The 115,343-nt window shown below is 60.8% G+C and carries 98 protein-coding genes and 1 tRNA gene (1 of these 99 cut by a window edge); 39 read left to right on the plus strand and 60 right to left on the minus strand.

The genetic code is table 11. The annotated features are described in order from the left end of the window. From ABHR75_RS00080 to pknB, 6 genes are all read left to right on the plus strand, one after another. A partial coding sequence (locus tag ABHR75_RS00080) for a serine/threonine-protein kinase (RefSeq protein WP_346963319.1) occupies window positions 1-1,799 on the plus strand: 1,799 nt, incomplete at its 5' end. Beyond that, entirely contained in the window at window positions 1,796-2,803 is a 1,008-nt protein-coding gene (locus ABHR75_RS00085) for an FhaA domain-containing protein (RefSeq protein WP_346963320.1), read from the plus strand. The genes ABHR75_RS00080 and ABHR75_RS00085, both read left to right, overlap by 4 nt. 6 nt (window positions 2,804-2,809) lie before the next feature. Next, window positions 2,810-3,226, plus strand: a complete 417-nt coding sequence (locus ABHR75_RS00090; RefSeq protein ID WP_346963321.1) for an FHA domain-containing protein — start codon at window positions 2,810-2,812, stop codon at window positions 3,224-3,226. Beyond that, window positions 3,223-5,022 (plus strand): Stp1/IreP family PP2C-type Ser/Thr phosphatase, encoded by a 1,800-nt coding sequence (locus tag ABHR75_RS00095; RefSeq protein WP_346963322.1) that lies wholly within the window; start codon window positions 3,223-3,225, stop codon window positions 5,020-5,022. The genes ABHR75_RS00090 and ABHR75_RS00095 overlap by 4 nt, the downstream gene beginning before the upstream one ends. Window positions 5,023-5,038: 16 nt before the next feature. Continuing rightward, window positions 5,039-7,909: an FtsW/RodA/SpoVE family cell cycle protein gene (locus tag ABHR75_RS00100; RefSeq protein WP_346963323.1), complete on the plus strand. Its 2,871-nt coding sequence runs from the start codon at window positions 5,039-5,041 to the stop codon at window positions 7,907-7,909. A gap of 132 nt (window positions 7,910-8,041) precedes the next feature. Next, window positions 8,042-9,988, plus strand: coding sequence for a Stk1 family PASTA domain-containing Ser/Thr kinase (pknB, locus tag ABHR75_RS00105; RefSeq protein ID WP_346963324.1), 1,947 nt, complete (start codon window positions 8,042-8,044; stop codon window positions 9,986-9,988). Between the two features lie 493 nt (window positions 9,989-10,481). Here the strand turns inward: pknB and ABHR75_RS00110 are convergent, their stop codons facing one another. The 7 genes from ABHR75_RS00110 to ABHR75_RS00140 form a co-directional block, all read right to left on the minus strand. After that, a complete protein-coding gene (locus ABHR75_RS00110; protein ID WP_195233870.1) occupies window positions 10,482-11,354 on the minus strand; it encodes a PfkB family carbohydrate kinase in 873 nt (290 codons plus the stop codon). A gap of 98 nt (window positions 11,355-11,452) precedes the next feature. Continuing rightward, complete coding sequence (locus ABHR75_RS00115; protein ID WP_195233868.1) at window positions 11,453-12,421, minus strand: SIS domain-containing protein; 969 nt, start codon at window positions 12,419-12,421, stop codon at window positions 11,453-11,455. Between the two features lie 100 nt (window positions 12,422-12,521). Further along, window positions 12,522-13,379: a sugar phosphate isomerase/epimerase family protein gene (locus ABHR75_RS00120; RefSeq protein WP_195233865.1), complete on the minus strand. Its 858-nt coding sequence runs from the start codon at window positions 13,377-13,379 to the stop codon at window positions 12,522-12,524. Between the two features lie 17 nt (window positions 13,380-13,396). Then, window positions 13,397-14,959 (minus strand): amidohydrolase, encoded by a 1,563-nt coding sequence (locus ABHR75_RS00125; protein ID WP_346963325.1) that lies wholly within the window; start codon window positions 14,957-14,959, stop codon window positions 13,397-13,399. A gap of 10 nt (window positions 14,960-14,969) precedes the next feature. Then, window positions 14,970-16,433 (minus strand): YfcC family protein, encoded by a 1,464-nt coding sequence (locus tag ABHR75_RS00130; protein ID WP_118080251.1) that lies wholly within the window; start codon window positions 16,431-16,433, stop codon window positions 14,970-14,972. A gap of 197 nt (window positions 16,434-16,630) precedes the next feature. Then, the gene (locus ABHR75_RS00135; RefSeq protein ID WP_118080248.1) at window positions 16,631-17,365 is read right to left on the minus strand and encodes a GntR family transcriptional regulator; all 735 of its coding nucleotides are present in this window, start codon (window positions 17,363-17,365) and stop codon (window positions 16,631-16,633) included. Between the two features lie 254 nt (window positions 17,366-17,619). After that, the gene (locus tag ABHR75_RS00140) at window positions 17,620-20,373 is read right to left on the minus strand and encodes a PTS sugar transporter subunit IIA domain-containing protein (RefSeq protein WP_195568643.1); all 2,754 of its coding nucleotides are present in this window, start codon (window positions 20,371-20,373) and stop codon (window positions 17,620-17,622) included. A 114-nt stretch (window positions 20,374-20,487) separates the two neighbouring features. Between ABHR75_RS00140 and ABHR75_RS00145 the strand changes: the two genes are divergently transcribed. Next, complete coding sequence (locus ABHR75_RS00145) at window positions 20,488-20,775, plus strand: hypothetical protein (RefSeq protein ID WP_199574332.1); 288 nt, start codon at window positions 20,488-20,490, stop codon at window positions 20,773-20,775. Window positions 20,776-20,921: 146 nt separating this feature from the next. Here the strand turns inward: ABHR75_RS00145 and ABHR75_RS00150 are convergent, their stop codons facing one another. Genes ABHR75_RS00150 through ABHR75_RS00170 form a run of 5 tightly spaced genes read right to left on the minus strand, consistent with a single transcriptional unit; the run spans window position 20,922 to window position 24,956 of the window. Further along, window positions 20,922-22,358, minus strand: coding sequence for a family 43 glycosylhydrolase (locus ABHR75_RS00150; RefSeq protein WP_118080243.1), 1,437 nt, complete (start codon window positions 22,356-22,358; stop codon window positions 20,922-20,924). Between the two features lie 29 nt (window positions 22,359-22,387). After that, the gene (locus ABHR75_RS00155) at window positions 22,388-22,792 is read right to left on the minus strand and encodes a PTS sugar transporter subunit IIA (protein ID WP_118080241.1); all 405 of its coding nucleotides are present in this window, start codon (window positions 22,790-22,792) and stop codon (window positions 22,388-22,390) included. A 33-nt stretch (window positions 22,793-22,825) separates the two neighbouring features. Further along, entirely contained in the window at window positions 22,826-23,686 is an 861-nt protein-coding gene (locus ABHR75_RS00160) for a PTS system mannose/fructose/sorbose family transporter subunit IID (RefSeq protein WP_118080239.1), read from the minus strand. After that, entirely contained in the window at window positions 23,679-24,452 is a 774-nt protein-coding gene (locus tag ABHR75_RS00165) for a PTS mannose/fructose/sorbose/N-acetylgalactosamine transporter subunit IIC (RefSeq protein ID WP_118080237.1), read from the minus strand. Before ABHR75_RS00165 ends, ABHR75_RS00160 begins: the two co-directional genes overlap by 8 nt. Window positions 24,453-24,467: 15 nt before the next feature. Beyond that, a complete protein-coding gene (locus tag ABHR75_RS00170; protein WP_118080235.1) occupies window positions 24,468-24,956 on the minus strand; it encodes a PTS sugar transporter subunit IIB in 489 nt (162 codons plus the stop codon). Between the two features lie 589 nt (window positions 24,957-25,545). Between ABHR75_RS00170 and ABHR75_RS00175 the strand changes: the two genes are divergently transcribed. The 7 genes from ABHR75_RS00175 to ABHR75_RS00205 all read left to right on the plus strand — a co-directional run bounded on the left by ABHR75_RS00175 (window position 25,546) and on the right by ABHR75_RS00205 (window position 30,547). After that, on the plus strand, window positions 25,546-25,866 hold the full coding sequence (locus ABHR75_RS00175) for a hypothetical protein (protein WP_346963326.1): 321 nt from the start codon (window positions 25,546-25,548) through the stop codon (window positions 25,864-25,866). A gap of 176 nt (window positions 25,867-26,042) precedes the next feature. Beyond that, entirely contained in the window at window positions 26,043-26,303 is a 261-nt protein-coding gene (locus ABHR75_RS00180; RefSeq protein ID WP_308196324.1) for an iron-containing alcohol dehydrogenase, read from the plus strand. Then, entirely contained in the window at window positions 26,297-27,091 is a 795-nt protein-coding gene (locus tag ABHR75_RS00185; RefSeq protein WP_420482012.1) for a hypothetical protein, read from the plus strand. The genes ABHR75_RS00180 and ABHR75_RS00185 overlap by 7 nt, the downstream gene beginning before the upstream one ends. A 326-nt stretch (window positions 27,092-27,417) precedes the next feature. Further along, complete coding sequence (locus tag ABHR75_RS00190; protein ID WP_346963327.1) at window positions 27,418-28,665, plus strand: site-specific integrase; 1,248 nt, start codon at window positions 27,418-27,420, stop codon at window positions 28,663-28,665. A 218-nt stretch (window positions 28,666-28,883) separates the two neighbouring features. After that, window positions 28,884-29,129 carry a hypothetical protein gene (locus ABHR75_RS00195; RefSeq protein ID WP_117640700.1) on the plus strand — a complete coding sequence of 82 codons (246 nt, stop codon included), beginning with the start codon at window positions 28,884-28,886 and terminating at the stop codon, window positions 29,127-29,129. 9 nt (window positions 29,130-29,138) lie between these two features. After that, window positions 29,139-29,525, plus strand: a complete 387-nt coding sequence (locus ABHR75_RS00200; RefSeq protein ID WP_161145443.1) for a hypothetical protein — start codon at window positions 29,139-29,141, stop codon at window positions 29,523-29,525. Window positions 29,526-29,977: 452 nt separating this feature from the next. After that, the gene (locus tag ABHR75_RS00205) at window positions 29,978-30,547 is read left to right on the plus strand and encodes a hypothetical protein (protein ID WP_196026275.1); all 570 of its coding nucleotides are present in this window, start codon (window positions 29,978-29,980) and stop codon (window positions 30,545-30,547) included. A 42-nt stretch (window positions 30,548-30,589) separates the two neighbouring features. Here the strand turns inward: ABHR75_RS00205 and ABHR75_RS00210 are convergent, their stop codons facing one another. The 12 genes from ABHR75_RS00210 to ABHR75_RS00265 form a co-directional block, all read right to left on the minus strand. Continuing rightward, window positions 30,590-31,327, minus strand: a complete 738-nt coding sequence (locus ABHR75_RS00210; protein WP_346963328.1) for a metallophosphoesterase family protein — start codon at window positions 31,325-31,327, stop codon at window positions 30,590-30,592. Continuing rightward, entirely contained in the window at window positions 31,327-32,052 is a 726-nt protein-coding gene (locus tag ABHR75_RS00215) for a metallophosphoesterase family protein (RefSeq protein ID WP_346963329.1), read from the minus strand. Before ABHR75_RS00215 ends, ABHR75_RS00210 begins: the two co-directional genes overlap by 1 nt. Then, window positions 32,049-32,687, minus strand: coding sequence for a hypothetical protein (locus tag ABHR75_RS00220; protein WP_346963330.1), 639 nt, complete (start codon window positions 32,685-32,687; stop codon window positions 32,049-32,051). The genes ABHR75_RS00215 and ABHR75_RS00220 overlap by 4 nt, the downstream gene beginning before the upstream one ends. A 359-nt stretch (window positions 32,688-33,046) precedes the next feature. Continuing rightward, window positions 33,047-34,036, minus strand: coding sequence for an IS30 family transposase (locus ABHR75_RS00225; protein ID WP_346963331.1), 990 nt, complete (start codon window positions 34,034-34,036; stop codon window positions 33,047-33,049). 115 nt (window positions 34,037-34,151) lie between these two features. Beyond that, complete coding sequence (gene istB / locus ABHR75_RS00230; RefSeq protein ID WP_117821545.1) at window positions 34,152-34,925, minus strand: IS21-like element helper ATPase IstB; 774 nt, start codon at window positions 34,923-34,925, stop codon at window positions 34,152-34,154. Next, complete coding sequence (gene istA / locus ABHR75_RS00235; protein ID WP_346963332.1) at window positions 34,925-36,157, minus strand: IS21 family transposase; 1,233 nt, start codon at window positions 36,155-36,157, stop codon at window positions 34,925-34,927. Before istA ends, istB begins: the two co-directional genes overlap by 1 nt. A gap of 143 nt (window positions 36,158-36,300) precedes the next feature. Beyond that, window positions 36,301-36,660, minus strand: a complete 360-nt coding sequence (locus ABHR75_RS00240) for a helix-turn-helix domain-containing protein (RefSeq protein ID WP_346963333.1) — start codon at window positions 36,658-36,660, stop codon at window positions 36,301-36,303. A 201-nt stretch (window positions 36,661-36,861) separates the two neighbouring features. Further along, window positions 36,862-36,987, minus strand: coding sequence for a hypothetical protein (locus ABHR75_RS00245; protein ID WP_346963334.1), 126 nt, complete (start codon window positions 36,985-36,987; stop codon window positions 36,862-36,864). A 187-nt stretch (window positions 36,988-37,174) separates the two neighbouring features. Continuing rightward, entirely contained in the window at window positions 37,175-38,374 is a 1,200-nt protein-coding gene (locus tag ABHR75_RS00250; RefSeq protein WP_196026271.1) for a relaxase/mobilization nuclease domain-containing protein, read from the minus strand. Further along, a complete protein-coding gene (locus ABHR75_RS00255; protein WP_196026270.1) occupies window positions 38,361-38,903 on the minus strand; it encodes a plasmid mobilization protein in 543 nt (180 codons plus the stop codon). The genes ABHR75_RS00250 and ABHR75_RS00255 overlap by 14 nt, the downstream gene beginning before the upstream one ends. Window positions 38,904-39,594: 691 nt before the next feature. Continuing rightward, the gene (locus ABHR75_RS00260; RefSeq protein WP_346963335.1) at window positions 39,595-40,248 is read right to left on the minus strand and encodes a hypothetical protein; all 654 of its coding nucleotides are present in this window, start codon (window positions 40,246-40,248) and stop codon (window positions 39,595-39,597) included. A gap of 65 nt (window positions 40,249-40,313) precedes the next feature. After that, a complete protein-coding gene (locus ABHR75_RS00265) occupies window positions 40,314-43,613 on the minus strand; it encodes a CAP domain-containing protein (protein ID WP_346963336.1) in 3,300 nt (1,099 codons plus the stop codon). Window positions 43,614-43,752: 139 nt separating this feature from the next. Here ABHR75_RS00265 and ABHR75_RS00270 point away from each other — a divergent pair, with 139 nt between their 5' ends. After that, a complete protein-coding gene (locus ABHR75_RS00270) occupies window positions 43,753-43,986 on the plus strand; it encodes a helix-turn-helix domain-containing protein (RefSeq protein ID WP_346963337.1) in 234 nt (77 codons plus the stop codon). Window positions 43,987-44,430: 444 nt separating this feature from the next. Here ABHR75_RS00270 and ABHR75_RS00275 read toward each other — a convergent pair. The 8 genes from ABHR75_RS00275 to ABHR75_RS00310 form a co-directional block, all read right to left on the minus strand. Continuing rightward, window positions 44,431-44,506 (minus strand) — tRNA-Arg (locus ABHR75_RS00275). Between the two features lie 135 nt (window positions 44,507-44,641). Then, window positions 44,642-45,040, minus strand: coding sequence for a DUF956 family protein (locus ABHR75_RS00280; RefSeq protein WP_346963338.1), 399 nt, complete (start codon window positions 45,038-45,040; stop codon window positions 44,642-44,644). Window positions 45,041-45,160: 120 nt separating this feature from the next. Beyond that, window positions 45,161-46,081: a PTS system mannose/fructose/sorbose family transporter subunit IID gene (locus tag ABHR75_RS00285; RefSeq protein WP_035136639.1), complete on the minus strand. Its 921-nt coding sequence runs from the start codon at window positions 46,079-46,081 to the stop codon at window positions 45,161-45,163. A 16-nt stretch (window positions 46,082-46,097) separates the two neighbouring features. Beyond that, complete coding sequence (locus tag ABHR75_RS00290; RefSeq protein ID WP_346963339.1) at window positions 46,098-46,916, minus strand: PTS mannose/fructose/sorbose transporter subunit IIC; 819 nt, start codon at window positions 46,914-46,916, stop codon at window positions 46,098-46,100. 18 nt (window positions 46,917-46,934) lie between these two features. Further along, entirely contained in the window at window positions 46,935-47,924 is a 990-nt protein-coding gene (locus tag ABHR75_RS00295; protein ID WP_006235196.1) for a PTS sugar transporter subunit IIB, read from the minus strand. 405 nt (window positions 47,925-48,329) lie between these two features. Next, window positions 48,330-48,758: a hydrogenase maturation nickel metallochaperone HypA/HybF gene (locus ABHR75_RS00300; protein WP_346963340.1), complete on the minus strand. Its 429-nt coding sequence runs from the start codon at window positions 48,756-48,758 to the stop codon at window positions 48,330-48,332. A gap of 194 nt (window positions 48,759-48,952) precedes the next feature. Then, window positions 48,953-49,975, minus strand: a complete 1,023-nt coding sequence (locus ABHR75_RS00305; RefSeq protein WP_346963387.1) for an FAD-dependent oxidoreductase — start codon at window positions 49,973-49,975, stop codon at window positions 48,953-48,955. A gap of 18 nt (window positions 49,976-49,993) precedes the next feature. Further along, window positions 49,994-51,730, minus strand: coding sequence for an FAD-dependent oxidoreductase (locus ABHR75_RS00310; RefSeq protein WP_346963341.1), 1,737 nt, complete (start codon window positions 51,728-51,730; stop codon window positions 49,994-49,996). Between the two features lie 189 nt (window positions 51,731-51,919). On the opposite strand from ABHR75_RS00310, the gene ABHR75_RS00315 reads away from it, so the two are divergent. From ABHR75_RS00315 to ABHR75_RS00325, 3 genes are all read left to right on the plus strand, one after another. Beyond that, window positions 51,920-52,582, plus strand: coding sequence for a TetR/AcrR family transcriptional regulator (locus ABHR75_RS00315; RefSeq protein WP_225094121.1), 663 nt, complete (start codon window positions 51,920-51,922; stop codon window positions 52,580-52,582). Between the two features lie 63 nt (window positions 52,583-52,645). Beyond that, window positions 52,646-53,653, plus strand: coding sequence for a DUF5692 family protein (locus tag ABHR75_RS00320; protein WP_195544659.1), 1,008 nt, complete (start codon window positions 52,646-52,648; stop codon window positions 53,651-53,653). A gap of 236 nt (window positions 53,654-53,889) precedes the next feature. Then, window positions 53,890-55,386 carry a hypothetical protein gene (locus ABHR75_RS00325; RefSeq protein WP_346963342.1) on the plus strand — a complete coding sequence of 499 codons (1,497 nt, stop codon included), beginning with the start codon at window positions 53,890-53,892 and terminating at the stop codon, window positions 55,384-55,386. 51 nt (window positions 55,387-55,437) lie between these two features. Here the strand turns inward: ABHR75_RS00325 and ABHR75_RS00330 are convergent, their stop codons facing one another. The 4 genes from ABHR75_RS00330 to ABHR75_RS00345 all read right to left on the minus strand — a co-directional run bounded on the left by ABHR75_RS00330 (window position 55,438) and on the right by ABHR75_RS00345 (window position 61,054). Further along, complete coding sequence (locus ABHR75_RS00330) at window positions 55,438-56,790, minus strand: ATP-binding protein (protein ID WP_195502991.1); 1,353 nt, start codon at window positions 56,788-56,790, stop codon at window positions 55,438-55,440. A 199-nt stretch (window positions 56,791-56,989) separates the two neighbouring features. Further along, window positions 56,990-57,172 (minus strand): hypothetical protein, encoded by a 183-nt coding sequence (locus ABHR75_RS00335; protein WP_229065270.1) that lies wholly within the window; start codon window positions 57,170-57,172, stop codon window positions 56,990-56,992. A 135-nt stretch (window positions 57,173-57,307) separates the two neighbouring features. Then, window positions 57,308-59,935, minus strand: a complete 2,628-nt coding sequence (gene clpB, locus ABHR75_RS00340; RefSeq protein ID WP_346963343.1) for an ATP-dependent chaperone ClpB — start codon at window positions 59,933-59,935, stop codon at window positions 57,308-57,310. Between the two features lie 447 nt (window positions 59,936-60,382). Beyond that, entirely contained in the window at window positions 60,383-61,054 is a 672-nt protein-coding gene (locus ABHR75_RS00345; RefSeq protein WP_346963344.1) for a hypothetical protein, read from the minus strand. Window positions 61,055-61,288: 234 nt separating this feature from the next. Between ABHR75_RS00345 and ABHR75_RS00350 the strand changes: the two genes are divergently transcribed. Further along, on the plus strand, window positions 61,289-61,957 hold the full coding sequence (locus ABHR75_RS00350) for a hypothetical protein (protein WP_195544654.1): 669 nt from the start codon (window positions 61,289-61,291) through the stop codon (window positions 61,955-61,957). Between the two features lie 414 nt (window positions 61,958-62,371). On the opposite strand, the gene ABHR75_RS00355 is transcribed toward ABHR75_RS00350, so the two are convergent. The 6 genes from ABHR75_RS00355 to dnaK all read right to left on the minus strand — a co-directional run bounded on the left by ABHR75_RS00355 (window position 62,372) and on the right by dnaK (window position 70,147). Then, window positions 62,372-63,022 (minus strand): hypothetical protein, encoded by a 651-nt coding sequence (locus tag ABHR75_RS00355; RefSeq protein WP_346963345.1) that lies wholly within the window; start codon window positions 63,020-63,022, stop codon window positions 62,372-62,374. A 249-nt stretch (window positions 63,023-63,271) separates the two neighbouring features. Beyond that, window positions 63,272-65,572, minus strand: coding sequence for a hydratase (locus ABHR75_RS00360; protein WP_346963346.1), 2,301 nt, complete (start codon window positions 65,570-65,572; stop codon window positions 63,272-63,274). A 274-nt stretch (window positions 65,573-65,846) separates the two neighbouring features. Further along, window positions 65,847-66,263 carry a heat shock protein transcriptional repressor HspR gene (locus ABHR75_RS00365; RefSeq protein ID WP_117746523.1) on the minus strand — a complete coding sequence of 139 codons (417 nt, stop codon included), beginning with the start codon at window positions 66,261-66,263 and terminating at the stop codon, window positions 65,847-65,849. A gap of 72 nt (window positions 66,264-66,335) precedes the next feature. After that, on the minus strand, window positions 66,336-67,301 hold the full coding sequence (locus tag ABHR75_RS00370; RefSeq protein ID WP_270226352.1) for a DnaJ C-terminal domain-containing protein: 966 nt from the start codon (window positions 67,299-67,301) through the stop codon (window positions 66,336-66,338). A gap of 108 nt (window positions 67,302-67,409) precedes the next feature. Next, on the minus strand, window positions 67,410-68,252 hold the full coding sequence (locus tag ABHR75_RS00375) for a nucleotide exchange factor GrpE (protein WP_346963347.1): 843 nt from the start codon (window positions 68,250-68,252) through the stop codon (window positions 67,410-67,412). A 2-nt stretch (window positions 68,253-68,254) separates the two neighbouring features. Next, window positions 68,255-70,147: a molecular chaperone DnaK gene (gene dnaK / locus ABHR75_RS00380; RefSeq protein WP_006235214.1), complete on the minus strand. Its 1,893-nt coding sequence runs from the start codon at window positions 70,145-70,147 to the stop codon at window positions 68,255-68,257. A 529-nt stretch (window positions 70,148-70,676) separates the two neighbouring features. Here dnaK and ABHR75_RS00385 point away from each other — a divergent pair. Further along, window positions 70,677-70,928 carry a ferredoxin family protein gene (locus ABHR75_RS00385; protein ID WP_158564522.1) on the plus strand — a complete coding sequence of 84 codons (252 nt, stop codon included), beginning with the start codon at window positions 70,677-70,679 and terminating at the stop codon, window positions 70,926-70,928. A 200-nt stretch (window positions 70,929-71,128) separates the two neighbouring features. Here ABHR75_RS00385 and ABHR75_RS00390 read toward each other — a convergent pair whose 3' ends face one another. The 4 genes from ABHR75_RS00390 to nadA are packed head-to-tail and all read right to left on the minus strand — an operon-like array spanning window position 71,129 to window position 74,995. Then, window positions 71,129-71,674 (minus strand): transcription repressor NadR, encoded by a 546-nt coding sequence (locus ABHR75_RS00390; RefSeq protein WP_346963348.1) that lies wholly within the window; start codon window positions 71,672-71,674, stop codon window positions 71,129-71,131. Next, window positions 71,674-72,534, minus strand: coding sequence for a carboxylating nicotinate-nucleotide diphosphorylase (gene nadC / locus ABHR75_RS00395; RefSeq protein ID WP_346963349.1), 861 nt, complete (start codon window positions 72,532-72,534; stop codon window positions 71,674-71,676). Before nadC ends, ABHR75_RS00390 begins: the two co-directional genes overlap by 1 nt. 3 nt (window positions 72,535-72,537) lie before the next feature. Continuing rightward, window positions 72,538-73,941: an L-aspartate oxidase gene (locus ABHR75_RS00400; RefSeq protein ID WP_430392703.1), complete on the minus strand. Its 1,404-nt coding sequence runs from the start codon at window positions 73,939-73,941 to the stop codon at window positions 72,538-72,540. Between the two features lie 28 nt (window positions 73,942-73,969). Beyond that, a complete protein-coding gene (nadA, locus tag ABHR75_RS00405; protein WP_346963351.1) occupies window positions 73,970-74,995 on the minus strand; it encodes a quinolinate synthase NadA in 1,026 nt (341 codons plus the stop codon). A 291-nt stretch (window positions 74,996-75,286) separates the two neighbouring features. Between nadA and ABHR75_RS00410 the strand changes: the two genes are divergently transcribed. Together ABHR75_RS00410 and ABHR75_RS00415 are read left to right on the plus strand one after the other, a co-directional pair. After that, window positions 75,287-76,009: a LytR/AlgR family response regulator transcription factor gene (locus tag ABHR75_RS00410; protein WP_346963352.1), complete on the plus strand. Its 723-nt coding sequence runs from the start codon at window positions 75,287-75,289 to the stop codon at window positions 76,007-76,009. After that, the gene (locus ABHR75_RS00415; protein WP_346963353.1) at window positions 76,009-77,286 is read left to right on the plus strand and encodes a sensor histidine kinase; all 1,278 of its coding nucleotides are present in this window, start codon (window positions 76,009-76,011) and stop codon (window positions 77,284-77,286) included. Before ABHR75_RS00410 ends, ABHR75_RS00415 begins: the two co-directional genes overlap by 1 nt. A 63-nt stretch (window positions 77,287-77,349) precedes the next feature. On the opposite strand, the gene ABHR75_RS00420 is transcribed toward ABHR75_RS00415, so the two are convergent. The 3 genes from ABHR75_RS00420 to tnpA form a co-directional block, all read right to left on the minus strand. Next, window positions 77,350-77,919: a hypothetical protein gene (locus tag ABHR75_RS00420; protein ID WP_430392704.1), complete on the minus strand. Its 570-nt coding sequence runs from the start codon at window positions 77,917-77,919 to the stop codon at window positions 77,350-77,352. A gap of 91 nt (window positions 77,920-78,010) precedes the next feature. Further along, window positions 78,011-79,192 (minus strand): RNA-guided endonuclease TnpB family protein, encoded by a 1,182-nt coding sequence (locus ABHR75_RS00425; RefSeq protein WP_229042264.1) that lies wholly within the window; start codon window positions 79,190-79,192, stop codon window positions 78,011-78,013. A 5-nt stretch (window positions 79,193-79,197) separates the two neighbouring features. Next, on the minus strand, window positions 79,198-79,593 hold the full coding sequence (tnpA, locus tag ABHR75_RS00430) for an IS200/IS605 family transposase (protein WP_346963354.1): 396 nt from the start codon (window positions 79,591-79,593) through the stop codon (window positions 79,198-79,200). 201 nt (window positions 79,594-79,794) lie between these two features. On the opposite strand from tnpA, the gene trxA reads away from it, so the two are divergent. The 8 genes from trxA (at window position 79,795) to ABHR75_RS00470 (ending at window position 87,010) form a co-directional block, all read left to right on the plus strand. Then, window positions 79,795-80,115: a thioredoxin gene (trxA, locus tag ABHR75_RS00435; RefSeq protein WP_117746516.1), complete on the plus strand. Its 321-nt coding sequence runs from the start codon at window positions 79,795-79,797 to the stop codon at window positions 80,113-80,115. A gap of 221 nt (window positions 80,116-80,336) precedes the next feature. After that, window positions 80,337-80,585 carry a hypothetical protein gene (locus ABHR75_RS00440; protein WP_006235225.1) on the plus strand — a complete coding sequence of 83 codons (249 nt, stop codon included), beginning with the start codon at window positions 80,337-80,339 and terminating at the stop codon, window positions 80,583-80,585. Window position 80,586: 1 nt separating this feature from the next. Then, entirely contained in the window at window positions 80,587-81,099 is a 513-nt protein-coding gene (gene nikR / locus ABHR75_RS00445) for a nickel-responsive transcriptional regulator NikR (protein WP_346963355.1), read from the plus strand. Between the two features lie 29 nt (window positions 81,100-81,128). Then, the gene (hypF, locus tag ABHR75_RS00450) at window positions 81,129-83,600 is read left to right on the plus strand and encodes a carbamoyltransferase HypF (RefSeq protein ID WP_346963356.1); all 2,472 of its coding nucleotides are present in this window, start codon (window positions 81,129-81,131) and stop codon (window positions 83,598-83,600) included. Between the two features lie 124 nt (window positions 83,601-83,724). Then, entirely contained in the window at window positions 83,725-83,985 is a 261-nt protein-coding gene (locus ABHR75_RS00455) for a HypC/HybG/HupF family hydrogenase formation chaperone (protein ID WP_006235228.1), read from the plus strand. Further along, window positions 83,985-85,097 (plus strand): hydrogenase formation protein HypD, encoded by a 1,113-nt coding sequence (hypD, locus tag ABHR75_RS00460; RefSeq protein ID WP_346963357.1) that lies wholly within the window; start codon window positions 83,985-83,987, stop codon window positions 85,095-85,097. The genes ABHR75_RS00455 and hypD overlap by 1 nt, the downstream gene beginning before the upstream one ends. Before the next feature lie 84 nt (window positions 85,098-85,181). After that, entirely contained in the window at window positions 85,182-86,216 is a 1,035-nt protein-coding gene (gene hypE / locus ABHR75_RS00465) for a hydrogenase expression/formation protein HypE (RefSeq protein ID WP_346963358.1), read from the plus strand. A gap of 125 nt (window positions 86,217-86,341) precedes the next feature. Continuing rightward, window positions 86,342-87,010: an HAD family hydrolase gene (locus ABHR75_RS00470; protein ID WP_346963359.1), complete on the plus strand. Its 669-nt coding sequence runs from the start codon at window positions 86,342-86,344 to the stop codon at window positions 87,008-87,010. Between the two features lie 271 nt (window positions 87,011-87,281). On the opposite strand, the gene ABHR75_RS00475 is transcribed toward ABHR75_RS00470, so the two are convergent. From ABHR75_RS00475 to ABHR75_RS00490, 4 genes are all read right to left on the minus strand, one after another. Continuing rightward, complete coding sequence (locus ABHR75_RS00475; RefSeq protein ID WP_055310036.1) at window positions 87,282-87,839, minus strand: hypothetical protein; 558 nt, start codon at window positions 87,837-87,839, stop codon at window positions 87,282-87,284. Between the two features lie 235 nt (window positions 87,840-88,074). After that, window positions 88,075-88,611: a PTS sugar transporter subunit IIA gene (locus ABHR75_RS00480; protein ID WP_055310775.1), complete on the minus strand. Its 537-nt coding sequence runs from the start codon at window positions 88,609-88,611 to the stop codon at window positions 88,075-88,077. A gap of 266 nt (window positions 88,612-88,877) precedes the next feature. Continuing rightward, window positions 88,878-90,326: a glycoside hydrolase family 1 protein gene (locus ABHR75_RS00485; protein ID WP_346963360.1), complete on the minus strand. Its 1,449-nt coding sequence runs from the start codon at window positions 90,324-90,326 to the stop codon at window positions 88,878-88,880. Window positions 90,327-90,498: 172 nt separating this feature from the next. Continuing rightward, window positions 90,499-91,506: an AraC family transcriptional regulator gene (locus tag ABHR75_RS00490; protein ID WP_346963361.1), complete on the minus strand. Its 1,008-nt coding sequence runs from the start codon at window positions 91,504-91,506 to the stop codon at window positions 90,499-90,501. 218 nt (window positions 91,507-91,724) lie between these two features. On the opposite strand from ABHR75_RS00490, the gene ABHR75_RS00495 reads away from it, so the two are divergent. Together ABHR75_RS00495 and ABHR75_RS00500 are read left to right on the plus strand one after the other, a co-directional pair. Then, window positions 91,725-94,295, plus strand: a complete 2,571-nt coding sequence (locus ABHR75_RS00495) for a glycosyl hydrolase (protein WP_346963362.1) — start codon at window positions 91,725-91,727, stop codon at window positions 94,293-94,295. Window positions 94,296-94,337: 42 nt separating this feature from the next. Continuing rightward, complete coding sequence (locus ABHR75_RS00500) at window positions 94,338-95,192, plus strand: MurR/RpiR family transcriptional regulator (protein ID WP_346963363.1); 855 nt, start codon at window positions 94,338-94,340, stop codon at window positions 95,190-95,192. A 138-nt stretch (window positions 95,193-95,330) separates the two neighbouring features. Here the strand turns inward: ABHR75_RS00500 and ABHR75_RS00505 are convergent, their stop codons facing one another. Both ABHR75_RS00505 and pyrE read right to left on the minus strand, forming a co-directional pair. Then, a complete protein-coding gene (locus ABHR75_RS00505) occupies window positions 95,331-95,951 on the minus strand; it encodes a helix-turn-helix domain-containing protein (protein WP_346963364.1) in 621 nt (206 codons plus the stop codon). Between the two features lie 471 nt (window positions 95,952-96,422). Beyond that, a complete protein-coding gene (gene pyrE / locus ABHR75_RS00510) occupies window positions 96,423-97,103 on the minus strand; it encodes an orotate phosphoribosyltransferase (protein ID WP_346963365.1) in 681 nt (226 codons plus the stop codon). 438 nt (window positions 97,104-97,541) lie between these two features. Here pyrE and mgtA point away from each other — a divergent pair, with 438 nt between their 5' ends. Beyond that, complete coding sequence (gene mgtA / locus ABHR75_RS00515) at window positions 97,542-100,310, plus strand: magnesium-translocating P-type ATPase (RefSeq protein ID WP_346963366.1); 2,769 nt, start codon at window positions 97,542-97,544, stop codon at window positions 100,308-100,310. 181 nt (window positions 100,311-100,491) lie between these two features. Here the strand turns inward: mgtA and ABHR75_RS00520 are convergent, their stop codons facing one another. From ABHR75_RS00520 to ABHR75_RS00530, 3 genes are all read right to left on the minus strand, one after another. Beyond that, window positions 100,492-102,021, minus strand: coding sequence for a helix-turn-helix transcriptional regulator (locus ABHR75_RS00520; protein ID WP_346963367.1), 1,530 nt, complete (start codon window positions 102,019-102,021; stop codon window positions 100,492-100,494). A 325-nt stretch (window positions 102,022-102,346) separates the two neighbouring features. Beyond that, entirely contained in the window at window positions 102,347-103,660 is a 1,314-nt protein-coding gene (locus ABHR75_RS00525; RefSeq protein WP_346963368.1) for a glycoside hydrolase family 140 protein, read from the minus strand. A gap of 210 nt (window positions 103,661-103,870) precedes the next feature. Then, window positions 103,871-105,298, minus strand: coding sequence for a PTS transporter subunit EIIC (locus tag ABHR75_RS00530; RefSeq protein WP_196033918.1), 1,428 nt, complete (start codon window positions 105,296-105,298; stop codon window positions 103,871-103,873). Window positions 105,299-105,788: 490 nt separating this feature from the next. Between ABHR75_RS00530 and ABHR75_RS00535 the strand changes: the two genes are divergently transcribed. From ABHR75_RS00535 to ABHR75_RS00560, 6 genes are all read left to right on the plus strand, one after another. Beyond that, window positions 105,789-107,126: a prolyl oligopeptidase family serine peptidase gene (locus ABHR75_RS00535; RefSeq protein WP_316370221.1), complete on the plus strand. Its 1,338-nt coding sequence runs from the start codon at window positions 105,789-105,791 to the stop codon at window positions 107,124-107,126. Window positions 107,127-107,392: 266 nt separating this feature from the next. Then, a complete protein-coding gene (locus ABHR75_RS00540) occupies window positions 107,393-108,904 on the plus strand; it encodes a nucleoside hydrolase-like domain-containing protein (RefSeq protein WP_346963369.1) in 1,512 nt (503 codons plus the stop codon). Window positions 108,905-109,097: 193 nt separating this feature from the next. Next, window positions 109,098-109,835, plus strand: coding sequence for a DUF4428 domain-containing protein (locus ABHR75_RS00545; RefSeq protein ID WP_346963370.1), 738 nt, complete (start codon window positions 109,098-109,100; stop codon window positions 109,833-109,835). Window positions 109,836-109,859: 24 nt separating this feature from the next. Beyond that, the gene (locus ABHR75_RS00550; protein WP_346963371.1) at window positions 109,860-111,170 is read left to right on the plus strand and encodes a hypothetical protein; all 1,311 of its coding nucleotides are present in this window, start codon (window positions 109,860-109,862) and stop codon (window positions 111,168-111,170) included. A 48-nt stretch (window positions 111,171-111,218) separates the two neighbouring features. Further along, window positions 111,219-112,460, plus strand: a complete 1,242-nt coding sequence (locus ABHR75_RS00555; protein ID WP_346963372.1) for an SPFH domain-containing protein — start codon at window positions 111,219-111,221, stop codon at window positions 112,458-112,460. Window positions 112,461-112,540: 80 nt separating this feature from the next. Beyond that, the gene (locus ABHR75_RS00560) at window positions 112,541-113,383 is read left to right on the plus strand and encodes a hypothetical protein (protein WP_346963373.1); all 843 of its coding nucleotides are present in this window, start codon (window positions 112,541-112,543) and stop codon (window positions 113,381-113,383) included. A gap of 109 nt (window positions 113,384-113,492) precedes the next feature. Here ABHR75_RS00560 and ABHR75_RS00565 read toward each other — a convergent pair whose 3' ends face one another. Beyond that, window positions 113,493-114,101, minus strand: coding sequence for a response regulator (locus tag ABHR75_RS00565; RefSeq protein ID WP_346963374.1), 609 nt, complete (start codon window positions 114,099-114,101; stop codon window positions 113,493-113,495). 7 nt (window positions 114,102-114,108) lie between these two features. Continuing rightward, window positions 114,109-115,343: the 3' portion of a sensor histidine kinase gene (locus ABHR75_RS00570; RefSeq protein ID WP_117746872.1), read on the minus strand. It continues 259 nt past the right edge of the window; 1,235 of the gene's 1,494 nt are visible here — the last part of the coding sequence; the start codon falls outside the window, past its right edge — the gene reads right to left on this strand; it ends in the stop codon at window positions 114,109-114,111.

The raw sequence follows: 115,343 nt of genomic DNA on the forward strand, positions 1-115,343 counted from the left end.
GCACCAGCTCTCGCGAGCTACTCAAGCGGTTCCAGCCGCTCGAGACGCTCGCGACCGGCGGTTTTGGCTCCATCGAGATCTGCCGCGACACGCATCTTCGCCGTCGCGTCGCCATTAAGCGCATCCCCCTCACAAGCGGTGCCGGCATACCCGCCAGCGACATCATGGATGTGCTGCGCGAGGCACACACCGCCGCCATGCTTCAACATCCCAATATCGTGCAGGTCATCGACTTTACGCACGACACCGCCTATGCCTACCTGGTCATGGAATATGTCGACGGCATGTCGTTGGCCGAGTTTTTGCATCGCGTGGACGGCCACTCGCTCACCTTTGACGAGGCCGCGGCCATTGCCGACGCGCTGGGTCAGGCACTCACCTTTGCCCATGCAAACGGCGTGCTTCATCTGGACATAAAGCCCGCCAATGTGCTTATCGACCATTCGGGCAATGTAAAGCTCACCGACTTTGGCATGGCGCGGCTGTCGTCTGCCGGCGGCTTTGGCGGCTCGCGCGGCGGCACCATCGGCTACATGCCGCCCGAGCAGCTCGATATCGAGACCGGCACGGTCGACGAACGCGCCGATGTCTTTGCCCTTGCCTGCGTTATCTATGAGGGCTTGTGCGGCAGCGCTCCCTTTATAGCAGCCACGCCCGCCGACTCGCTCGACCGCATCATCGGCGGCGCCACCTATCCCAGCGAGCTGATACCACACTTTCCCCCGGGAGCCGAGGCCGCGCTCATGAGCGCGCTCTCCCCCATGCCGCAGGACCGCCCCAACAGCATCGAGGCATTTTGCGACCAACTCCTTGCCGGTCTGGGCAGCGTGCGTGAGGGCCGTCGCAGTCTGGAGCAAATGGTTAGCGAGCTTTCGGATGACGAGCAGGAGCTCAACGATATCGAGCCGTCGCACTACGAGGACGACGCCATCGAGGTCGACCCCGCACTCGGCTGGGCGGGCACGCGCTGGAGCCATGCGCGCGACTACACCATGCACGCTATCTCGGCGCTAACGTGCGGCACCTTTAGCTTTTTGCTGATGCAAACGGCCGGGGTCGCGGCGCTTCCCGGGTTGGTCGTCGCGGCTATCGCTATTGGCGCGGCAGCCGGCTTGGCACCGCAGATTGGCTCGGCCATCTCGGCCGTGGGCTTTTTGGTGCTCATGGCAAACGCCACCATGCAGGCGCAGGGCATCCTGTCGATGTTGCCCGTCGCGGTGATCTTTGCCGCTGCCATGTCCGGTTGGTGGATCGCCTGGGGTCGCACCGAGGCTGCCGCGAGCGCCGCGCTCACCTGTGCACTCGCGCTTGGCTGTCTGACTGGCAATACCTTCCTGGCAGCTGGGGTCGCCGCCGGCGTCGCGTCATTTTGGCTCGGCCCGGCAAGCGCCGCCGCGGCAACGGGCATGGGCGTGCTTTTTGCCCGTCTGGCGACGGTCGCGCTTTCAGCCGGAGGCGTGCTGGGGCTCGGTAACGTTGCCGCAGCGCTGGAAGACCCGCTCCTTTGGGCTGCCTTTGTGCTGGTCGCGACAACTGCCGCAGCGTCATCTGAGCTGCTCAATGCCCATGCCAAGCGTGCCGACCAGGGCTCAAACCTTGCCGCAATCGCCGCCATCGCCGTCACCGGCATCGGCTGCGCAGCGGCATCCTGTCTTGCACACCATATGGAAATTGCCAGCCTTGCAGCCGCGGTCGCCGCCAAGGCGGCAGTTGCGGGAACCCTATCCTCTATAATCGTTGGGATATGCCTATATTTGCTCGGATACCAAAGAACCTATACGGAGAGTGATCTTTCGTGAACTTCCTGAACATCTTCGAGGACCACGTGGCCGGCATCTTCGGTGCCACCCGTGCCCCGTTCTCCTTTAAGAAGCTTGCCAAGCAGGCTGCTCGCGACATGGAGGATCAGACTCTGGTGATCAACGGCGTCAACACCGCGCCGGCGCTCTATACCATCCTGATCGCCACCGACGACGATCCCATGCTTGCCCCGTTCTACCCCGAGCTTTCGCGCGAGGTCCGCGAGTTTGTGAAGGCGCAGGCCGAAAAACGCCGCTACGTCTTTGTCGGCGAGCCCCTTGTTCGCTTTATGATCGACCCTCAGCTGCGCGCCGGCAAGTTCTCGGTCTTTGCCGAGAACGTCGACGCCCCCACGCTCGGCCGTCTGTACGAGGAAGAGCGCGCCTATCAAAATGGCCTGGGCCAGGACAACTCGGCCGCAAGCCGTGCCGCCAGCGCCCCGCGCGCCGGTCAGCAACAGTTTGCTACCCCGCAGCAACACTCCGCCGTCATGCCGCAGCAGCAGCCGGCACCCCGCGCCGCAGCTCCCGACCCGCTCGCTGTGGCCGACCCCTTTGCACCCAATGTTCCCGACCCCGCAGCCCCCATCCCTGTGCCGCAAACCGTCTCGCGCGACGCACTTGCCGGCATGGGCGGAGCTGCCGCGACTGGTGCCGCCGTGGGCCTTGGTGCCGCAGCCAGCATCGCCTCAAACATGGCAAGCCCCCGCGCCCCGCAGCGTCCGCTCGCCCAACTCGTCGACGTCGTGAGCGGGGAGAGCCACAGCATCACCTCCGCACAGGTGACCATCGGCCGCGAGCGCTCGGTTTCCGACATCGCCCTGCGCGACCCCAACGTCTCGCGCCGTCATGCCCAGCTCACTTTTACGGGGTCCGATTGGTCTATCGAGGACCTCAACTCCACCAACGGCACGCTCGTCAACAACCGCCGCATCACGCGCTGCCCGCTGCGCAACGGCGATCTGTTAACGTTTGGCCTGAGCACCTTTGAATTTAGGGGTTAATCGCTTATGAACATCGATATCGTCCTGTTTGCAGGCCGCATCGTATTGGTCATCCTGCTTTATATCTTCCTGTTCGCCGTTATGAAGACCGGCGTGGGGCTCGTGCGCGGCCAGCGCCGCGACTCGGCTATCTGGACGATCGATGTGGACAAGGGCCCGCGTGGCATCCGCGGTATTCACGTGGACATGCTTGGCCCCGTCATCGTCGGCCGTTCGCCGTCGTCGGACATCTGCATCAACGAGCCGTTTGTCTCTGCCTCGCATGCACGCTTTTCGCTGCAGGGCCCGGCACTTATTATCGAGGACCTCAACTCGCTCAACGGCACCCTTGTTAACGGCCGCCAGCTGGTGGAGCCCGCAACGCTGCGCGAGGGCGACGAAGTCCAGATTGGCGACGTGGTCATGAAGGTGAACCGTCGATGATCGACGAGGAGAACAAGTCCGCAACTATGACCGAGGCACCGGCTGCCGCCACAGCTGCGCCGGCCCACGCCGCTCCGGCGGGCTCCGCACCCGTGGAGCCCGAGGACACCGTGTTCTCCCTGCCTCTTTCGCATGTAACGCATGATATTTCGGATCTCGCCGATAACGAGGACGAAGAGGATGCCGCAGCGGCGCCCATCGGCGCACATGCTGCGGAACAGCCCACAGCGCCCGAAGCAACCCCGGCGCCGGCTCACTTTGCAGAGCCCGTCGCCGCGGCAATCAACGAGAGCGCTGCGGTGTTTGCGGCACCCGAGCCCGCCGCGCCGGCGTTTCCCATAGCCCCGGCATCCGAGGTTGCGCCCGCGTCTACGCCGGCGCCCGAGCCTATAGACGTCAGCCCGCAAGACGACGAGTCGACCGCCCGCGTGTCCGAGGAGCCCGACTCCCCGGACACCGGCGATTCCGAATCAAACGCCGAGACCGACACCGTCTCTCCCGGCGACACAGCCGAGATCGACGTTGCCGCCGTTGAGGCCAAGCTCAAAGACCCCGGCTCGACCATGAGCTTTGAGCCCCTGACCGAGGAGCGCATCGAGACCGACTCGACCTATGACGCCGGTACCACCACGCAACTCATGTGGGGCGCCCGCTCCGACGTTGGCTGCGTGCGCCCGCACAATGAAGATTCCTACCTGGTGCAGTCGCCGCTCTTTTGCGTATGCGACGGCATGGGCGGTCACGCCGCCGGCGAGGTAGCCTCTTCTATCGCCGTCGAGACTATTGCCAAGACGGCCCCGCAGTCCGCCGACGCAGCGCGCCTGGCCGCAGCCGTCGAGGCAGCCAACGCCGCCGTAATCGAGGCGGCCCTGAACGGCCTGGGCAAGCCCGGCATGGGCTGCACAGCCACCTGCGCCTATATCGAAAACGACACGCTCGCCATCGCCCACGTGGGCGACTCTCGCGCCTATCTGCTCCACGAGGGCACGCTCATCCGCGTGACCCGCGACCACTCCTACGTGGAGGAGCTCGTGGACGCCGGCGAGATCACGGCAGATGAGGCTCGCGTCCACCCCAACCGTTCGGTCATCACCCGCGCGCTGGGCTCGGACCCCGCTATGTATGCCGACCACTTCACTCTGCATATCGAGGAAGGCGACCGCCTGATCCTGTGCTCCGACGGCCTTTCGAGCATGATTCCCGATAGCGATATCGAGAACATCGCCACGCAGTCCTCAACCGCGCAAATCTGCGTCGACAACCTAGTGGACGCGGCGCTTGCCGCCGGCGGCCACGACAACGTGACCGTAGTAGTCGTTGACCTGGTTGACGATGGCGTTATGCGCGAGGCGCAGCGCGTGCGTCGCCGCAACATTACTATCGCCGCCATCCTGGCCCTCGTCTTTGTGCTGGCAGCTGGCATCTGGGCCTACACGGGTGTCACCGGCTCGTACTACCTGGGTACCTACCAGGGCAATGTCGCCGTCTGGCGCGGCCTGCCCGGCAAGCCGCTCGGACTCAAGCTCCACTGGCTCGAAAGCGAAACCAGCATCAAGCTATCCGACCTGCCCGAAGACACGCAAAACCGCCTCAAGGCGGGTATTCCGCAAACAAGTGTCGACGATGCGCAGGACACGATATCCAAGTACCGCCACCAGATCGATGAGGAACAGACCCGTCAGGTGATCGACGCGCAAACGATCCGCGACAACACCGACCAGGGATCGACTTCCAAATCGAATTCCGAAAAAACCGCCGAACAGTCCGCCGAGGCAGAAGCCTCCGATAAGAATTAGAAAGGGAGTGCCGCTTATGAGTCGCCGCAACACCGAAATGCTCTTGCTCATCGCCTCGGCGTTCCCCGTCATCCTGCTGTATGCGATGTACGTGCTCACCGCAGGCGCCTCCATTTCGTTTGAAACGCTCGCCGTACCGATCGGCCTCTTTGCTGCCTTCGCCGCGGCGCATATCGCCGTGCGCATCCTGGCACCCGGCGCCGATCCAGTCATCCTGCCCATCGTCTTTGTGCTTTCGGGCATCGGCATCACGTTCGTAACGCGTTTGGCGCCCTCACTCGCCATCTCGCAGCTCGTCATCCTGTTTATCTCGGTGGCGCTGATGGTAGGAACGCTTGCGCTGGTCAAAAACCTCGACGTGGTCATGCGCTACAAGTACACCTTTGGCGCCATCGGCATTGTCCTGCTGATGCTTCCCATCTTTATCGGCACCACGATTTCGGGCTCCAAGCTGTGGATTCGTATCGCCGGCTTTACCATTCAGCCCGGTGAGTTCGCCAAGATCTTTATCGTGCTGTTCCTGGCAGGCTACCTGGCCGAGAACCGCGAGCTGCTCTCTATCTCCAACCGCAAGATCTTGGGTCTTAAGATTCCGCGTCTGCGCCTGCTGCTGCCGCTGTTCGCAGTCTGGGGCGTATGCCTGCTCGTCGTTGTCTTCGAACGTGACCTGGGCTCGGCCTTGCTGTTCTACACCATCTTCTTGCTGATGCTCTACGTTGCCACGGGTCGCTTCTCGTATGTCATCATCGGCCTTGTGCTCTTGGCCGTGGGGGCCGTGGGCGCTTACAAGTTCCTGTCGCACGTCCAGGTTCGTTTCCAGATCTGGGCCGATCCCTTTAAGGATGCACAGGGCCAGGGCTACCAGATTGTCCAGTCCCTCTTCTCGCTGGCCGACGGCGGCCTTGTTGGCGTCGGCATTGGCAACGGCATGGCCAACAACATCCCCGTCGTCGAGTCCGACTTTATCTTCTCGGCTATCGGCGAGGAGATGGGCCTTTTGGGCGGTGGCGCCGTTCTTATCCTGTTTATGCTCTTTGCCGTACGTGGCCTGACCACGGCAGCCCGTGCCAAGTCCGACCTTGCCGCCTTTAGCGCCACCGGTCTTACGGCCGCTATCAGCTTCCAAGCGTTCTTGATCGTTGGCGGCGTTACCCGCCTGATCCCGCTGACCGGCGTCACCCTGCCCTTTATGAGCCAGGGTGGCTCCTCGCTGCTGGCAAGCTTTATCATCGTCGCGCTGCTGCTGCGCGCCGGTGACGAGGCAACCGGTCGCGAGGCCGAGCTCACCGGCACCGGCACCATGGCCGCCATCACCGACGACCAGGTCGCCTCGGCGTCCTCCCCGGCCGGCACGCGCTTCGCCACTTCGTCTTCGTATGCCCGCGGCAGCCACTCCGCCGGCTCGCGCATGCGTCGTCGCCTGCTCGACACGCCCGAATCCGGTGTGCTCGGCCGCGTGGCGCTCGCCAATCGACTGACCCGCGCCGTGCTCGCCTTTACGGCACTATTCGCCATCCTTATCGGCAACCTCACCTATGTCCAGGTCATCAAGGCCAAGGACTATCAGGACATGCCGACCAACAACCACACCATCGCCCGCTCCAAGTACATCCAGCGCGGCTCCATCATCACGTCCGACGGCGTGACGCTGGCCGAGTCGCTGCAACAGGAAGACGGCACCTACGCCCGCTCCTACCCCAACGGAAACATGGCCGCTCACGTGGTGGGCTATGTAAGCCAGCAGTACGGCACCGCTGGTGTCGAGAGCGTCATGAACGAAACGCTCACCGGCTCCAAGGATTACTCCAGCTGGGACAACGCCCTCGCGTCGCTCGCGGGCCAAAACCAACCGGGCAACACCGCCAAGCTCACCATCGACTCGCGCATCCAGACGGCTGCCGAGCAGGCACTCAAGGGCTTTAAGGGTGCCGTGGTGGTTATGGATCCGCGCACCGGCGCGGTCCTCGCATGCGCAAGCTCGCCCACCTATGACAACACCAACATCGATGCCCTGATGCAGTCGGGCGGCGGCGAGGACGGCTCCATGTACGACCGCGCCATGGACGCTCTCTATACCCCGGGCTCGACCTTTAAGGTCGTCACACTCTCCGCGGCGCTCGAAACCGGCACCGCCAGCCTTACCAGCACGTACCAGGCGCCCGGCTCCATGGATATCGGCAACGCGCCGGTCACCAATTACGCCAACGAGAGCTACGGTACCATCAGCCTGCAACAGGCCTTTGCCGTGTCGTCCAACGTCGTCTTTGGCCAGGTGGCCAACGAGATCGGCGCCAGCTCGCTCGTCCAGTTTGCCAACGCCTTTGGTTACGGCCAAAAGCTCGGTCAGGACCTGACCACCGCGGCCTCCATCATGGCCGACCCCTCGCTCATGACCGAGTGGGAGACCGCCTGGGCAGGCGCCGGCCAGCCTGTCGGCATGGACCACACGCCAGGTCCGCAGACCACCGTCATGCAAAACTGCGTGATAGCAGCGGCCATCGCCAACAGCGGCGTGGTCATGGACCCGTTCTTCGTGGCCCAGGTGCTCGCCCCCGACGGAACCGTGGTCAAGACCACGCAATCCCGCTCGCTCGGCCAGGCCGTCAGCGCCACCACGGCCGATCAGGTCAAGCAGGCCATGCTCGCGGTTGTCCAGTCCGGCACCGGCACCGATGCCCAGATTCCGGGCGTCAAGGTCGCCGGCAAGACTGGATCGGCCGAGACCGGCGGCACCAACGTCAACTCGATGTTCGTCGGCTTCGCACCTTACGATTCACCCACGGTCGCCATCTCGGTGGCCTTGGAGGATTACGACAAACACGACGTCAAGGCAGCCAAGATCGCCGGCATCGTCCTGACCGCGGCACTTGCCGCCCAAGGAGCGTGATGCCTGTGATCGAAGCGGATACTTGGGGCGCGCCACGGCCGATGAGCTAGCGGCAAGGCGCCACGCGGTCCCAGCGACCATAGATTTGGTACTACACACATCGTTGAGCGAATAAGTTAGTTAGGAGCAGGAATGGAACAGAGGGTCCTCGGGGGAAGATACCTCCTCAAGGATAAGGTGGGAACGGGCGGCATGGCGACCGTCTTCCGTGCGCAAGATCAGGTCCTCGACCGCACGGTTGCCGTCAAGATCATGCTGCCGCAGTATGCCGGCGACGCCACCTTCGCCGCCCGCTTTAAGCAGGAGGCCCAGGCAGCAGCAGGTCTCTCCTCCCCCTATATCGTGGGCGTCTACGATTGGGGCAAGGATGGCGATACCTACTACATCGTCATGGAGTACCTGCGCGGTACCGACCTTAAGAGCGGCATCAAGAGCCACGGCGCCCTCGATCCAAAGAAGGTCGCGCAGATCGGCTCGCAGATCAGCTCCGCGCTTTCGGTCGCCCACAAGCACGAGATCATCCACCGCGACATTAAGCCGCAAAACATCATGGTGCTGCCCGACGGCAACATCAAGGTCATGGACTTTGGCATCGCGCGCGCAAAGAACAGCCACCTCACGCAGGACAACAATGTACTGGGCACCGCCCACTACGTAAGCCCCGAGCAAACGCGCGGCCAGGACCTCGGTCCCACTTCGGATATCTACTCCCTGGGCGTCGTGATGTACGAGTGCGCCACCGGTCGCGTCCCCTTTGACGGTGACGACGCCATCTCGGTTGCGCTCAAGCAGGTAAACGAACTGCCGGTTCCGCCGAGCCAGATCAACTCCGGCGTCGACGCCGATCTGGAGCGCATCATCCTCAAGTGCATGGAAAAGGACCCGTCGAACCGCTTCCAGACGGCAGACGAGCTGCGCCAGGTGCTCAACAACTACCTGTCCGGCCGCGCCGTCAACGTCTCCGAGCCCACGCGCATCATCGGTGCCGCGGGCGACCTGGGCGCCACCAAGACCCGTGAGCTGTCTGACTCCACGCGCGCTATGGTTCGCCCCGTATCGGGCGTAAGCGGACAGACCAACCCCCGCAGCGCCGTCTCGGGTTCCACCGGTTCCTACGAGGTCGATCAGCCCAAGTCCAACAAGAACAAGATTATCGCCGCCGTAGTCGCCGCAATCGCCGTGGTTGGCGTTGTGGTGGCCTTCGCCACCGGGCTCTTTGGGGGCGAGCAGGTTACGGTGCCCGATGTGCTTAACAAGGACCAGCAGACCGCTATCGAGCTGATCAAGGAGGCCGGCCTTGAGGTCGGAACTGTCGACCAGAGCTATAACGACGATGTCGACGAGGGCAAGGTTGCCGAGCAGACCCCCAACGGCAACACTAAGAAGCCCAAGGGCTCCAAGGTTAACCTGGTGATCTCCAAGGGCCCCAAGCCCTCCGAGAAAGTTGAGGTTCCGCAGCTCGTCGGCCTAACCAAGGACCAGGCCGAGGCCGCGCTGGCAAGCGTGGGCCTGAAGGGCAACGCAACCGAGGAGGCCAACGAGGCCGACGAAGGCCAGGTCTTTGAGCAGGGCACTGATGCCGGCAAGGAAGTCGAGAAGGGCACGACCATCTCGTATAAGGTCTCCAGCGGTCCTGACACCACCTCCGTCCCCGATCTGACCGACATGACCGAGGCCCAGGCACGCAACGCTCTCGACATGGCCGGTTTTGGCGTCAACGTGAGCTACCAGGAGAACGATTCCGTCACCGAGGGCACCGTCATTAGCTGGAACCCCAGCGGCAAGCAGAAGCCCGGCGCCACGATCACCGTCGTCATCGCCAAGAAGTCCGGCAAGGCCAGCGTTCCGGGCAACCTGTACGGCAAGAGCATCTCCGCCGCCGTCACCGCGCTCAACAACGCCGGGTTCTACAACATCGCATTCTGCGATCAGAACGGCAATCCCGTGAGTGGCAACGAAAACGCCACCGTGACGGGCGTCTCCCCCACTGGCAAGCAGTCCACCGACAGCACGATCACGCTGACGGTTTCGCTTTCTGGCTCTGCCTCGGGTGACGATTCCGACACGACGACTAACTAGTCGACAACCCATCACCTGCAGCGGCTATGGCCGCAAACATATTCGCTCAACGGCGCCCGCTTGCTCCCCAGCAAGCGGGCGCGTTATTTATCGACAGGCCAGGGCTCCATAGCAACGCAAAGAGGCCCGCAAAAGCGAGCCTCTCAGGTAACAACAGATATGTGATGCAGTAATTACTAGCCGCAGAACTTCACCATGGTCTCGACCATGGACTCTTGCCTATAGACAAAATGTCCAGAAGCAAGGAGATGAAAGAGTAAGGACAACGCCCTCTAAAAGAAGGCCGTATATGAAGATTGCATATCCCTTTTGCCTTCATATACTCAAGAAGCACCCCTCGAAGCGCTCCTGAGAGGCCCCCTTGGATGCAACCCAGGGGATCCAGATTCTGGTAGACATCGGCACAGCAAAATCCTGCCGCGCAGGCACGAACGGACATCTTGACTCCCAACGCAATGCGGGGCGCCCCAAGACACCCCGCCACGACAAAAAACTAGTTCTCGTAGACCAGCGGGTGGCCCCAACTGCCCTCGATCTTGCAGGTCTGCGCCGCAAAACCGGCAGCGAAGTCCAAGCTCTCGCGAATTGCGGCCTCGCCGCACTCGCCGGCCTTCTTCTTGGAAAGATAGGTGACCAAAAACGCCGTCAGCAGTGAATCGCCGGCCGCCATAGCGTCTTTGAGCTCCTCGGGCGCCACGGGCTTGATGCCCTGCTCGTAGAAGTTTTCGCCGTCATAGGCGACGGAACCCTTGCTCCCGCGCGACGCGCATACGATTTGAGGGCCAAGGGCCTTCACCCACTCGAGCTTCGCCTTGATATCCTCCAGGGAAGCGTCGCCCATGGACATAAAGGCGTACGTCACAAATGGCGCAATCTGCTCGAAGTACTCGTCGGTGGAGTCATCGGAGAAGTCGAAGCTGATAGGCACACCGGCAGCCTTGATCTTGGGGAGCTCGCGCTCGGTGAAGCAGTAGTTGCCGCTGTGCACCAAATCGAAGCCGCTGACGTACTCGGCGGCGAAGCGGTCTATCACGTAGCGCATGTCGCCACGTATGCCGCCTTCATTGGAGCCCAGGAAGATACGGTCCCCGGTCTTGTCAACGGTCACGCGAGCGGCGCCGTTGACGCCCAGGACCTGCTGGCAGCGAAGAAGCTCGACGCCCTCGTCCTCAAGCGATGCTATAACGTGCTCGGCCTCCTCATCTGATCCGAAGATTCCCATGTAGGCGCTGCGATCGACACCGAGCTTCTTGGCGAAGACGGCGAAGTTGACTGCGTTGCCGCCGGGATACATAGTCTTGATATGCTCGTACTTATCGACAACGTTGTCTCCAAAGCCGAGCACGCTTATAGGATAGGCTGCCATGGTTATCTCCATTCAGGTAAACCGCCGTGGCTACGGCGAGCAGAAGAGGCGCGAGGATTCGCACGTCTCAACGCGCTTCGCGCCCCGTTCTAAAATCGCTAGTACTTCTCGATGCCCATGTAACGACGCACGTCCGGGTGATGGTCGAACACCTTGCCGCGAGCGGAGCGCAGCTCACAGTTCATCGCGTAGAACAGGATTGGATCAAGGAACGCGCGAACGCTTGCCGGTACTTGGTCCATGCCGTACTCCATGGCGTCGAGCACCATAAGAGTGTCGGTATGGGTCTCGAGGAATGCGAGGGCGCGCTCATCCATGGCTCGGCACTCACTGGAAGACATCTGCAGGAAGTAGAAGACTCCGGGCTCGGTCACCTCGAAGGGGCCGTGGAAGTACTCGCCGGAGTGGATATAGGCGCAGCTCTGCCACTGCATCTCCATAAGCGAGCAGATAGCGAAGCCATAGGTCTGGCTAAACACGGGACCGGATCCCAAGATATACAGGAACTTGTGGTCCTGGCACAGGGCAGCGAAACGGTCGCAAAGTTCGGCGTTGACCTTCTCGCGAGCCGCAGGCAGGATCCGGTCCATCTTGGCGATGCCTTCGTACATATCGGCAAGGTCAGCATAACCTTCCTGCTGATCCAAGAGCTCGGCAGCGAGAGCCAAAGAGATGCCGGCGGGTACCTCCGCCTGCGGAACTCCCTCGCCCCACGGATATACCCAGCACGTCCACTCACCGTTATCGATGCCGGAGCCGGCGTTGTCGGTCTGTGCGATAACGGTTGCGCCCGCCGCCTTGGCGATCGAGCACGCATCGATTACCTCGGGAGTGTTGCCGGAGTGGCTGCAAGCGATAACAAGGGACTTTTCGCCCAGGCGCTTGGGACGCATGATATCGAACTCGCGGGCGGTATACGCCTCACTGGCAAACGTAGTCGCCTCGCGCTTAAGCAGCTCATGGGCGGGCAGCAGGTCGATGAGGGAGCCGCCGCAGGCAACCCAGAAGACGCTATCGAAACCGCCCTTTTCGGCGATTGCGTCGGCGATGAGATCATGTGCGTTCATTGTTATTCTTCCTTTCGATACGGCGGACGAATCCGCCAACGTTTACTGCAAGTCTTCTCGTCAAGCGTGTTGACTGCCCCACGCGAATGGGAGCTACGCGCTAGTCGACAAAATACCTCTCGAAGGCGTCCATGTTGCGCCGGTCCGCTGCTGCGGGATCATCGAAATACCTTCCATCGGTGATCTCCTGGCCAAGATAGCCCTCGAACCCATGCGCGTTGAGGACACGCACGAAATCGTCCATGCTGTGCTTTCCATCGCCCCAAACCAGATGGCCGTATGGGTCGCCATCAATGAAGTGCATGTTCCTTATGGCACCATCGCCAAACTCGGCAAACCACTCTTCAAGGCTCTCGCCGGCGACTCCCATAGCAGTAGTGTCCACCATTGGAGTAAGGTGCGGGTTGGCTACTTGGTCAAGCATGCGCCTGGCATCCGCGAGTGTAACCACCAAGTTGCTCTCTTCCGGCCTCAGGCTCTCCATGCAGAGGGTCACGCCGTGCTCGCCGGCATAGTCCGCAAGAATCGCCAAGTGCTCGGCAGAGCGCTTCCAAGCTTCCTCGCGGTCCTCGTCCCAATCGCCCCAACCGGAGTTGATGGACATATACGGGGCGCCGAGCACCTCGGCGAGCTCGATGCCGTGCTTGAAGTAAGCGAGGCTCCGCTGCGCGTGGAGGGGCTTTCTGGCAGCGTACTGCCACGGATACACCACGTTCTCCGGGCACAGGGAGCTCCCGGAGAGTCCGCGGGACTCGATCTTGCGGCGAAGCTTGTCGGCCTCGAAATACCCCGTGTGGTCCAGCGTCACGTGCGGCTCGGCCGCCCAAAGCTCGATGGTTTTGAAGCCAAGGCGCTGCTGAACATCAAGGAAATAATCGAGCGACCACATGATGTAGTGAATGTTCATGCCGGCGACCTGCTCGCGACGCAGGCGGGGCGCGGAAGCGTTTAAATCCATGCTGGGCATCTCCTCTCCTAGCAATCTTCGTACACGACCCGACCATCGCTCAGCGTGAGCGAGACCTGGATGTCTCTGGCATCTTTGGGGTCCACCGCAAACATATCGCGGTCCAAAACGCAGATGTCCGCGAGCTTGCCCGCCTCGAGGGTGCCGAAATCGTTCTCGCGAACCAGATCGTAGGAACCCCCGGCAGTCCATGCCCGCAGCAGCTCGGCAACGCTAACGGTATTCTGCGGGTTGACGTCCAAACCGTCGGCGAAGTACCCTCCGCAGGCGCTGTAGATCGAATCTCCTAGATGCGGGATAAGGAGGGGAAGATCGGTTCCGCAGCACAGCACACATCCGCCATCCACCATGGCGCGACGGTTCCAGCTGCGGGAGAGCCTCTTCTCTCCTATCTGGCGACGCATGGTCGAAAGGCAATCCTCGCGCTTATCAAGAGTAAGGATCTGGGGATAGACCTCGCAGATACCGCCGATGGCGCCCATGCGCGCCAGGTCAGCTGGATCGGAGTTCTCAAGGTCCGTAATCGAATGCCTGCGAGCGAGCCTTCCCGACTCATCACGCGGTAGCCGCTCATACAGGTCGATCGTCTTGCGAACGGCCCCATCCCCCTGGCAATGCAGGGAGTAGCGGAATCCCTGGGCATCGATCTCGGACAGCTCGCGAGAGATGAGGTCCCATTCGGGCTCCTCGACCACGGTCTTTCCGCCGGCACCCGCATCGGCCCCCTCCTCGTAGGGATCGATCATCTCGGCCAGGCCGCACCACACGCCGCGATCGGTCATGCGATTGAAGCCGGAGAACCTGACGAAGTCTCCTTGGAAGCGGTCGCGCGCCGAGCAGGCGTAATCAAGGTCGGCTCCATGCCCGACGGGCTGGCTCATCATGTCGACCCTAACCGTAAGTTCGCCTTCCTGCTCGCGGCGATACATCTCGTCCGCAAATCCGTAATAATCGTCAAAGCACATCTCCTTGATGGCGGTGACGCCACGGGAGTTAAGCATGGTCATGTAGTCGCCATACGCATCGCGGACTTCCTGAAGAGGTAGATAATCGCGCATAAGGTGCCAAATCATCTCGGCATAGCAAGCCTCGGGCGTAAAACCATAGCGCGCAGATGCGGCGGAGTTGAGCACGCAGGTCTCCGCGCCGGCAGTAAAGGCGACGGCAGGCGTGGATGAGAACTTCTCGTCCAACATATCAACCAAGTCGTCACCCATAAGGGTCTCCGGAAGGTTCATGCCCAACGCCATAGGGGCCTGGGGCCGCTCCTCCTTCCAATTCGACATCGCGGTGAAAACATCATCTGCCGAGGTCGCATCGATAAGATCGGCGCCGATGCGACGGAGCACCCAGCCGGTAAAGAACGTGTGCACGTCGACAAGGCCTGCCATGACGGTTCTGGAGCCAAGGTCGCGAACCTCGTCCGCATGCGCAGTATATTCGGCAGCCCGATCAGAGGCGCCCACGGATTCGATGCGATTACCGCGAATCGAAACATATCCGTCGATCGGTTCATCGGAAAGGCCGGTAAAGATGCTGCGGGACAGCAATACTAGCGAACGATCAAACACCGGGCACCTCCTACATCGGCAGTAGGCCGGAGATCACAGTCGCGACCAATCCGAACAGAACCATGAAGATAAAGAACTTCCAGATGGTCTTCCACCATTGCCCGAAGGAGATCTTCGCCACGGCAAGACCCGCGACGGTCATGCCCGCAACGGGGCTGATGGTGTTGACGGTCTGGTTCGCGAACTGCAGAGCGGTGACGGCAGCCCCGGGATTGAGGCCCATAAGCTCGGTCAGCGGGCCCATGACGGGCATGGTGAGTGCAGCGAGGCCGGAGCTGGAAGGAACCAGCAGCGAAAGCAGGCCGAGGACGATGTACATGAAGGTGGTATAGATGAAGGACGGAGCGCCCGCAAGGAGTCCGACGAGCCAGTTAAGAATAGAGTCGATGATCATTCCGCCCTCTGCGACGACCAGGATGCCGCGGGCGATGCCGATGATGCAGGCTGCGTAGGCGAAGTCGGCGATTCCGCGGACGAACTCCTCCGCAATGGTCTTCTCGTCCAGGCCGCCGAGTATGCCGGCAAGAAGGCCCATGGCCAGGAACACCATGGAGATCTCGTCCATATACCAGCCCTGGGTAACGAGGCCCCACACGATAACGCCCATGCCGACCGCGAAATCAATGAGGACGAGCTTGTGGCGAAGCGTGAACTCCTCTTCGATAGAGGCATCGGTGACAGAGAACTCGATGCGCTTCTGCTTATCGTCCTCATAGGTGATGGAGGACTTGGGATCGAGCTTGACGCGGCGCGCGTAGCGCATGGCCCAGAAAATGCCCGCGGCGGTGAAGATGACCCACAGGATGGCGCGGAGCCAAAGCTGGGGATTTCCCTCGATGCCGATAACGCCCTGGGCGATCAGCACGTTGAAAGGATCAATAGTGGATGCGCAGTAACCAAGGTTGGGGCCGAGGAAGCAGATGATGAACGCGGTCATGGAGTCATACCCGATGCTCAGCATGATGGGGATGAAGATCGCGTAGAACGGCAGCGCCTCCTCGGACATGCCGAACGTGGTGCCGCAGATCGAGAGCAGGATCATGGAGATGGGGATGATCAAGATGTCCTTGTTCTTCAGCTTCTTGATCACGCGGCTCATGCCGGCGTTTAGGGCGTTGGTCTTGGTGACGATGGCGAACGATCCGCCGATCAGCAGGACGAACGCGACGACATCGGCCGCAGCCTGAATGCCCTTGGCGGGAGCCTGCAGGACGGCATCGATGCCCTGTCGCAGATCGACGGTCTCCCCCGTCTCCGAATCGGTGTAGACCTTGTCGACCTCTTGGTACGTTCCGGCTACGGCGACTTCTCGCTCGCCCGCGGCCGTCTGAATGGTCTGGCGGTCGAACTGACCCGATGGGACGATCCATGTGAGCACCGCGAAGAACACGATCAGCATGAACGCGATGGTGTACACATGGGGAAGCTGGAGATGGAATCTGCGCTTGGGCTTCTCCTGTTTGGCATCCGGCATTCTTAACCTCCTGCCAGAGCAACGATGCTTGCCAAAAATCCTTCACGTATAGGCAAACATCTTAGGTTGTTCTATGTATAACCTGCATGAAGGCGTCGGTCAAGAAACATATTAGGTTGTTCTATAAGTGGTAACTTTTACGCGCTAAACGGACCTGCCGCGGCAATACGAGAACAGCGCTGTGTGAGACAGAGCCGCTAGATATCGAAGCTGTAGCGCGAACCCACGTAGTACTGTCTGCCATAGCAGAAGCGCTCTCCGTTGGAATCGAGAAAGCCCGCGTTCATGAAGAACAGCGGCTCCCCTACTGGGACCTTGAGCTCGCGGGCGGCATCAATTCCCGCACGGGCGATCTCCAGCCTGCAGGGATCGGACGAGCAGGGATACCTACCCGTACGCTCCCCCACGGCCTCGAATATCGAACAATTGGAGAGACCGATATCTTTGAGAAATTCGAATCCATCGACAGGATAGTAGTTGTTCTCGAACAGGACCGGCACGCCGTCTGCGGTACGCACGCGTGAGACCAAGATGAGGTCAGAGCCTTCATCCAAGCCAAAGAAAGAAGCGAGGTCGCGATCGGCGGCAACGGTCTTGCGGGCAACGACGCGAGCGCCCGCCTTCATGCCGTTTTCAGCGCATGCTTGGGTAAAACTCTGAACATCGTCCTTCTGATGCACCTTGCGAATTATCTTTGTCGCGGTCACAAACGTACCACGCCCCTGCCGCTTGGTGAGATACCCCTCGCCCACAAGCTCCTCTATTGCGCGGCGAACCGTGACCCTTCCCACGCCGTACATCTTAGAAAGCTCAAGTTCCGTTGGAATCTGCGAGTCAACGGGATATGTCCCCTGTTCGATATCGCTCTTAAGCAAATCGAGCACCTGTTGATACAGCGGGGCGGAAGAGCCCCCATCCAGATGCGCATCCACAAAAACTCTCCCTTTAAGGCGTTCGCGATCTCAACGACTCCATTCTACCGCACACGGAAAAATGAGGTTAAACACATAGGGGCCCTGCATGTTTGAGCGTATCGGGAATCTGGTCGCTGATTTCGTCCGCATTTGCTTGCGAAAAACCAAAACGCTCCTCGCGCTTGGCGAACACGGTGAGGCCCGCCGCCTTGCACGCAGCGATCGATGATGCTCGTGTGATGTTGGCTTCCTTCCTTTGCTTGCGAGGCGCGTCACTCGTCCTGCTGAGCCGCGGGCCCATCGTTCGGCGTGGCCTGCCTGCGCGGGGCATGCCGGGAATTGATGTAGTCGTATGCGTAGGCGATCTCCGTGACGGGGACCTCCACGTGGTAATGGGCGGAAATGTCAGAGAAGCTCGTGCGGAATGCCTCGACGAAATCGTTGTGTTCATTGGCGAAGCGCTGCTCGTCTGCGTAGTTCTCGATGGGGCTTCTGGTCACGAGGCGCTCCACGAGACAACACAGGTGCACGTAGAGCCCCATGCTCACACGAGCGCCAATCACGTCTCCGGTGAGCTGCTGGAGCCGCTCTGCGGCACTCTCGATTTCGCCGAAGAGCTTGTTGGGGTTAAGGATTGTGATGGACTCGACCACGTTCCTGAGGGTCATGTTCTTGACGAGATTCTGGTGGAACGTGCGCAAGCTGTCAGCGTCGAGCAAGCGTGCGAAGGCGCGGTCTATCTGGGCCGTTCCTTCGCCGGCGATGAGTTCCTCGAGCGAAATGAACGGGACTCCGTCGGCGTGCGGATTGTCCGTGCCGATGACCGAGCGCACGTTGTACTGGGAGAAGGCGGCATCCTCAGATCCGTTATTGGCGAGCTGCCGCCAGTCAACGGCGACAAGCCGCGCGGGGGACTCGCCAGGCAGGCTCTGCGCCACGAGATCGCGGATCCGCGCAGCTGCGTCAAGTCCGCCTTCGGAGCAGAAGACAATCGCGTCCGGTCGGGCGTTGCGCGCCACGATGTGATAATTACAGGTGCAAGCTGCCGCAGCATCGTCGAGAACCTCTCGCACGGAGCGACCCGCGATAAGTCCGGCGCCAACCTCCACCGCAAGGCCGGTAGAGGCGTTGTTTATGATGCCGAGCGTCATGCCGGAGGTGGATTCCAGACTCTTATAAATATCCTGGAGCGATCCCATGTCCACGAGGATGACGACCTCGTCTGCGTAGGAGAAGCGGTCGATGATTTGCTGAAGAGGAACAGCGACGTCCGTAACCTTCTGGTCGTAGGGCATGTCGATGGCCTCGAAGACCCTCGTGTCAAGAATCCGATTGGCGGCGTCGGCGATGCTCGTGGCGGTCGAGTAGCCATGACTGAGGACGATACCGACGCTCCGACGACGCTTAGACGGGTCGAGTGCGAGTGCCGCATGCGCAAGGACGAGCAGACACGTGAGATCGTCGAGTGCGATGCCGAGCGTGGCCTTGAGTTCATCAGCGATGCAGGCGCAGACAGTAACGGCAAAGCGGTTGCGCTGGGCCACGACGCCGCGCATGCCGGAAAGCTCGCTTGCATGGGAGCTCTTCCAACGCGAGAGGCTTGCGGGCGGCCACAGCTGGAGGCAGATGCCCTGGGCGATTAGATGCGAGCTCTTTCGGGACAAATCGATCGAGTAGAGTTCGTTCACGGAAGTGACGACGCTGTCGGCGATCTGCTCGTATGCGTCGGACTTCGAGCGGCCCGGGTTTTGCCCGAACGCCAGGTAGTCCTCGAGGTCGCGGGCTCGCTCCACCAGCTGAGCGCTGCACGCGCCCCCATCAAGCGTGCCTTCGCGATAGCTCTCGTATGGCTCCAGCATGGCGTCGAGTACATGCCGTGCGCGGTCGTCCGCCTGGCTTTGGATGCTCCGGGTGGTGTCGATGAGCTGCATGTCGTTCTCGCTGCGCTCGAGTGCGGAGCCGGCAAGGATTGCGGAGGGAAGCTGGTAGGTGCGAATCTCCAGGCTGTCACCCTTCGTGTCTAGATAGGCCTCGGCGCAACAGTTGGTGATGCAGTCGCGCAGGCCGCGTACGTTCTCCTCGAAGTTGGTGCCGGCGAGGGCTCGGAAGGCTCCGCGACTTATGAGGATGTCGCGTCCTATGCGTCGGCCCTCCTCCTTGAGGAAGTGGAGAGTCAGTTCCTCACGCTCCTCCTGGGTGCGCTCGCGCAGAGACGGCACCTGGGCGGACATGGGGATGCGACGCGTGAGGCTGCGGCACTCGGTACTGTCTGCCTCGTTTGAGGTGGCAAAGATAAGGCGCACAGCAGGGGCTGGCACAATGGCGCCCGCCTGTGCGGAGGCCCACTCCAAGAGCGCGTCCTGGGCAGCGGGTGAGAGGGCGTCGACGTCCTTGAGATAAACGATGCCGCCGCTCGCCCGATCTGCAGGCCCGCCATCTGCGCACAGGTCGTGAGTGAGCGCGCGGGCATCGTCTGCGTAATGCGAGCAGTCGATGCTCACAAGCTTGGCTTCCTGCTGCAGGACGCCGACGTTCTTGCCGTATTCGAGGGCAAGTTCGGCGAGTAGACCCTTGCCGGTTCCCGAGGCGCCACAGAGCAGGATGGGCAGGCCAGCTGGCGGGTACTTGAGCGCGGCGCAGAGCTGGCTGATGCAGGGCGCAAGGCTCAGCTCGTGACCGATTGCGCGGTCGAAGTCGAGTCGCTCGCCGTTTCCGAGCGTGGCGAAGAGCTGCTCGACCGAAGGGTAGGTGCTACGCTCAATGCGAGACTGGAAGAAGCGTTCGAGGGAGCGGCGGTGGAAGTAGCACACCGGTCGTGCCCCTGCTTTCACCACGAGGCCAGCGCGCACGAGCTCGTTGAGATACTGACTTGCCAGGCTGCGCGAGATGGCGAGCGAGTCGGTTATAGATGCCGTGGTGAAGTGGTCGAGACGGTTCTGGATGCGCCCGCCCCGCGTGCTGCCAAGCTCGCGCGTGATGCGATCGAGGTAGGCAAGCAGGTCTTTCTGTGTCTCGGGGATGTTCATGCGGCTGGTCCTCCTTTCGTCCCACACCTTACGGGCGGGGTGGTGCTCGGGACGGGTTGGCGCCCGCGTTTTGTCACGGGCACGTGAACTTCGGCACTCCATGATACATCTGTAGTGGCATATGGCGACTTCTCGACACCTGCGCTCGACACAGCGAGCGGCAACAGCGCTGTCCGCCGAGCGCCTCACGGGCGTATCCCAACCGTAGGAGTGCGCTTTGCCACCTTTGACTGCCTCCCTGTCGGCAAGCGGCTCGCCGTTCGCTCCGTCTCTGACCACATCGCTCGAATCGACTCTGCCGCCGGCGCTGTGGTGGCCGTCGTGCCCGCAAAGGTCATCAAGCAGGCCGACGAGGTCACCGCGGGCAAGGTCTCCCTCGTCGACGCACTCAGGAATCTGTAGGCGAGGCCCCTAAGGCCGCCTCGCTGTCGGCAGCCCGGGGCCATGTGCCATCAGGGCACAGGACGAGTCCGGTCGCCGGAATGCGGCCGGACCCGTTGTTCGCGTGTTTTGCTGGGGGAGTCGCTGTGGCGACGAGGTTCACTGGCTTACTTTTCCTGTTCGCGCAGCCCCTTCGCCAAGGCTATGTTGGACAGTTTGAGTTCGCCATTCGTTACCGTAACAGCAAGCGAGTGGCCGAACTTCTCGCAGACGCGTGTCGTGAGTGCGGTACCGTCGAGGTAGAGGACGAGGATGTTGTCGTCAACGATGAGCTGCAGGTGGTAAGAACGCCCGGACTCGAGCCAGACTGGCCTCCAAAGCCCCTTATCCATTACGCGGAACCACTTGTAACAGGGGCTCTTGTCGAACGAGAGCCGATTCGCGTCGAGGTCGAAGCGGTATTCGTACGACTCGTCGGTCTCGAGATTCTTGTAGGCTCGAATTGAGAAGTCGCAAGCGTCCCTGAACGTCACGTCTGCCTCGAAGCAGAAGATCTCGCCTGCGTTTTCGGTGATTACGCACTCCGTTCGTTCGTGGTCTCCGCGAAGCTCGATATCCGGGACGGCATCAGGGCACTCGAACGCATCCTTTATGCTTTGGGGAGGGCGAACGCCGAGGGTGCCATTGGGGCGCTGGTACACCTCATGGGGCATAAACGAGCCACCCCAAAGCCAGTTGGCCCGGTCATCGTCGTTCTCGCGCGTGGGGACCCAGCCGGACAGAATCCTGCGCGATCCGTCGAAGGCGGTCCGTCCGGCGTAATACGCCCTCCCGTCGAAGGCGTCATCTCTCGGCTTCTCCCACGGACCGTAGAGATCGCGGCTCATGCGGTAGACGATCTTGTTCTCGTCGCTGTACTCAGAGTAGACCAGGTACCACCAATCGCCAATTTTAAAAATGTCTGGCATTTCGAACATGGTGTAGAGGCCGGGGGCCCAGAAGTCGCCCTTGAACTGCCAGTGCTCGAGGTCCTTCGACGTAAAGTGAACGAGCCTGCCAGTTTGGAGGGTTTTGGAGGGGTCGTCTCCCTTACGCGTGCCCAGTACGAGGAGGTATTCCTTCCGGTCGTCATCCCATATTACGAAAGGGTCGCGCCAGTTGCGCCCATCGTATCCTGGCTGAGGCGTGAGCTCTACTGCAACGCCCGTCTTTTTCCACGTCGCATAATCATCCGAGCAGGCCTTCGCCTGCATGAGCACCTGGGACGTTTTGCCTTCTCGCAGGTAGTTGCGGTTGAACCCGGTATAGAAAGCGCGTACCTCCCCTTTTGCCTCGTAAACGGTTCCGGCGTAGATGAACTGGTCTTGGTCGTCTTCTCCGCCGTGGGGGATCGCCGTTCCGTGTTCCTGGTACGTCACGAAGTCCTGGGTGGTCGCGAGCGACCACCCAAAGGGCTGTCCTTCGGCAAGCGGAGCGGGGTCGCGCGTGTCACGCTGGTGGTATAGATAGAACGTGCCGTCCTTGCCGAAGGGCATGACGTCTCCCACCCACACGTCCTTCGGTTGGTAGAACAGGTGCTGGTTATTGGTCGGGACTTTGCGCATGTCTCGTCCTCCTTACTGTCGCGTCTTTCCTATTCGTCTTCTTCGTCAACGTCCGGAGTAAGATCTCCGAGGTAGACGAGCTGCTCTTTGGCTTGGGTGACGACATGCCTCACCACATCGGGAGTAAGCTGTCCGGCGTGGAGCGAGAGCTCGAGGGCCACGGGAAGGTTTACGCCGGTCACTATGAACGCGCCTCGCGGAGCCGAGCAGGCTACGAGCTGGTTTACGCTGCCCTGAAGGATGTCGGTGAGAACGAGGGTCTCGTCATCTTCGGCGATGCCCTCGAATGCGCTGGCGAGCTTCTCCTCGAGCGGGGTTTCGTCTGTAAACGCGCAGACAACCCTGATGTCGTGCCCCGGTCCTATGATGGCCTTGAGCGTGTCTCCGAGTCCGGCTGCCAGGCCGTAGTGCGATGCAATGATGATGTGCCTCATAATGCGTCCTTTGTGGGTTGGTCTAGCCCTAGGCTAGGCAGCAAGAATGCCGAAAGCCGCGCACACCCACGAGATGATGAGGATGCCGAGGACAATCTTGTTGATGCTGACCTTGCGCTTGACGAGGGCGTAGACGATGGCTGTGGCTATTACGGGCAGCATGCCGACCATGATTTGGTCGAGGATGCCCGTCTGGACGTCGAGCGTGACGTCACCCATGGTGAACGTGAGACCACACGAGACCTTGATGACGGTGGGGATGAGCGCACCGACGACCATCATGCCAAGTGCCGACGTCGACTCGGTGAAAACGGACATCTTCTCGGCAAGGGTCGTGAAGAGCTTGTCGCCGAACTTATAGCCTATGCGCCAGTCAAAGAGCTTCCATACGAAGATGGCGATGGCGACGGCGAGCCAGAGAAGCACGCCGACGGGGTTTCCCGCCTGTCCCATGTAGGCGGCGATGGAGCCGAAGATGGTGGGAATGAGGATGGCGAAGATCGTATCGCCGACTCCTGAGAGGGAGCCCATGAGGCCAATCTTAAGGTCTTGGACCGCGTCGATGGCGTCATTGTGCCCCTTGTCCTCCAAGGCTAGGCCGGCGCCGAGGAGCAGGCCGCTTACCTGGGGAGTCGCATTGTAATAGCGATAGGTGCTCAGAAGTGACCTGCGGTAGCCCTCCTCGTCTCCTGCATAGATCTTGCGCAGGGCGGGTTCGGTTGCGAACATGACCGCCGGGGCACACTGGGACTCATAGTTATAGATGGACGCGCCGAGCATCCAGCGGCGGCCGCAACGGTCGAGATCGGAAACGGTGAGGACTGGCTGGTACGTTCCGTCTGCCAGGCGGGTTGGCGCTTCGTTTGCCTTGGTGGCGTTAACTTCGTTACTCATCTTCCAGACCTCCAGCGTCGAGGGCGTTTACGGACGGATTGCTGTGCGACTTGTAGTACTCGATGGCCGCGGCGGCACCGAGCAGGGCAATGGGGAGAATGCTTATCTGCAGGTAGGCGGCCAGAACGAAGCCAACGATGGCGTAGGCGATGAATTTCTTCATTGGCATGAAGGACAGAAGCATCGCAAGGCCGACGACGGGGAGGATACCGGCGGCGATGGAGAGGCCGGTCGTGAACCAGGAGGGCATGACGGAGAGGAAAGCGTTGACGGCATCGGCGCCAAAGAGCAGTACGGCAAACGTGGGGATGGCCGCCGTAAGGCCATAGAAGACCGGACCGAGGAAAAGTACGCTCTTCATCTGCGAGTACTTGCCCTCTTCGGCAAAGCGCTGCGAGGTACGCCCGAGGAAGCCGTTTGCCGTCTTGGCGATGACGTCGAGCTGAAGGCCGAGCATGCCGACTGCGATTCCGGCGGCAACGCCGACGCTCGCCTCCTGACCCGAGGTGATGGCAACGACGGCGCCAATGATGGCGGCAGTGGGATAGTCGGGGACGGAGGCTCCTCCCATGGCCGCCACGCCCAGGCTCATGAGTTGGACGATGGCGCCGACGGCGAGGCCGGTTACGGGGTCGCCGAGCGCAAGTCCGACGAACCATGCTGGCGTGACGGACATGTTCGTGAGAATTTGTCCCGCGTTCTTCTCGGCTCCGTAGATGAAGGCGATGAGTGTAACGACGGCTATCTGGATGATGGATGGTGTCATAAGTTCACTCCCTTGCTAAAGCGTGATGATGCTGGAGAGCTCTACGGGCTTGTCGGCCGGCACATAGCGAACGGTGATGTCGCAGCCGGTGCCAGCAATCGCTCGATATGCGGGCAGCTCGTCTTTGGTGACGTAGGCGCGACTGCTCACCTGGACGGCGTCTGACCCCTCTTCGGGAAAGACTGTGCCTCCGACCACGAGTGTGGGAACAACCTGGCCCGTCTGTATGACGTCGAGGATGGTCTGGGGGTCTCGCGCCACGATGAAGACCGTGTGGTCGTCGTACTTGCCCGCCCGATAGTTCGTGAGAGCCGTCTCCTTGTTGATAATGGAGAGGGCGACTCCCGAGGGCTTTGCCATCCGCATGGCGGCCTTCTTGGTCGGGTCGTTGGCGACGATGTCATCGATGACCATGAGACGCTGCGGACGGAACTCGGGTACCCACTGGGTTGCCACTATGCCGTGTAGCAGGCGGTTGTCGATGCGTGCTGCGATGATGCTCATGTGATGTTGGCTTCCTTCCTTTGCTTGCGTGACGCGTTTCGGCATGGCCTGTGCCGAAGCGCGTCATTCGTCCTGCCGGGCCGCGGACCCGTCGTTCAGCGTGGCCTGCCTGCGCGGGGCATGCCGGGAATTGATGTAGTCGTATGCGTAGGCGATCTCCGCGACGGGGACCTCCACGTGGTAATGGGCGGAAATGTCAGAGAAGCTCGTGCGGAATGCGATCGAGGTAGGCTCTGTGTCTCGGGGATGTTCATGCGGCTGGTCCTCCTTTCGCCACACACCTTACGGGCGGGGTGGTGCGCGGAACGGGTTGGCGCCAGTGTTTCGTCACGGGCGCGTGCACTTCGGCACTCCATGCTACATCTGAGTGGCATATGGCGACTTCTCGACACTCGCGCTCGACACAGCGAGCGGAAATGGCGCTGCCTGCCGAGCGCCTCGCGGGCGCATCCCGACCGCAGAAGTGAGCGCGAAGGCTCGTCGAAGTGCTGGGTGGGGGACCGGCGGTCTGGATACGCGGTTTCGTTCGGCGAAGGCGGCGAGGCGAATGGCATGGCGAACGTACGGGTTTGACGTGAACGGGTTGCCCGTGGCGGCGTGGTATCGGGAGGAGACGGTCGAGCAGGTGCTCGCGCCGCTGCTCGCCCGTCTCGCGCGCTCGCATCAGGAGAAGGGGTCGCAGGCCCATCTCGGCAACCCGGTGCGCATACGCTATTGCGACCGGGACGGCCACGTGTCGCGAACGGATATCGTCCGCCAGGTGGACGTCGCGCCGCGAAATGCAGACTCGCCTCAATCGTCGGTAAGGGGTGCCGCGGGCGATACGATGGAATCCACGGACCGCACCGCGCCGCCGAGATTGCGACGCGAACGCAGGCGATGCGCCCGAAAAACTCCTCCGCGCATGTAGGGCGAAACGCCAGATTGGAGCTCCATGAACGATTTCTCCTTCTACTCCCCCACCCGCTTTGTCTTTGGGCGAAAAGCGACCGACAAGGTTGGGGGACTCTGTCCGCCTCCGGCTACCGCTGAGCGCTCATTGTCTACGGCAGGGGTTCCGCAGTTCGCTGCGGAACGCTCGTCCGCGTGAGGGCATCGCTCGATGCCGCGGGCGTGGAGCACATCGGGCTTGGAGGGGTGCGTCCAAACCCCGAAATAGGCTTGGCACGAGAAGGCGTCGAGCTCGCACGGGCAAACGACGCCGACATCATCCTGCCCGTGGGCGGCGGCTCCGTCATGGACTGCGCGAAGGCCATCGCACTGGGGCGGTATACGACGGCGACGTATGGGACTTCTTCCGCAAGCGCGCCGTTCCCGCCGACCGCATCGACGTCGCCTGCGTGGTGACCATCCCCGCATCCGGTTCCGAGGCCTCTAACTCCTGCGTTATCAGCAACGACGAGGAGCACCTCAAATGCAGCATTAACACGGACCTCAACCGCCCGGCCATCGCCTTCCTCGACCCGGAGCTGACCTTCAGCCTGCCCGCCTGCCAGACCGCCGCGGGAGTGACCGACATGATCGCCCATATCATGGAGCGACTCTTCTCCGGCGAGCCCGCCGTGGGCGTAACCGACAACATCGCCTGCGGGCTAGTGCGCGCCGCGAGGGAGGCGGCGCCCAAGGTGATGGAGAACCCCGATGACTACGACGCCCGCGCCGAGATCATGTGGGTGGGTACGCTCGCCCATAACGCCCTGCGCGACGGCGATTGGACCTGCCGCGGCCTTGAGCACGAGCTATCCGCACTGGACACCAAGATCACGCACGGCGCCGGCCTCGCCGTCATCTTCCCCGCCTGGATGCGCTACGTATGGCGAGAGCACCCTGAGCGCTTCCTGGAGTTCAGCGCCCAGGCCCTTGGCATCGAACCCATCGATTCGGACGCGGACGAGCTCGATGTGGAGGTAACCCCCGAGCAGGCAATCGAGTACGCGGTCGAAGCGACCATCGACGAGCTGCAGGATTTCTTCGTCTCGCTGGGAATGCCGCGCGCGCTATCGGAGTTCGGAGTCACCGAGGACGATATCGAAAAGATGATTCCGGGCCTCAAGATCAACCGCGGAGAGCTCTTCGGCAGCTTCAGGAAGCTCACGCTGGACAACGCGAGAAAGATTTACCGCAGCGCACTCTAGGAAACAGATGCCAGTCCCCCACGGGCGAGCAGCACGGCGGCCCCCGCAAACCAGAAACGGCGCCGCTCCCGCGACGCCGTCATATTCCCTGGTGCCCCCGGGCGGATTCGAACCGTCGACACCCGCTTTAGGAGATATGATTTAATGCTACCCCCTACCATTCATCAAGCATCATTGAACAGCATATAACCGCAGATAAACATAGCAGTTTGTGTCTTTTGCCTCCGGTAGCTGCGCCTACGCTTTTACAAACATATTACTAACAGCTTTAGCTAAACTGCACTCAACGAATTGTTGAAAACTATTCAAAGAAACGGAGCGCAAAGATGACAGAACAGCCACTAATTAGCGGAAGAGGCACGTGTTGGAAAGACAAGAGATCACCTAACACCTATCGCTATTATTTTTCCCTTGGAGTCAAGGACCCTAAGACGGGGCGCTACAAACGATCCCCAACTTATACAGTCCGTTGCAAGACTAAAACAGAAGCTAAGGCTGCAATGCAGGCCAAGCTGGCTGAAATCAACTCCTCTGGCACGATCACTAAAACTAAAAAGCCCACTTTGCTTGCGTCCTACTGCTGGGCCTTTCATGAAAATAGGGACACCGAGCTTGCGCCAACGAGCTATGAAAGAGAAGCGTACGATTGCAGGCATATCGAAGACCTATTCGGTGCGTTTCAGACAATTGAGGGGCTAACTCCCGATCTAATCGAAGAAACATATGCCGAAGCTCGTCGTACGGGAAAATACAAACCATCAGAGCTTGTACGAATCAATGCGAAACTGCGTCAAATTTTGTCGAATGCAGTCGCAAAGAGAATAATTGACCGAAACCCCTGCGCTACCGTTCATGTTCGCAGACCACGCAACAAAAGAGAATCACTGACAATCGACCAAGTAGCTACCCTATGCACACATCTTCAACACATTGAGCTCACCGCCGAAGCTGTTGGTACACTAGTACTAGTGTATACGGGTATGCGGAAAGGCGAGATGCTGGGCCTCGAATGGCGCGATTGGGACCCTGCCAATAAAACCTTGAAAATTGACAGGCAGTACACCAACGACCATGAACTGAGGGCACCCAAGTCACAAGAAAGCCAACGCAAAATCCCCGTTGGAGAAACCTTGGCCGAACGTCTTCAATCATGGTCAGCCATACAAAAAGAGCTCCTGGCCTCTCTGGGGCTGTCCCAGACTGGCAGCACTCCCATCATTAGCGATATTGCTGTCGAGCAAGGGATCCCTACTGTCTGTCACATGAAAAACTACATCTTCAACCATTGGTTTCGCGATTTCGCAGTTAGCTGCAATCTTGGAATCTATGAGCCGAACAATTCGACTGGCGGAAAACTATATAAGGGCATCTGCCCGCATCAGCTCAGGCATTGTGTAAGCACTTTTATGCTGGCGAACGGATCGGACGTTAGAAGCGTGCAAGGTATTCTTGGCCACGCGGACCCCAATATCACGCTCAAAACGTATACAAGCCTCGTTCAACAATCAGAAATAAAAGCAGTTAAAGGCTACGAAGCCTTCATCAACGCCTATATACAGAGAAGCGAGAAATAGCATGTTTTTCATTCATCGTTTATTTCATAATATTACGGTACTATAATACCGTTTCCGCAGGTAGATGCTTTATTTGATTGACATCTAATGCGTTTTAATACATGCTAAAGCTGTCAGATGGCTACGCATGTAGTCATAGAAACCGGCCCCCCAAGTGCTTATGAACCTGGTACGTCTTACAAGCACAGGGAGGGCCCTCATTGAAAGGATAGCTCATCATGGCTACTCCAAAGATTAGCACTCAGGCGTCCACACCGACTTTCCCCACTGGTGCCGCTCAGTGCGATCGGTTGCTCCGCGTTAACGATATCCGCGAACTCACTGGCTGGAGCGAAAACACCGCACGCAAGTTTATGCGAGAGTCCGGCAAGCTCATCCAGATCCATCGCTCTAATTACATGTTTGAAAGCTCGTTCTACGAGCTTTTCAAGCAGCTTGAAGGTCGTACCGCCCACCTTGATTAGGTGGTAAACATGAGCGAGCTTCCGTCGATTTCCGACATATTTAGCGATGATGCTACTGAGCAACGAGAGATTACGGGAAAAATGGATAAGGCTATTTTTATTTCAGTGCCCGAGTGGGCGTGCTGCGTCACCACCGTTGCCGCCGAGCGTCTCATCCTCGGCCTTGTATGGAAGTTTGGAAAACCTTCCAAAAACAAACGGCCCATGGGCTTCTGCGCTAAAAGCAAATGGATTGAGGATCACTACCGCCTGAGTAAGAACACGATATCCCGGGCCTATACCTCTCTGAAGGATAAGGGGTATATTCAAAAAGTTGGTGATGGCAGCTGGATGCTTAATTACGCCGCAATCTACCGCGCCGCGATTGAAAACGCTTGGGAGCCTCCGAAACTTTAAGCCCACAAACCGACTATCGAGGTCGTGAGAGTCGGTCACCGTCAGGATGCCCACAAGAACATGCCGCGGATGTAAAATGAAGCAGGGTCGAACCGAAACAGTTCCCGGACAATTGGCGTCCGGCCAGACACTTCGATTCGACCCTTTCTCATGCCTGCATCTAAAATACTCCCACAATCATTCTCGACATCTTTAACGCCCTCACCTCCTGCCACCAACACGTCGTAGACGCTATTTACAACGAATCGATATGGCCGCCCGTTCTTTAAGGCACGTGTTACCACGAAAACGTGCGGTATTTCTCCAACCGAAAACCTGCGTGAACGCATGACTTGAGACGCCTTTTAGAACTCACCGATCGCAGGGCGAACACAAATCAACAGCGGCCGTGCATTGTTCCCAGCCATATGGCATGGCGGAGCCATGCCCGTTGTTGATTGGAGTGCCGCACCATGGCAGACGAGAAGAAAATCAGGGAGATCTACGGCGTGAAGTCCGTCCTCGATGAGGCCGCCGAGCGGATCGAGGCGACGTGGCGGGAGAAGCTGCTGCGCGAGACGGGCGACCTCAGAACCGAGAACGCGTTGCTCAGGGCCCAGCTCGACGAATTCAACCGCAAGCTCGTCGAGGCGAGAGACCGGAACGAAAGACTTGAGGCCGACTGCAATGAGCGGGTCGCCTTTATCGAGGAGAAGTTCGAACTCGATACCGCGAGCCTCGAGCTCGAGAACAACGAGCTTCATGCCGCGAGCGTCAGATACCTCGCCGATGCCAGGGAGCTCGACAGGCAGGTCGTCCAGCTCCATGCCGAGGCCGTGGCCATGGTCGATGAGATCGAGCGCCTGCGCGGCGAGCGTGACGCCGCGCTGAAAGCCCAAGCCGAGTTGAACGACGCACTCCTGGCCCAGCGCGACCTGATGGCCGAGCTCGCCGCCCTCAAGGACCGCCTTGCCGCCTCCGAGCAGCGGGCGGCCGTGGCCGAGGCTAAGGTCGAGGTCATGACCCAGATGAAGGACGAGTAGCCCCGCGCTTCTCCTGTCAGGCTACTGATTTCTAGGAATCTTCTAGAGCACTTCCAGAAGGTTCCTAGAACCGGGCGTAGCATCTTCGATCGGCACGATGTCTTGGTAGATCAGGCGATGTCTGTCGTCGCGCCATTCGTCGCCGTGATAATGTCCGAAGAACCAGGCTCGGTAGCCGAGCCGCCCGTCGAGCTCGCCAAGGAATCGTTGCAGCCGGTCGCCTCGATACTCGCGCCCGCGCTCGCGGCACAGCTTCTCTGCCAGGACGGCAGGGGCCTCATGCGTCACCACGTAATCGACCCTCCAGCCTACGCGGTCGAGCGAGGAACGGCAGTGGTCCATCTCCTCCTCGCTCGGCATCTCCTCGGGCCACCAGCTCCTCCCCTCCTTGCGATACTGCCTGTCGTTGCTTGCGGCACCGCCCATGGCAAGGACCGTGAGCCCGTCGATGTCGAACACCTCCCCACGCATCAGGTGCAGCACGTGCGGTCGCGCCTCATGGACGAGGCCGCCGTTCCACTCCCGCACCGGCAGTTCTGCCAGGGCGTGGTGGTTCTCATGGTTGCCGTCTACGAAACACGTGGTCCAGGGCTTCGACTCGAACCAGTCGAGCCAATACCTCTCAGCATTCGAGCCGTCCCAGACAAAGCCGAAGTCGCCGGCCACGATCACCACGTCATCGCGCGTCAGCATGCGCCCCAGCGGCCAAGATTTGAAGGCGAATCTGCTGGCCCCATACTCGGCCCTGCCGTGGACATCGCCTGTCACATAGACCGTCATCAGTACGCGCCCCACGGCAGGAGTTTGTCCCCGAGCCTCACGATCCGGTCATACAGCACCGTGTGCCGTTCGTCCGGATTGCCGTCTCGGTGAAAATGTCCGTAATACCAGCGCTTGTAGTCCAGGCGGTCCTCGAGCTCGTCGAGGAATCCGGTCAACCGGTCCACATCGGGGCGTTCCCAGCCTGGGTCCGGGTAGAGCGTCGGCGAGAGCATGCGCGTGGCGCAGGTATGGGTGATGACGCAGTCGACCTTCCAGCCGACCTCGTCGAGCCTTGCCCGCGCGGTATCGAAATCGCGCTCGTCCGGGAGCTCCTGAGGCCACCAGCTGGAATACGGCACGCGGTATTCCCTGTCCACGCTCGTGGCACCGCCCATGGTGAAGATTGTCGAACCGTCGAGCTCAAAGACCTCGCCGCGCGTCAGGCGCCGAATGGACGAAGTATCCGACAGGCGTTGCGTCAGCCCGCCGTGCCACGGTTCCATGGGACGCTCCTCCCAGTGGTCGAAGCGCTCGTGGTTGCCGTCGACGAACAGTACCGTGTAGGGGCGCGACTCCAGCCAGGCGATGTCGGCGCATTCCTCGGCAGAAAAGTCCCACGGAAAGCCAAAGTCGCCGGCGACAATGAGGTAGTCATCGCCGGTAAGGCTATTCCCAAGCTCCCAGTCGCGGAGCTTTTGCATGTCGAGCCCACCGTGGATGTCGCCTGTCACATAGACCGTCATCGGATCGCCTCTTTCCGCTTGTAAACCGCCAGTTCGCGCTCGACCTGCCTGTCGCCTGTCTCGTTGACCCACCAGGGCCATTTCACCCGGCCGCACGGCTCGTCGACTCCGGCGAACCATTCCCTCAGCTCGTCGAGGCTCACCGGGGAGTGCCCGTTGGCATCGCAACCGACGTCGTAGCGCAGAAGGCCCTGCTTGCGGTTGAACTCGTTGTACGCGCCGCCGCTGGTGTGGATGTGCCCGTGGAGGTGCCACGATCCATGGTTCATGCCCTGCCAGTCGGCCATGGGGTAATGGCTCAGGACGATCTTCTGCCCGTCGATCTTGAGCACGCAGATCGGCGGCTCCACGGTGAACGCGCCCGCGACCGCCGGCTGGGTCCAGTCCTTGTCGTGGTTTCCCGGGACGAGGTGGATGCGCCTGCAGGCGATCCGCTTGCGCAGCCCGTAGGCGTCCTGGGCGGTCATCTTGAATGAGAAATCCCCCAGGATGTAGAGCTCGTCGTCCACGGCGACCCTGCCGTTGATGTTGTCGACGATGGCATCGTTCATCTGCCAAATCGTCTCCCACGGGCGATCGGTAAACTTCAGCACATTCTCATGCCCGAAGTGGGTGTCGCTGGTGAACCAGATCATATTTATGTCTCCTTTTATCGCTAAAAAACGTTCTCCCTCGAGGTCAGGAGACGTTTTATGAGCGACATGAGGTGCATATCCCTCATGTTCCAAGCTCCAATCTGCCGGATTTGCCCAACTAAAAGTTTACGCCGGTTGATTTCCGATCTCAGCCGAACACATTAGGCGGACAGGCCGTTCCCGCAGCTAGCCGAACGCCCCCGAGGCCCCATCCGGGCCCCGGGGGCGCCGTTTTCCCAGTTGAAGGAACGGTGGAGATGTGTTTCGATGGGTCCGGTGGCCATGCTCCGCCCTCCGCCCGGCACCTCTTCCCAGACTCAGCCGGACGGTCGGTCAGTCTATTCCGTTTTGCCTTCAGGCTAGGCCAGCGGGGCATCGCCCCTCTCTGCGCGCGCCCTCTCGATGAGTCCCGGCGTCAGGTCGAGCTCGGCCAGAGGCACGTCCTCCACGCCGTAGGCGTTCAGCAGCGCCGCCGCGTCGTCCCCGAGCATCGCCCGGAAGGCGCGCGCGGGCGTCGCGAAGCCGAGCGCGCCGCGGGGCTCGGAGTTCACGTGCGACATCGCGAGCGCCATGTCGGCCGGGGATAGCCGGTCGAACCTGAGCCCGGCGCCCTTGGGCAGCAGCTTCCTTATCTCGACGTGGTTTCGCTCGCAGGCGCCCTTCTGGTCGCTGCGCCTCGGGTCGCAGTAGAACAGCCTCGTCTCGCCGGGCCCCTCGCCGAGGAGCGCGGCGATCGCGCCCTCGTCGGAGAACTCGGCGCCGTTGTCGGTGAGCACGGCGCGGAACACGCGGCGCGTCCCGTCTGCGCCGAGGACCGCCCGGACGCCCTCCAGGGCGGCCGCGACGCACCCGGAGGTCTTCTCCCCGAGCAGGAGCGCCAGCTGGAGCCTGCTGGGGCGGTGGAGCAGCGTGAGCAGGCAGGCCGAGTCCTCCCGGGCGCCCTCGACGGTGTCCATCTCCCAGGCCGCGGCGCACGCGTCCTCCCCGAGGGCGAGGAACGCGGCGTATGACCTGCGGGCGGAGTGGCGCGTGGCCGCCCGGACGGCGGCGCGCCTCCTCGGCCTGTAGCCGACCTTGCGCCTGAGCTCCATGTTGGTCATGCCGTCGTAGCCCGCCGCGACCCAGCGGTAGATGGTCGACGGCGACAGGTCCACCGGCCCTCCGTTGCATGCGGCCATCTGCTCGGGCGAGAGCCCCCGGCGCAGGCAGTCCCTGATGGCCTCCAGCCTGGCCGCCGCGGCCGGCTCGTCGGCGTCGATCCCGCGCCTGGACGAGACGAGCACCGAGTCGGCACACAGCTGCGCGGCGCGGGCCTCGTAGAAGACGTGCGGGCGGCGCTTGCAGCCCATCGCGCGGTAGCGGCTGTTAGCGTCAATCTATTTTTCACCAGTTTCGCTAAGCAGGCGCGCCGTTCGCGCAAAGGCGGTTTCACCGGTTGCGCTAACGTATTTTCACCGATTCCGGTCACGGCTTGACGGGCCCGTCCCTCGGCAGGTCCTTCAGCCTGTAGGACCTGCCGGTTATCTTGACCAGGTGGCAGTGGTGGCACACCCTGTCCGCGATCGCGCTCGCCGCCACGTCGTCCCCGAACACCCTGCCCCAGCCGCTGATCCCCACGTTGGTGGTGATGATCGTCGAGCGCTGCTCGTAGCGCGTCGATATCAGCTGGAACAGCAGGTCCGCGCCCGCGCTGCCGACGTCGAGGTAGCCGAGCTCGTCGATGATCAGCAGCCTCGAGTGGGCGTAGTACTTGAGCCTCTTCTTGAGGATGCCGCGCGACGAGGCGTCCTCGAGGTCCTCGACGAGCCGGGCGCAGTCCACGAACCTGACCTCGCGCCCCGCCCTGACCGCCTCGATGCCAAGCGCGACGGCGAGGTGCGTCTTGCCCACGCCGGGGCTCCCCACGAGCAGGACGTTCTCGGCCCGCTCGACGAACCTCAGGGTCGCGAGCTCCTCGATCTCGGCGCGCGGGACCGACGGCTGGAAGTCCCAGTCGAAGTCCGCCAGCCCCTTGACGTAGGGGAACCCCGACGACCGTATGCGCTGGTTGGTGATCCTGACCTCCCGGGCGGCGACCTCGACGCGCGTCATCTCCTCGAGGGCGGAGGCGAAGCCCCGCTCGCCCGCGGCGACCATCCTCACGTAGTCGGGCAGGGACGCCGCCATCTCGTGCAGCCCGAGCGCGGAGAGGTTCGCCTGCGCCCTGATCGAGGGGCTGCCCTCCGCGACGGCGCCCATCACGCCCCTCCGAGCGAGTCGAGCAGCGCGAGGTTGGCGCGCGCGGCCTCGGCGATGTCCGCGTCGGCCAGGCCCCGCTTCCCCTCGAGGGCCTGCCCATAGTGGTCGGGGTCGTAGTTGATTGGCCTCGACGGCCCGGACGCGGCGTCGTGGACGGCGACCTCCTCGCCGGCCATCCTCACCACGACCTGGCCGCCGGGCATCGCTATGACGCTCACGCGCCGGCCGATGCAGCGCCTGGGCACGGACCACTCCCTGCCGGCGGCCCTGACGAGCATGGTCGGCGGGACGGTCTGGACGCTCACGTCGCCCACCATCGACTCGAGGAGACGGAGGTTCCCGATGGGCCGCAGGCTCTCCTTCTCCCGCATGAACAGCGCGTCGGGCGGCAGGCCGGTGGTGCGGTTCGGCTCCGAGTTTGCCTGGGCCTCGACCCGGGCCACCGCCTCGGCGAGGCCGCCCCACCCGGTGAACTCGCCGCCGTAGGCGAGCAGGCGGTTCAGGAAGCGGTTGGCCGACTCGTCCTTGCCCTTGGTCTGCGGCGAGCGCGGCGCGCAGAGCCTGAGCTCGAAGCCGGCCTCCCGCGCGAACCGCCACGCCCTCTCCTGCCTGGTCCTCCTGCGGCCGGAGACGGTCACCAGGCACGACATGTTGTCCGTGATGCACTCCTCCGGGACGCCGCCGAGGCGGGTGAAGGTGGCGAGCAGGCAGGACAGCAGGTCGTCGAGCGTGCGGCTCCTGACCGGTATGAAGCGGTGCTTCCTGGAGTAGCCGAGCGTCGCGGTGAACACGCTGAACTCGAAGACCTCGCCCTCCGAGTCGACGAGCCTCATGCCCTCCTTCCAGTCGAACTGCAGCTGCCTGCCCGGGGGCGTCTCGAACCGCGGGTGCGGCTCGCGGCCGCCCGCGCCCCCGAAGGGCATGTCGCGGGCCCGGCACCATGCGGTGAAGGCGCCGTACCCGGGCAGCCCCTCCCCGCGGCCCTCGCGCAGGAACGCGTACACGGCCATCTTGGTCATCCCGGGCAGCTGGGCCTTCGCGCGGATCACCTCCTCGAGCGGGTCGAAGGCGCTGCCCCTCGCGGACCTCCCGTCGGCGGCGGACTCGCCCTCCCGCCAGTACTTGGCGACCGTGTGCCGGTCCATGCCGTGCCTCCTCGCGATCTCGCTGAAGTTCGGCTTCGCGCCGGACCCCCTGTAGACGTTCAGCTCTCCCATTACGTTTCGCTCCATATCCCGCTCCTCCCGGGTCGGATACCCGATCGGAGCATAGTTCCGTTAGCGCAGTTGGTGAAAGTACGTTAGCGGGGTCGGCGAAATCGCGTTAGCGCATTCGGCGAGATGCGTTTGCGAAAGTGGTCATTTTTAGATTAGCGCTAACAGCGGCCGCACCCGTTGCAGCAGCGCGGCCACGCCGCCAGGCGCGGGCAGGCCGACGACAGGTCGGTGTCGGCGCCCACGCGCTCGCCGCGCCTGGGCTTCGGCGCCGTCACGAACCTGTGCGACGCCACCTCGGCGCTCACCGTCGAGGGCGACCTGCCCAGCTCCCTCGCGATCTCCCTGCACGAGGCCCTGCGCTCCAGCATCCTCTGGACCGTGTCCCGCTCGTGCCTCGTGAGCCTTCCGTAGGCCCTCGGGACCGCCCTCGCGGAGCCCCTATTCTTCTTTCCGGACATGCCGTCCTCCGATCTCCCGGGGCCGGCCGGTCCGGCCCTCAGGGTATCGGGTTCCCACATTCATCCGCACATGTGCGGATGAATGTGGGAGGTGTTCGGATGAAGTCGATAATCAAGGAAAAGTTTACGCCCACGCGCGAACAGGATTTGATTTTTGAAATATGGACGAATTCCTCGTCAGGAGGGTAAAATGGTGCCGACGGCAGCCCAAGTTGTAGAGAGCTGGGCAGAGCCGTTGCTTAACGAAGTTAGGTCATCGTCTTAGCGACGGTGGCCTTTCTTTTTGGGCTTCGAACCCTGCTTGAGTGCCTTGGAAAGGCCGACAAGGGGCGTGAGGAGCGAGACCATAGCGGTCAGGAGCTTCACGGACTCAGTGAAATCGGTCATGGGCATCACCTCCCATCGGATGGAGGACTCTGCCCGGCACGAGAGCTGCCGCCAGCAAGGACGATTCTATCAGAGCGGCTGACTCCCGCCGATCAATTCATACTCCTCACCCTCGCCGAATTGCGAGCATGAAAGAATCGGCACTGAATAGCAGCGCGCTAGGGCACCGACGATAGGCTTTCCAAAACTAGCGAGGCGTGTTGCCGTGCGAGTAGTCACCGCGATCGACGACGCGATCGTCCATCTGCCGCGATGCGGAGCTTCCGCCATGTGCTTGGCCTGCGGCGCGAACGCGGTCGTCGCCGGCATCGGGAACGGCGCCGGCGTAACGATTGCGAATCTCCCTTGCGTAACCGCGACGCGCAAGAAGCTCATCGCGAACCGCCGGATCTTCGAGCAGATCTTCATCGCACTTCGGGGCAACGAATTTAGGAAACGAATTGTAGGCGACGCCTTTGCTCGCCTTCGCCTGCTCGACCCACGCCGAGTATGCTTTCTTGAGACGCTTGATGTAAATCTCACAACGTTTCTCGTATGGAAGGGCTCGCTCGGCTTCCAACACGTTATTTTCGAAAGCCATCTGCAACGACTTCAACGCGAAGCGCCCGTCGAGACGGGTCAGGTTGAAAGTGCACTTCGGATTGCCGGCCTCTTTGATATCGAGATCTGTCGCATAGACTCGATTGTTCTTGATGAAAATGTCTACGCCCCATGAGGCAAGTAATTTCTTGAACTGCTCCATATTCTTTACGCGACCTTCGTCGATCGCAATATGGATCAGCTCGCGCAGATTGTTTTTATAACTGTACTCACCGCGACCGATAATCTCCTTTTCTGTGTCGCGCGGCTGGCGATCGCGAATCTTCGAATTCTTCTTTCCCTTTTCGAGCTGAGTGAGATTCCAGGCCTCGTCCATTTCACGAACCCATGCAGCGCGTTCGTACTTTCCCTTGCGACCGCCGATGTCGCAACGCTTGCCGGTGTCAAGGTTTGTCCGGTTGATCGCCATGTGCACTGCGTAGCGTTTTCCCGCCTTATCGCTTTCTTCATGCAGCGCGAGAATCACTTGTTGATGCGGATAGTGCTTCGCAAGCCATTGCTCCGCGTAGGCCAAACATGCATCGGGAGTCATCTTGCCCCCGTTGCATGAGCATTCTTCCGGAAGGAACGCGAGGATCTGATGAAGCAGGATTACGTTTTTGGCTCCGGCTCTCGACGGTTTGTCGTGATGGAAAACCTTTCTGGTTCTATCCATTTTCGAAAACCAGCGATCGCTGTATTCGATGTTCCAGCCACCACGCACAAGCGCATCTTTTCCGTTGATGTATTTACGGACGTTCTTCGCATACCGTTCACTCGAAACACTCTTCTGCTTAATGACGGTCATTTTGGTCACCGCCGACGAAATATCGCTTCTCAAACTCGTCGATGAAACGGTCCAGCTTACGCCCAACTTGGTAAACCTTTTCGAGCGTGCGGAAAACAGCTTTCTCGTTGTACGCGGGAAGCCCCTGGGCGTTCACAAAATACATCAGCTGATTGAGGTTTGTTCCTTCCTTCAAAAGTTCGTGATAGATCTTGTCGATCGACGCCCGATCGACATCGATTTTCTCGACATTCCCTTTGAGCAGTACGCGACGTGCATACGCACTGACAGTCATATCGAGGGAATCAGCATTGCTTTCAATTTTCGTTTTTTCTTCCGGTGAGACCCGGACGTGAATGTCATCGGTTCGGAATTTCTGGTCAGCGATTTCTGAAAAACCAAAATCGATATCGAGATCGTCGGCATTGCACAAAGCAAAGCGGATGAGTTCCGCCTCGCTCATCTCATGTCGCTTTGCGATTGCAGTGATGGCTTTCTTCTCTTCATCGGAAAGAGACGCCTTGACGGTGTGTGGGCGGAGCCTACTCATGATTCCTCCGGAAAACGAATCAGCGATCGGAGAGGCCTCCGATCAAAACCTGCTATGCGATTCGCTTTCCTTTTAATGAGGAACGGCTGGCGTCGTTCCAAAATGAAGAATCGTCTCCGCGATTCTTCATCGCGAAGTTCCAACTTCACGATAACCTTATCGCCGTAGCAGGCGGTAAGCAAGGTCTGTGGCGTGGTGTTTTTGGGGTCCGAATGGGCCCACAAAAATGCCACCCACAGTCATCTTGCAATCACCGGTACGGCGATTGGGCGGAACGCAGTGTAGACATGGAATGAGAGGCCTCATTCCAAGCGAGATGCCTCGCGTTGTCGAAACGAAAAGTGAAGACCGTGAGCGGAAGCGAACTTTTAACGCGAGGGATGCCGAGTGTTAAGAGTTCGCTGTAGCGAGAGCGAAGCGGTACTGCGAATGCGAGGGATGCCGAGTTTTTGCATTACCGCGCAGCGGACTCCGGGCGAGGGCTGGAGCAAGTTGATGGAAGACCTTACCGATTTGCGGAAGGTTTTGCCCGAAGCATCCGGCACCGCCGGATTCTTTTGGAACGGCCTCTCGTTTGATTGCTTTCCTATCGTTTGCTCCCAGACTGGGCGTCTAAAAAAGGCGGCCGAAACCGGCCGCCCGCAAATAAATATTTATTTACCGAATATAAGAGAAGAGGAACAAATGTCCATTACTCCCAGTGACCGGCGACATCGACAACCCAATGCTGTCCCGTAGCCTTCTGCTCATAATGACCCTGGTCCTCAGAGGTGGTATACGAATCATCGACAATTGATCCGCCGATGCCGCCTGAAAACGCATCATTTTCACTCCACGAATAGGCGGCATCTTCGGAATCGAAGGGGCCTACCATAGTACCACCATGGTTTACCCAATAGCGAGGATGACGCGTGTATACCACGTTCGGTACCCAGACCTGGCTGTAATCGGTCTCCCAGTGCCCCTGCTCGGCAACCCACTTCTTCTGGCTACCGCCATTAGAAGAGGAATTATTGCTGCCGGAACCCTGTGAATTGCCGGAACCCTGCTTCGAGTCGGAGGAGTTTCCCTTGCTGTCAGACTTCGACGAGTCGGAAGACTTGTTATCCTCCTTCTTGGAGTCATCGGACTTCTGGTCCTTGTCGTCGGATTCTTTCTTCTCCTCGGTCTTGGCTCCAGAGGCTTGCGTCGCCTTTTCTTCGCTTGGCTTCTTTTTGTCTTTATTCTTTACCGCTGTGGCGGCCCTTTCCGTAGAGCCGCTTCCTTGCTTTGCAACGCTGGCACATCCAAGTTGAGGTGCCGAAAGGCACACCAGAAGCGCAACGATAATAGCCTTTGTTCTCACACCGATCTCCCCGTCCATGAAACCGGGCGTTGGACACTAGCCGATATCCAACGCCCGGCTCGCTTTTACATCTGCTCGCGGCGCTTCTTTTGATCGAGGAAGACGCCGGCTGCCACGAGGACGGTACCGCCGATGACGAACGTCTCGCCGATGAGTCCCGCGCGGTCACCGGTCTGGGCGAGGCTGCCGGGCTGGGCGGTATCCGTGCCGGCGAGGTGCTTCGGGGTGTATGCCGCCTGCTGCTTTGCGGCCTCCTCTGCCTCCTGTCGTGCGATCTCATCGGAAAGCTTCTGCTCCGCCGCGATGCGGTCGGACTTCGCCTGCTCGTAGGCGGCGAGTGCCGCATCGTAGCCGGACTGGAGCCCGTCCACCGCGGCCTGCTTCTCGTCCAGGATGGCCTTGGCGGGCGCGACCTTGGCGCGTGCCTCGACTGCTGCGGCGAAAAGCGCGTTGAGGACGTCATCCGCGTTCACATCATGGCCGGAAGCGATCGCCGCGCCGGCATCGATGGAGTTCAGCTTCGACAGCTTGGCGTCTGCCTGCGCCTTCGCCTGCTCGGCGGCGGAGACCAGGGACTCGGCGGCGATGGTATCCGCCTTCGCGGCATCGAGGGCGGCCTTGGTGTCATTGACGGCCTTTACTGCATCCTGCTCGCGCTGCTGTGCCTCTGCGAGCTTCGCGGCAAGACCGGTGAGGATGTCGAGGTTCGACTGTGCATCCTCGAGATCGGTCTGGGAGCCGGTAAGCCTGTCGGCGGCAACGCCGGTGTCGACCTTTGCGGCATCGACGGCACGCTGTGCATCCGCGAGGGCGCGTGCGGTGGCGTCCGCCTTTTGCTCGGCGGCGGCGAGGACGGTCGCCTTCTCGACCTGATCGGCTGTCGCCGCGTCATGGACGCTCTTTGCTGTATCGAGCGCCTTCTTGGCGTCGGCGACGTCTTGGAAGAACTTCGCGAGATCGGCGTTCGCATCGTCCACGCCCTGCTGCTTGGATGCGGTGTCCGCCTTGGCGGAGTCCAGCTTGGACTGTGCGGTCGTTACGGCTGCGTTGGCGGCATCAAAGGCGACCTGCTTCTGCTGGACGGTCGACTTTGCCGTATCGACTGCCGCGTTGGCGGCATCGAGGTCCGATTTCGCCGCATCAAGCTCGATCTGGGCATCCGTGACGCCCTGCTGCTTGGCGGCGACATCAGCCTTGGCTACATCGACGGCACGCTGGGCATCGGTGACATCCTGCTTCGCGGTATCGACACCTGTCTGTGCGGCATCGAAGGCATCCTGCTTCTGCTGGACGGTTGCTGCGGCGCCGGCGGCTGCCTGCTGCTTGGCTGCGAGATCGGCCTTGGCTGCGTCGAGTGCGCTCTTGGCGTTCTTCAGGCCGTTGATGTAGGAGGTCAGCTTCTGCTCGTACTCGTCGACGGAGATGGCTCCGGTATTCCAGCCCGAACCGGCCCAACCGCCGTATTGCAGCGTGAGCGAGAACGTCAAACGGGTGTCATCGTTCAGACCGCATCCCATGACAGCATAGTCAGGGTTGATGATGTTCATGTAATGACCGATACGGTAGTAATCGAACTTGTCCTGGTTGGCGTACCAGAAGTCGTAGGCGTCCTTTCCGGAAAGATTCGTCGCACCAAGGGATGCTGCAGTCTTGTCAAACAGATCCTTTTCCTGATAGATCCAGGCCTTGCAGGGGTCGCGATAGCTCCAGGCAAGGTTTTCACCGACATCGAACTGCTGGGCATGCTCTACATTTTTCGTCGAATAGTTTGCATCTGCAATCGCTGCCGCAATGAGCTTATAGCTTACCTCAAGCTCGGAAAGGCCGACGGACTTACGGTAGGCGTTCACGTTCTTCATGACCGTGATGGACGAAAGCATGTTTTCAAGGCCCGTTGCGTCGAGACTGTTTCCGATCTCGGTGTAGTCTTTGTACGTGCAGTTCTGGATGATCTCGATGGCTGAATCGGCACCCATGGCACGGAAGAAGCCGATGGCTCCCTGCTTGAGCTGCGCGTCGGCGGAATCGAGTTTCGCCTGGGCCTCGTCGACCTTCTGCTGCGCGGCGGTCACGGCGGCGTCAGCGGTATCCTTTGCGGTCTTGGCGTTCGCGAGCTCTACGTCGGCGGCTGCCTTGGCGGACTCGGCGTCCTTGACAGCCTGCTTCGCGGCATCCAGCTTGGCGACGGCGTCGGCATTCGCCTGCTTGGCCGCATCGAGGCCGGCGTTCGCGGCATCGAGAGCGGACTGGGCGGCGTTCACGCCGGATTCGGCATCGGCCGCGGCCTGCTGCTTTACGGAGAGGGCCACCTGGGCATCATTCAGGTCGGCCTGTGCCGTTGCCGCAGCGGACTGTGCCTGCTCGAGCTCGGACTTGCACTGGGACTGCACAGCTCGTGCGGCGGCGAGGGCTGCCTCTGCGTCCGCGACCTTCTGTTTTGCCGCATCGTACTCCGGACCGCTGGCACCGGCCTCCGCTGCGGCGAGGTCTGCTTTCGCCTTCTCGTAGGCGGCGCTGGCGGCCGCGGCCTTCGCATCCGCCGCGTCCTTGTTCTGTTGGGCTGCAGTGAGGACAGAATCGGCGGAATCCTTTGCAGACTGGGCCGCAACCAGCTTGGACTGGGCATCGGCAAGCGTCGCGTTGGCGTTGGCGAGGTCGGCCTGTGCCCTGCTCACGGCATCCGTGGCGTCGCGCACGGCCTGCTCGGCGGCACGGATAGCCTCCGGGGTGGCGCCTACGGCATCTGCCTTGGCCTTATCGAGGGCATCCTTGGCATCTTGGGCCGCCTTGAGGGCGGACTGGTACGCTTCGTCCTTCTCGGACGCATCCGCCTTGGCGTCTGCGAGACCCGCCTTCGCCTGCTCGAGGTCCTTGCCGGCGGCATCGGCGGCGTCCTTGCCCTCCGCGACCTGACGGGCGTACTCGTCCATTGCCGCTCGGTCGGCTGCCGTGCCGGCGCTGACTGCCGAATCGTAGGATGCCTTGGCCTGGTCGCGGGCGGAAGCCGCCTCGTTGTAGGGACCGGCGGCCTCATCGTAGGATGCCTTGGCGGCGTCCTCCTTCGCCTTCGCCTCATCGACTGCCTTCTGCAGGTCCGCGATGGTCTGTGCGGCGGATTTCGCGCCGGTACCGGATGCCGCGCCGGCGTGGGCGGCGATCGGCGACATCACGGCGGGGTGCTGCGTGCCCCCGTCACCGGTCTGGGCGAATGCCGTGAACGGTGAGATGAGGCTCGACCCGGTCATGGCGGCCATGGTCGCCGCGGTGACGGTCAGACGCGCGATCCCCTTCGGAGTGTGAATCTTTTTGTTTGGCAGTGCGGCGAAGTGATCGCCACCGGCAGCGAAGTGCTTTCCCTGAGTCATTGTGCTGTTCCATTCCTTTTCCGTGCCCTATCCGACTGGGCATCAGAGCGCTTTCCAATAGAGATAATTATGCGCCTTAACTGGGATTGTTGTATATAGTCCGTTGGCATAAATACAACAATCCATGACTCTTTTTGTCATGGATATCTCGCCGCTACAACAATCCTTTGGTCTACGCTGCAAAGAACTCAGATCAGAGTCTGGTTACTCACAAGAGCAATTTGCGAACCGCATTGACATGGACAGGTCTTACTACGCCTCGATGGAGGTCGGGCGAAGAAATGTCAGTCTTTCTAACCTCTCTAAAATTGCCAATGGATTCAACATATCAATTGCTGCACTTATGACTGGTGTATCCGATAAATCGGATTAGTCCATCAATCAGCGAACGAAGTGAGCGAATAAATCGGCGGCGTAGCCGGCGGCAAGGACACGGTACGTGGCCGCGCAGCGAGCTCCGCGAGCGAAGGGGACGGCATCGCCGTCCCTATTTCTTTTTAATCTATTTCTCTATTAATTGGTTTCACCAAACTGGGTATTACACAAGCTTCTGAGCAGGCTTTTTATCAAATAATTCAAAGCTACCGAATCATCAAAATGGTGAAATTATTTACCCAAAAGAGGGAAGCACATCACCAAAATGGAACCGACCAACAGCTGTTGAAAACTTTTATCCCCAAAATGGTGATTTCCTGTTTTCAGTGGAAAACTCGGGAAGTCATAATATTTACTTACCAGATTTACAAACGAAAGCGGTTCTTAGTCCCAAAACCAGAACAGGTCAGAAGCAAAAATAACTCCTGACCTGCGATTTTCCTGGTGCCCCCGGGCGGATTCGAACCGTCGACACCCGCTTTAGGAGAGCGGTGCTCTATCCCCTGAGCTACGGAGGCATGTTGTACTAGTGTAGCAGATTTACTGCATCGCCATACGTCGCATGACTAGACTTCGAAGTTGCGGTGGAATAGTTCCTGTCTGAAGCATCTAAAGCCGTATTTAGAAACTATTTCACTGCAACTTATGAGGAGCTAGTTGCCTTTGTGGAAGAGGCTTTTGATGACGGAGGGGATGCTCTTGGCGCCCTTGGCGGTCACATCGATAAAGTCGGGCGAACGCACGAGCTTATCCTCGTCGACGTACTTGCGGACCGCGCGAAGCGTCTCTTTGTCGTCGCGCGTCGAAAACGTAAAGTGACCGTTGTCCTTGGTGAAGATGGCAAAACGCGTAATCATCTTGGTGCCGCGCAAAACCTCGGCGGCAATATAGTCGACCTCGTCCCACGGGATTTGAATATAATCCTCGGGATTGCGCTCGTTATAGTACTCGAACGCCTTATTGCCCACCATCACGTTACCGTGGCTGGTAAGCCCCATCAGGCAGGTTGCCGGCGTTGCCAGATCGACCGTGCTGTTCTGAGATTGCGCCATACGCGCCTCGCCCTCCAATAAAAACAATCGGACCGCATCCAGTGTACCCACCGGGTGCGGTCCGTTTCAATGGCTCAAAAGCCCTTACCTAGCAACTCTCGGTCTTAAGCCGAAGCGTGCTTACATGAAGCCGCAGAAGCGACCGATGATGCCGACGGCGAAGAGAGCCAGGATGATGACGATCGGGCTAACCTTCTTCTTGAGGAGCTTGCAGACCAGCAGGGTCAGGCACACGGCGGCAAGGCCGGGGATGAGCTGATCGAGGTTACCCTGGAGCGTGGTGACCTTCATCTGATCAAGGGCGGTAGCACCGACGGAGTTGTACATCGTCAGCGCTTCCTTGATACCCTCGGAACCGGAGGGCAGGCTAGCCCAGTCGATAAAGGCGCCAGCAGACTGCTTGACCGTGGAGACAATCGGGGTGAAGGAAATGGACACCCAGCGCTCGACCAGGGCGCCGATGATGAACATACCCAGGATGGAAGCGCCCTCGGTGACCTTGCCCATCAGACCGCCGGAGAGGTCCTTGGCGATAGAGGAGCCGACCTTGTAGCCAAACTCCTGTGTGTACCACAGGAAAGCGTAACGGATGATGTTCCACGCGAAGAAGAACAGCAGCGGACCGACGATGCTGCCGGACATGGCCAGGGAAGCGCCCAGAGCGCCCAGAATCGGGCGAAGGGTGAACCAGAAGACGGGGTCACCGACGCCGGCGAGCGGGCCCATCATACCGACCTTGACGCCCTGAATGGCGACGTCGTCAATCGGAGCACCGTTGGCGCGCTCCTCCTCGAGGGCGAGGGTAACGCCAATGACGGGGGCGGAAACATAGGGGTGGGTGTTATAGAACTCCAGGTGGCGCTTAAGAGCGGCAATCTGGTCATCCTTGCTGGTGTAGAGCTTCTTGATCGCAGGGATCATTGCGAAGCACCAGCCGCCGTTCTGCATACGCTCGTAGTTCCACGAGCCCTGAAGGAACTGATGACGGAAGCAAACCTTCTTACGGTCAGCCTTGGTGAGCTGAATCTTGTTCTCTGCCATATGTATCACTCCCCTCCTACTCGTAATCGTTCAGAATGTCGCCGAGCGGGTCGCCGGAGCCACCGCCCATGCCGCCACCCTGCTTGGCCAGATCCTTAAGGCCAAGGTAGATGAGGGCAAGGGAGATGCCGATGAGGCCAAGGGCGATCAGCGTGAGCTGAGGGATGGCAGCAAGGACAAAGCCGAGGATAAAGAACGGCCAGGTCTCCTTGGTGGCCATCATGTTGATGACCATGGCGTAACCGACGGAAGCGACCATGCCGCCGCCGACGGCCATGCCGCCGGACAGCCAGTCGGGCATAGCGTTAAGCGCGTTGGTAACAGCCTCGGCCGGGATGACGCACAGAAGTACTGCCGGGATGGCGATACGAAGGCCCTGCATGAGGATGGCAGCATACTGCCAGCGCTCGATGCCGGAGAAGTCGCCCTTCTCGGCGCAACCGTCCATGGCGTGAGCGATAGCGGTAGCAATGGTACGGCAGATCATGGTCAGGAACAGACCAGCGACCGACAGCGGGACGGCGACGGCGATAGCGGTGGTAACGGCCTTGGCCGAATCGGTGGCGCCACCGTTGAGGGCGAGCACCATGATGATCGAAGAAGCGACCGAGGCCAGAGCGGCGTCAGGCGCGACAGCGGCGCCGACGTTAGCCCAGCCAAGGGCCATCATCTGGAGCGAACCGCCCAGGAGGATGCCCTCCTGAAGGTGACCGGTTACGAGACCGATAAGCGTGCATGCCACGAGCGGCTGATGGAACTGGAACTCATCCAGAATGCCTTCCATACCGGCAAGCAACGCGACAATCGCAACAAGCAGAATAGTGATTGCAGACATGTATCGGACCCTCCTTTACTATGCTTGAGCGGCCAGTTCGGCCTTAGCTTTCTTCAACATGGCGTCGAGATCCTCGGAGGAATCCGAAGGAACCTTGCGGACCTCGAACTTGACGCCCTTGGCCTTGAGAGCCTCGAGAGTCTTAACGTCGTCATCGCCCATAGCGACGGCGTTGGTGACGACGACCTTGCCCTTGGAGTGAGCCATGGAACCGATGTTGACTTCCTTGATGTCGACACCGGCCTCGATGGCCTTGAGCAGATCCTGCGGATTCTCAAAGAGCAGCATGGCCTTGGTGTCACCAAAGCGCGTGTCCTTGACGACCTCGGCCATCTTCTTGATGGGCACGACGTTGGCATGGACTCCCGGAGGGGCAGCCTGCTCGATCATGGTCTTGCGGAGCTCGTCGTGAGCAACGCCGTCGGAAACCACGATGATGCGGTTGGGGTTGATCTGCTTGGTCCACGTGGTGGCCACCTGACCATGAAGCAGACGGGTGTCGATACGGACGTGGGCGATCTTGATGTGCCCATCGCCGATGACCGTTCCCGGAGGGATGGCGCCTGCAGGAGCAGCGGCGGCCGCAGCCGGCTTCTTCTCCTCGGGCTCCAGAGACTCGGGCTTGACACGCACGCCAGCCTTAGCCTCAGTCACGAGATGTTTTGCGATCGCATGTGCAGTGTTCTTTGCGTCAAAGCGCTGCGAATATGCCTCGATGAGCATAGGCAGGTTGACACCGGTGACGATAGCCCAGGAATCGTGGCCCTCGATGAGCCCGCTGATCTGGTTGAACGGCGTGCCGCCCCACAGATCAACGAGGAAGAGCACCTGCTCCTGGTCTTCGAAGGAAGCGATTGCTTCCTCGACCTTGGCACGGAAATCGTCGGGGCCCATGCTCGGCTCGAGCGAGACCACGGCAACAGACGGCTGATCGCCAAAGACCATCGAGCCCGTCTGCTTGATTCCAGCTGCCAAGTCCCCGTGGCTAGCAAGAACAATACTTACCATCACATAACCTCCTTTTTGTCTACGTATTTCCTACACGACATGAAAGGAGTATAGCTGTTTGGTTTGTGGAATTATAGCTAAATCCGCAAAAGGTTGGATTATTTGTTTAAACGTCTAGGTTTGTTACAAGTTGATTACGTTACTGCTTTTTGACTCATTACACGACAAGGCGTCGCTCATCAAGCCATGCATTTTACAGATACAAGCAGGCTGTTCATTAATATCGATTTTAGGCAAGCGCGAATGCGCTTGTACTGCCGCTATTTTGTTTAAACAGACATGGCTTGACTATTTTCGTGACTTATGCACTAGCGCAAGTAGTCATTGGGGACGTTCTTAAACGACTAGTCGTTGGGGACGTCCTTGATTGACTGGTCATGTAAGAGCGTCCTCAACGACTAGGGGCTAGACGATGTGGAGAGGGTTGGCGGCGTCGATGGCGTCGGGGGCGTCGGAGGGGTCATCGGGAACAGTGTCTGCCGGGTCCTCGTCGGGGGTCTCGATCTGTTTGATCATGACCTCTTGGCCCTGCAGCAAATAGGTCTCGCCGCTACCGCAATGGGGACAGGTCTTGCCGTGCTCGACTGTCGAATAGTCGCGGCCGCACGCCTCGCAATGTGTCACGGCCTCAACGGGCTCCACGATAAGCTCTGCACCCTCGGTGATGGGCTTTTTATCTGCCGCCCAGCGCCAAGCGTCGAGTAGCAAGTCGGGAACGACGCCCGAGACCTCGCCCAGCAGCAGCGTGACGCTCGAAACGCGACGCACGCCATTGGCGCGCGCCACGTTCTCGACATCGCGAATGATGTGATAGACGATCCCCAGCTCGTGCACTTTTAATTCCTTCCGCCGTTCTAACGAACGGCGGTCGGCTTGACGCTGCGCGAGTCCCAGACGGGCGATCTGCCTTTCAATCGTCGGGCATGGGCAAAAGCCCTATGCCCTCCTCTTTCAAGGCACCTCGCCACGCCTGGGACCCGCTCGCTGTCCAACCGCCCTCTGCGCCGTTCACTTACTTGTTAGGTCTCTTACTTCTTCCCAAATTTGATCTTAATTGCACGCTTCAATGCGTACTTGCCCAGGCTTGGGAGCTTTTGCTCGTATTTGACCATCGTGGAGCACTCGGGGCGATCGCGATCAAGATGGATGGCGTCAAACGCGCACTTGGTGGTGCACAGGCCGCAGCCGATGCACTTGTTAGGGTCGACGATCGAGGCGCCGCAGCCCAGGCAGCGGGCGGTCTCGGCGCGCACCTGCTCCTCGGTAAAGGTCTCAACATACTCGCTAAACGGCGCAGCCTTCTCGCGTTCGCGGTCCACATGCGCAACCTCGCGGCTCGCGTTGTCGTAGCTCTCGAGCACAACGTCGTTGCGGTCGAGCGCGGTGTAGCGGCGCTGGTTGCGGCCGATGGTGAGCGTGGAGCCCGGCTGCACGAAGCGATGGATGGACACGGCGGCCTCGTGACCGGCGGCGATGGCATCGATGGCAAAGCTCGGACCGGTATAGACGTCGCCGCCCACAAAGATGTCTGGCTCGGCGGTCTGATAGGTCTGGGGATCGGCAAGGGCACCCTGGCCGCGGCCAAGCTCCACCTTGGAGCCAGCCAGCAGGTCGCCCCACACAATGGACTGGCCAATCGACATGACTACGCGGTCGGCATCGACACGACGCAGGTCGTTCTCGTCGTACTCGGGCGCAAAACGGCCCTCGTCGTCAAAGACACGCGTGCAGCGCTTGAAGGTGATACCGCACACACGACCGGCCTCGTCCAGGTGAATCTCCTTGGGGCCCCAGCCGCAGCTGATGTGAGCGCCGTCCTCAACGGCCTCGCGACGCTCCTCCTCGCTGGCGGGCATCTGGGCCTCGCTCTCCAAGCAGAACATCTCAACGTACTCGGAACCCAGACGGCAGGCGTTGCGCGCGACATCGATAGCCACGTTGCCACCGCCCACCACGATGGTGCGGCCGGGCAGGGAATCGATCTTGCCGCTGTTAACCTCGCGAAGGAAGTCGACGGCCACGGTCACGTCCTCGGCACCCTCGCCCGGAATGCCCGCAAGGCGGCCGCCCTAGCAGCCAATGGCAACGTAGAAGGCCTTAAAGCCCTGCGCGCGCAGCTCGTCGAGCGTCACATCGCGACCGACCTCCACGCCATAGCGGAACTCGGCACCCATCAGGCGAATAACTTCGACCTCGGCCTCGATAACGTCCTTCTCCAGCTTAAAGCTGGGAATGCCATAGGTGAGCATGCCGCCCGGGCGCTCGTTCTTCTCGAACACGACGGGCTTGTAGCCCTTCTCGGCCAGATAGAAGGCACAGGACAGACCGGCCGGGCCGGCACCGATGATGGCGATCTTCTGATCGAAGCCGCCGGCGCGCGTCGGCGTCACCACGGGTGGGACATAGCGGGTCGCGGCATCAAGATCGCGCTGGGCGATAAACTTCTTGACCTCGTCGATAGCCACGGCGGCGTCCACACGGCCACGGGTGCAGGCATCCTCACAGCGGCGGTTGCACACACGGCCGCAGATAGCGGGCAGCGGGTTCTCGCGCTTGATGAGCGCCAGCGCCTCGTCATAGCGGCCCTGCGCCGCGAGCTTTAAGTAGCCCTGGACGGCAACGTGCGCGGGGCAAGCCGTCTTGCAGGGCGCGGTGCCGGACTCGTGCGTCTCGATACGGTTATCGTTGCGGTAGTTGGGCGACCACTTGGTGTGGTCCCACTTGGTGGCATCGGGCAGCTCCTGGCGCGGATACTCGGGCACCTGTCCGCCGGCCTTTTTGCTGCAGAGCTTCTGGCCGAGCTTGGCGGCACCGGCGGGGCACACCTCAACGCAGCGACCGCAGGCCACGCACTTGTCCTTCTCGACCTTGGCGACATAGGCCGAGCGCGACAGGTTGGGCGTGTTGAACAGCTGCGAGGTGCGCAGGGCGTAGCACACGTTGACGTTGCAGTTGCAGATGGCGAAGATCTTGTTCTCGCCGTCGATATTGGTGATCTGGTGCACAAAGCCGTTGTCCTCGGCCTGGCGCAGGATGTCGTAGACCTCGTCGCGGGTCACGTAATGGCCACGATCGGTCTCGACCACGTAGTCGGCCATATCGCCCACGGCGATGCACCAATCGGCCGGGTCGTCGGCGCAGCCCTCACCCATCACGCGACGGCTCGCGCGGCAGCTGCAGGTGCTGGCGGCATACTTACCCTCGTATTTGTCGAGCCAGTGCTCTATATGCTCAATAGGCACCGACGTGCTCGCGGCATCGATAGCCTTCTCGACCGGAATGACATGCATGCCGATGCCGGCACCACCGGGCGGCACCATCGGCGTGGCCTTGGACAGCGGTCCCTTGGACGCCTGCTCAAAGAACTTGGCATAGACCGGGTGCTCCTCGAGCTGGCTCACGCGCATGTTGAGGAACTCGGCGGAACCCGGCACCAGCATGGGCAGCACCCACTGCTTGGCGTGCTCGGGGTTTTCCCAGTTGTACTCGAGCAGACCCGTGTAGCTCATGTCGTCGAGCATCTTCTCGATATCGGCTTCGGGCATGCTGGTGAGCTTGACCATCTCGGGCAGCGTATAGGGACGGCGCATCTTCATCTTGCAGAGCACTTCGGCCTGCTCGTCGGTTGCGGCCTCGGCAAACGACCAGTACTCGTAGCCCAGCAGCTCGTCGCGGTGCAACAGACGGTTGGTGCAGTGCTCGCACAGTTTGACGATGGCCTCGCGCGGATGCTCCGGTATCGGCGGCACGAACTCAGCGCCGATATCGGGCTCGGTATAGCTAATCCCCGGTCCGTTGAGAATCATGGTTGTCCCTTCTCTTGCCACAGCCCAGCGAGACCGCGGCACCCCTCTTTTTTGCAGGCCGGGCATGCCCCCATGCCGTTCACCCGCCATTAGTTGACATTGTGTCAAAAATAGTATTGACGAACCGTCAACAATATTCAAGACTGTTAGGCGAACGGTCAGGCAAAAGAGGATGAAAGGCGGCAAAACATGAGCAACAACACAGCAGATACCTCTGTGGTCGATGCCGTTCCCGCATCCGATAGCGCGGCAAAGCGCCTGACGGGCGACGAACGCCGTCGCGAGATCCTCGATGCCGTGCGCACCGTAAGCTCCGAGCTGGGCGTGTCCCACCTATCGGTATCGGCCGTGACCAAGCGAGCCGGCTGCACGCGTTCATTGTTCTACCACTACTTTGCCGATATGGACGCCGCCGTCACCGCCGTCATGGACGAGGCGATCGACGGCTTTATCTCCGAACTCGAGCAGTGGAACGCCGACCGCACCGTCGGCGATATCGAAGGCGCGCTCGACACCGTCGCCCCGCTCTTTAAGCGCCTGGTCGCCAGCGGCCACGAGCTGCCGAGTACGCTCACCTCAAGCAGCGGCGCGCTCTACGGCGGCTTTTTGCACAACGTGGTCCAGCGTGTGGCGCAGTATATCTGCGACACCACCGTGGTGGACTTTGTCGCCCATCATGAGCTACGCATCGACCATGTCTACGAGACGTTCTACACCCTCATCATGGGGTTGTTGATGTATATCCGCACGCACCCCGATGTGCCCGACGAGACGGTCAAGGAAATCATCGCCTCGACACTCCACATCGAGGGCTATACCGCCAAGTATCCGGAGCGCAAGCCCCAGAACTGACGACATTTGGCCAAACTGCCCGCGATCAGAAGAGGGGCCGCGGGCGTGTGAAAGGAGAGCAGCATGCTGTTCGATGTTTGGGGTAGCGATACCCTTATCCACTGGGCCGGCTGGGCCATGGTCTTTATTGGCCTGATCGTGCTCAACGAAGTCGGCCGCCGCACCAAGCTGGGCGCGGCAATCATCTTTGGCGTGGCTCCGCTGGCCATGACCATCTACTGCGTCGCCATCGCCATCGGCGTCTCACAGGGTGCCGAGTGGGCGCTCACCAACCCCACCCATGTGTACCAGAACAGCTGGTTCCACTACGCCAAGGTATACGCGGCGCTGGCCGGCTGCTGGGGCTTCATTGCCATTAAGTACCAGTGGGGCAAGATCGGCAAGGCACATTGGTTCCGCGCATGGCCGTTTGTGATCGTCGCCATCAACATCATGATTGCCGTCGTATCCGACTTCGAGAGCGCCTATCACTTCTTTGTCCTGGGCGAGTCCACCTGGGTCACCTCCGAAGGTGCTACGCAGCTGGCCGGCTGGAACAACGTGTTCAACGGCATCGCCGGTATTATCAACATCTTCTGCATGACCGGTTGGTGGAGCGTCTACGCCTCCGAGGATCAGACCGACATGCTGTGGCCCGATATGACCTGGGTCTACATCATCGCCTACGATATCTGGAACTTCTGCTACACCTACAACTGCCTGCCCACCCACTCCTGGTTCTGCGGCTTTGCGCTGCTGCTGGCGCCCACTGTCGCCGCCTTTATCTGGAACAAGGGCGGCTGGATCCAGAACCGCGCCTTTACGCTGGCCATTTGGTGCATGTTTGCCCAGGTGTTCCCGTACTTCCAGGAGGAGTCCATCTTTGTGACCCACTCCACGCTCGACCCCGGCGCCGCTACCGCGGTCTCGATCGCCGCACTGGTCGCCAACGTCGCCGCGATCATCTACATCGCCTACCGTGCCAAGAAGCTCGGCCGCAATCCCTACAAGCAGGATGTCTTTGAGGGCACCAGCGATTGGGAGAAGGCCACCGCTCGTCGCGCCAAGGTCGATTACGCTCACGCCGAGTAACATGTTGGTCGCTGTTGGCGCCTGGGCATAGGCCCGCCCGCCAGATTTTCAATCCAATGTCTCGCAGAGCCCCCGGAAAGCGTTTCGCTCGCTTTTCGGGGGCTTTTGTCGTTGCGTCTCTATTCATCTATTCAAAAACATGCGCATATATAAAATCGGATTTCAAATCATGAGGCGGCTCTATAGGGTCCTGTTTTTGGGTACAGTGTTGTCCCGATATTGAGCTTGGGGGATATATGAAAGATGAGACGACGGGCCAAGAGGACGCGGTCCAAGATGCAGAAGCGTGTGCCGAGGCCTTGGAAAGCCTAGACCGGATTTCGCTTGACGATGTTGCGTTTGACGATTCGAGCGTTGATGTGCAGGATGAGCCGGAAATCGAGGCACAGCCCGATGATCAGGATACAGGCGACGTTGAGCCTGCCGAGGATGAGGCAGATCACGAAGACACCGAAAGCGAGGCCGACGACCAGCCCGGATCCGACACGAGCGAGGAAACCATCTTGCTCGACAACTTGCCGGCCGAAGATTCGCTGACCCGCGAGCTCCCTGGCTTAGGCTCTGCGCCTGCCGTGGACGAGACCATCGCCATGGGCGATATTCCCCTACCGTCCGTTCCTTCGGCACGCGAAGCCGAGGTTCGTCACCGTAAGATGTCGCCCAAGCGCCGCAACCTGATGGTGGCAGGCGTCGTAGCCGTCGCGCTTGTCGCCGGCGGCGCAGGCTATGCCGCTTGGAATGGATACCGGCAAGAGCAGGCCGCCGTGGTTGCCGCAAACGCCCATACCATGATGTCGGTGCAAATTGGCGTACATGCCGCGGGGCTCGACTGCTCAACTGGCTCCAAGATTCCCGTGCAGGTGAGCGGTCAGGATTCCGACGGTTCTTCCGTGAGCGAAACGCTCTACGTTGACGAGCACGGTCGCGGCATTAAGCTGCTGCCCGGCGATTACACGTTCTCCATCGCCGCCTCCCCCATCGCGGCCGACGGCACCATCTACACCGTCCCGACCACCAAGGCCCAGGTTACGGTCAAGAATGACGGGCAGGATCTGCGCGCTCAAGCCACCTTTAAGCTTAAGGTGCCCTCAGCCGACACGGTGACCGACGACCAGATCGATGCCGCCGCCAAGTACGCCGAAGAAGGCGGCGCGAGCTCTGCCGCCGCGGCAAAGATACTCCAGCAGGCGGCAATTACGCGCCGCGATGCCGCCGCCAACGCCGTAAGCGCAAGCGAGGCTCAGTCCGCCCGCGATGCCGACGCTCGGCACAAGGCGACGAACCTGTATCAGCTCGATATTCCGGTTGAGTGGTATGGCAAGGTCGCAACCTGGCAGAACGGCAACACGCTGTGCATTTATCTGGACGGCGACACCAACACACCGCTCGTGACGCTTGTCGCGGTGCGCGAGGGCGAGAGCTTTACGCCCGATGAAGGCGATACGGTTTTGGGTGCGGTCAGTCTGGGCAACGGCTACACGGTCTATGCCAGCGGGCCCGTCTATCCGTATGTGGTGGCGCAGACCATTAACGGCAAAACGAGCGAACCCGTCTCCAAATACCCCATGGACACGGCCATCGAGCTCGTCGAGCTCACGACCGGCAACCGCTACACGTACAGCCAGATCAAGAACGACCTGGTCGGCAAAGACGGCAAGGCAGATGCCGCGACCAAGCTCGAGACCGATTACCTGGCCCAGATCATGCTGCCGAGCATCAAGGCCCAGGACTAGCCGCCCCACTGCGGGGCCAAGAGGTCCTGGCCTCCACGGATCTATAGATGATTAGGTAAGGAGCCACTTCCATGCGGGCACAGCGTGCACTACCCCGTGTTCGCATGGAATATCGGCCTGCTCATCCATGGTAACGATTGCCGACTCGCCAAGATCGAACTGGGCCATCGAGACATCGAGGGCGGCTATTTCGCGTGCGCGCGTTTTCTCGCTTGCCATATCCGCGCTCACCTGAATCAGGCTATAAGCCTGCATGAGAAGTGCATCCCCAGCCACAAAGTCCACCTCGTGGCTTTTATTCTTCTCTTTGATCAGCAGGCGACAGACCGAACCGGTCCGCACCGCGGGAGTCCTTCTTCTGAGCGCATTGAACACTGCAGTCTCAAGCCTCTGGCCCTGGTCCAATGCCGATGCGGGAGAGAATGCTCCAAACATCGCAGGATCGACAGCGTAGACTTTAGACGTAGACCGCATATTATTTGCAAGTGAACGCGTGAACTCTGGCACAGAAAACATCAGATAGGCGTCCTCGTAGTACTCAAGTAGGGCACTGAGCGAATTACGGCTGACGGGTATCTGCCTACTCTTGAACTCGTTGTACACTTTGTTCACTGACAGCTCTCGTCCCGAAGACGCCATACATCGCGTCAGGAACAGCGAGGCCAAACGAGGATTCTTGACGTCATAGCGTTCAACGATGTCCATAGCGACCGTTCGCGACGCATATTCCTGCAGCAGCTGAATCGCGTCCGCAGGCGTCTGCTCAAGCGTCGCGATGAATCCACCCCGTTCAAGATATCCAGCCAGATGATGCCGAAGCAATGCTGCATCACTCGGAGAAAAGGGCACATCCTGCTCAGGAACGTTTCCCGTCTTATATCGAACGTATTCCGAAAAACTCAACGGAAAAAGCTCTCGAACAAGAGAACGACCCCTGAACTCGCTCTTAAGTTCCGAGGACAGCATCTTAGAAGAAGATCCCGTCACATAGACGGTCGCTTTCTCCGTATCGACCACACGCCGCAGAAACGCACCCCATTCAGGAATTTCCTGAATCTCGTCAAAGAAAATGTAAGCGCCCTCGGTTCGAGCAGCGGGATACAGCGCATAGAATGTATCGAGCACGTCCGCTAGTAGCGATGGCTCATACGGACGCAAGCGCTCATCCTCAAAATTGAAGTAAAGCATTCGGTCAAGCTCGACGCCTTGACCCTGAAGCCGTCGCATCTCCTGATACAGGCGATACGTCTTTCCACAACGGCGGGCACCCACAATCACATTTACGATGTTGTCGCGCTTTGGCTTCTGTGGGTTTCCCAAATCAAGGTCTCGCTCAAAGACCTGCGGAACCCCCTGCTGCTCAAAATCCTTTATTTTCTGGGCTACCAAGTCGTTGAATGCCATGATTCTCCAATCTTGCTCTCTAGCTAATCAAGATTATACTGTTTCTTGATTAGCTAGAGAGCAAGATTTCGTTTAACTTGATTAATGCTTAAGCAAGTTTTCTATCATTGTCCCGAAGGATGCCGAACAGTTGAGGGGACCTAACACGAACGCCTCGAGCCGACAGAAACGCGCGGTTCCGTCAGCTAGAGGACATTTCCTAGTTCCACGGATCGGCTTCGAACAGGGGCTCGCGCTCGGGGCGGCGATCGCTGTAGGGATCGTAGCCGTCGTCGTCCTCGTTCTCGGCACGAATGAAGGGGTCGCGCGGTTTGGGCGCCGGCTTAGGCACGGCGGGTGCAGGCTTGGGGGCCGGCGCGTTCGTCTTGTTCTCGTCTTTCATCTGCATATCTCCTTGCCATGTACTCACGTTCAACATCATCGATTGTCGCACGAAAAAGGGCGACGGACCCAATTGGATCCGTCGCCCTTGGCGTTTAGAGACGAGCTGGTAGATTTTAAGGCATGTCCCAAAAATCTACTCGGCGTCGGGGACCTCGTAGGTGGCCGACGGCGTGTTGTCGCACACGACGGTAAAGCCGCCGTCCTTGTCGACATCGACCGTCACCTGATCGCCCTCGCGCACCGTACCATCGATGATGGCGGCGGCGATGGCGTCCACGACCTCGCGCTGCACCAGGCGCTTGAGCGGACGGGCGCCAAAGACCGGGTCCAGGCCGCCCACGGCGAGCATCTGCTTGGCCGCTGGGGTGATGGCAAGCGTCATGCGCTCCTTTGCCAGACGTGCGCGGACGTCGGCGAGCTGGATGTCGACGATCTTCTCGATCTGCGCCATGCCGAGCGGATGGAACACCACGATGTCGTCGATACGGTTGAGGAACTCGGGGCGGAAGGTCTGAGCCATGGCCGCGTCGACCTGATGGCGCATCTCCTCCTCGTCCTTACCGGACAGGTCGGCGATGGCCTTGGAGCCCACGTTGGACGTCATGATGATGATCGTGTTCTTGAAGGACACCTGACGACCCTGACCATCGGTCAGACGACCGTCGTCAAGCACCTGCAGCAGCACGTTGAAGACGTCCGGATGAGCCTTCTCCATCTCGTCGAGCAAGATCACGGAGTACGGACGACGGCGCACGGCCTCGGTGAGCTGGCCGCCCTCGTCGTAGCCCACGTATCCCGGAGGCGCACCGATCAGACGCTGGACGCTGAATTTCTCCATGTACTCGGACATGTCGATACGTACGAGCGCGCGCTCGTCGTCGAACAGGCACTCGGCCAGCGCCTTGGCGAGCTCGGTCTTGCCCACGCCAGTGGGACCGAGAAAGAAGAAGCTGCCGATGGGCTTGTCCGGATCGGAGAGACCCGCGCGGCTGCGGCGCACGGCCGCGGCGACGGCGGAGACGGCCTCGTCCTGGCCGATGACACGCTTATGCAGCTCGCCTTCCAGGCCCTTGAGCTTGTCGAGCTCGCCCTGCATCATCTTGGAAACGGGCACGCCGGTCCAGGCGCTCACGACCTCGGCGATCTCATCGGAGGTCACCTGCTCGTTCAGGCCTTCGCCGTTTTGCTCCTTCTGCGCCTCGAGCGCGGCCTCGGACTCCTGAATCTGCTGCTGTAGGCCCGGAATCACAGCGTAGCGCAGCTCGGACGCACGGCCCAGATCGCCGTTACGCGTCGCCCGCTCCTCCTCGCTCTTGGCCTCGTCGAGCTGGCCCTTGAGCTCCTGCACGCGGTCGATGGCGTTCTTTTGGTTGAGCCAGCCGGCCTTTTGCACGTTGAGCATTTCCTGGATCTCGGCAATCTCCTGGCGCAGGGCCCCCAGACGCTCCTTGGAGGCGTCGTCGGTCTCCTTCATGAGCGCCTGCTCCTCGATCTGTAGCTGGGTGAGCTGACGCGTGGTGGCGTCGATCTCGACCGGCATGCTGTCGAGCTCCATGCGCAGGCGGCTTGCGGCCTCATCGACCAGGTCGATAGCCTTGTCGGGCAGGAAGCGGTCGGCGATGTAGCGATCGGAGAGGTCTGCGGCCGCCACGAGCGCGCCGTCGGTGATGTGCACGCCGTGGAAGATCTCGTACTTCTCCTTGAGGCCACGCAGGATCGAGATGGTGTCCTCGACGGTGGGCTCGCTCACCAGAACGGTCTGGAAACGGCGTGCGAGCGCCGCGTCCTTCTCGATGTACTTGCGATACTCGTCGAGCGTGGTCGCGCCGATCGCGTGCAGGTCGCCACGGGCGAGCGCCGGCTTGAGGATGTTGCCGGCGTCCATAGAACCCTCGGTGGCACCCGCGCCCACGATGGTGTGGAGTTCGTCGATAAACAGGATGACCTTGCCTTCGGACTTCTGGACTTCCTTGAGCACGGCCTTCAAACGGTCCTCGAACTCGCCGCGGTACTTGGCGCCGGCGACCAGCGCGCTCATATCGAGCTCGATGAGGTCGCGGTCGCGCAGGGTACTCGGCACGTCGCCGGCCACGATACGCTGGGCGATGCCCTCGACGATGGCCGTCTTGCCGACACCCGGCTCGCCGATGAGCACAGGGTTATTCTTGGTGCGGCGGGACAGGACCTGAATGGTACGGCGGATCTCGTCGGTACGACCGATGACCGGGTCGAGCTTGCCGGCGCGGGCAAGGTCGCAGATGTTGCGGCCGTACTGCTCCAGCGCCTCAAACTGGGTCTTGTCCTCGGCAGATGTCACGCGGTCATCGCCACGCAGCTCCTCGTAGACCTGCTCGATGCGCTCCTTGGTCACGCCGGCGCCGCGCAGCACGCGGCCCGCCTCGCCCTTGTCCTCGGCAAGTGCCATGAGCAGATGCTCAGTCACCACAAAGCTGTCGCCCATCTTGGCGGCCTTCTTCTCGGCCTTCTCGATGACACGGACGAGCTCATTGGAAAGGCCCATCTGCTGACCCTCGCCCGAAACCTTGGGCGCGTGGTCGATGGCATCCTGTGTGGAGCGTGCGAGCTGAGCTGGGTCAGCACCGATGCGCTCGATAATCACGGAGATATTGCGCTCGCCGGCACCGAGCAGGGCGGACAGCAGGTGAATCGGCTCTACCGCGCCAGCCTGCGCGTCGGCAGCCGTGCTCATGGCGGTCTGCAACGCCTCGCGCGACGTCATTGCTAGCTTATCGATTCTCATGGAATCACCTCTCTTGGGGCGGCCGCCCTACGGGGCGGCTTCACGTTGTTCGAGAAGTATTGTTGCCAGCTTTGCGCGATCTTATACACAAATCTAAGTCTCTATATATAAGATTTTCTGAGTGATTGAAAGATAGGGAGCAGGTGCGCTCACCCGCTACGGCCTCGTCCCCTTACTATCTCAATCTGTAACATCTAGCGGCTGTTTATGGTTCTAGATGTTACAGATTGAGATGAAATGACCAGCGGCACCCGTTTATCTAAATCTGTAACATCTAGTCAGAAAATAGAGCTCTATCTGTTACAAATCGAGACGAACAGAAAACACCCGGATCAAAAATCTAAATCTGTAACACCAGGCCCACTTTTAGCGGCCAAGATGTTACAGATCGAGACAGACCGAAAACCACCACAAAGGGGACAGGCACCTTTGTGGTGGTTGCAGTCTCTATTTACTTGCCGAGCCCGTGCTTCCCGATTTGGCGTTCCAGGGCATCTCATCCTCGAACAGCCACGTGCGGGCAGACCCACTATCGCGTGCAATCTGCGGATCGGGCAAGCAGGTCTGTCCATAGGCATCTTGGATACACTGACCCATAAAATCGTTGAGCTCGGTCTGGTCGCCCTCCATGACATAGGCGACATCGCCGTCCATGATGTAGATGCCCGGACCCTCATTGCCCTCGTAGCCCGGATCGTACGAGACATCACATAACTTTGCGCCGTTTGCAGTGTCCAGCTCGATGGAAGAGTGGCATCCGCCAACCATGTCGTTCGCTTTTGCCCGATAGGACGCATATCCATACCAGCGCTTAAAGGTTTTGCCCTTGAGCAGCTCGGACGCTTTGCTGATTAGGCTCGCGTCCATGGTGTAGCGCATGGCCCCAAGCTGAATGCGCGGATAATTGCTAATGCCCAGCGCTGCCGGTTTCTCATCAAAATCAACAGTAATGGTCTCGGGTTTTTCGTCGCCGGTCAGAAGTTCGACTGATTGAGTCACAGGCTTAACCACCGGCTCCGTCACCGCAGCAGGCAGAAATGCCATACCGACAACGCCCACACCAACCACGGCGATCGCAAGCGCCAGAGCAATCAATCCAATACGGGCAGAGCGACTCACAGCAAAACACCTCGCAATGCAGATCTGCGTCATTTGCCCTAATGATACCGTCAGCTAACACTATCACCAAAAGAAGCCGCTCGCTCCCCACCACCACAAAGGAGACAGGCACCTTTGTGGTGGGTTTCGACGCTAACGGTCGACCATCTCACGCCATGAGATTAAACTTAATTTGTTATCTGAATTTATCTATTTCTATCTATCCTCAACAGCTTTTTGTTTCGGGGAGATCATATGAAGCCGTCTCATTCCACCGGTCGCAACGTCATCGCCATTCTCGCCGTACCCATCGTGATGCTCTTCCTTATCGTCATCACGCCCTTTTCTCTCGGTATCGCCTCGCCCTTCGATTTGTGCGGGATGGTCGACGCCGGCTCGCGTGCCACCTCGCTCTCCTTTATCTGCCGCGGCGTGTTTTACGAAGATAGAATTCCCACCGGATTTTGGCAGTCAAAGTTGCCACTGCTCGGTCAGATCGACGGATGCTCCCCCCATTTCTGCCTTGAACCTCAGGCGCTAAACTATCTGATCGACGACCAGCCACTCGACTCCATCACCCTCGCCTACGACTACGCACCAAACACCGATGAGCGCCACATGAACCAAGTCCTCGACAAGATGCTTGGACAGTGCGGGCTCACCGAGGAGGACGGTCGAACCATCTATAGCAACCAGAAATTAAAGCGAACAGAACTCCGCCGTGTCGGAAAAATCGAAGGGCGAAGTGGGGCCGCCTACTGGCAGGCCTGGGCAACACGCGACAAGAGCGAATTCGGACACAGCACCTATATGGTCACCGTCTACACCAAAGACGGAATTAAGGACAATGTTGACGATTTCGCGTCGTCCAAACTCGGCATCCCCAAAACAACCAAACCCGCCACCCCAGATGAAATCCTGTAGAGACATTCATTAAAATGCTGCCCAGCGATCACAATAACATCGAGCCCGCCCCCCACCACCACAAAGGGGACAGGCACCTTTGTGGTGATTTTCGACTCCGGCGCTCATCTGTCTCGATCTGTAACATCTAGCGGCCGTTTTTGACCCCAGATGTTACAGATTGAGATGAAATGCTCAGCGGCGCCCGTTTATCTAAATCTGTAACAACTACTCGGCAAATAAGGGTCCACCTGTTACAGATCGAGATAAACAGAAGACACCCGAATCGATAATCTAAATCTGCAACACCAAGCCCACTTTTAACGGCCCAGATGTTACAGATCGAGACAGACTGAAAACCACCGCAAAGGGGCACCTTTGTGGTGGTCGCGTTCTCTACTCTTTTGCCGAGCCCGTGCTTCCCGATTCGGCGGTCTAGGGCATCTCATCCTCGAATAGCCATGTACGAGCAGATCCACCATCGCGTGCAGTCTGCGGGTCGGGCAGGCAGGTCTGGTCGTACGCGTCCATCACGCAACGATCCAAAAAATCGATCACCTGCTGCTGGTCGCCTTCAAGAATGTAGGTCACGCCGCCATCTTGGATATAGACGCCGTCCCCACCTCCGGCTTTTGCGTATTCCGGATTGTAGTTAACGGTGCGCATCAGTTTGCCATCAGATGAATACAACTTCAGCGTTGTATAGTAGCCACCGTTCACAGAACCACGTCGGCGCTCATAGGCATCCCAACCGTCCCAGCGTTTGAACGAACGCCCGTTTAGCAAGTCCAGCGCCTGTCGGGACAACTTCTCGTCCTTGGTATAGCGAGACGAGCCAAGTTCAATCATGGGGTAGTTGCTTATGCTTAGAATGCCCGGCGTTTCCTCGATATCGAGCGTTATCTCATCGGGCTTTGTAACGTCCGAAATCATTTGCCCGGGCATCGATGCAACAAGGGACGCCATCTCAACCGTCTGCTCAACCCCACTCGGCCCATAGAAGATAAGCGAGCCAAATAGGACCACGCCCGCAGCAGCGACGACGCAAGCCACCAACAGCAACAAAACAGAAGTGCAACGCTTCATCTTCAACTCCACAAACGAGAGTGTTTTGAGCTCACTTTAAAGCGCCAACTTCATACTGTCAATTCTAGATAGCATATGAACAAAGGCGCACTCCCCCATAGAGGAGAGTTGCAACCTCGATTTTAGCGCCCTCAAGACCCAACGAGCAGCACTTAACAAGTAGCCCCGGTTATACCTTTCTCTGACGCGACCCTCGCGAAGCGCGTGAGCGGCAGGGAAAGGTATAACCGGGGCGGACAAGTATGTGCGTTACTCGGCAGCGGCCTTGAACTTGTTGTAGTTGATCAGGCAGCCGGCCTTGACGATGGCGCGCTCCTCGGCCGTCATGTCGGCGATGTAGAGCTCAATCTGCTCGACCGCGCCGTCGACACGCACCACGTAGGCAGCGATGTTCTGCAGATCGCCGTCGAGCGCGGCGCGGATACCCGGCACGAAGACGTAGTCGCCCACCTCAAAGTTGGGCTCGGCCTCCATCTGGAAGGGCACCATGCCCCAGTTCATCACGTTAGAGCGATAGCGCTTGGTGGCGTACTCGTGAACGATGTTGGCCAGGCCGCCGATCACGCGCTGGCAGCTCGCGGCCTGCTCGCGGGCGGAACCGTCGCCGGGCTTCTTGGCGTAGAGCATAGAGCCGTACTCGGTAGCTTTGGCATCTGCCGCGACACCCGCGCCGGCCAGCGCCTCAAACACACTGGCAAGCTCGGCATCAAGCGCGGCCAGATCTCCCGCGGCCTCACCGGCAACACGGCGCTTCTCCACGGCGTCGACCTCCTTGGAGCGACCCACGTAGACAGGGTCGCGACGGCTGAGCGTAAACTCGGCTAGGCCCAACGGGTTGGAGCGGAAGGAGCTCGTCTCGCCCGAGGGAATGAGCTCGTCGGTTGTGGTGACCGGGTCCATGATCTTGGAGCACACCTTGAGCAGGATGTCGTCGCCGAGCGGCTCCATCGCGGGCCACGGCTTGATGTTGGGGCCCTCGACCAGCTCGTCGGCAGGCTCAGCCTTGCCAAAGCCCCAGTACACGCGCTTCTTGTACGGCGCGTCGTCGAAGGTGTACTCGCAGGCCTCGTCCCAGGTCTCCTCGGGCAGGTCGGTCGCCGGCGTCAGGATGCCGCCGTTGGCCGCCGTCGCCGCGATGGAGCGGGCGTCCATCAGGGCCACGGCGCTCAGCTGACCATTGCCCGGCTTGGAACCCTCGCGGTTGGGGAAGTTGCGCGTGGTGTGGCGGATGGACAGGCCGTTGTTGGCAGGCGTGTCGCCGGCACCAAAGCACGGGCCGCAGAACGCCGTACGCACGATCGCGCCGGCCTCCATAAGGTCGTAAATATAGCCGCGGCGCGTAAGCTCGAGTGCCACGGGCTGGCTCGTAGGATAGACCGACAGCGAGAACTCGCCGCAGCCGGTGTTGGCGCCCTTGAGCACGCGGGCAGCCTGGACCACGGAATCGTAGTTACCGCCCGAGCAGCCGGCGATAACGCCCTGCTGCACGTACAGCTTGCCGTCGACGATCTTGTCGAGCAGGCTAAAGTGCGTCTTGCCCTCGCCGATCTTGGCAGCCTCGAGCTCCACCTCATGCAGGATGTCCTCGAGGTTCTCGTTGAGCTCGTCGATCTCGAAGCCGTTGGAAGGATGGAACGGCAGCGCGATCATGGGCTTGATGCTCGACAGGTCGACCTCGACGCAGCCGTCATAGTAGGCGACATCGGCGGGCTTGAGCTCGCGGTAGTCGTCGCCGCGGCCGTGCATGGTCAAAAACGCGTGTGTGTCCTCGTCGGTGGCCCAGATGCTCGACAGACAGGTGGTCTCGGTGGTCATGACATCGACGCCGTTGCGGTAGTCGGTCGTCATGCTCGCGATGCCGGGGCCCACAAACTCCATGACCTTGTTCTTGACGTAGCCCTTGGCAAAGACGGCGCGGATGATGGCGAGCGCCACATCGTGCGGGCCGACGCCGGGGCGCGGGGCGCCCGTGAGGTAGATGGCGACAACGCCGGGATAGGCAACATCGTAGGTGTCACGCAGCAGCTGCTTTGCCAGCTCGCCGCCGCCCTCGCCCACGGCCATGGTGCCCAGGGCGCCGTAGCGGGTGTGCGAGTCGGAACCCAGGATCATCTTGCCGCAACCGGCGAAGTTCTCACGCATAAAGGAGTGGATGACGGCGATGTGCGGCGGAACGAAGATGCCGCCGTACTTCTTGGCCGCGGAAAGGCCAAAGACATGGTCGTCCTCGTTGATGGTGCCGCCCACGGCGCACAGCGAGTTGTGGCAGTTGGTGAGCACGTAGGGCAGCGGGAACTGCTCCATGCCCGAAGCGCGCGCCGTCTGGATGATGCCGACAAAGGTGATATCGTGGCTCGCCATGGCGTCGAAGCGAATCTTGAGGGCCTCGGGGTCGCCCGACGTGTTATGTGCCTGAAGAATCGAATAAGCAATGGTGCCGCGCTTGGCATCCTCGGGCGTCTGCGTAATGCCGCGCTCAGCAGCCTCGGCCGCAGGCACAACCTCGTTGCCGCCGCGCAGGTAGATGCCGTCCTCGTACAGCTTGACCATACTGTCTCCCACTCTGCCCGAAAGGCTCGGGCGCATAGCATACATTCGTTCAATATCGTGCCATAGAACGGTTGCGAGTGGGTTACGAATCTGCGCGTTCACTTTATCTCGGTAAAGTAAAGGACGAGCCCGGTGTGAGCAGGCAAAAATGATCCCTTGGGGACGGAGGAAAACGGATCATTGGGTCAGGCCGACCCCCTCAGTGATCCGTTTTCCTCCGTCCCCAAGGGATCATGAAGTTGAATGCCAGATTGCCCGAATGCATCCCGCGTAACTACAAATCGGTTCCCGCACCCAGCAGCTTGCGCATGACCTGTTCGGGGTTAACTGAGCCGTCGCGCGGGGCCAGGGCGGTGATCTTCTTCTGCATCTTGTACTCGTGTAGCTCGTCCTCGAGCTGGCGAACGCGGGCGCGGAGCTTCTCGTTCTCGCGCTCGCGCTCCTCAGCACGCTCCTTCATATCGAGGATGCGTACCACGCCGGCAAGGTTGATGCCCTCGTCGGTGAGCTGGTTGATGAGCTCCAGGCGCTCGATATCGGCACGCGAATACAGACGCGTGTTGCCGCCCGAGCGCTGGGGGTTCACCAGGCCCTTGGACTCGTAGACGCGCAGGGTCTGCGGATGCATGCCGGTCAGCTCGGCCGCCACGCTGATCATGTACAGCGGTTTGTTCCTATTGTCCTCGGCCATGCTACCTGACCCCTTTCCGTCTCGTTATCGTCCATCATAAGCCCGCGGGCGCGGGCGTGCGCCGCGACCGCCCTAGTACGTCGCCTTGTAACGGTTGACCTTCTCGCGATAGTCGCGCGTGTCGGCCTCGCGCAACTTGGTCATGGCCTCGCGTTCATCGTCGGACAGGTTCGTGGGAACTTGCACCTTGATCTCGACAAGCAACGCGCCCGTGCGGCCGCGATGCTTGACGTCGGGCGCACCCATCTCCTTAAAGCGGAACTTCTTGCCCGTCTGGGTACCCGCGGGCACCTTCAGACGAACCGTCGCGCCACCGGGCGTGGGCACGTCCACCGTGCAGCCGAGCGCCGCCTCGTAGACCGAGATCGGCACCTCCATGGTCACATCGGCACCCTTGCGCTTAAACAGCGGATGCTCCTCCACATGCGTGGTCACGACCAGGTCGCCGCGCTCGCCTCCGGCAACACCGTACTCGCCGCGGCGCTTGTAGCGCAGCTTGCCGCCGTCGACCGCGCCCGCGGGTACCGAAACCGTAATGGTCTGCTGCTCGCCCGTCGAGGGAATGCGGTAGGTGACCTTGTGCGTCACGCCGCGAAACGCGTCCTCGGCCGTCACATCGACGGTCAGCGACAGGTCGCCGCCCTTGCGCGCGCGGTTGCGGCCCGCGCCGGCACCGGCAGCGCCCGCAGCCCCGGCAAAGCCAGAGCCCCAATCGCTGCCCCAGGCGCCGTTGCCGCTAAAGATGCTGTCGAAAATATCGCCCCAGCCGCTCGCGCCAGCACCGGCACCATAGCCGCCGCCATACGCACCGCCCGCGCCCGGCATGCCGCCGAACATGAGCATCTGATCGTACTCTTTGCGCTTCTTCTCGTCCGAAAGCGTCTCGTAGGCCTCGCTAATCTCCTTAAACTTGGCCTCGTCGCCGCCGGCATCGGGGTGATATTTTTGCGCGAGCTTGCGAAACGCGCTCTTGATCTCTTTGTCGGAGGCGCTCTTGGATACGCCCAGGATGTCATAGAAGGTTTTGCCTGCAGCCATCGTAGCTCCTCTCCTGTTTCATCCGCCGTCCCCGCGGACGACGGCTCATGCTTTCATATGGCACTAGGCCAGAAAGGGCCCCGGGTGTTGCCCCGGGGCCCTTCTCAATTACTCCTCGGTGCTCTCGGCCGTATCGGCCGCAGCATCCTCGGGCGCCGCTTCGGGCTCCGGTGCGGGGCGCTTCTCGCCACCGTAGGTCACCGTCACCATCGCGGAACGCAGGATGCGATCCGCCATGCGGTAGCCCTTCTGGTACACGTCGTTGACGGTCTCGTCGTACTGCGATGCGTCCTCGACGCGGCCCACGGCCTGGTGCTCGAGCGGATCGAACGCCTCGCCCTTGGGGTCGATGGGCTCAACGCCCTCGTGCGCAAACACATCGAGCAGCTTGGCATGCACCGCGTCGACACCGTCGACGAACTGCTTAAAGTCGTCGGCAAGCTCCTGGCTGCGGGCATGGTCGATCGCACGCTCGATATCGTCGACCACCGGCAGCAGCGCGGTGACGAGCTTCTCGGTCGCGCGCTCGCGCTCGGCGATACGCTCATTGGCAGTGCGGCGACGGAAGTTCTCCCAGTCGGCCTGCAGACGGGCGGTGCGCTCGGTGGCGTCCTTTGCCTTGTCCTCGGCGGCCTTCTGAGCCTCTGCCGCAGCATCGAGCTCGTTGCGCACATCGGCAAGCTCTTTCTGAGCCTGCTCGAACTTGAGCTTAAAGTCGTTGTCGGCGGCTTCCTCACCGGCGCGGATAGCGGCTTCCACCATCTCGTCCTCGGTCATCGTCGCCTCCTTGTTGGAATCCTCTACCTGGTTCTCGGCAGCCTCGGCGGCCTCGGCCTCATTGGCCTCGGTAACGTCTGCGGCCTCTACGGGAATCTTCACGTCCTTCTCCTCAGAGTCAACGGGGGCGGTGCCAGCGGCAGCCGCCTCCGTGCGAGCTTTACGGGCGGACATGATTACTTGTCCTCGTCGTCCACAACCTCGTAGTCGGCGTCGACGACGTCGTCGTCGGCAGGCTGGGCGCCGGCGGCACCGTCGGTCTGCTGCTGAGCGTCGGCGTAGACAACCTGAGCCAGCTCGTAGGCCACAGACTGCAGGGACTCGCCAGCGGCCTTGATGGCCTCGACGTCAGAGCCCTCGAGTGCCTTCTTGGCGTCGGCGATAGCGGCCTCGGCCTTGGACTTCACGTCGGCGGAAACCTTGTCGCCCAGCTCGTTGAGGGTCTGCTCGGTGGAGTAGCACAGGCTGTCGGTCTGGTTGCGGACCTCGACCTCTTCCTTCTGCTTCTTATCCTCCTCGGCATGAGCCTCGGCGTCCTTGACCATGCGATCGACTTCGTCGTCGGACAGAGCGGTGGAGCCAGAGATGGTGATCTGCTGCTCCTTGCCGGTGCCCTTGTCCTTAGCGGAGACCTTGACGATGCCGTTGGCGTCGATGTCGAAGGTGACCTCGATCTGCGGCACGCCGCGGCGGGCAGCCGGGATGCCGGTCAGCTGGAACTTACCGAGCGACTTGTTGTCGCGGGCAAGCTCGCGCTCGCCCTGGAGCACGTTGATCTCAACGCTGGTCTGGTTGTCGGCAGCGGTGGAGTAAACCTCGGTCTTGGAGGTCGGGATCGTGGTGTTGCGGTCGATCATCTTGGTCATGATGCCGCCCATGGTCTCGACGCCCAGCGACAGCGGGGTCACGTCGAGCAGCAGGATGCCCTCGACGTCGCCGGTGAGCACGCCGCCCTGGACGGCAGCGCCGTCGGCAACGACCTCGTCGGGGTTCACGGACATGTTGGGCTGCTTGCCGGTCATGGTCTTGACGAGCTCCTGGACGGCGGGCATACGGGTGGAGCCGCCGACGAGGATGACCTCGGTCAGATCGGAGAGCTTAAGCTTGGCGTCGCGCAGGGCGTTGGTGACAGGCTGCTTGCAGCGCTCGAGCAGGTCGCGGGTGATCTTCTCGAACTCGGCGCGGGTCAGCGTGTAGTTGAGGTGCAGCGGGCCGGACTGGTTCATGGTAATGAACGGCAGGTTGATGGTGGTCTGCTGGGCGGCAGAGAGCTCCTTCTTGGCGTTCTCGGCGGCCTCCTTCAGACGCTGCAGGGCCATGGGGTCCTGACGCAGATCGACACCGTTCTCCTGCTGGAACTTATCGGCCATCCAATCGATGACGCGCTGATCCCAGTCGTCGCCGCCCAGGTGGTTGTCGCCCGAGGTGGACAGAACCTCAAACACGCCGTCGGCGAGGTCGAGGATGGAGACGTCGAAGGTGCCGCCGCCCAGGTCGAAGACCAGGATGCGCTGGTCGGTGCCCTGCTTGTCCAGGCCATAGGCCAGAGCAGCAGCGGTCGGCTCGTTGACAATACGCTTGACGTTGAGGCCAGCGATCTTACCGGCGTCCTTGGTGGCCTGACGCTGGGCGTCGTTGAAGTAGGCCGGGACGGTGATGACGGCGTCGGTGACGGTCTCGCCCAGATACTTCTCGGCGTCGGCCTTCATCTTTGCGAGCGTCATGGCGCTCACCTGCTCGGCGGTGTAATCCTTGCCCTCGATGTCGACGACGGCACGGCCACCCTGGCCCTCCTTGACCTCATACGGCACGGTCTTGATCTCGGAGGTGCACTCGGAGTACTTGCGGCCCATGAAGCGCTTGATGGAGAACACGGTGTTCTTGGGGTTGGTGACAGCCTGGTTCTTAGCGGCCTTACCCACGACGCGGTCGCCGTCGGCACGGAAGCCCACGACAGACGGCGTGGTGCGGTCGCCCTCGGCGTTCACGATAATGGTCGGAGAACCGCCCTCGAGAACGGCCATTGCGGAGTTAGTAGTACCAAGGTCGATACCAAGAATCTTGCCCATTAGAAATTCCCTCTCTCTTGTGCGTTTGCACCGACTCGGCGGTCTGCCGCGCGGTGTTTCGGCTTGTCTTTCAGGATGTAGTGTATCCCCTTATGGGCCGGAATATACAAAATCTAAGTCAATTCATATAAGATTTCTTGTTGCTGAGAGTTTAGGTTCTCAAATACGCAGGTAGATGCGCTGATTGAGTTCTCAGCAAATCTATTGAGATCTATATAGAGATGGCTAAGGTTTGCATCCGGGAGCGCCTGGGGCTGCCTTATGGAAAGCTCGTCCCGGTTTGAGCGTGGATTCCAGGTCGCAGTTTCCATCTGAAGGCCCAACCGGAAACTGCGACCCGGTTTTCGGCCAAATAACGGGATGCCCTTTCCGCAGGCGCGCTCAATCGCTCTATATTACAAGTCACCTATAGCTAACATTTGCGCAGCTCAACGGCCTCACCTGCATGTTTTTTAGTAAGCCGTGGCATACTCGGCGAACGGTATGAAGATGCCGGTCAGAGGGTATTGCAAACGGTCGCTCCCGTGGTATGTTTTTGCCCGAATCAAACCGACGCGCATCGCCTGTAGCGTCGGTCAACAGAGAGGAAACTACCATGGCTCATCCCGTAATTGATGCCGACGAGTGCATCGCTTGTGGCGTTTGCGTCGACTCCTGCCCCGCTGGCGTTCTGGAGCTCCAGGACGTCGCTACCGTCGCTGACGAGGATTCCTGCGTCGCCTGTGGCGCTTGCCAGGACGCTTGCCCCGCCGGCGCGATCACCGAGATCGTCGAGGAGTAACAACTCCCCCACTTGCACACTCAAAAGTACACCGTGCACAAAAAAGAGGCCTCCGCATCGCCGCGGAGGCCTCCTTTTGCATATGTGGGCAGCTAATTTGGAGCGGGACCCTTGGCAGTTGCGGTGGAATAGTTCCTGTTTTATGTCTTGGATGCCGATTTTAGGAACTATTTCACCGCAACTTATAGATGCGGCGTCGACTAGGACAAATCGTCCTCGTAGGGCATTAGGTCTGCCAGATAGCCCTTCTCCTTGAGCATGGCCTCGATCTCGTCGAGGGTTTGCTCATCCTCCGCCGCAATGCGATGGAAGTGATAGCCGCTCGTCACCGTTAGTAGTGGAAAGCTCTTGCCGCTCTCGATATCGTGCAGGTAGCGCCCAACATCGCGACGATTGCGGATGTCCAGGTCGGCCGTGATCTTGCCGTACACGCGGTGGTTGACGATCACGTTGAGCACGGCACCGCCCGCGTCGACGATACTCGTGAGCTCATCGCCCGCCTGCTCCACGCCGTGGCGAACCTTGACCAAGCGCGTGGGCACGGCGGGGCTGCTGGGGGCCTCCTGCAGCACATAACCACGGTTGGTCGCCACGATATCGTGCCCATCGGCGCGCAGCAGGGCGATGTCTTGCACGACAATCTGGCGGCTCACACCCACCTCGCGAGCAAGCGCGCTGCCCGAAACGGGCTCCGTGGCCCCCTCGAGCACGCCCATGATGGCACGGCGACGCTCGCGGGCGTCCATTATTTACCGTCCAGCAGACGCAGGTGCTTGAGCGAGAGGTCGAGAATCGGCGCAGAGTGCGTCAATGCCCCCGAACTAATAAAGTCAACGCCCAGGTCGGCGAGCGCGCGGATATTGCTGACATCCACATTACCCGAGCACTCGGTCTTGGCGCGGCCGGCGATAAGCTCAATCGCGGCAGCCATGTCGTCGTGGGTCATGTTGTCGAACATGATGATATCGGCACCGGCCTCCACGGCCTCGCGTACCATGTCCAAGTTCTCGCACTCAATCTCGACCGTCGTGGTAAACGATGCGTGGGCACGTGCCATCTCGATCGCACGCGTCACACCACCGGCGGCGTCGATATGGTTGTCCTTAAGCATAACGGCCGTCGACAGGTTGTAGCGGTGGTTGCTGCCGCCACCGATCTCGACCGCGGCCTTCTCGAAGACGCGCATGCCCGGCGTGGTCTTGCGTGTGTCGACAAGCACGGTCTTGGTACCCTCGAGCGCCGCTGCCATGTTGTGCGTGTAGGTAGCGATACCGCTCATACGCTGTAGATAGTTGAGCGCCACGCGCTCGCCCGAAAGCAGCACGCGCGCGTCGCCGCGCACCTGGCCCACGTGGTCGCCGGCGTGCACCTCGTCACCGTCGGCAACATCAAACAGCACCGAGCTCTGCGGATCCAGCAGCTCAAAGGTGCGAGCGAACACGTCCAGGCCCGCGATGATGCCGTCGGCCTTGGCGATGAGCTCCACCGTGGCGGGACGCGCCGTGGGGCACACGCTCGCCGTGCTCACGTCCTCAAACGTAATGTCCTCGCGCAGAGCCTGCAGAATCAGATCATCGACGACGAGCTTCATGGTAATGGGATTCATGGTCTACTCCTCCACGGCCTGCGTGCCGGCGGCACGGGCCAAATCATCGATTGCCAGAGGGTCGGCGCCCAGGGCGCGATGACGGCCATCGAGCGCGGGATCGCCCGCCTGCTCCACTGCGAGCGACTCGCCGGTGCGCATGTACCACGCGGCGCGACGACCCCAGACCAGCGCCTCGAGCAGGCTGTTGGAAGCCAGGCGATTCTTGCCGTGAACGCCGTTGCAGGCCGTCTCACCGGCTGCGTAGAGTTCGGGCATCGAGGTGCGGCCGTCCTTATCGACCCATACGCCACCCATAAAGTAGTGCTGCGTGGGCGTAACGGGGATGGGCTCGTCCAAGATGTCGCGGCCGTCCTCCAGGCAGCGTGCGCGAATGTTGGCAAAGTGCCCAGTCACCACGTCGCGCTCGACAGGGGCAAAGCTCAGCCACTCGTGCTCGGTACCGTCCTGCTTCATCTGCTCGCGAATGGCGGCGGCGACCACATCGCGCGGCTGAAGCTCGTCGGTAAAGCGCTCGCCGGCGGCGTTGAGCAAAATCGCGCCCTCGCCGCGGCAGCTTTCGCTGATCAGAAACGTGCGACCCGGCTGCGGCGAGAACAGTCCCGTGGGGTGAATCTGCACGTAGTCCAGGTGCTCCATCTTAATGCCATGCTCCTGAGCGATGTAGCAGGCGTCGCCCGTGAGCTGCGGGTAGTTGGTCGAGTGGTCGTACACGCCGCCAATGCCACCCGTCGCCCACAGCGTGTGGCGGGCATGGATCTTAAACGGCTCGCCGGCATGCGCGCCCTCAGCGGCATTTACCAGCTCGTCGGCGGGACGAACCGAGTTGTCCTCGTCCACGGAAACGGCGACGACACCGGCACACACCGTGTCGCCGTCACGCTCGCCCGTCAGGATGTCGGTCATGGCCACGTGCTCCAAAATCTGCACGTTGTCCAGCTTGCGGACAGCCTGAAGCAGCTTAGTCGTGATCTCCTTGCCGGTGATATCGGCATGGAAGGCAATGCGCGGACGGCTGTGTGCACCCTCGCGGGTAAAGTCGAGGCTGCCGTCGGCCTTGCGCTCAAAATCCACGCCCATCGCTAGCAGGTCGTTGATGACCGAGCGGCTCGAGCGGATCATGATGTCGACGCTCTCGCGGCGGTTCTCGTAATGGCCGGCGTGCATGGTGTCCTCAAAGAAGGCATCGTAGTCCGAGCCTTCGGGCAGTACGCAGATGCCGCCCTGCGCGAGCATCGAATCGCACTCGTCGACCGCGCCCTTGGAGAGCATGATCACGCGCGTGCTCGTCGGCAGGTTGAGAGCCGCGTACAGGCCCGCTACGCCGCAGCCGGCAATGACGACGTCGCACTCCATATCGGGGTATTGCTTGGTTTCCACAGGAATCCTCTCCCTTGAATGTGACATAAGGGACCGTCCCTCATGCCACATTGTTCTAACGCGCTGCGTACTCGAGCATGCGGTCGAGCGTGAGCTTGGCCTGATCGGCAGCCTCGCCCGACACGCCGATCTGCACCTCGCCCTCGCCTGTCTCCAGGCAGTGCACGAGCTTTTCGAGCGTGATGAGATCCATGTTGACGCAGGTGGGCTGCACCGCGGGGAAGTAGAACTTCTTGCCGGTGCCCTGGCAGCGGCGCTCGAGCTCGTAGAGCACGCCGCGGACCGTCACGATAATAAACTCGCTCGCGTCGGACTCCTCGGCATACTTGATGATGCCGGCGGTGGAGCCGATGTAGTCGGCCTCGGCAAGGACGTCGGCCTTGCACTCAGGATGCGCCAGCACGAGCGCGTCGGGGTGGGCCTCCGTCGCGTCGACAATCTGCTCGACGGTGATGATGTGATGGCGCGGGCAGTAGCCGTTGTTGAGAATGACGTGCTTTTGCGGCACCTGCTCGGCTACGAAGCGGCCGAGGTTTTGGTCGGGAATGAACAGGATATGCTGCTGCGGCAGCTCGGACACGATCTTGACGGCGTTGGAGCTGGTGACGCACACGTCGCTCCAGCTCTTGATCTCGACCGTGGAGTTGACGTAGCAGACCACGGCCAGGTCGTCGCCGTACTCGGCGCGCGCCGCGTCGACCGTCTCGCGCTTGACCATATGAGCCATGGGGCAGTCCGCGCCCGGCTCGGGCAGCAGCACGGTCTTGGTGGGGTTGAGCAGCTTGGCGCTCTCGCCCATAAACTCCACGCCGCACAGCACGATGGTCTGCTGCGGCAGGCTCTTGGCGAGCTTAGCCAGGTAGAAGCTGTCGCCGACGTAATCGGCCACAGCCTGGACCTCGGGTGCCACGTAATAGTGTGCCAGGATCACCGCGTCGCGTTGGGTTTTAAGTTGCTGAATGGCCTCGACGAGCTCTGCGGGCACCAATGCCGCGCGCTCCGTTGCCGTCGTTGCCGATGCCAGGCCGGCCGCAATGTCGCGTGCAAGCTCCGATGCATCCATGTTCGCGCTCTGTGCCATCAAGGCCCCTCTCTTTTGGCGAATCTTGGGGCTTTAGTATGACACCTAGGTTTACAGCTGACAAGACAGCTGTAAACCTAGGTGTAAAGTTGAAATAAAGATTCAATCATGCGGCAGGTCCATTTTCGAACTGGCAAGCTGAGGATAGCCGAGCTCTCGATAGCGCAGGAGGCATCTTTCGCCACCGCAATACCGCTCGGCGCGAGTTGCGCACCATGAGGCACGAACGGGCGCTCCCCCGCGAGCGGCACGCGCCCAATGTGGCAAAATCGAACTACTAAGGGGGCCCGAATGCTCAAGATTATTGCCTGCGACGATGACGTCGCTTTTCTAGATAGACTGCACCGGATGATCGACCGTTGGTCGACCGAGAAGGGCACGGCGGTCGATGTTGCGCTCGTTACGCGCGGCGAGGACCTGCTGGCGCGCCATGCCGCGTCGCGCGCCGACATCATCCTGCTCGACATGATCATGCCGCTCGTCAACGGCATGGACACCGCGCGCGAGCTGCGCCAGTCCGATACCGACGTGCGCCTGGTGTTCCTCACCTCGTCGCCCGAGTTTGCGCTGGAGTCCTACGAAGTCCGCGCCTTCGACTACCTGCTCAAGCCCGTGGCATACGAACGCCTGGCGCAGCTGCTCGACGAGCTTTCGAGCATGCGCCCGTCGGCGACCGACGAGTTCGTCATCAAAACGTCCTTTGGTTACCATGCCCTGCGCCTGTCCGACATCGAATATGCCGAGGCACGCAACAAGCACGTGGTTTTCCACCTGCGCGACGGACGCGATATCGAGGCGCTCGAATCGTTCCGCAGCGTCGAGGACCGCTTGGCGCAAAATGCCACCTTCTTTAAATGCCACCGTAGTTACCAGGTCAACTTGCGCAACATCGACCACTTCGATCGCACGGACATCGTCATGCGCTCCGGCGCGTGCATCCCGCTTTCGCGCAGCTGCAAGCAGGGATTCCAAGACGCCTACTTTGCGGTGCGCTTTGAGGGCGGGAGGCGCTGATGGTCTCCTCGGTCGAAATGATCCTTTGGGCAATCCACCACGCCACGACGCTACTCTTTGGCGTCTTTGCCTCGGCGGCGCTGTGCGGTATCGAGATCAACCGGCGTCATGCGCTTGAACTGGTGCTGGTCGGTGCCGTAACCGGATGCGCATTTGGCCTCGCCAATGCCGTCGGCGGCGAGCTTTTCGCCCGCCAGGTATATCCGCTCGTCGTGCATCTGCCGCTCATCATCTATTTGTGTGCGCGCTACCGCCTGAGCCCGCTGCTTGCCGCGCTCGGCATTACGAGTGCCTATCTGAGCTGCCAGTTCAGCAATTGGATGGGCATCGCCGCCTTTGCCGCAACCGATTCGCAGATTGCGTACTATCTGGCGCGTATCGCGACCACACTCGCCGTCTTTGCCGTCCTGTTGCATTGGGCCGGCGACATCGGTCCGCGCTTGGCGATTAAAAGCACCACCGAGCTGGGCATCCTTTTAATCCTGCCGCTCGTCTATTACGTCTTTGACTATGCCACCAACGTCTACACCACGCTGTTCCACTCGGGCTCGGTGGTGACGGTTGAGTTTTTGGCATTTGCGCTCTGTGCCTTCTATCTTATGTTTCTTGCCGTTTACCTGCGCGAATACGAAGAAAAGGAAACCGCCGAGCGAGAGCGTTGGATGCTCGAGACCCGCGACAGCGCCGCCATCAAAGAGCTCGAGGCTTGGCGTCAATCTGGGCGCGAGCTGTCGATTCTGCGCCACGACATGCGCCACTTCCTACGCGGCCTGGCCGCTTTAATTGAGGAGGGCCACACCGACGAGGCGCTCAAACGCATCGATGAACTCTGCGAAGCCGGCGATCGCACCGCCGTACGCCGCTTCTGCGCCAACGAGACCGTAAACATCGCGCTTTCGTCATTTAACTCGGATATCAATAGAAACGGCATTACCGCCAACCTGCGCGCCGCCGTACCCGAAACCATCCACGTAGGCGACGCCGACCTGTTTAGCGTGCTCTCAAATGCCTTGGAAAACGCTATCACCGCCGCAAGCGCCGCACCCCAAGGAAAGCGATTCGTCGACCTTGACCTGCGATTAGAGGACAGCCAGCTGCTGCTGTTAGTTTCCAATACGTTTGACCGCGCGCCGCGCATGGTCGACGGCATGCCCGTGACCCAACATGCCGGTCACGGCTTTGGCACCAAGAGCATTAAGCTTGCCGTGGAGCGCATGAACGGCAACTGCCAGTTCCGCATCAACGGCGACCGGTTTGAGCTGCGCGCCGTGATGTAGGGGCGCGACACTGGACTCGCGGTGCGGCTCAACCGCCCGGGTCGCCTTGCCGGCGCAGGCCCGTTACAGCGGAGCGGCCGACGGGGTCAGCTGCTTAATGTAGGCCCACATGCGCTGCTTGGCCGCCTTGTCGGTCAGAGCGGCCTCAAAGCCATCGAGTGCGAGTACGCGACGCCCCTGCACGTGGGCGACCAGGCCGGGCTTGAGCATGGCGGTGTCAAAGTCATCGATCGCCACGAGCATATCGGCATAGGTTTCACGCATGACGTCGGCCGCGCTGTTGTCCAGCAGCAGTACCGCCTCGGGGTCCAGGGCCTCCAGCGCCTCGCGGAACAGCTCGCACGGCAGGGCTTCGCCCACCGCGACCGCTCCGTCGCCCACGCCGGCAACGCTTGCCAGCGCGCAGAAATCCTCGGGCGCATAACCGATGGCCCCGAGCGCCTTACGCAGCGCCGCGCCATCCGCGCCTGCGGCAAGCTCGCCGCCCGAGCGCTCGGCCTCATCCAAATCGCCTTTTACCAGCACAATCGGCGAGCACGCGTTGCCTGCGATGCGCACGCCACGACCCGCAAGCGATGCGAGCTCCTGCTCGGCCGCCTGGGCGATGGCTTCTTTTTTCTGGCTTTGTGACATAGGTATGCGCTCTCCAATCGTTTGCGTGCCCACCATTATTTGACACTCCCCATGGCTAAAGCCAGGGGATTCTTGCTTCACCGAGAATTGCCTAGACTGCGCATGCAGCCGTAGGTCTTACGCCCTCTCCACAAGCGTTTGCGGCGTCTGCCGCGGTTCCCGCATGCCCTGCGGTACCTTCCAGGATTCTCCTTCCCTCGCGGGCGATGTTGACGGCGGCGTTCAGGTCGCGGTCGTGACGCATGCCGCACGCGGGGCAGTCCCATACCCGTTCGGCCAGCGTCAGTCCCCTGTAGACGTAACCGCATGCGGAACACGTCTTGCTGGACGGATAGAACCTGCCCACCCTTACGAAGCCGCGCCCCGACCATGCGCATTTGTACTCGAGCTGGCGCGCCAGCTCCGACATGGCGGCATCGCCCACGGCCTTGGCGAGGCGGCGGTTCCTCTGCATGCCCCTGACGTTCAGGTCCTCGACCGCGATGTTTTGGCTTTCTCCCACCGCATGCGTCGTGAACTTGTGCAGGGCGTCCTTCCGCCGGTTGGCAACCTTCTCGTGCGCCCGCGCGACCCTGACACGCTGCCTGGCGCGATTTGCGGAGCCCTTCCGCTTGCGCGAGAGCCGCCGCTGCTCCCGCGCCAGCCTCCTCTCGCTCCTTTGCAGGTTTTTGGGGTTGGGCAGGCGCTCCCCCGTGGAGCAGGTGGCTATGTCGTGTATTCCCGCATCGACTCCCAGGAACCCGACGGTCGGGGCCGGCGCGTCCGTGGCGGGGACGTCCGCGCAGCATATCGCCACGTAGTACTTGCCGCTCGGCACCTGCTTGACCGTCGCGGACAGGACGCGCCCCTCCACGGGACGGCTCACCCGCGCCCTGACGGTCCCCAGCTTTGGCAGCCTCACGTGCCTGGCGTCGATTATCCCGACGCCGTTCGTGCGGTAGCTCTTCCTCCCCGCGCGTTTGGACTTGAACTTCGGAAAGCCCACCTTGCCTGGTGCGCGGAAGAAGTTCTTAAATGCCTTGTCCAGGTCGCGCAGGGACTGCTGCAGTGCCATGGAGTCCACCTCGGAGAGCCACGGCGCGTCCGCCCTCTTCCAGGCGGGGATCTGGGTGATGTAGGAGTTGATGTGCCTCGATTTGCCCGTCCACGCGTACTCGTCCCGCCTCATCGCCAGCACCCTGTTGTAGACCCAGCGGCAGCAGCCGAAGGTCTTCTGCAGGAGGGCCTCCTGCTCGGCGCTCGGGTATATGCGGTACTCGAAGGTCTTGTCCATGGCCCTCACGCGTTCCTCTGGTCCTCGATATACTGCCTGACGGCCTCGGACGTCGCCCCGCCGACGGTCGAGACGAAGTAGCTGTTCGTCCAGAGCGTCGGCAGCTTGCGCTTCAGCTGCGGGAACTCGGCGCGCAGGTCGTGGCTGGTCCTGCCCTTGATGCGCTTCACGGCCCGGTGGATGCCGAACTGGGGGTCGACTGAGACGAGCATGTGCACGCGGTCGGGCATGACCTTGATTTCCCTTATCTCGAAATCGAGTTCCTCCGCGACCTCGTGCGCGATCTCCTCGAAGCGGGAGCCGATGCCGTCCACGAGCACCTTCCTGCGGTATTTCGGGCAGAAGACCACATGGTAGTCGCAGTCCCAGACTATGTTGTCGTTGCTCCTGTATCTATCCATGAAAACAGTATACCACTTGCAGCCGTATATGTATATCGGCTGACGCCGATGCGCCTTATATCCCCATATCTGAAGAAAGGGGTTTTGCGGCGCTTTTGATAAAAGAGCCGCCCGCGAGTGGTTGCTTTGCGGGCCGCTGGGTATAAGCACGGTCGTACTGAGTTTTACGCGGCCGAGCCGCGTCGCATTATGGAGGTCACCATGGCTGACATTAAGCAGATTACCCCCGAGAACTTCGACGCCACCGTCAACGGCAGCCTTCCCGTGCTGGTCGATTTTTGGGCTCCCTGGTGTGGGCCCTGCCGTTCGCTGTCGCCCATCGTTGACGAGGTTGCCGATGAGCTGGCGGGCAAGCTTGCCGTTGCCAAATGCAACGTCGACGACAACCAGGACCTGGCCATGAAGTATGGCGTCATGAGCATCCCCACGCTGATTGTGTTTAAGAACGGCGAGGAGATTGACCGCTCGGTTGGCGCTCTGCCCAAGGCGAGGCTGCAGGCGCTGCTGGAGAAGCATCTGTAATACGCTTGTTACTTACCCGCCGTCCATGAGCGCTTTTGCACCGCTCGCCGGACTGCCGGGCGCGGCGCGGACGACCACGGATAGTATGGTAGTTACAAACAGCCCCCAGTGAACGGGTGCGAGTCACACAGACTCGCACCCGTTTTCTTATGCAGCTGCGCACAGAGCGGGCGTAGTAAAATCTGAACCACTGAACTGCCCCATACAAAAGGAGATTTTCCATGCATGATGTTGGAATGAACATGAGCCAGCTTGCCATGAGCGTCAAGCAGGTCGACGACACCATCGAGCTCGCTCACGAGTGGAGCCATCAGCTGCTGCATGCGACCGAGAATTTTGACATGGAGCGCATCGGCGCCAAGCTCGAGGCAGCCATGGCCGCGCTGCACGAGGCCCACGACGCACTCGAGGGCTACGAAGAGGCCATCGAGGCCGACCACAACTCCGTCGGCTCCGTGAAGCTGGTGTAACGTGGCCGAACACGAGCACGGCTGCGGGTACGAGCACGAGCATCTGCACGAGGCGGACGGTGACGCGGGCTGCCACTGTAGTGGCTCCGGCTCCGAGCTGGTCCGCTTTTCGGTTACCGCACCGGACGACCTGCTGCGCCGTTTTGACAAGCAGATCGCGCGCCGCGGCGACGTTGCCAACCGCTCCGAGGCCGTGCGCGACCTGATTCGCGCCTCGATCGCCAAGGAGCAGATGCGCACGCCCGATGAGCATGTTATCGGGTCGCTCACCATGATCTACGACCACCATACCGGCGACCTGACGCGCCGCCTGGACGAAGTGCAGCACGACTACACCGACGAGATCGTATCGACCATGCACGTGCATCTGGATCACCACAACTGCTTGGAGATTCTGGCGCTCAAGGGTCGCGGCGAGCGCGTCTACGAACTAGCCGACCGCCTGCTGGGCCTGCGCGGCGTCAAACACGGCGAGCTCACCTGCGCCGCCACCAAGCAGAGCCTGGGGCTGTAACAGCACACATTTCAACGAAGGAGGGTCGCATGCGACATGCGCATATCCATGTAACGGGCATTGTGCAGGGCGTCGGCATGCGGCCGTTTGTGTATCGCGAGGCCATGGCGCACGGCATTTGCGGCTGGGTGCTCAACGCGGGCGACGGCGTGCATATCGAGGCGCACGCCCTAAGCGAGTCGCTCGACGAATTTGTTGACGCACTTTCCGAGCATGCGCCTGCGGCGTCTCGCGTGGAGCATGTCGAGGTTGTAGACCTAGCACCCGGCAACTGGGATGCCGCTAACGATCAGGGCTTTCGCATTGTGGCGTCGCAGGACCAGACCGCGCACACGACGCTCGTTTCGCCCGATATCGCCACCTGTGACGATTGCCTGCGCGAGTTGTTCGATCCCGCCGACCGACGCTATCACTACCCCTTTATCAACTGCACTAACTGCGGCCCACGCTTTACCATCATCCGATCGCTGCCTTATGACCGAGCGGCCACATCGATGGACCGTTTCCCCATGTGCCCCGCCTGCGCCGCAGAGTATGCCGATCCACTCGACCGCCGCTTTCACGCACAGCCCGATGCCTGCTTTGATTGCGGGCCGCATATTACGTGGCGCGAGGCTGTGAACGGCGATGCGTACGGGAATTCGTCCGCGATACCGGCCGTCGGCACCACACGCGAGACCAGCGACGCCATTATCGACCGCTGTGTTGAGCTACTGGCCGGTGGCGGTATCGTCGCCATCAAGGGTCTGGGCGGATTTCACTTGGCATGCGACGCCTCCAACGAGCAGGCGGTGGCCGAGCTGCGCCATCGCAAACGCCGCAGTAACAAACCACTTGCCGTCATGGTGCGCAGTCTTGCCGATGCCGGGCGCCTGTGTCATATCGACGATGCTGAACGCGATCTGCTCGCTGGCAGTATCCGCCCCATCGTGCTGCTGCGCCGGCGGGCTGTTTGCGGGAACGACGGCGATTCTCCCGACGCCCTCGTACTCGCACCGTCCGTCGCGCGCGACCTGCCCGAGCTTGGCGTTATGCTCCCCTACACCCCGCTTCAGCATCTTCTGCTTGCAGCTGCCGCGTCGCACGGTATGCACGCGCTCGTCATGACCAGCGGCAACCTGAGCGAAGAGCCCATCGAGACCGATGACGATCTTGCATGGGAGCACCTTGTTGCCGCCGGCATCGCCGATGCGCTGCTCGGTAACGACCGCGCGATTCTGTCGCGCTACGACGACTCTGTAGTACGCGTGGTCGACGGCGCCGTTATGCCCGTGCGCCGTGCCCGCGGATATGCACCCCAGCCGCTGCCGTTGCCGGCGCTCGACGGCGCTCCGTCCTGCATGCTCGCCTGCGGGCCACAACAAAAGGCCACGATTGCGCTCACGCGTGAAGGGACGAACGGCGAGGCAACCTGTTTTGTGTCGCAGCATATCGGCGATGTTGAAAACGGCGGGACCTTCGATGCCTGGAACGCCGCGCGCACGCGCTTGGAAAACCTCTTTGACCTGGCGCCCACCGCCTTGGCATGCGACATGCATCCCAGCTATCTGTCGAGCCAGTGGGCGCGCGAACAGGCGCAGAAACAGGGTATGCCATCTGTTGAGGTTCAACATCATCATGCGCACATCGCGAGCGTGATGGCCGAGGCCATCGCCGCGGGCCAGCTTACAACCGACGCGCGCGTCCTTGGTATCGCCTTTGACGGCACCGGCGCCGGCACCGATGGGACCATTTGGGGCGGCGAGTTTCTTGTTGCCGGCCTTGCCGATTTTGAACGCGCCGCGCACCTGCGCACCTGGGCGCTGCCAGGCGGTGCCGCATCCGTGCGCGATGCCCGGCGCAATGCCTTTGCCCTGCTGAGCGAGCTCGGCCTGCTCGAGCACCCGGGTGCCGCTCGGCTTTTGGGCACCCTCGACGAGCAAACGCGCAGCGTGACAGCCACCATGATTGAGCGCGGCATCAACAGCCCGCGCACCAGCAGCATGGGGCGTCTCTTTGATGCCGCCGCTGCAGTTTTGGGCATCTGCGACAAGGCAACCTACGAGGGCGAACCCGCCATCGAGCTTGAGGCCGCCGCCTGGCGCGCGCTTAGCAGTGAAAGTGCCTGCCCCACCGACAATATAGCCGGCTTTTCCGTAACCGAATCATCCCGTCCGGACGCCTGCCATGTTCTAAACTCCAGATCGCTTATTGAGGCGCTTTTGGAGGGAATCAGGGCCGGCGCTGCGGCCTACAGACTCGCGCTCGACTTCCATATCGCCATCGCGCGCTCTTCGGCACGAATCGCACGCAAAATCTGCGCGCGCGAAGGCATCGACACCGTCGCGCTCTCGGGCGGCGTGTTCATGAACCGACTTCTGCTTCAGCTCCTCGCCCGCGAGCTCAAAAGCGCAGGCCTTACTGTCCTTGTCCCCCACACCGTACCCGTCAATGACGGCTGCATCGCCTACGGTCAGGCGGCGGTCGCAAGCGCTCGTCTTGCGCAGATTGCATCACAGTAGCTCGCCCTCGCACGCCGCCGTCTCACAGGCGTAACGCGTTTGCCCGCGAACCCCGCGAGCGCTACCATCAACTGATGGATTATTGAGCGCCCGTCCAGCGCAAAGCGTATAAAAGGGGAACAATATGTGCCTTGCCGTTCCCGGTAAAGTAGTCAAACGCGACGACGACCTCAAGGCCACCGTCGACATGATGGGCATCGAGCGCCCCGTGTCGCTGCGACTCGTGCCGACGGCGCAGGTTGGCGACTATATTCTCGTACACGCCGGCTTTGGCATCCAAATTGTCGACGAGCAGGAAGCACAGGAAACGCTCGAGCTTGTTAATGCCATGTCCGAGCTGGTCGAAGAAGACCAGCTTGCCACCAACCCGGCGGAGGCTTACTAGTGGCGCCCGAACAACCGGCTCGCTCCGGTATCGACTTCTCGGCATTCCGCAATCCCAAGCTGGCTCGCGAGCTCATCGAGCGCATTCATGAGCTTGTCGGCGACCGCGCCATCAACCTTATGGAAGTCTGCGGCACGCACACCGTGAGCATCGGGCGCTATGGCTTTCGCTCCATTATGCCGGCCGGGCTCAAGCTACTGAGCGGCCCGGGCTGCCCCGTCTGCGTCACCGCCAACCGCGACATCGACCACGCAATCGCGCTCGCCAACATAGACGACGCCATCATCACCACCTTTGGCGACATGATGCGCGTGCCCGGGTCGTCTACCTCGCTCGCCGCGCAAAAGGCGGCGGGGCGCGATATTCGCATTGTGTACTCCCCACTCGATGCACTCGATATCGCCGAACACAACCCCGATCGCCCGGTCATCTTTATGGGCGTCGGCTTTGAGACCACGACGCCTACCATCGCCGCCGCCATCCTGGAGGCAGACGCGCGCGGGCTGCAGAACTTCTCGGTCTACTGTGCCCATAAGACCACGCCGCCGGCGCTGCGCGCCATCGCCAACGATCCCGAGACCACTATCGACGGCTTTATCCTGCCGGGCCACGTCGCCACCATCACGGGCCTGGCGCCCTTTAGCTTTTTGGTCGACGAGTTCAATACCCCGGGTGTGGTCACGGGATTTGAACCGGTCGATATCCTGCAGGGCATCTGCATGCTGGTCCAGATGGTTGTCGAGAACAGGCCGGCGATCGACAACGCCTACCGCCGTGGCGTCAACGCAGACGGCAACCCCGTTGCGCGCCAGCTGGTCGAGCAGGTGTTTGAGCCATGCAACACCACGTGGCGCGGGCTGGGGCCGATTGCCAACTCGGGCCTTTCCATCCGCCCCGAGTTCTCGCGCTTTGATGCCCGCACTCGCTTTGACGTGCCCGTTGAGACGACGGTCGAGCCGCGTGGGTGCCGCTGCGGCGACGTGCTGCGCGGGGCCATTACGCCGAGCGACTGCCCTCTGTTCGGCCAAGCTTGTACACCCGAGCATCCCGTCGGCCCCTGCATGGTGAGTTCCGAGGGCAGCTGTGCAGCATATTTCCGCTACCGAGGCTAATGGGTTCCGCCGCTCTAACGAACGGCGGGCCGGTCGACGCTGCACCTCACCCATATAATTCCGTCCTCGATTGGAGTTTTCGATATGTCCCGTACTGCCACCGATAGCACTGTCCTGTTGGGCCACGGCTCTGGCGGCCAGATGATGAAACGCATCATCGATGAGGTCTTTTTGGATGCCTTTGGGTCGCCCGAACTGCTCGAGGGCAACGATGCCGGCGTCGCTGCGCTGCCCGCGAGCGGGCGCATCGCCATGTCGACCGACAGCTTTGTAGTCTCGCCGCAGTTCTTCCCCGGCGGCAATATCGGCAGGCTCGCCGTGTGCGGAACCGTCAACGACGTCGCGACCTCGGGCGCCAACGTGCGCTACCTTTCGTGCGGCTTTATCCTCGAAGAGGGCTATCCCATGGATAAACTGCGTCAGATTGTGCAGACCATGGCCGAGACGGCGCGCGAGGCAGGCGTCAAAATCATCACCGGCGACACCAAGGTGGTCGAGCGCGGCGGGGCCGACGGCGTCTACATCAACACCGCCGGCGTGGGCGAGGTTCCTACGGGCGTGACGCTCAGCGGCGCCAACTGCCAGCCCGGCGACGTCATCCTGGTCTCGGGCACGCTAGGCGACCACGGTATCGCCATCATGAGCCAGCGCGAGGGTCTGGCGTTCTCGAGCAGCATCGAGAGCGACGCCGCGCCGCTCAACCACCTGATTGCCGACGTGCTGGCCGCCGCCCCCGACACGCGCTGCTTCCGCGACCCCACGCGCGGAGGCCTGGCCTCCACGCTCAACGAGTTTGCGCAGGCCAGCGGCATTGCCATGGAGATTGACGAGGGCGCCGTACCCGTGCGCCCCGACGTGCAGGCCGCCTGCGAGATGCTCGGCTACGACGTGCTGCAGGTTGCCAACGAGGGCAAGATGGTCGCCGTGGTGCCAGCCGAGCAGGCCGACGCGGCGCTAGCGGCCATGCGCGCCGCCCGCTACGGCAAGAACGCCGCCATCATCGGTCGCGTGATGCCGCTTGCCGAAGGCGCTCGACCCGCCGTTCGCGTGCGCACCGGCTGGGGATCGACCCGCATCCTCGACATGCTCGTGGGAGAGCAACTGCCCAGGATCTGCTAGCGGCAAAGGCTTGCGCTGGCGCGATGCGCCCCGATGCCGTTAAAGATGTTCAGATTCCAAACGCGCCCGACACGCAAGCCCAGTATCATGGGGTGCGCTTTACAACTCAAACGGCAGGAGCACCCATGGCAGCAGCCTATTCCCATGTGATTTTTGATCTGGACGGCACCATCCTCAATACGCTCGAGGACCTGGCGGCAGCCGGCAACCATACCTGCGAGATGCACGGCTGGCCCACGTTTGCCGTGGACGAGTACCGCTACAAGGTGGGAAACGGCATGCTCAAGCTGGTCGAGCGCTTTATGCCCGCCGAGTACGCGGGCGACGGCCGCATGTTTGAGCAGACGCTCGCCGAGTTTAGGGCTTATTACGGCGAGCACAAGGAGGACCACACCGCCCCCTATGCCGGCACGGTCGAGATGCTCGACCGTCTGCGCGCCGCGGGCGTTGAGCTTGCCGTGCTCACCAACAAGGACCATATTTCGGCGGCTCCGCTTATCGAAAAGTACTTTGGCCCCGATCGTTTTGCGCTGGTGCAGGGTCGTGTCGACGCGTTTCCACCCAAGCCCGAGGCTCCCGTCACGCTGCATGTAATGGAGGAGCTGGGCGCCGACCCGGCGACCACGCTCTACGTTGGCGATTCGAATGTCGATGTTCTGACCGGCCACAATGCCGGCCTTAAGAGCGCCGGCGTCGCCTGGGGCTTCCGTGGCCGCGCAGAGCTAGAAGCCGCCGGCGCCGACTACGTGGTGGACACCCAGGATGAGCTCGCGGCGCTGATTCTGGGCGAGTAGCGGGGCTGTCGCTCAACACGGCTGCATAGATTCTGTCGCGCGGAAAGTAGTCGTTTAAGAACGTCCCCAATGACTGCCATGGCAACGCCGATGTTTCGGCAATGACAGCGAGCGGGCACCAGAGCGAACAAATTGGCATGAAAAGAGGACGGCATAGACCTTCTGGTCATGCCGTCCTCTTTGAATGACAAGTTGTCGCTCTGGTGCCCGCGCAGCGTCGAGCAGTTACGGCGTTTGGTAAAACGCCGTAACAAACTACCGCGTAACTCCCCTAGCTCAGCATTGCATCCATCATCTCGGAGTTGACGGAGTCGTCGGCAGACCACTCGCCGTCATCGTTGCAGGTGTACTTGAAGATAACCGTGGTCTTCCTGGGCTCGGTGGCCTTGGTCACATCGACCATCACCTGGCCGGCCATCTTGTACAGCTCGTCATCGGAAGGAACCGTGTCAAGTGCAGCGACCTTCTCCTGATACTGGGTGGAGAAGTCCTCGACGATCTTGTTCATAGACTTGCAGGTGATGGAGACCTCGGCGGTTGCAACGCCCTTGTCCTCGTCGACCGTCACGTCGCCGATCTCGTAATCAAAGCCCTCGAGATAGGTCTTGGCATACTCCTTGGGATCGATGCCCAGCTGCTCGAACTCGTCGCCCGAAGCCTCTTCCAGACCAGAGAGGAAATCGTCGCCACCGTTTTTGACCTCATCGAACTGAGTCGTAAGGTCCTCGGTGATGAGCTCTTCGATCGAGGGGCCTCCGCAGCCGGAAAGCACGACCACACATGCAACCAAAACGGCCATGAGGGGCGCAAGCAGCAGCTTCTTTTTCATGATGTTCCTCCCAATGAGCGGCACCGCGCTTCCCAGACACGGCGCACGTTGTGATAGTAAGCACATACTATCCACTTATGAACACCCTCGGCAGCACGAAGGCGCGGTCGGTTCGTTTTAACGTCCGAACGGTCTGCGAGTCCGCTCAGCGTGCAATAAAACGCATCCGTACCGTGCAATAAAAAAGGGTGGCCGGATAATCCGACCACCCTTAGACATTATGCGATGCCGCGATTTACTTGCGGACAACCTTGACGATGGCATCGCCGGCGGCGACAGCGGAATCAGCCTCGACGGCGAGCTCGACATCGGCGAACTCGGCGGTGTTGGACACGGCCACGACGACGCAGTCCTTGTAACCGGCAGCGGCAATCTTGGCGCGGTCGATCTTGAGCATGGGCTGGCCGGCCTTCACGACGTCGTCGGCCTTGACGAAGCCCTCGAAGCCGTCGCCGTTCATGTTGACGGTATCGACGCCAACGTGCACCAGGACCTCGATGCCGCTATCGGACTGCAGGCCCACGGCGTGACCCATGGTGACGGTCACCTTGCCGTCGCAGGGGGCATAGACCAGATCGTCCTCGGGCCACACGGCGCAGCCCTTGCCCAGGACCTCGCCACCAAAGACGGGATCGGGCACATCGGCCATCTTGATGACCTTGCCCTTGACGGGCGAGCACAGCACGTCGGCGCCGGCAGAAGCAGAAATGGAGGCAGGAGCAGCGGCAGCCGCGGGCTCAGCCTTCTTCTTGAACATGTCAAACAGACCCATACGTTTTCTCCTCTTGATTAAGCGCAACGTAGTGCGCATGCCTATGGTGATTATAGTGCCAATTGGACCAAAACTAAGGTGGGGAGTCGAATCGAAAACTCTGCCGACGTCTTTGTCCATCGGCACCCGTTTTGTTGATTAACCCTCGATGAGCCCCAGGCGCACGAAGGCGTTCCAGATGCCGTCGTCGTCGACATTCGTGGTCACGAAATCGGCCGCCGGTCCGGCGTTCGTCAGAACGCCGGAACTCAATCGCCGGAACTCAATTACTCCAAGCCCTCAGCGCCGTTGGACTTGATAATCTTCTGGTATGCGAAGAAGCTGTCCTTGCGGCGGCGCTCGTAGGTACCGGTACCGTCGTCGTACTTATCGACGTGGATGAAGCCGTAGCGCTTGCGCATCTCGCCAGTGCCGGCGGAAACCAGGTCGATGGGACCCCACCAGGTGTAGGCGATCAGGTCAACGCCGTCGGCGATGGCCTCGCCCATAGCCTTGATGTGGCTCTGCAGATAGGCGATGCGGTACGGGTCGTGGATGGAGCCGTCCTCCTCGACCTCGTCGTAGGCACCCATGCCGTTCTCGACCACCATCAGCGGAATCTCGTAGCGGGCGTAAATCTCGTTGAGGGCGATGCGCAGGCCCAGCGGATCGATCTGCCAGCCCCAGTCGGTGGACTCCAGATAGGGATTCTTGCCGCCAAAGGTCATGTTGCCCTCGGTCATCTCGTGGTCCTTGTGGGTGCCCACGGTGCCGGACATGTAGTAGCTAAAGGTGTAGAAATCAACCTTGCCGTCGGCGATATCCTGCAGGTCGCCGTCCTCCATCACGAGCTCAACATCGTTCTCGGCCCAGAAGCGCTTGGCATAGAACGGGTACTTGCCGCGCACCTGCACGTCGGAGCAATACCAGTTCATGGTGTTCATCTCCTGCTGCGTGGCGAGCACGTCGGCCGGATCGCACGTGGCGGCATAGGAGAGGATGAAGCAGTCCATGTTGCCCATCTTAAACTGCGGGTAATGCTCGTGGGCATAGCGCACGACGCGGCCGCTGGCGACAAACTGGTGATGCAGCGCCTGCATACGAGCCTGCGGCGTGGTGTGGACCGCCGACGCCGGACCCTCAAAGCCCTGAATCATGCTGGTCTCAAAGAGGTTCCCCATGTCTTGAGTACCGCAGTTGATCTCGTTGAAGGTGAGCCAGAACTTGACCTTGTCCTGATAGCGGTCGAAGACGGTCTGGCAGTACTTCTCAAAGAAGCTGATGATCTCGCGGCTCGCCCAGCCGTTGTATTTCTCGACCAGGTGATAGGGCATCTCGTAGTGCGAGAGGGTCACGAGCGGCTCGATATTGTGGGCGCGCAGGCAGTCGAAGACGCGGTCGTAGAAGGCGAGACCGGCCTCATTGGGCTCAGCGTCGTCGCCGTTGGGGAAGATACGGCTCCAGGAGATGGACATGCGGAACATATTGAAGCCCATCTCGGCGAACAGCGCGATGTCCTCCTCGTAGTGATGGTAGAAATCGATACCGTCATGATTGGGGTAGAAGCGGTTGGGGTCGATGTCGATCGTAATCTGACGCGGCTCCTTGTAGCTGCCGCCCAAGAAATGGTCGTCGACGGAAGGACCGCGGCCGTCCACGTTCCAAGCGCCCTCAAACTGGTTGGCGGCGGTGGCGCCACCCCAATAGAAACCCTTGGGGAACTTGATGTTTGCCATGAGCATCTCCTTTGCATCGCGGGTCGATAATCCGAGTATCGCCCACGCGCGGGACGGGCAGAAGCGGGCGCGCCAAACCCGACACTTCTTTTCGCGCCCACGGACCGCCTCCGCCCCGACCCTGACACTTCCTGATACCGACCAAAAAGGGACAGGTTTATTTTGGGAGGTTTTATCTGGGCAAACGCCGGCGGTAGGCGGCCGGCGTGCAGCCATAGCGCTCGGCAAACTTTTTGTAGAAGAAGCTCATGTTGGCGTAGCCGGCCTCGCGCGCCGCGGCCTCCGCAGTGGAGCCGGCGTCGAGCAGTGTTGCCGCGCGTGTCAGGCGGCTCTCCTGTACGAGTTGCATAAACGTGCGCCCCGTCTGCCGCTTGAGCAGCGCGCTTGCGTAGTTAGGGCTCAGGTGCAGGTGGCGGGCTAAGTCGTTGAGCGTGCAATCGCAAGCATGCCGCTCGATGTAGCCCACGGCGGCCGCGACCTGCGCCGAAGGCAGCGTGGGCATGTCCGCCTGCAACAGCGATGTCTCATAGCTTTGCATCAGCTCAACCAGCAGCAACTCAAACAGCCTCGACACGGTCTGGGGACTCGCCGCCGTCGGCTCCAGAAGCTCGCACAGTATCTCCTGCATGTATCGGCGCACGCGGCGGCTGTTGCCCGTGCGGAAATGCACATGGCCGCGGTGGTCGGTTTCGTCATTGAGGGCATTAATGAGGAACTGCGAGACGGTGCTTGACGGCGACAGGCTCTGCTCTAGGCTGCGGTGCAACATCGGCCGCGAGATAACGATGCTCAGCATAATGTCATGCTCGCCGAGCTCGCCCACGGCATGTGGACAGGCCGCGTCGAGCAAGAGCACCTCGTTTTGGGCGAGCGTGAGTTGCGTACCATTGACAACCTGTGGCGCGCTCCCTCGATAGACATAGCTGATTTCGACATAATCGTGCACGTGCTCCGGCACGGGGTTAAAGCGCGAGTTGCGCACAATCGACAGGCCCTCGGGCATGCCTTCTTGGTGCAGGGCGTACGCCGCGTTACCGATTTTACGGACATGCCTGCCATCGATATCTGCCTGTTGCCCCTGTCTAAATGCATCGTTCCAGTCATAGCGGGCGCCCGCGCAGTAAGCGCGCTCGCTATCGGTCAGCTCGAGCAAAAGATTGTCCAAACGTGCGATATCCATAGCGCCACCATCGTTGATTTAGTCATATTCTGCCGTGGTTTTGATATTAGCAGGGCAGCGCGGACGACGTACCCTGAACTCGCAAGGGTTTAGAAAGTTGGTTCTGGCATGTGGCACGCGTCCCAGCGCTTCGCCAAGCAACTGTGGGGTGACGTTTGCCCAGATAAAACCGACCAAAATAAACCTGTCCCTTTTTGGCAGGTTTTGAAGGAGTGGATATGGCGGCATACGACAACCATGTGCTTCCGTTCTTGTGGCTCAAGGGCGAGGCGCACGAGACGATTACCGAATACTTGGAGCAGATTGCCGGTGCGGACATCCGCGAGGTCTGCCTCGAATCGCGCACGCATCCCGAGTTTTGTCGCGACGGCTGGTGGGCTGACCTGCGTTTTATCATTGGCGAGTGCAAGCGCTTGGGGTTGAAGATCTGGCTGCTCGACGACGCCCATTTCCCCACGGGCTACGCCAACGGCGCGCTTGCGGGCGAGGATGTTGACCCCGCGCTTAAGAAGACCGTGCTCAAACATCGCACGGTTACGGTCGTTGGTCCCCAGCCGTCCACGGTCATCAAGCTCGGCAATCTTATGGATCCCACGGAGCGCTTTGTGGGTGCGGCGACTTTCGACGCCGCCGGCGCACCGCTCGACTTTGAGCTCTCCGTTGAGCAGGCCGACGGCACCCCCGCCCGCCTGCGTTTAGGCGCGCCCGCCGGCATCACCACCGTCGAGCTCTTCGTCACCAGCCAAAAAACCGGCTTTCGCGATGAGTACATCAACATGGTCGACGCCGATTCGTGCCGCGCGCTCATCGATGCCGTCTACGAGCCCACGTTTGAGCATCTGGGCGACGAGTTCGGCTGCACCATCCTGGGGTTCTTTACCGATGAGCCAGGCTTTATGAACGAGAAGGGCACGGCTCTCGACGATGCTTCTACCAGCAGCTTTATTGGACGCGGCGATATGGCACTACCTTGGTCGGACGAGCTTGCCAGCCGCCTGCGCAATGCACTTGGCGAGGACTGGCTCACCAAGCTACACGGCCTTTGGACACGCGAGGCAGATGGCGCCCGAGTCCGTCACACCTACATGGACATTGCCACGCAACTCTACCGCACCTGCTTTGACGAGCAGATCGGCGACTGGTGCCGTGAGCACGGCGTCATGCACATCGGACATGTGATTGAGGACAAAAGCTGCCACACGCGCCTGGGCCAGGGCGCCGGGCACTACTTCCGCGCTGTCGCCGGTCAGGACATGGCGGGCATCGATGTGGTTATCAACCAGCTCGCCCCTGGCATCGACCACGGCCCTTACAGCTACTTCCATGGCGCATGGAACATCGAGCTCTTTACCTACGCGCTTGCCAAACTGGGCTCTTCGGCCGCGCGCCTCGACCCCAAAAAACAAGGACGCTGCATGGTCGAGGTCTTCGGCGCCTTCGGCTGGCACGAGGGCTTGCGCGAGATGAAATGGATTGCCGACCACATGCTCGTCCGCGGCGTCAATTGGTTTACGCCGCACGCGTTTAGCATGGCGCCCTTTCCCGATTGGGACTGCCCGCCGCACTTTTACGCGCACGGCAACAATCCGCAGTGGCCGCACTTTGGGCAGCTCATGAGCTATATGAACCGTACGGCAACGCTGCTTTCGGGAGGCTGTGCCACGCGCCCCGTCGCCATCCTGTACCATGCCGATGCCGAATGGGCCGGTAGCGCCATGCCTATCGAGCGCGTGGCGGCAGAGCTCACGCGCGCGCAGATCGACTTTGATTTTGTGCCCGCCGAGGCTTTTGAAGACAAGAGCCGCTACGAGGTTTCGATTGCCGACGGATTACTTTGCGTTAACAACTGCCGCTACCAGGCATTTGTTATGCCCGGTGCTACGTTTATTGGCGCGGAGACGGCGCAGGCCGTAAGGCGCATGATTGATGCGGGAGTTATGGTCCTTGCCGTCGACGAGGTGCCGAGCGCGCTTTACGACGCGGACGTCGTGGTTGAACTGGGTGAACTTGCAGCGACTCAGCTTGCCGATATGGCGGGCGTGTTGGCGAGCGCTGGGCTGCAGACGGTTGTCACCGACACGCCCCAGCCCTGGTTGCGCGCGCTTCGTTACGAGCGCGCCGGCGAGACCTACGTTATGCTCGTCAACGAGCACCCACGCGAGCGCATCGACTGCACGGTTGCGCTTGCGACAGGCGAGCGCCTTTGCGGCACGCGGCTCGACCTGTTAAACGGTATCGAGCCCGTTGCGTTTGATGGCGCGTTGGAGCTGGCGCCCTTCGAGAGCTGCGTTGTTGTTCTGGGAACGGGCGACGAGGTCGGACTCGATGACGGGGCGAACACGAATGCGGATGATGCGGTTTGCCTTAGCATCGACGGACCGTGGACCGTTGCCCTCTCCCCTGCCGGCAGCGATGGAACCTTTGGCGAGCCGCAAAAGCTCGAGCAGCTGTGCGACCTCACGGCCGAGCAGTTCGCCGGCATCTGCGGCACGTTCCACTATCGCACGTCGTTCGAGCTGACCGACGACCTCGCCCACACCGCCATTGACCTGGGGGATGTCTACGAAGTCGCAACACTCACGCTCGACGGACAAACGCTCGGCACGCGCATCTGCCCGCCCTATCGCTTTGCGACAGGCGCACTTTCCACCGGTGCGCATGAGCTCACGATCGACATCATCAACACGCTCGATCATGCGATTCCCGACATCTTCGCCCTCACCGAACCCGTCGCCCCGAGCGGCATCCTCGGCCCCGTTACCCTTTGCGGGCAAAACCTGCCAAAATAAACCTGTCCCTTTTTGGCAGGTTTGTTGAGTGTGGGAGTTCGCATGGATATCAAACGCAAGATTTCCGAGGCACAGGGCCTTACCCCTACCGAGCAACAGCTCGGCATTGCAGCCCTTGCCATCGGCGAGGACATCCGCGGGCTTTCTATTAAGGAATTTGCCGCACGCACCAACGTTTCGGTCGCGAGTGTGCACCGTTTTTGCAAAAAGCTCGGCCTCGAGGGATTCAAAGACCTCAAGGTCGAGCTTATTCGCTTGGCAACCGAGGCGGGCAACCGGCGCGACGTGGACATCAACTTTCCCTTTGATGCTACGTCCAGCCCCGCGCAGGTTATGGAGCGCATGGAGGGGCTCTACCAGACCACGCTGGCCGAAACGCAGGAGCTGCTCGACCCCACGCAGCTTGACCACGCCGCCAAGCTCATTGCGAACGCCCGACAGGTCGACATCTACACGGGCTCGCACAACCTCTATCCAGCGGGAATGTTCCGCGACCGCCTGCTCTCCGCCGGTAAAAGCGCGACGTGCCACGACGGTGTCGAGGCCCAGGTGCGAACGGCGCTCGCCTCGGGCCCCGACCATGCGGCAATCGTCATCTCCTACAGCGGCCTTGCCCCCAACCTCAAGGACATCTTGCCGATCCTCAGCAGTCGACATGTCCCGGTCATCGTCATCGGCACGCCTTATTGCGCGCGCATTCACCCTGGCTTTGCCGCCTACCTTACGGTGAGTGACCACGAGAGCATGACGCATCGCATCACGCAGTTCGCCAGCCATATCGCCGTGCAATACGTGCTCGATTCGCTCTACAGCAGCTACTTCGCCAAAGACTACGCCCACTGCGCCGAATTCCTAGAGCGATCGTTTCCCTACACCCGCCTCCCCGGCCTCAAATAACAATCCGGCCCCACCGCGCCTCCAATCGCCCTCCTAAGTTGCGGTGAAATAGCTCCTGTTTAGGCTCTAAACCAGCACTTTCAGGAACTATTCCACCGCAACTCGTTGGCGCAGGGGCATCGGGCGGACAGCGGGCTTTTACTTGCGAGGCGTCGGCAAAACAAAGAGTCCGTGCTGGTTGCAGTAGAGGTACATTCTGCCGCGTCCGGTGATATGAAAGCGCGGCTGCACCGATTGCTCTGGATAGAGCTTCTTAAAGCAGATGCCGTCCATAGTCGCATATGCCACAAAGCTAATGTAGTGATCCTTGGTCATGGGATGATCGAGCGTGACGTACCAATCGTCCTCGATGCGCTCGATGGAAAAGGCGTGGTCCGCGTCCGGCTCTTCGGCCTCCTGGGGAAACATCGTGGAGCCACAGCAGCTAAAGCTGCCTTCTCCGAGCGCGTGCACAACGTTTCCGCAGATAGGGCAAACGTAAAAGACGCCTTTGAGCATATTGCCTGCACGGTTGGCGTTGGCCCGAATGTCACCAGCCAAAAGCTCAGCCACGCTTATGCCGAGTCTCTGGGCCAAAGGCTCAACGAGGGAAATGTCGGGAAGGCCGCGGCCGGATTCCCACTTGCTGACGGCTTTATCGGTCACGCCAAGGCTTTCCGCCAGGGCGCGCTGGGTGAGGCCGCGATCTTCGCGCAGCCGCTTGATGGCATGTGCCGCCAAAAAAGTATGGGGGACATTGCTTTGCGGTGTCTGGTTCATGAGATGTCCGATCAGATTGGAGGAATGGAGCGAACCGGTTCAAGAGTCAGTATCCATTTGAAGACTGCCCTCGACAACCTACGCTGCGTAGACATGCACCGACCAAACGAGCGTGGATTTTCGGACACTCAAATCACGAGCGTGGATAATCTCCCACTTTGAGCCCCCACGCAGGCCAAAACCGGGAGATTATCCACGCTCATTTTTGGTGCAAGGGTAGCTAATTTGGGACGGGGCTATTTTGACTACTTTACATGTGAAAGCAGTCAAAATAGCCCCGTCCCAAATTAGCTACCCAACGACCGCACCGATGTTTTGGCACCGACAGCGAAAACGCCCCTAAGCGAGCAAGGTGCCTTGAAAGAGGAGGGCATAGACCTTCTGGTCATGCCTTGCCTTTTTGAATGACAAATTGTCGCTCTGGGCGGCGCGCAGCGTCGAGCCGTTACGCGGTTTGGTAAAACCGCGTAACTAACGAACTCCGTACTGCTCGTAGTAGGCGTCGATGGCGGCCTTGAGTTCGTCGTCGATAACGACCTTGCCGTCGATCTCGTGGTTGTAAAGGGTCTCGACGACCTCAGCCATGCTCACGATGGAGGCAACGGGGAAACCGTACTTGGCCTCGATCTCCTTCTGCGCAGTGGTAATGCCACCCTTGCCGACCTCCATACGGTTGAGCGAGACGATCAGGCCCTTAATCTCAACATCGGCGGCAGCCATGACCTTAGGATAGGTCTCGTCGATGGACTTGCCAGAGGTGGTGACGTCCTCGACCATGATCACGCGATCGCCGTCCTGAGGCTCATAGCCCAGCAGGTTGCCCTTGTCGGCACCGTGGTCCTTGGCCTCCTTGCGGTCGCAGCAGTACTTGACCTCTTTACCGTAGAGCTCGTGATAGGCAATGGCGGTGACGACGGCCAGGGGAATACCCTTGTAGGCAGGCCCAAACAGCACGTCAAAGTCGTCGCCGAAGTTGTCGTGAATGGCCTGGGCATAATACTCGCCCAGCTTCTTGAGCTGATAGCCCGTCACGTAGGCGCCGGCGTTCATGAAGAACGGGGACTGACGGCCGCTCTTGAGCGTAAAGCTGCCAAACTTAAGCACGTCGGACTCGACCATGAACTTGATGAATTCTTGCTTGTAAGCCTCCATGCGGGCTCCTCTCGATTAGGCGTTCGTGTTTCACAGTTTAGCGCAGGCAGGACGTCGATGCGGGCGCGCTTTGAAGCCATGGCGCTCTGTAAGGGCTTTGTCAGGGGCGATGATTTTCCGAACAATGGGGTTGACACGGCAAACCCCCTCGTCAAAAATACCGGCGGATTGAAACGGGTACGAGATACCCAAAGCGCGCTGCGCCCGGCCTTAAGGAGGTGTGCCATGGAAGGCAGTCATAGTCGAAAAACCTGCATGTCGCCCTCGGCACGCCGCGAGGACTCCGCGCACGCATAAGCGCCAACAGTCGATCACCAAAATCACCACAAAGGTGCCTGTCCCCTTTGTGGTGATTCGCGAGCATGACGTGAGCGACATCTAGGTTTTTTGCAATTCAATACGACACGTACGCTAACTCCCTTTAACAAGGAGGACCCTATGCTGATGCTCAAAACCGCCACGGTACTCGAAGTCATCTCCAAGCGCCGCCGCACGGCGCGCCCTGCCGCTCACGCCGGCCTTGCCAAGAACACCGTCTTCGCCGCCACCCATAGCGCCGAGGACACCCTCGTGCTGCTCGACGCCACGGCCGACGGCCTCACCGCCGAGCACGCCGCCGAGCGCCTGAGCGCGGTCGGCCCCAACACCATCGAGGCGCCGACCAAGACGCTCGCCCGCCGCATCGCCGACGCATTCATCGATCCCTTCGCCGGTATCCTCGCCGCGCTCGCGCTGGTCTCGCTCTACATCGACGTGCTCGCCGTGCCCGAGCCGCAGCGCGACCCCTCCACGGTCATCGTCATCGGCATCATGCTGCTGGTATCGGGCGGTATGAAGTTTATCCAGGAAGCCCGCAGCGGCAATGCGGCAGAGGCCCTCAAGGACCTGGTCTCCAACACTTGCACCGTCCTGCGCGACGGCGAGCGCATCGAAATCCTCTTCGACGAGCTCGCCCCCGGCGATGTGATCCGCCTCTCTGCCGGCGATATGGTGCCGGCCGATGCCCGCGTCATCACCGCGCGCGACCTGTTTGTGATCGAGTCCGCACTCACCGGCGAGAGCGAGGCCGTCGAGAAGACCGCTGCCACCACCGTCGTCGATGGTGCCGACGGCTCCGCGCTGCCGCTCTCTGCCTGCAAGAACATCGTCTTTACCGGCACCTCCGTGCAAAACGGCACCGCCATGGCGCTTGTCGTTGCCACCGGCTCGGACACCTACCTGGGCGGCATCGCCAAGATGCTCAACGGACGCGGCGAGAAGAGCGCGTTTGACCGCGGCGTCTCGAGTGTCTCCATGTTGCTCGTACGTCTTATGCTCGTTATGGCGCCGGCCGTCTTTGCCATCAACGCCGCCACCAAGGGCAACATCATCGACGCGCTGCTGTTCGCCACGAGCGTGGCCGTGGGCATCACGCCGCAGATGCTTCCCGTCATCGTGACCACGAGCCTGTCACAGGGCGCCAAGGACCTCGCCCGTCGCCAGGTTATCGTCAAGGAGCTGCCGGCGATTCAAAACCTGGGTGCCATGGACGTCCTGTGCTGCGACAAGACCGGCACCCTCACCGAAGACCGCATCGTACTCGAGCGCTACCTCAACACCGACGGCAACGAGGACGCACGCGTGCTGCGCCATGCGTTTTTGAACAGCTTCTTCCAGACCGGCCTCAAAAATCTTATCGACCTGGCCGTAATCGACCGTGCCGATGTGACACCCTCGACCGTCGCACCCGATTCCATGCTGGGCCAGAGCCTGCGCGACCGCTACACCAAGGTCGACGAGGTTCCCTTCGATTTCTCACGCCGTCGCCTGAGCGTAGTTGTCTCCGACGCCCAAGGCAAAACCCAGATGGTTACCAAGGGAGCTGCCGAGGAAATGCTCGAGATCTGCTCTTTTGTCGAGGTCAACGGTATCGCCCGGCCGCTCGCCGAAGACAAGCTCGCCCAGATTCGCAAGCAGGTCGCCGATCTCAACGCCGAGGGCCTGCGCGTGATTGCCGTGGCGCAGAAAACCAATCCGCGCTGCGTGGGCGAGTTTGGCATCGCCGACGAATGCGACATGGTGTTGATGGGCTTTTTGGCCTTCCTCGATCCGCCTAAAGCAAGTGCCGCGGGCGCCGTCGCCACCCTCGAGGCCAAGGGTGTGGCGGTCAAGGTCCTGACCGGCGACAACGACCGCGTGGCCGCTACCGTCTGCGAGCAGATCGGCATCGATGCGAGCAACGTCTTGCTCGGCTCCGAGATCGATGCGCTCGACGACGCCGAGCTTGCCGAGCGTGCCGAGAAAACCCATCTCTTCGCCAAGCTCTCGCCGCTGCAGAAGGCGCGCCTGGTGCGCGTCATGCGCGAGCTGCTCGGCCACACCGTGGGCTTTATGGGCGACGGCATCAACGACGCCGCTGCCATGCGTGCGAGCGATTGCGGCATCTCAGTCGATTCGGCCGTCGACATCGCCAAGGAATCCGCCGATATCATCTTGCTTCAGAAGGACCTGGGCGTGCTCGAGCGCGGCATCATCGAAGGCCGCCGCACCTACGGCAACCTGCTCAAGTACCTCAAGACCACGGTGAGCTCCAACTTTGGCAACGTGCTGTCCGTGACCGTCGCGAGCCTGTTCTTGCCGTTTTTGCCTATGAGCGCTCTGCAGCTGGTGCTGCTATCGCTCGTCTACGAGATCGTGTGCATCGCGCTGCCGTGGGACACCGTCGATGACGCCTGGACTGCCCGTCCGCGTGCCTGGGATGCCGCGTCCATCAAGGGCTTTATGCTCGAGCTGGGCCCCGTGAGTTCGCTGTTTGACATCGTGACCTTCGCCGCGCTCTTCTTTGTGGTGTGCCCTGCCACCGTAGGCGCAAGCTGGTCCGAGCTCGCCGGGACGGGCAACGTCGCGGGTATAGCGACCTTTGCTGCGCTCTTCCAAAGCGGCTGGTTTGTCGAGTCCATGTGGTCGCAGACGCTTGTGATCCACATGCTGCGCTCCCCGCGCCTGCCGAGCCCGCGCGACCACGCCGCGCCCGCGCTGTGCGCGCTCACCGTGCTAGGCCTGGCGCTTGTCACCTGGCTGCCGGCAAGCCCCATCGCCGATGCACTCGGCCTCATGACGCTGCCCACAAGCTTTTTCGCGCTGCTCATCGGCATCGTCACCGCCTACATCGCGCTCACCCAGCTGGCAAAACGCCGCTACATCGCCCGCCACGGCGAACTGCTGTAGCAAGCAGGCGAAAAACACCCTGCCAGCCGCCATTACCGCTACCACAGCTGCCGACGCCGCTGCCGTTGCCTCTGTCGCCGCCGCAGTCTATCCCCTCAGCAGTTGCGGTGAAATAGTTCCTGTTTAAGGTCCCGTGACTTTAATTTAGGGACTATTCCACCGCAACTTATTGGAGGATTAGCTAGTCCTTGGGTGTCCAGGACCAGAAGAAGTTGATAAGGGCAACACGTGAGGTGGTGCCGGTCTTTTTGTTGATCGAGGAAATGTGACGATAGAGCGTGGAGCGCGAAAGGAAAAGCGTTGTGGCGATGTCCTGAACGCTCTGGTCCGAAACGACCAAGGCCTCAAGAACATCGCGCTCTGTAAGCTCAAAGGTGGCGACGAAGGCATCGAGGCGCTCATCGGACGTGAGCTCCGCTGCCTCCACGGGCTCGGGGTCGGAGCATGTGGGCGCAAGATCCCCACCAAGATCATCGGTGGCAAGCGGCAGGCCGTCCTGCATCACGACATCATCGGCCCGTTGCCCCAACTGCCCCAGCAGCGTAATCGCAATACCCACAAACATCACGAGCGCCGCGCCGACTGCGGCCAGCACGTTTTGACTCAAAATAATCGCCACTGCCGGCGCCGTCACGAGCATCGAGCACACGTTGTTGACGACGCGGCCCATGCACGGCCAAAAATATGACCAGCGCGCATAGAGCGAGATGGCGGCGAATTTTGTGGTAAAGAACACCACAAAGAAGCCCGAGCCCAGAAAAAAGATGATCGTGGCAGCAAGCTCGTTGCCGCCGTTGCCATCGATGATGAGCACAAAGAACGAAAGCGTGGACAACATGGCGGCGCATGTCATGCCGATATTCATATACGAACGGCCGCGCAGGTCAAATAGGACGCCGGCGGCCAACGAGCTCACGACAAGCAGCAGGCGCGGCCAGTCACCCAAATCAACGGCTCCGGTAGCATGCAGGGTTGTGAGGCCCGCGTTGAGAGCGGCGAATACGCCGGAAAGATACGCTGTCGCCACGGTCAGGCGAGCAACAGTGCGGCGGAATGCTGCCTTTGCCTTAGGATTGTCATGCCACTTGGCGCCATATTCCAGAGCATCTACCGAAAGCCCGGCTACACTGGGTTCAAAGTTGGGATCGGACTCGTCGCGCAGCTTGGCGCGTCGGGCACCGTGGAGCAACGCCACCTGCGCGATCGCGCAGACGACCAGAACAGCCTGCTGAGGAATGCCGGCAGGCATCACCATGTGGTTGAGGACCTGCACCAGAACGCCCATGGCGTAAGAAAGTGCGGCGGCGCGCGCCAAGCAAGGCGTCCGCGCAAAGCGCCGCGCAAAGTTTGCGTGAGCAGTCGATCCGCAGTAGCCCAGCGCGCAGCACGCCACCAAACCTCCGGCAATTATTACCTCAACCTGAACCGCCATAATCAACAGCAGCAATGCCGCCACCAGCAAAACGCCCGTGACGTCACTCGTTGCGTCGATGGCATGGGAACGGTGATAATACAGAATGGGACGCACAAAAAAGCCAATCACGCTCGCGCCGAGGACAAGGCTCTCATAAATAACGACCTCGTTCGGAGACACGAACTCGGCCATGCGCACATCAAAGAGATACTCGCACGCCAAAAACGTGAAGGAGAACAGCGCCAGGCATATAATCTCCCGAATGCCCCGACGCAGATATGCGGTTGTGTCTCCCATGCCCCTCATGGTTAACCCCCGGCCGCTCAATTGTCTGGAATTCCATTTTAATAAAGAACCAATCTCAATATCGAAGCCGAGCTCGAAATGCTGCAAATTTGACCCCAGCCGTTCACATCACGCCGCGATTTTTAGCCGCATGGACCAGAAGGGACACGCGCGACCTCTAGCTCGGCAAGGAGCGTCTCCAACTACCGCTCATTTAAGTACGTCCCCAATGAGTGCGACGGAATGGCTCCCCTTGGCAGCTTAAAGCCGTCACGCAGGAACCATTCCGTCGCAGCCTCATGAAAGGGACTGGGTTGTAAATGTTGGAGTAGAGCCGTTAGCGCCCGGGGGTCAGGATCACCAGTGCGTCGTGCTCAAAAGGATGCTGAGCCACGCGCACGGTGCCGTCACCGTTGTCGCGGACGGGCAGCTTGGCGATGCGCTTGTCCTCCATGTCGAGGACCGTCGCCGTCCAGCCGCGCGCGCCGTCGAGCTTAAACTTGAGCGCTGTGGTACGTGGCAGGTACGTAACGACACAATCGCCAACGCGCGCCACACGAATGGCCTCGCGCGCGTCGTCGAGAAGCTCCTGCGCCGGAACCACGGCAAGTGCGTCATCGCCAGCCGTAGCGCCCAGCCCGGCAAGCACATGCTCGATCGCGCCAAAGTCCCAAACGCCCGCAAACTGCAGGCACTCCTGCCAGCGGAACGGCATATCGAAGCCCTCGCCCAGCACCGAGCCCTGGCTCTTGCTGGTCTGCCAGTTCCAAACGCCGTGCGCGCCATAGGTCACGCCGGCGCTCGCACCGGCAAGGATCGACGACCACACGCTCGCGCGGCAGTCCTGCGCGGTGAAGCGCCAGTACACGTTGCGCGACGCACCCATCTGCTCGTAACAGGGCTCGGAGTTGACCATCGGCTTTTTAGGGTAGTTGGCGATAAAGTCCTGCGGCAGGCGCCATGCCTCGGGCTGGCCCTCGTAGTTATGACCGGGCTGGAACATGTAAAAGTCCAAGCGGTCCAGGTACTGTGCCGGGATGGTACGGTTGCCGCGGTTGATATGCATGGTACGCAACGCCTCGGGCGCGCGTTTGATGACCTCGTCGAGGGCGTCCTCGTAGTAGGCAATCGCCTCGTCGCTGGTAAAGTCGGTATCGCCCGCCACCACGTAGACGGGGTCAAACTCGCCCAGGTTCTCGACGACGCGGGCAACGTGGGCACGGACCTCCTCGCGCGGCATAACCTCGGCACCGCAATGCTCGGCAATCTTGGCACCCCAGGTACCGGGCACGTAGTTGCACCACATAAGCACGAGTGCCGGACGAATGCCGTGCTCGACGGCAGCGCGGCACATGGCAGCAGCGCGGTCCCAGTACGCCTGGTTGGGACGGGACCAATCAAAATGCACGCCGTCCTCGCTGGCATAGGGCCAAATGCCCAGATCGGGGCAGCAGCGATCCCACTGCGGCAACGTGTTGATCTGCAGCACGTTCATGCCCTGCTCGGCGCGACGGGTCAGATAGTAGTCCCAATCGGCCTCGGCAATGCTCGTAAACGCGCTCCAGCACGTATCGGCAAACCAAAAGAACGGTTTGCCCTCGCACAAAAAGCCGTCCTGGCGACCGTTAACGGTCAGCTTTCCCAAACTCATCTGCATGTCCTTTCGTTTGATAAAGGAGTTGCGAACCGGCAGATTCTTTCGCGGTAACCCCGCGCGAAAGCCCCTGGCGCTTAGCAAACCCCGGCGAGTAGGCGCCACGCGCCCCCAATCAGTCTACCTTGTAAGAAAGGCCCCGCCGGGCTTGCGCCTGACGGGGCCCTGTCGTGTAGGTAAGGTCGTATGCGTCCGAATGGTTTGGCCTTAGGCCTCCATCTCGGCGAGCTCCTCCTTGGAGAAGCCAGTGGCAAAGACGACGGCAGCGGCGATGACAAAGGAGATTGCCATACCGGCGATAGCCCAGACGGTGTTCATCTGGCCACCCTGCAGGTAGTTGGTGAAGACCAGGAAGTTGGAGGCACCGCCGGCCAGGTAGTAGGTAACACCCATGAGGCCGGAGAACACAGCGCCGATGGCACCGCCGATAAACATGCCGAGCATGGTGCGACGGAAGCGCATGAGGATACCGAAGAGTGCGGGCTCGGTGACGCCGCCGGCGATGGCGGAGATGACGTAACCCAGGGCAAGACCCTTCTCGTCGGGGTTCTTCATCTTGAGGAAGGCACCGAAGGCGCAGCCCCAGACAGCGGCCATGGCGCAGTTGGTGGAAACGAAGACGAAGGGATCGTAGCCGGCAGCGATGATCTGAACCTGAGCGAGCAGGATGACGGGCATGTGCATGCCGCAGACCACGAAGAGCTGCCAGAAGGCGCCGAGGATGGCCATGACGATCAGGATACCGATACCGCCAAGGTCAGCAAGACCAAAGAGGGCGTTGGCGATGAGGCTGCCGATCTCGTTGCCGATCGGGGCAAGGACGATGAAGGCGATGGGGATGGTGACGATCATGGTGCAGAACGGCGTGAAGACCGTGGACAGCACGTCGGGCATGACCTTCTTAAAGAACTTCTCGACAAAGTACAGGACCGGCACCGAGAGGATGATCGGCAGGACGGACTGCTGGTAGTTGGCAGCGGCGATCTGGATGCCGTAGACGGAGATGATTCCGCCACCCTCCTGAGTCGCGACACTCACGACGGACGGGGCCATGAGAGCACCGCCGAGGAGCATGCCCAGAACCGGAGAGGCGCCGAGCTTCTTAGCAGCGGCATAGCCCAGGTAAATGGGGATAAAGGTAAACGTGGCCTCGTACAGGGTGGTGTAGAGGAACGTGTAGGTCGGATCGGTATCGGAGAGAACGCCGAGCATGGTGGGACCGAGGACCGCGGCGATGGTGCGGAACAGACCGCCGGCCATGAGCAGCGGGATCAGCTGGGTCATGGAGCCCGACAGATAGTCGAGGATGATGTTGGGCAGGTTCTTGAGCTCGAACTTCTCCTTAGGAGCGTCGAGGTTCTCGTCGACCGCGGCACCCTGCTTGACGCCGGACATGGCGACGAACTCGGCGAGCACCTTGGGCACGTTCTGGCCGATGATGACCTGGAGCTGGCTGCCGGCGAACTGGCAACCCAGAACACCCTTGACCTTCTTGATCTTCTCCACGTCGGCCTTGCTGTTATCCTTGAGCGTCAGACGCAGGCGCGTCATGCAGTTGGTGGCGACGGCAACATTCTCCGCACCGCCCACGAGCTCGAGGACATCGGTGGCAATCTGCTTGTTATCTACTGCCATGGGACCCCTCCCCATATCATCGTGTGCCTACCCGTTTGGACGTAGGCACGCCTTTGACCCGGCGACTATAACCCCTTACGGCTGCCGAGCCCTTGGATACGCTGTCGTAAACAATCTGTTTACTGAACGTTTACAGCGTTTAGTTTACACGGAGCATTGAATTTGTGACAGTTTTGCCGTTTGCAGTCCGGTGAACGGTAGGAAATCGGGGGTGAACGTAATTGAATGCCAAGGCATTACATATAGTGCCGTTTATTTATAAATGGCCGTCTACGTGGGATTTTATATAATCTGGCACCCAAATGCCTTGTTGACTTATCAACAAAAGCCCTGCTAGATAGTGGTAAACGAGTGTTTAGTAGTTCATTGAGCGTTTGATGTAACCGTTTACCGAGTTCATCTGCTTATTCTCTAATTCTGCTTTACACTAAACATGTTTAGATTGTATTGCCGCACACGTTTAGCTCTCGCGGCACAAGGGAGGCAGCTCATGGAACTCAAATCGTGCACCTACGCAACCGTCACCACGCTGGGAGACTTTGGCCCCTGGATCAGCAAAGTCGTGCTCGACCTGCCGTGCACCGTTCGCGCCAACGATATCGATGCGCGCACCTTCCATATATATGTAGAGCGCCATGAACGCACGGGCGAGATCCTGATGCGCAAAGAGCGCGGCGCCGACCACGCCGCACCTTCCGTAGGCTATGTCGACGTCCTCGCCGCCTATCCGTGCGATGAGTGCGGACGCAAGCTCGCCTTTGGCACCCATGTGGCGCTCGAGATCGCCGAGCAGCGCCTGACCAAGAAGATCGAGGGCAGCGTGATGGGCTCGCGCTTGCTCGACGACCAGCTGCGCATCACGCAGCTCGCGGCCCTTCCCGGCAATGACGGTGACGATCCAACCTGCGGCCTGGTCTTTGACACCTGCCGCGGCGACATCTGTCCCGCGCTCAAGGGCTGGAGCAATGCCACGCAAAAGACCGCCGTCAACGGCATCGCGCTCGAGTACGGCTTCTTTGAGCCCAGCTTTAAGGCCGAGGACTCCGCCTGCTTCAACCCCTTCGCGCCCGAAACGACAGTCGTGCCCCAGAAGGCCCCGCTCGTGGTGTACCTGCACGGCGCTGGCGAGGGCAAGGGCGCTACGCAAGGCGAGGGCGCCACGCGCGCTTATATCGGCAACCGCGTGACGGCCATCAGCCAGGCGCAGATCCAACGCTACTTTGGCGGCTTTGCCTGGGTTCTCGTGCCGCAGTCGCCCACGTTTTGGATGGACAACGGCACTGAGCAGCTCGGCCACTCCAACCAGAGCATCTACTCCCCCGTCATTAAGGCGCTCATCGACGAGTTTGTCGCCGAGCATGCCGACCGCATCGACACCGACCGCATCGTGGTCGCTGGCCTTTCCAACGGCGGCTTTATGACGCTGCGCCTGTGCGCCGACTACCCCGAGTTCTTCGCCGCGGGCCTTCCCTGCTGCGCGCCGTGGTACAACGCCACGGACGAGGACGTTGCTGCCCTTGCCAAGACACCGCTGTGGTTTACGCACTCCAAGGGCGATGAGCTCGTGATACCGCAGGAGACCGTGCTGCCGCTCACGGCTCGCCTGCGCGCTGCCGGCGCCAACGTGCATCTCACCTACTTTAGCCATGTCGAGGACCTGACCGGGCGCTACCGCGAGGCCGACGGCTCGCCTAAGAAGACGTTCAACCACGGCGTGTGGATCCATCAATTCAACGACCTGTGTTATCAAGACTTCGACGGGGGCAACGTACTCATCGACGGCGAGCCGGTGGGCTGCTGGGAGTGGTCGGCCAGAGTTTCGAGGTAGCCATCCCATCGGGGGCCCTGACCTTTAGTTTTGTAAACGTCCTCGCGCATGAGCCCCGCTTTTCCTGCTCCTTCGGAGCATCGGATAAGCGGGGCCCGCGCTGCGGAATGTTTACAAAACTAAAGGTCGAGGCCCCCTAAGTTAACGTTGTTCGAAACGCTGGCCGGGCGCTACCGGCAGCACGCCGGGTCGGTGGCGATGGGGGCGTGGGTCCCATCTTGCCTCGCGCGTAACTGGCTGAATTGATTTTGATTGGAGCTGCTCCTATGTCCCAGAATTTGACTCGGGTGATTGTTACCACTGATATGGAAGTCGACGATATGAACTCGCTCGTTCATTTGGCTCTGTATCTCAATGTGCTTGATGTTCAGGCTGTGGTGTATACGGCTTCGCAGTATCACTTTCTTGGGGATGGGGTTCATACGCTCGGCGAGGTGAATCCTCATTGGCGGACTAAAGGGCGTCGCTCTTATGAGTGGGATGTTGTGCCTCATGAGCCTGATCCCACGGCTGGGGAGCTTCTTGAGTATCGACCGTTTCCTGAGCATTGGATCGAGAGTCTCTGGAGCAATGAGTATGCCCAGGCTTGGCCGCAGTTGCAGGCTAATGCGGCTGCTGCCGGCGAGCCGTCGTTTCCCTCGCCTGCTCAGATGATTGAGCGTACGTTTGTGGGCAATGTTGCTTTTGAGGGCGATGTGCGTGAGGAGACTGAGGGCTCGCGCGCAATTGCTCAGGCGATTTTGGATGATGATCCGCGCACGCTGTGGCTGCTCAGCTGGGGCGGCATGAATACCATTGTTCGTGCGCTCATGAGCATTGCTGAGCGCTATCGTGATACGCCCGAATGGCCTTTCGTGCAGCAGCGTGTCTATCAGAAGGTGCGCGTGATGGGCGTCGCCGATGGCGTGGGGCAGGACAATTCTTGGCTCGACCATGGGCATGAACTCTTCCCCGATCTCATCTTTTGGTGTGTGCCCTATATGTATGGCGGCTACGTTGACGCCAAGATGGCTCAGCCCGATACGCTGCCGCTGTTCCAGGCTCCCTGGCCCGAGCAGAGTCTCACGCAGGACAACGGTCCCCTCATGGCGCGCTATATGCTCTATGGTGATGGCAAGGTCTACGAAAACGAGCCCGAGCGCTTTCAGTTTGGCAAGCATGCGCGCTTGGACTGGGGCCTGGAGGGCATGCCTGCGATGCAGTTTGAGCGCGGCGACTTTATGGCCGAAGGCGACTCAATGACCTATATCCCGCTGCTGCCGTTTGGCCTGCGCGGCATCGATAACCGCGACTTTGACACGTTGCTCGGCCGTATGTTCCTTGACGGGCGTCCCGATTCAGATGCACCCGCGGGCTTTGCCGCCATGGGCACACCAGCGAGCAGCAATCTCAATCCCTACCTCCGCTCCTATCAGGAGGACTTCGCCGCCCGCGCGCAGTGGTGTGCCCACGAGTCCGCGACCTGTTCGCATCCGGCGCATATTGTCGAGGCTACGGCCGACCGCAGCGCCGCAGCCGGCGAGCGCGTTGCTCTTGCGGCGACCATCGTCGACCCCGATGGCAGGGGCTTCGACGCACATTGGGATGTCGCCATGGGGCCCACGAGCTATGCGGGCGCCCAAGATCTGTCGCTGTGGCAGGAATGCGCGACGGACGCCACATTCACCGTACCCGCCGACGCGCAGCCCGGTGACCGCATCGTGCTCACCCTCAGCGCTAAAACCCGCGCCGAGCGTCCCTGCACCCGCTACGCCCAGGTCGCCATCACCGTCGCGTAGCAAGCGGCAGCACCAACATTCGACAAAGACTGTCCCCAACGACTAGTCGTTTAAGAACGTCCCCAATGACTGATCAAAAATGGGCCATGTGTCCCAGTTGTGGAGACTCGTTGAGCCGTCTGGGTATCGTGAAAGATCGCGCGCTCACCCATCATCAAAAGTGACACACGCTACCAGTTGATGGGAGGCAGCCATGGGCTTCTTTGACAAGATGTTCGAGAAGAAAGAGTGCGCGATTTGCGGTACCGAGCTGGGACTTTTGGGAAAGACCAAGATCAACGAAGGCTACCTGTGCAAAGAGTGCGTCGGCAAGCTCTCCCCCTTCTTTGGCGGCTATCGCTCCAGCACCGCGGACGACATCCGTGAGCAGCTCGCCTATCGCGAGGCCAACGCCGAACGCCTGGCCTCGTTCAACCCCACGCGCACGCTTTCTGCCGGGCGCACCAACATCATGCTCGACGAAGACGCATGCCAGCTGATCATCACCTCGCAGAGCCGTTGGCGCGATGCCAACCCCGACATCATCGAGTTTTCGCAGGTGCTTGGCTGCGACATGGATATCGACGAGCATCGCACCGAGATCTATCGCGAGACCAAGGACGGCGAGCGCGAGAGCTACAACCCGCCGCGCTACGACCTGGATTACGACTTTAACCTGACCATCCACGTCAACACGCCGTACTTTACCGAGATCAACCTGCGCGTGAACGACTCCACCATCGATCAGCGCGGGTCCATCGAGTACCGCGAGGCCAAGCGCCAGGCAGCCGAAGTCCGCGACGCGCTGGTGCAGCTGCGCCAGGAGACGCGCGACAGCGTCGTGGCCGCCAAGGCCCCCAAGACCGCGGTCACTTGCCCCTTCTGCGGTGCGACCACCATTCCCGATGCCAGCGGGCGTTGCGAATACTGCGGCGGCGCCATCGGCGCATAGCCCCTGGCACGGAAAGGACCGATCATGGCCTTCGAGAGCGTCAACTATCAGTGCCCTGCGTGCGGCGGCCCCCTGCACTTTGCCAGTGCCGAGCAAAAGCTCGTCTGCGACTACTGCGACTCACGTTTTGAAGTCGAAGAAGTCGAGGCCCTCTATCGCGAGCGCCAGGACAAGGCAGATGCCAAAGCCGAGGCGCCCAAGCCCGCCGCCGACGATGCGGTGCAGGAACTGGCCCAAAACGCCGGCTACATCTGCTCGTCGTGCGGCGCCGAGCTGGTCTCGGACGGCACCGTCGCCGTTACCACCTGCCCGTACTGCGGCAACTCCGCCGTGGCACCCGGTCAGCTCTCGGGAGACTTCTCCCCCGACCTGGTGATTCCGTTTAAGCTCGGGCGCGACGACGTCATGGCCGCACTCAAGGAGCACTACAAGGGCAAGATCCTGCTGCCCAAGAGCTTTGTCACCGGCAACCATATCGACGAGGTCCAAGGCGTCTACGTGCCGTTTTGGCTCTACGGTGCCCGAGTGGACGGCGAAGTGTACTTTGACGCGACCAACGAGACCGTGACCGAGGAATCCGACCGCACCGTCACGACCACCGACCACTACGATGCCTACCGTAAGGGCAATATCTCGTTTGAGCGCGTGCCCGTCGACGGATCGTCCAAGATGCCCGACGGCCACATGGACGCCATCGAGCCGTTCGATTACGACGCGCTGCGCCCGTTCTCGGTCGCCTATATGCCCGGCTACATCGCCAACCGCTACGACGAGGATTGCGAGACCTGCAAGGCGCGCGCCGAGCGCCGTATGGAAGAAAGCACAATCTCGGCCCTGCGCGAGACCGTCATCGACGAATGCGACGACGCCACGGTCGAAAGCAAGCAGCTCGACTACACCTGGGAAGACAGCGACTACGCACTGTTCCCCGTTTGGATGCTCTCCACCTCGTGGAACGGCAAGAGCTACCTGTTTGCCATGAACGGCCAGACCGGCCGCATGGTCGGCGAGCTCCCCTGCTCCAAGCCCAAGCTCGCTATCGCCTCGGTGCTGTTCTTTGTGATCGGATTCGTTCTCTCCCAGATTCTCTTTATGGGCGAATACGCCTTCGATCCGGACTACCTCACCTTTGATGTCGAGGGCATCCTCATCAATATCGTCGCACCGCTGATCATCGTGATCATCGCGGACGTGTTGCTGGTAGGCCAGCTCAAGACGGCCAACGAGGCCACCCACGCCGACTACTACTGCGGCGAGCTCGACCTGACCGAGAAGCACGACACCTTCAGCCACACCGAGACCTCGGTCGTCATGAAGGACAACAAGGACGATTAACCATTCTGACCAATACCACCCGGCCTTTGACGAGAAAGGAAGATCACCATGGGACTCTTGAAAGCTGGATTGGGAGCTGCCGGCGGCGTCATGGCCGACCAGTGGAAGGAATTTATCTATTGCGAATCGATGCCCGCTGACGTCTTGGCCTGCAAGGGCAGCAAGCGCACCGGCGGTCGCAGCTCCAACACGCGCGGCGAGGACAACGTCATCTCCAACGGCTCCGTCATCGCCGTCAACGACGGCCAGGGCATGCTCGTGGTGCAAAACGGCAAGATTATCGAGGTCGCGCTGGAGCCCGGCGAGTTTGTCTTTGACACCGGCAGCGAGCCGAGCGTCTTTAGCGGCAACCTGGGCGACTCCATCAAGGAGACCTTCGCCAATATCGGCAGCCGCTTTACCTTCGGCGGAGACGCGGGCAAGGACCAGCGCGTCTACTTCATCAACACAAAGGAGATCATCGGCAACAAGTGCGGCACCGCCTCGCCCGTGCCCTTCCGCGTGGTCGACAACAATATTGGCCTGGACGTCGACATCTCCGTGCGCTGCAACGGCGAGTATTCGTACCGCATCACCAACCCGCTGCTGTTCTACACCAATGTGTGCGGCAACGTGACCGATAGCTATACGCGCGACAAGATCGACAGCCAGCTTAAGTCCGAGCTGCTCACCGCCCTGCAGCCCGCCTTTGCCAAGATCTCGGAGATGGGCATCCGCTACAGCGCCATCCCCGGTCACACCACCGAGCTCGCCCGCGCGCTCAACGAGGTTCTCTCCGCCGACTGGCGCGACCTGCGCGGCGTCGAGATCGTGAGCTTTGGCGTCAACTCCATCGCTGCCTCGCAAGAAGACGAGCAGATGATCAAGGACCTGCAGAAGGCCGCGGTCATGCGCGATCCCACCATGGCAGCCGCCAACATCGCCAGTGCCCAGAGCGACGCGATGCGTGCCGCGGCGGCCAACCCCAACGGCGCGATGGCCGGCTTTATGGGCATGGGTATGGCAGGCGGCATGGGCGGCATGAACGCCAGCCAGCTGTTCGCTGCCGGCCAGGCGCAGCAGCAGGCCGCCCCGCAGCCGGCACCTGCTCCCGCCCCGGCACCGGCTCCCGCCGCCGCGCCTGCGGCCGGCACGTGGACCTGCAGCTGCGGCGCCACCAACACCGGCAAGTTCTGCCCGGAGTGCGGCAGCCCCGCGCCCGCCCCGGCACCGGCCAAGTGGTTCTGCCCCAACTGCGGTAGCGAAAACGGCGGCAAGTTCTGCAGCAACTGCGGAACGCCCAGGCCCTAGCCCCTCTATCTGGTAATTGGCGGGGGATCCGCCGCCCCCGCTCCTGCTTCTATGGGTTTCGTTCGATTAAGGAGGACACCATGAAGACAACGTTCAAAAAGTCCGTACTCGCATTCCTGACATGCGTCCTGGCGCTCGCCTTTGCCCTGACGGGCTGCAGCGGCGGCGCCAAAGACCCCAAGGCCGACTTCGTCGGCAGCTGGGAACTCTCGGGTGGAACCGTGGATGGCGAAGAGCTGACCGATGAGTACATGAAGATGCTCGAGGATTGGGGTGTCCACTGCGTCCTGATTCTCGACGAGGACGGTACAGGCGCCCTCGATCTGTTCCTTGAGGTTGTCGACCTTAAATGGGAGGCAAAGGACGCCACCACCGTAACGATCACCGCCGAAGACGAGTCGCACGACATGAAGCTCAAGGACGGCAAACTCATCCTCGAAGAGGATGACGGCAATCTTGTCTTCACCAAGTCCGACAAGGATCTGTCCGGCACGGTGAAGAAGGATCGCGAGGCTGCCGAAAAGGAAGAGGAGATCGATGAGGCCGTCGAAGACGACGACGTCCAGCGCGCCGGAATCTCCCCCGCCGTCACCGTCGCCGATGACGATCTGTGCACCATCACCGTCACCGAGAAGTTCAAGGACGACTGGGGCGACATCGGCTTTGTCGTCAACATCACCAACAAGAGCGACAAGGACCTGACCTTCTACGCTCCCAGCGGTAAGACCAACGTCAACGGCACCATGAAGGAACCCTGGTTCTCGGCTCACCTGATGCCCGACACCAACGCCACCGAGGAATTCACGTTCTCGAGCGGCGAGCTCGATAGCCTCGACGACCTGGTCAACACGACCATTGGCATCGACGCCTACCTGACCGATTCCTACGAGGACGTCGCCTCCTACAGCGCAACCATCGCGTAACGGCATGTAACATCAGCCGCGGATTGGCGGACACATCCGCGCACACCAGACGGGGCCGCAGGAGTTAATCCTGCGGCCCCGTCGCTTTTATGCCGATGCGTACCGAGCGTTAGCGCTCCATGTTGGGAACAATGCTGCCCTCCGTTACCGCGTGCACGGCCAGGCGCATGATGTTGTCGTAGCCGGTCTTGTTGAGAATCTCCGAGATGCGACGCTTGATGGTGCCCTCACTCATAAACAGCTCTGCCGCAATCTCGCGACGGCTTTTGCCCTCGCAGGCAAGGCGCAAAATCGATAGCTCAACGTCGTCGAGCGCCGCCGTGCCCGAAAAGATGCTTTCGGGCGGCTTGGGAAACGTGCAGTAACCCGCCAGCGTGGAGCGCATCACGGCAAAGAGCTCATCGATGCCGACGTTCTTGTACACAAAGCTGTCGACGCCTGCCTCGCGCGCCTGATCCACAAGCGTAATCTCGGGCATGCCCGTCATGATAATGACGCGGCACTCGGGCAGCTGCTCCTTGATGCGCGCCGCCGCCACGATGCCGTTGGAATCGTGCTCAGTGCACACATCCATCAGTATCATGTCCGGGCGCTCCTTGAGCGCAACGTCCAAGGCATCTGAGGCATCGGCGATGGCGGCAACAACGGTCATGTCGGGCTGGTCGCCAACGGAGCGCGCGAGGCTCTCGCGCAGGATGGCCTGGTCTTCGACGATCAAACGCGGATCATGAGCTTCTCCTTTGAACCGTGGCGTTGGAACTCAGCGGAATGGATACCGCAAGCGTGAAGGGCGGGGCGGCGCGAACCTCCAGGCTGCCGCCCAAATCTTGTGCGACATGCCTCATGCCTGGGATACCCGTTCCCTCTCGATACGATACGGGAGCAGGCGCCCCGTCATTGGATATCGTCATATGCGCAATGGCACCGGCAACCGGCCCCTCCTGCCACAGACGAACATGAACTTGGTGTGCCTGGGCGTGCTTGGTGGCGTTGGTCGAGGCCTCGCGGATAATCTGCAAAAAGGCCGTCGCGACGCGCACGTCCCGAGGGAGCACGCCCTCTACATCAATCTGCACGCTCACCAGACCAAAGGCGTGAACGATATCGTCCAGCTGCTCTTTGGGCTCGCTGGCACCATCGCTACGCAGATCGGCGGCGATTGAGCGCAGCAGCGGGTCGATCTGTTCGAGGGATTCGTCGTCCAGACGGCCTTCCTCCAAATAGCGATGGAGGATGGACAGGCGTTGACCGATTACGTCGTGCACACGGGCGCGCATGCGCAGGTAGGCCGCATTGTCGGCAACCTTCTTCACTTCTTCGATCTGCGTCTGGAGCTCCTGGCCCGCAAGCTCGAGCAGGTGGTTAGCCTGTACCAGGCGATCATAGGCGTGCGCGTATTCCGTCACGTCTAGGCCGATAACGCGCTCAAACGGACGACCCGAAACCATAACGGCATCGCGTGCAAACAGGCGGATTTCGGACGGGGATACCTCGACCACAGCGCGATCTTCGCCAAAGCGACCCAAGTCAATCAGGGCGCGGTCTTTGCTTCTCTCGGGCGGCTGCATGCCCAGCTGGCGCAGGCTGCTCCACGTACCGCTCATATCGCGCAGGTCGGTGGGCATATGAAGCTCCAGCAGGTTTTTGCGCATGCAGCGATTCATGAGCAGCGGGCGACCCTTTGGGTCCAGATACAGAATGCCCACGGGAATCACGTTGATGGTCTCGATGGTCGAAAACGCGGTGATGTCCTCTTGGCGGTTGCGAACGTCCATCAAAAGCGCCGCGATGGAGCGGAATAGGAAGAACGCGGCCTCTGCGACAAGAACCGCCGTCCATGCCGGACCCATGACGCAGACGGCAGGCGGCGTCGCGGCGGCAACGAGCAGCAGCTCGACCAACATGACGGGGCGACGATAGTGCACCATAAGCACCACGCCATAGATAACAATTGCAGCGT

Origin of the sequence: Collinsella aerofaciens (genome assembly GCF_039752955.1) — a bacterium.
Classification (GTDB): domain Bacteria; phylum Actinomycetota; class Coriobacteriia; order Coriobacteriales; family Coriobacteriaceae; genus Collinsella; species Collinsella aerofaciens_BI.

What these genes read in the sequence shown, in the direction of transcription:
- ABHR75_RS00290 (WP_346963339.1), bottom strand. Translation starts at nt 46,916, where the DNA reads ATGTCTGCAATCACTATTCTGCTTGTTGCGATTGTCGCGTTGCTTGCC.
- mgtA (WP_346963366.1), top strand. Translation starts at nt 97,542, where the DNA reads ATGCTGATGCTCAAAACCGCCACGGTACTCGAAGTCATCTCCAAGCGC.
- ABHR75_RS00130 (WP_118080251.1), bottom strand. Translation starts at nt 16,433, where the DNA reads ATGCCGGATGCCAAACAGGAGAAGCCCAAGCGCAGATTCCATCTCCAG.
- ABHR75_RS00410 (WP_346963352.1), top strand. Translation starts at nt 75,287, where the DNA reads ATGCTCAAGATTATTGCCTGCGACGATGACGTCGCTTTTCTAGATAGA.
- ABHR75_RS00520 (WP_346963367.1), bottom strand. Translation starts at nt 102,021, where the DNA reads ATGGGAGACACAACCGCATATCTGCGTCGGGGCATTCGGGAGATTATA.
- ABHR75_RS00140 (WP_195568643.1), bottom strand. Translation starts at nt 20,373, where the DNA reads ATGAACATCCCCGAGACACAGAAAGACCTGCTTGCCTACCTCGATCGC.
- istB (WP_117821545.1), bottom strand. Translation starts at nt 34,925, where the DNA reads ATGGGCGCCGTCGCGGAGGGCAGCCCCTCGATCAGGGCGCAGGCGAAC.
- ABHR75_RS00370 (WP_270226352.1), bottom strand. Translation starts at nt 67,301, where the DNA reads ATGGCTGCAGGCAAAACCTTCTATGACATCCTGGGCGTATCCAAGAGC.
- pyrE (WP_346963365.1), bottom strand. Translation starts at nt 97,103, where the DNA reads ATGGAGGCTTACAAGCAAGAATTCATCAAGTTCATGGTCGAGTCCGAC.
- ABHR75_RS00335 (WP_229065270.1), bottom strand. Translation starts at nt 57,172, where the DNA reads ATGAAAGACGAGAACAAGACGAACGCGCCGGCCCCCAAGCCTGCACCC.
- ABHR75_RS00330 (WP_195502991.1), bottom strand. Translation starts at nt 56,790, where the DNA reads ATGGCATTCAACGACTTGGTAGCCCAGAAAATAAAGGATTTTGAGCAG.
- ABHR75_RS00545 (WP_346963370.1), top strand. Translation starts at nt 109,098, where the DNA reads ATGGGCTTCTTTGACAAGATGTTCGAGAAGAAAGAGTGCGCGATTTGC.
- ABHR75_RS00505 (WP_346963364.1), bottom strand. Translation starts at nt 95,951, where the DNA reads ATGAACCAGACACCGCAAAGCAATGTCCCCCATACTTTTTTGGCGGCA.
- ABHR75_RS00400 (WP_430392703.1), bottom strand. Translation starts at nt 73,941, where the DNA reads ATGTCACATTCAAGGGAGAGGATTCCTGTGGAAACCAAGCAATACCCC.
- ABHR75_RS00420 (WP_430392704.1), bottom strand. Translation starts at nt 77,919, where the DNA reads ATGTCACAAAGCCAGAAAAAAGAAGCCATCGCCCAGGCGGCCGAGCAG.
- ABHR75_RS00270 (WP_346963337.1), top strand. Translation starts at nt 43,753, where the DNA reads ATGGATATCTCGCCGCTACAACAATCCTTTGGTCTACGCTGCAAAGAA.
- ABHR75_RS00315 (WP_225094121.1), top strand. Translation starts at nt 51,920, where the DNA reads ATGAGCAACAACACAGCAGATACCTCTGTGGTCGATGCCGTTCCCGCA.
- dnaK (WP_006235214.1), bottom strand. Translation starts at nt 70,147, where the DNA reads ATGGGCAAGATTCTTGGTATCGACCTTGGTACTACTAACTCCGCAATG.
- ABHR75_RS00355 (WP_346963345.1), bottom strand. Translation starts at nt 63,022, where the DNA reads ATGAAGCGTTGCACTTCTGTTTTGTTGCTGTTGGTGGCTTGCGTCGTC.
- ABHR75_RS00170 (WP_118080235.1), bottom strand. Translation starts at nt 24,956, where the DNA reads ATGAGCATCATCGCAGCACGCATCGACAACCGCCTGCTACACGGCATA.
- ABHR75_RS00190 (WP_346963327.1), top strand. Translation starts at nt 27,418, where the DNA reads ATGACAGAACAGCCACTAATTAGCGGAAGAGGCACGTGTTGGAAAGAC.
- ABHR75_RS00265 (WP_346963336.1), bottom strand. Translation starts at nt 43,613, where the DNA reads ATGACTCAGGGAAAGCACTTCGCTGCCGGTGGCGATCACTTCGCCGCA.
- ABHR75_RS00425 (WP_229042264.1), bottom strand. Translation starts at nt 79,192, where the DNA reads ATGGACAAGACCTTCGAGTACCGCATATACCCGAGCGCCGAGCAGGAG.
- ABHR75_RS00095 (WP_346963322.1), top strand. Translation starts at nt 3,223, where the DNA reads ATGATCGACGAGGAGAACAAGTCCGCAACTATGACCGAGGCACCGGCT.
- istA (WP_346963332.1), bottom strand. Translation starts at nt 36,157, where the DNA reads ATGGAGCGAAACGTAATGGGAGAGCTGAACGTCTACAGGGGGTCCGGC.
- ABHR75_RS00375 (WP_346963347.1), bottom strand. Translation starts at nt 68,252, where the DNA reads ATGTCCGCCCGTAAAGCTCGCACGGAGGCGGCTGCCGCTGGCACCGCC.
- ABHR75_RS00200 (WP_161145443.1), top strand. Translation starts at nt 29,139, where the DNA reads ATGAGCGAGCTTCCGTCGATTTCCGACATATTTAGCGATGATGCTACT.
- ABHR75_RS00245 (WP_346963334.1), bottom strand. Translation starts at nt 36,987, where the DNA reads ATGACCGATTTCACTGAGTCCGTGAAGCTCCTGACCGCTATGGTCTCG.
- ABHR75_RS00530 (WP_196033918.1), bottom strand. Translation starts at nt 105,298, where the DNA reads ATGGCAGTAGATAACAAGCAGATTGCCACCGATGTCCTCGAGCTCGTG.
- ABHR75_RS00160 (WP_118080239.1), bottom strand. Translation starts at nt 23,686, where the DNA reads ATGAGTAACGAAGTTAACGCCACCAAGGCAAACGAAGCGCCAACCCGC.
- pknB (WP_346963324.1), top strand. Translation starts at nt 8,042, where the DNA reads ATGGAACAGAGGGTCCTCGGGGGAAGATACCTCCTCAAGGATAAGGTG.
- ABHR75_RS00215 (WP_346963329.1), bottom strand. Translation starts at nt 32,052, where the DNA reads ATGACGGTCTATGTGACAGGCGACATCCACGGTGGGCTCGACATGCAA.
- ABHR75_RS00325 (WP_346963342.1), top strand. Translation starts at nt 53,890, where the DNA reads ATGAAAGATGAGACGACGGGCCAAGAGGACGCGGTCCAAGATGCAGAA.
- ABHR75_RS00120 (WP_195233865.1), bottom strand. Translation starts at nt 13,379, where the DNA reads ATGGATTTAAACGCTTCCGCGCCCCGCCTGCGTCGCGAGCAGGTCGCC.
- ABHR75_RS00390 (WP_346963348.1), bottom strand. Translation starts at nt 71,674, where the DNA reads ATGGACGCCCGCGAGCGTCGCCGTGCCATCATGGGCGTGCTCGAGGGG.
- ABHR75_RS00525 (WP_346963368.1), bottom strand. Translation starts at nt 103,660, where the DNA reads ATGAGTTTGGGAAAGCTGACCGTTAACGGTCGCCAGGACGGCTTTTTG.
- hypE (WP_346963358.1), top strand. Translation starts at nt 85,182, where the DNA reads ATGTCCCGTACTGCCACCGATAGCACTGTCCTGTTGGGCCACGGCTCT.
- ABHR75_RS00490 (WP_346963361.1), bottom strand. Translation starts at nt 91,506, where the DNA reads ATGGATATCGCACGTTTGGACAATCTTTTGCTCGAGCTGACCGATAGC.
- ABHR75_RS00480 (WP_055310775.1), bottom strand. Translation starts at nt 88,611, where the DNA reads ATGGGTCTGTTTGACATGTTCAAGAAGAAGGCTGAGCCCGCGGCTGCC.
- ABHR75_RS00365 (WP_117746523.1), bottom strand. Translation starts at nt 66,263, where the DNA reads ATGGCCGAGGACAATAGGAACAAACCGCTGTACATGATCAGCGTGGCG.
- ABHR75_RS00555 (WP_346963372.1), top strand. Translation starts at nt 111,219, where the DNA reads ATGGGACTCTTGAAAGCTGGATTGGGAGCTGCCGGCGGCGTCATGGCC.
- ABHR75_RS00560 (WP_346963373.1), top strand. Translation starts at nt 112,541, where the DNA reads ATGAAGACAACGTTCAAAAAGTCCGTACTCGCATTCCTGACATGCGTC.
- ABHR75_RS00250 (WP_196026271.1), bottom strand. Translation starts at nt 38,374, where the DNA reads ATGACCGTCATTAAGCAGAAGAGTGTTTCGAGTGAACGGTATGCGAAG.
- ABHR75_RS00310 (WP_346963341.1), bottom strand. Translation starts at nt 51,730, where the DNA reads ATGATTCTCAACGGACCGGGGATTAGCTATACCGAGCCCGATATCGGC.
- ABHR75_RS00550 (WP_346963371.1), top strand. Translation starts at nt 109,860, where the DNA reads ATGGCCTTCGAGAGCGTCAACTATCAGTGCCCTGCGTGCGGCGGCCCC.
- ABHR75_RS00360 (WP_346963346.1), bottom strand. Translation starts at nt 65,572, where the DNA reads ATGGTCAAGCTGTACGAGGACGGCATCTACCTGCGCGGCGGCAACGAG.
- ABHR75_RS00155 (WP_118080241.1), bottom strand. Translation starts at nt 22,792, where the DNA reads ATGAGGCACATCATCATTGCATCGCACTACGGCCTGGCAGCCGGACTC.
- ABHR75_RS00100 (WP_346963323.1), top strand. Translation starts at nt 5,039, where the DNA reads ATGAGTCGCCGCAACACCGAAATGCTCTTGCTCATCGCCTCGGCGTTC.
- ABHR75_RS00320 (WP_195544659.1), top strand. Translation starts at nt 52,646, where the DNA reads ATGCTGTTCGATGTTTGGGGTAGCGATACCCTTATCCACTGGGCCGGC.
- ABHR75_RS00115 (WP_195233868.1), bottom strand. Translation starts at nt 12,421, where the DNA reads ATGAACGCACATGATCTCATCGCCGACGCAATCGCCGAAAAGGGCGGT.
- ABHR75_RS00280 (WP_346963338.1), bottom strand. Translation starts at nt 45,040, where the DNA reads ATGGCGCAATCTCAGAACAGCACGGTCGATCTGGCAACGCCGGCAACC.
- ABHR75_RS00205 (WP_196026275.1), top strand. Translation starts at nt 29,978, where the DNA reads ATGGCAGACGAGAAGAAAATCAGGGAGATCTACGGCGTGAAGTCCGTC.
- ABHR75_RS00285 (WP_035136639.1), bottom strand. Translation starts at nt 46,081, where the DNA reads ATGGCAGAGAACAAGATTCAGCTCACCAAGGCTGACCGTAAGAAGGTT.
- ABHR75_RS00415 (WP_346963353.1), top strand. Translation starts at nt 76,009, where the DNA reads ATGGTCTCCTCGGTCGAAATGATCCTTTGGGCAATCCACCACGCCACG.
- ABHR75_RS00495 (WP_346963362.1), top strand. Translation starts at nt 91,725, where the DNA reads ATGGCGGCATACGACAACCATGTGCTTCCGTTCTTGTGGCTCAAGGGC.
- ABHR75_RS00440 (WP_006235225.1), top strand. Translation starts at nt 80,337, where the DNA reads ATGCATGATGTTGGAATGAACATGAGCCAGCTTGCCATGAGCGTCAAG.
- ABHR75_RS00350 (WP_195544654.1), top strand. Translation starts at nt 61,289, where the DNA reads ATGAAGCCGTCTCATTCCACCGGTCGCAACGTCATCGCCATTCTCGCC.
- ABHR75_RS00485 (WP_346963360.1), bottom strand. Translation starts at nt 90,326, where the DNA reads ATGGCAAACATCAAGTTCCCCAAGGGTTTCTATTGGGGTGGCGCCACC.
- ABHR75_RS00150 (WP_118080243.1), bottom strand. Translation starts at nt 22,358, where the DNA reads ATGCGCAAAGTCCCGACCAATAACCAGCACCTGTTCTACCAACCGAAG.
- ABHR75_RS00470 (WP_346963359.1), top strand. Translation starts at nt 86,342, where the DNA reads ATGGCAGCAGCCTATTCCCATGTGATTTTTGATCTGGACGGCACCATC.
- ABHR75_RS00540 (WP_346963369.1), top strand. Translation starts at nt 107,393, where the DNA reads ATGTCCCAGAATTTGACTCGGGTGATTGTTACCACTGATATGGAAGTC.
- ABHR75_RS00385 (WP_158564522.1), top strand. Translation starts at nt 70,677, where the DNA reads ATGTTTTTGCCCGAATCAAACCGACGCGCATCGCCTGTAGCGTCGGTC.
- ABHR75_RS00255 (WP_196026270.1), bottom strand. Translation starts at nt 38,903, where the DNA reads ATGAGTAGGCTCCGCCCACACACCGTCAAGGCGTCTCTTTCCGATGAA.
- ABHR75_RS00090 (WP_346963321.1), top strand. Translation starts at nt 2,810, where the DNA reads ATGAACATCGATATCGTCCTGTTTGCAGGCCGCATCGTATTGGTCATC.
- ABHR75_RS00295 (WP_006235196.1), bottom strand. Translation starts at nt 47,924, where the DNA reads ATGGTAAGTATTGTTCTTGCTAGCCACGGGGACTTGGCAGCTGGAATC.
- nadA (WP_346963351.1), bottom strand. Translation starts at nt 74,995, where the DNA reads ATGGCACAGAGCGCGAACATGGATGCATCGGAGCTTGCACGCGACATT.
- tnpA (WP_346963354.1), bottom strand. Translation starts at nt 79,593, where the DNA reads ATGGATAGATACAGGAGCAACGACAACATAGTCTGGGACTGCGACTAC.
- nadC (WP_346963349.1), bottom strand. Translation starts at nt 72,534, where the DNA reads ATGAATCCCATTACCATGAAGCTCGTCGTCGATGATCTGATTCTGCAG.
- ABHR75_RS00225 (WP_346963331.1), bottom strand. Translation starts at nt 34,036, where the DNA reads ATGGGCTGCAAGCGCCGCCCGCACGTCTTCTACGAGGCCCGCGCCGCG.
- clpB (WP_346963343.1), bottom strand. Translation starts at nt 59,935, where the DNA reads ATGAGAATCGATAAGCTAGCAATGACGTCGCGCGAGGCGTTGCAGACC.
- ABHR75_RS00210 (WP_346963328.1), bottom strand. Translation starts at nt 31,327, where the DNA reads ATGACGGTCTATGTGACAGGCGATGTCCACGGCAGGGCCGAGTATGGG.
- ABHR75_RS00500 (WP_346963363.1), top strand. Translation starts at nt 94,338, where the DNA reads ATGGATATCAAACGCAAGATTTCCGAGGCACAGGGCCTTACCCCTACC.
- ABHR75_RS00220 (WP_346963330.1), bottom strand. Translation starts at nt 32,687, where the DNA reads ATGATCTGGTTCACCAGCGACACCCACTTCGGGCATGAGAATGTGCTG.
- ABHR75_RS00240 (WP_346963333.1), bottom strand. Translation starts at nt 36,660, where the DNA reads ATGTGGGAACCCGATACCCTGAGGGCCGGACCGGCCGGCCCCGGGAGA.
- ABHR75_RS00195 (WP_117640700.1), top strand. Translation starts at nt 28,884, where the DNA reads ATGGCTACTCCAAAGATTAGCACTCAGGCGTCCACACCGACTTTCCCC.
- ABHR75_RS00165 (WP_118080237.1), bottom strand. Translation starts at nt 24,452, where the DNA reads ATGACACCATCCATCATCCAGATAGCCGTCGTTACACTCATCGCCTTC.
- ABHR75_RS00475 (WP_055310036.1), bottom strand. Translation starts at nt 87,839, where the DNA reads ATGAAAAAGAAGCTGCTGCTTGCGCCCCTCATGGCCGTTTTGGTTGCA.
- ABHR75_RS00455 (WP_006235228.1), top strand. Translation starts at nt 83,725, where the DNA reads ATGTGCCTTGCCGTTCCCGGTAAAGTAGTCAAACGCGACGACGACCTC.
- ABHR75_RS00535 (WP_316370221.1), top strand. Translation starts at nt 105,789, where the DNA reads ATGGAACTCAAATCGTGCACCTACGCAACCGTCACCACGCTGGGAGAC.
- hypF (WP_346963356.1), top strand. Translation starts at nt 81,129, where the DNA reads ATGCGACATGCGCATATCCATGTAACGGGCATTGTGCAGGGCGTCGGC.
- trxA (WP_117746516.1), top strand. Translation starts at nt 79,795, where the DNA reads ATGGCTGACATTAAGCAGATTACCCCCGAGAACTTCGACGCCACCGTC.
- ABHR75_RS00110 (WP_195233870.1), bottom strand. Translation starts at nt 11,354, where the DNA reads ATGGCAGCCTATCCTATAAGCGTGCTCGGCTTTGGAGACAACGTTGTC.